The organism is Pseudomonas fluorescens, assembly GCF_902498195.1.
GTDB lineage: Bacteria > Pseudomonadota > Gammaproteobacteria > Pseudomonadales > Pseudomonadaceae > Aquipseudomonas > Aquipseudomonas fluorescens_BU.
This window is the reverse complement of the sequence record NZ_CABVIY010000010.1, coordinates 172,092-283,334: the sequence shown is the minus strand read 5'-3', so window position 1 is coordinate 283,334 and position 111,243 is coordinate 172,092. Positions and strand designations below refer to the sequence as shown.

The window sequence follows — 111,243 nt, the reverse complement described above, 5'->3', positions numbered from 1 at the left end:
AAGGAGCCGCTCAAAGTCATGTAATAAATTCGCACCCGAGCGCGATCCTGTTCGTCAAACAGGTCCTCCACCAGGGCGTGGCCCAGTACAAAAAAACCACACCCGATGGCCTGGATGGCGCGAAACAGCAGGAAGCTCAGGTAGTCGCTAGCCAGTGCGCAACCCATCGAGCCGAATGTAGAAATTATGATGCAACCAAGAAGCACTTCTTTGCGCCCCCACTTATCCGAGAGCGGGCCGGCTATTAATTGAGAAATCGAAAAAACCAAGGTGAACACGCTGAGGGAGAGGGCGATTTCGGCGGTTGAAGTGTTGAACTTCGTGGCCAAGGCAGGAAAAGAAGGCAGGAGAATATTCAGCGGGAAAAAACTGATTAACGAGATACAGGTAACCAGGATAAAACGGGAGATTCGTTGTCGTTTCAGGTTCGCATTAAGTGGTGGGCAGGTGGACTCAGACATTCTTTTTTGTTTTCCGGAGTGATCAAGCATTCATGCTTGAAACCAGAAACCGATACTAGTCTGGGACGCAGGGAATTCAATCAGAAGTGCTGTAGGGCGCTTCCTGTCTTGATGCAGGTTGCTCCTGTAGGAAATAACCCTGTAGGAGCAAGCTCGCTCCTACAGAGGTTGTGGGTTGTTAGCTATTCGGCAACAACCGGCAAGTAATGCTCTTGATGTAACGCGTCTCGGCAATCGCCGGATGCACCGGATGATCCGGGCCCTGGCCCCCGCGTTCGAGCATCTGGATGTTGCGGTCCAGGTGGCGGGCGCTGGTCAGCAGGATGTTTTGCAGGTCGTCTTCCGGCAGGTGCATCGAGCAGGAGGCGCTGACCAGGATGCCGTCCTTGCTGAGCAGGCGCATGGCTTGCTCGTTCAGGCGGCGGTAGGCGCCTTCGCCGTTTTTCATGTCTTTCTTGCGTTTGATGAAGGCGGGCGGGTCGGCCACGATCACGTCGAAACGTTCTTCGCTGGCTTTCAGCTCCTTCAGGGCTTCGAACACGTCGCCTTCGATGCAGGTCATTTTCTCGGCGAAGCCGTTCAGTGCGGCGTTACGCTCGACGCCGTCGAGGGCGAAGGCCGAGGCATCGACGCAGAACACTTCGCTGGCGCCGAACGCTGCGGCTTGCACGCCCCAGCCGCCGATGTAGCTGTACAGGTCCAGGACGCGTTTGCCCTTGGCGTACGGTGCCAGGCGCGCGCGGTTCATGCGGTGGTCGTAGAACCAGCCGGTTTTCTGGCCCTGGATGACCGGGGCTTCGAACTTCACGCCGTTCTCTTCCAGCGCGACCCACTCCGGCACCAGGCCGAACACGGTTTCGACGTAGCGGTTGAGGCCTTCGGCGTCACGGGCGGCGGAGTCGTTCTTGAACAGAATGCCGCTTGGCTTGAGCACTTGGGTCAACGCCGCGATCACGTCATCCTTGTGGGCTTCCATGGTCGCCGAAGCGATCTGCACAACGAGGATGTCGCCGAAACGGTCGACCACCAGGCCCGGCAGCAGGTCGGAATCGCCGTAGACCAGTCGATAGAACGGCTTGTCGAACAGGCGATCGCGCAGCGACAGGGCCACGTTCAGGCGGTGCACCAGCAGCGACTTGTCCAGCGGCAGCTTGATGTCGCGCGACAGCAGGCGAGCGCAGATCAGGTTGTTCGGGCTCATGGCGACGATGCCCAACGGCTTGCCGCCGGCGGCTTCGAGGATCGCCTGGTCGCCGGCCTTGAAACCGTGCAAAGGGGTCGCCGCTACATCGATTTCGTTGCTATAGACCCACAAGTGACCGTTGCGCAGACGGCGGTCGGCGTTGGCTTTGAGGCGCAGGCTAGGCAGGGACATGACGTCGCTCCGGAAAAAAGAGCGGGAGTATAGCGCGTTGCGCAAGGCCTCGGCGCGGCGGATGGACATGCGGTGACTCAGGCCCGAACTTGGATGAAACTTCAACCGATAGGCCCGCCAAGGTTTCGGATCCAACCTTAATGCGGCTAGAATCCGCGTCTGGCCCAGAGTGTGTACATATGTCCCAAGAGTTGACTCCCGAACAGATCCAACAATCCCTGCAAGGCATCAGCGTGCCGGCCCAACCGCAGATCATGGTGGATCTGCAGATGGAGCAGTACATGCCCGACCCGGATCTGGAAGTGATCGCCAAGCTGATTTCCCAGGACCCGGGGCTTTCCGGTTCCCTGCTGAAAATCGTCAACTCGCCGTATTACGGTCTGACCAACAAAATCGCTTCGATCCAGCGCGCAGTGAACCTGCTGGGCAGCCGTTCGATCATCAACCTGATCAATGCGCAGTCGATCAAGGGCGAGATGAACGACGACACCATCGTCACCTTGAACCGTTTCTGGGACACCGCGCAGGACGTGGCGATGACCTGCCTGACCCTGGCCAAGCGCATCGGTGTCCAGGCCGGCGACGAAGCGTATGCCCTGGGTCTGTTCCACGACTGTGGCGTGCCGCTGATGCTCCAGCGTTTCCCCGACTACATGACGGTGCTGGAGCAGGCCTACGCCAACGCCGGTCCCGATTGCCGGGTGGTGGACACCGAGAACCAGGTGTTCAACACCAACCACGCCGTGGTTGGCTATTACACGGCCAAGTCCTGGCGCCTGCCGGACCATGTCACCGCCGCGATCGCCAATCACCACAACGCCCTGGCGATCTTCAGCGATGAGACCTCGCGCAACAGCTCACTGAAGAACCTGCTGGCGATCCTGAAGATGGCCGAGCACATTTGTGCGTCCTACCGGGTGTTGGGCAACCAGACCGAAGACCATGAATGGGAGAGCATCGGGCCGCTGGTACTCGATTACGTCGGCCTCTCGGATTACGATTTCGAAACCCTCAAGCAGACGATCCGCGACCTCGGCACGCATCGCTGAGTCCCGGACCGGCTTCTTTTTCGAGCGATTCCAGCTGCAGATTCGAGAACCTTCATGCCTGAACTGCCAGAAGTCGAAACCACCCGCCGCGGCATTGCCCCGCACCTGGAAGGCCAGCGCGTCAGCCGGGTGATCGTGCGTGACCGGCGCTTGCGATGGCCGATTCCCGAAGACCTCGATGTGCGCCTGTCGGGCCAGCGCATCGTGCTGGTGGAACGTCGCGCCAAGTACCTGCTGATCAACGCTGAAGTCGGCACCTTGATCAGTCACCTGGGCATGTCGGGCAATTTGCGCCTGGTGGAAGCCGGTCTGCCGGCCGCCAAGCACGAGCATGTGGACATCGAGCTGGAGTCAGGCCTGGCCCTGCGTTATACCGACCCGCGCCGGTTTGGCGCGATGCTCTGGAGCCTCGACCCGCTCAACCACGAATTATTGATTCGCCTGGGGCCGGAGCCGCTGACCGACCTGTTCGATGGCGAGCGCTTGTTCCAGCTGTCCCGTGGGCGCTCGATGGCGGTCAAGCCGTTCATCATGGACAACGCGGTGGTGGTGGGCGTGGGCAACATCTACGCGACCGAAGCGTTGTTCGCCGCCGGTATCGATCCGCGTCGCGAAGCCAAGGGCATTTCCCGCGCGCGTTACCTGAAGCTGGCGATCGAGATCAAACGCATCCTGGCGGCCGCCATCGAGCGCGGCGGTACCACGTTGCGCGATTTTATCGGGGGTGACGGCCAGCCAGGCTACTTCCAGCAGGAACTGTTCGTGTATGGCCGCGGTGCCGAGCCTTGCAAGGTCTGCGGCACGGAATTGCGGGAAGTGAAGCTCGGGCAGCGCGCCAGCGTCTTTTGCCCGCGCTGCCAGAGCTGAAACGCCGACGGTCTATAGTCAGTGTTCTGACTGTCTCGCCGAAGGACCGTGCCATGAAGCTGTTTCGAACCCTCGCCGCCACCTTGTTGCTGAGCGTCGGCACTTCAGCCGTTGCCAGCAGTGGCAGCGGCGATCCGCTTTACACCATTCAGAATCCGCCCGCGTACGCCATGATCGGTGACCTGCTGATTGCCCGTCCGTTGCTGGTCGTGGCGACGGTGATCGGTGCGGGGGTGTTTGTGGTGTCGTTGCCCTTTACCGCGCTTGGCGGCGGCGTGGGGGATGCGGGGCAGGCTCTGGTGGTCGACCCGGCGAAAGCGGCGTTCGTGCGATGCCTGGGGTGCGTCGGGGAGGGGTTTGAGCAGACAGAGTGAGTCAGTCGGATTTTCTGCGATGCCAATGACGCCTTCGCGAGCAAGCCCGCTCCCACAGGGAATCTGTTTACGACGCAGATCCGGTGTGGGAGCGGGCTTGCTCGCGAAGAGGCCCTTGAGAACGCTACAAAACTAACGGATCAAGCCTTGCCGGTAATCTTCCGGTACTTCTCCATCAACTGCTCTTCAGTCTCCGGATGGGCTTCGTCCAGCGGAATGCAATCCACCGGGCAGACCTGCTGGCACTGCGGTTCGTCGTAGTGGCCGACACACTGTGTGCACAGGTTAGGGTCGATCACGTAGATCTCTTCACCCTGGGAAATGGCGGCGTTCGGGCACTCGGGTTCGCAGACGTCGCAGTTGATGCAATCGTCGGTGATGATCAGGGACATGCTAACTCCAGCCGGGGCGGCAGGCCCGGGCGCAATAAATCAATGCGCAATTGTGCCGCATTGGCGCCTGCAGTGCACGCGGGTGAGATCAAGGGCAGGCTGAGTGGCAAGCTGGATCTGGATCAAAAGCAAGATCAGAAGATCGCAGCCTGCGGCAGCTCCTACTTTTTGAAGCGTTGGGTCAGGGCATCCGCCACCGCAGGGTGCACGAACTTGGTGATATCGCCGCCCAGGGCTGCAATTTCACGTACCAGCGTCGAGGAAATGAACGAATAACGCTCGGACGGGGTAAGAAACAGGCTTTCCACATCCGGGGCCAGTTGCCGGTTCATGTTGGCCAGCTGGAACTCGTATTCGAAGTCCGACACCGCGCGCAAGCCACGCAGGAACACGTTGGCGTTCTGCTCTTTGGCGAAGTGCGCCAGCAGAGTCGAGAAGCCGACGACTTCAACGTTCGGCAAATGTTTAGTGACCTCGCGGGCCAGCTCCACACGTTGTTCCAGGGGAAACAACGGGTTTTTCTTGGGGCTGGCGGCAACGGCAATGATCACGTGATCGAACAGGCGCGAGGCGCGTTCGACCAGATCGCCGTGGCCCTTGGTAATAGGGTCGAAGGTACCTGGGTACAACACTCGGTTCATCGCGTCGTCCTGGCGGGAGTGCGTTGGGGAGTCGGATGGTATCGCAGCCTTACCGGTCGGCCAAGTCGCCTGTTGGGTAAGAAAGCACTATAGACGATGGGAATGTTCGTCGTTTTCATGGGTTTTTTAAACGTTCGGCGAGGGAAGTGGCCAGTTGCGCCGTCAGGCCGTAGACCGACAACTGCGGGTTTGCGCCAATGCTGGTGGGGAACAACGAACCGTCGTGGATCGACAGATTGCCCAGTTGATGATGGCGGCCGAGGCTGTCGGCCACGGCGTTTTTCGGGTCTTCGCCCATGGCACAGCCACCCATCACATGGGCGCTGCCGAGGCGCGTGCGGTACAACTCAAGGCTCAGGCCGTCGATCAGCGTGCGTGCCTCGCCCAGGGTTTTCACATAGCGCGCATCGGCGTGCATCGGCATCACGGCTCGGGCGCCACCGGCGAACTGGATCTCGGCCATGCTGTGAAACGCCCGGCGCAATCCATCCCAGGCATAAGGTGAAACCTGGTAATCGAGAACCGGCGTGCCGTCCCCGCGCAACTCGACGCTGCCGCCGGGGCTGTCCGGATGGAACCCGTCGCGCAGCAGTGCCAGCATGGCGTGGGTGTGCGGCAGGTTGGCCATGTGATGCGCGTTGTCCTGTCCGAAACCTCCGAGCAGCGTCGCCGCCAACGCCGGGTGCAGGGGTGGCACCTCCAGTTTGTAGGCCATTTTGCCGGTGGTGCCGTCCTGCCATTGGAAATGGTCGGAATAGATCGACTGCGGCGCTCCGTAGAACGGGTTGATCACCTCGTCGAACAGCCCGGCGGACATGTTCACCAGGTGCAGGAACGTCCGTTTGCCCAAGCGTTTGTGCGGATCAGGTGCGTCGGAACGCAGCAACAACGCCGGGCTGTTGATCCCGCCGCCGGCCAGCACGTAATGCCGGGCCTTGACTGTAATGCGGCGGCCGCTGGGCTCCACGCAGCGTTCGTCCATCGCCAGGCATTGCAAGCCGGTGACTTTGTCACCGTTGATCAGGAGTTTTTCAGCGCGGGCCAGGTAGAGCAGTTCGCCACCTTTTTCCAGGGTGGCGGGAATGGTGGTGACCATCATCGACTGCTTGGCGTTGGTCGGGCAGCCCATGCCGCAGTAGCCCAGGTTCCAGCAGCCGCGCACGTTGCGCGGGATCACGTGCCAGCTGTAGCCGAGCTTTTCACAGCCCTTGCGGATCACATCGTTGTTGGCGTTGGGCGGCACCCTCCACGGCGCGACGCCCAGGCGCTGTTCCATTTTTTCGAACCAGGGCGCCATGTCGGTCGGGCTGTGGCCCTTCACATTGTGTTCGCTGGCCCAGTGTTCCAGGGTCGGTTGTGGCGTGCGGAAACTGGAGGTCCAGTTGATCAATGTGGTGCCGCCCACGGCCCGGCCCTGGAGGATGGTGATCGCGCCGTCCTTGCTCATGCGGCCGATGCCTTCCTGGTAGAGGCTGGTGTAGGCCTGATCCTCCAGCAGCTTGAAATCGCTGCTGGTCTTGAGCGGACCTTCCTCGATCAGCAGCACCTTGTAGCCTGCCGCGCTGAGGATTTCGGCCGTGGTCCCGCCACCCGCGCCGCTGCCGATGATCGCCACGTCGGCTTCGAGGGTCAGGTCCTGGGTCAGTTGCGAGCCGTCATGGGTTTTCCAGCCACGGGCCATGCCTTCGCGGAACGGGTCGGGTACGGGCATCGTTGGGTTCTCTTGTTGTTATGGTTTGGATGCAGTGGTGTTAATGAAATCGCCTTTGCGAGCAAGCCCGCTCCCACAGGGGATCGCGTTGCCCTTTGTGGGAGCGGGCTTGCTCGCGAATGGGGCGACACGGTCTCAAACACTTGGCGGCCCGGGATAGCCGCAATGCGCCCAGGATTCCCTGCGTCCGTACCAGGCCATCATCACCAGTTGCAGCAATGAGCTATGGCCCATGCGCAGCAGGCTCAGCGAGCTGTCCTCCCAGCGGGCCAGAAAGTGCCGGATATCGCCGGCGCTGGCGTTTTCCCAACTGCCCCAAATGCCGGTCAACGGTCCACGGGTCACGGCCATCGCCAACACATCGAACAATTGCCGGGTCAACTTGAGCATTTCCGGCGACAAGTGATTCAAGCTCTCATCCAGACCTTTGAGGGTGCCTTCGATCGCGCTTGGCAGCCGATCGAGGGCCACCGCACCGTCGAGCATCACCGGGACCAGTGCGCGCAGAAACAGCAGGTCGGCGTTGCGCAGCGTCGCGAAACCGCTGGCCGGAATGTTCGACGAGCAACCGCTGAGACTGGCCCCCAACCCGGCCGTGGCGAGAAAGGCGCTGGCGCCCAGGCTGAATTTGAGCAGGCCGCGCCGTGACAGCGCGGGAGTATCGGACAGGCTTGGGCTCATTATTGTTATTACCCGAGGAGAGTGATCGTTAGCGGATGAACAGCTTCTGGATCAGTTTCTGAATGGACTTGCCGTACGGTGGATAGATCAATTTCGCCGCGTTGAAGCGCTGCTTGACCAGCACGCCCTTGGCCTTGCTGAAGGTCAGGAAGCCTTCGTGGCCGTGATAGTGGCCCATGCCCGAGGCGCCGATTCCGCCGAAGGGCATGTCGTCCTGGGCGACGTGCAGCAGGGTGTCGTTCAGGCACACGCCGCCGGAATGGGTTTCGTGAAGTACGCGCTGTTGTTCGCGCTTGTCGTAGCCGAAGTAATACAGCGCCAGTGGGCGAGGGCGCTGGTTGACGTAGGCAAAGGCCTGATCAAGATCCTTGTACGGCACGATCGGCAGCAGCGGGCCGAAGATTTCGTCCTGCATGACCGTCATGTCGTCGCTGACGTTGAGCAGCAGACTATGGCCCATGCGGCGTCCCTGACCTTGCTCGAACAGTGGGATCAACAGCGCGCCTTTGCTGGTGGCATCGCTGACGTAGCCGTTGAGTCTCGCCAGTTGTCGGTCATTGATGATTGCGGTGTAGTCCGGGTTGTCGGCCAGCGTAGGAAAAAAACCTCGTACCGCCTGACGGTAGGCCTCGACGAACGACCCTACGCGGTCTTCCGGCACCAGCACGTAGTCCGGGGCCACGCAGGTCTGGCCCGCGTTGAGGGTCTTGCCGAACGCGATACGTTCGGCGGCATCCTTGAGCGGCACGTCGCGGGACACGATGGCCGGGGACTTGCCGCCCAGCTCCAGGGTGACCGGCGTCAGGTTTTCCGCTGCCGCGCGCATCACGTGTTTGCCGATGCTGGTGGCCCCGGTGAACAGCAGGTGATCGAACCGCAGTTTTGAAAACGCCACGCCGACATCGGCCTCGCCCAGCACGACGCACACCAGGTCCTCGGGGAAAATCCGCCCGAGCAGCGCCTTGAGCAGCAGGCCGGTGGCGGGGGTCGATTCGCTGAGCTTGAGCATCACCCGGTTGCCCGCCGACAGCGCGCCCACCAACGGCCCGACGGCCAGGTACAGCGGGTAGTTCCAGGGCACGATCACCCCGACCACGCCCAGCGGCTGGTAAACCACTTTGGCCGAGGCCGGCTGGAAGGCCACGCCGACCTTGCGCCGTGACGGACGCATCCAGCCCTTGAGGTGCTGGCTCGCGTAATGGATGCCGTGCAGGCTGGGCATCAGTTCGGCGAGCAGGGTTTCATCGGCGCTGCGGTGGCTGAAATCCTGGCTGATGGCGTCAATCAGGGCCTGACGCTCGCTGCTCAGCAGGTCACGCAACGCCTTGAGCCATTGCTGACGCTGGGCGGCCGGTGGCAGGGGGTTGGCGGCGTAGGCGGCACGCTGCGCGTCAAAGAGGTTTTGGAGTTCTGCCAGAGGATGCTGCAGATCTTGCAGGTAGGAGATTTCAGCAGTCATGGTCGGCTCCGGATTTATTGTAATGAGGCAATTTTTAGAGTCTATGCTCTATAAAGTCAAATGACACCCGGGTACTCCATGGTTTCATCCGTATCCGGATCGGTCGTAAGATGCCCCTCAACGCACTCTGAATTTAAGCTCAAGCCATGGCCCCACGGATCAAAACCAGCGAGCGCATCGTGCAGAACAGCCTGGAGCTGTTCAATCAGCAGGGCGAGCGCAGTATCAGCACCAACCATATCGCTGCCCACATGGAAATTTCTCCGGGCAACCTGTACTACCACTTCCCCAACAAGCAGGCGATCATCGCCGTGCTGTTCAGCGAATACGAAAGCCTGGTGGACAGCTTCCTGCGCCCGCCCCAGGGCCGCGCCGCCACCGTCGAAGACAAGCGCTATTACCTTCAGGAATTGCTGGCGGCGATGTGGCGCTACCGGTTTCTGCATCGCGACCTGGAGCATCTGCTCGACAGCGACGCCGAGCTGGCCGCGCGTTATCGGCGCTTTTCCCAACGCTGCCTGATCCAGGGTGCAGCCATCTACAAAGGGTTTGTCGCGGCCGGCATCCTGACCATGGACAAGGTGCAGATCGAATCCCTGACCCTCAACGCCTGGATCATTCTCACGTCCTGGGTGCGTTTTCTGTGCACCACGCGGGAAAATTCCAGCCACCTCAGCGAGCAGGCGATCAAGCGCGGGGTCTATCAGGTGCTGGTCCTGGAGGCGGGGTTCGTCACGGATCAGGCGCGCGACGCGGTCAACGCGTTGTTCGAAGAGTTTTACGTGCCACTGGCCCAGGCGCTTGAAGAACTGCAGTAGGATCGACACCCGGTTTAATCACAGGAGCCTGTTATGCCCATTGCGCAATTGATCAGCCCGCAAGCGTTGGACCTGAAAAAGGAGCAGCCGGGGCTGGTGATTCTGGATTGTCGTTTTGCCCTGGAAGACCCGGATTATGGTCAGCGCAGCTATGCCGAGGGCCATATCGCCGGGGCCGGTTTTGCCGATCTTGAGCGTGATCTCAGCGGCAAAGTGGTCAAGGGGGTGACCGGGCGTCATCCATTGCCCGAGCCGGCCGAGTTGATCGAGCGCCTGCAAGCCTGGGGGATCAACCCGGACAGTGACGTGGTTTTGTACGACGACGGTCCCGGTGCCTTCGCGGCGCGGGCCTGGTGGTTGCTGGCCTGGCTGGGCAAGCGTGAGGGTGTGTACATCCTCGATGGCGGGCTCAAGGCCTGGCACTCGGCGGGGCTACCGTTGAGTCTTGATGCACCGAGCATTGAGCGGGGTCGCTTTGCGGGGACGCCGGACAACGCGCTGATCCTCAGCGCCGAACAGCTGCAGCAACGTCTCGGCCAACCTGCGCTGACCCTGCTCGATGCGCGCGCCTTGCCGCGCTTCAAGGGTGAAGTGGAGCCGATCGACCCGGTTGCCGGGCACATTCCCGGCGCGCAGTGCGCGGCGTTTACCGACAATTTGGGCAGTGACGGGCGTTTCCTGCCGGCCGATCAGCTCAAGCAGCGGTTTGCCGCGAAACTGGGTGATCGTTCGCCTGACGATCTGGTGGCGTACTGCGGTTCCGGCGTCACGGCGTGCCACAACCTGTTTGCCTTGAGTCTGGCGGGTTATCCGTTGGGTTCGCTGTACGCGGGGTCGTGGAGTGAGTGGATCAACGATCCGGCGCGCGGGATTGCCACCGGCGAATAATCGCAAATCAAAACGTGGGAGCGGGCTTGCTCGCGAAAGCGGCGTGCCAGTCAATAGGGTTGTCGACTGACGCACCGCTTTCGCGAGCAAGCCCGCTCCCACATTAGAAGTATGTCGTCGGAGATTGCCGGGCACTGCGATACGCCCCCGGCCCCATCCCGTACACCTGCTTGAACTGCCGGCTCAAATGGCTCTGGTCGGCAAACCCCAGTTGCGTTGCCACCTCCAGCGGCAAGCAACCCCCCTGCAACAACGCCCGCGCCCGGGCGATGCGCTGCTGCATCAGCCAGGTGTGCGGCGGCATGCCGGTGGCGCGGCGGAACACCCGGGCGAAATGGAACGGCGACAGGTTCACCGCCGCCGCCAGTTCTTCGAGCGAAGGCGGTGCGGTCAGTTGCGCGTGCAGCAGTTCCTTGGCCCGCGTCACCGCCCGATGTTCCTTGCCCGGTTTGCCGGCATCCGCCACCGCTGCATGCCGCTGCAACAACGACAGCATCAGTTCGCGCCAGGCCGTCTGCTGTTGCAGTGCCGTGGCCGGGCTTTCCAGTAGACGATGCAACTGGCAGAAACCGCTCACCAGGTCCGGGTCGCGGTACAACGTGGCACCGAACGCCGGCAGGTGGCGGGTCGGCAGTTCGAGTTCGGCCAGCAGTGACAGGATCTGCCCGCTGTCCGGATAAAACGCCCGGTACAGCCAGCCATCCTCCGTGCCCTTGTGGCCGGTGTGCAGTTCGTCGGGGTTGATCAAGACCAGCGTGCCACTGCCCGCCAGGTGCTCGGCGCCGCGATAGCGGTAGCGCTGGGCGCCGGCCATGATCATGCCGATCACATAGCCGTCGTGCACATGGGGCGCGAAACGGTGTTCGATGTAGCGCGCCGACAACAATTCGACCCCGGCCAACGGCGCCGTTTGCCAGAAATGGATCGACTCGCCCTGGTTGACGTCCATGGCTACTCGCGTCCTGCGGCGGCCAGCCAGCGCGGGATGCGCCGTTCCAGGTAGTAACCCGGCTGCCTGACCGACCCGTCGACAAACCCGACATGCCCGCCCCTGGCCTGCAATTCGAATTGCGTGGAGGGGGACAACTCATCGGCCTGCGGCAGGCTGTGGGGGAAGACGAAGGGATCGTCGGCCGACTGGATGATCAGGGTCGGCGTACGAATTTCGCCGAGGAAGTAGCGGCTCGAAGCGCGGCGGTAGTAGTCCTCGGCATCGGCGAAGCCGTTCAGTGGCGCGGTCACCCGGCCATCGAAGTCCCAGAAGGTGCGCATGTTTTCCAGTGAGCCCAGCGCCGCCAGCGCGGCCAGGCCATCCTCTCGCCCGTCGTGCTGGAACTGACGCTGTTTGTTCTTGATATAGGCCAGCATCTCGCGCATGAAATGCGCTTGATAGACCTTGGAAAAGCCCTGGCCGATGCGGTCCGCGCACTGGTCCAGGCGAAACGGCACCGACACCGCCACCGCACCCTGCACACCGCTGTCACGGCCACTCTCGCCCAAGTGCTTGAGCAGGACATTGCCGCCCAGGGAATACCCCACCGCATACAGCGGCGCGAGTGGCCGTTTGGCCCGCAGGTGTCGGATGGCTTCGGCCAGGTCTTCGCTGGCGCCGGAATGGTAGCTGCGCGGCAACAGATTGGGTTCGCCGGAACAGCCGCGCCAGTTCAGCGCAACGCTCGCCCAGCCCTGATCAGCCAACGCCTTTTGCATCCCGGCCACGTAAGGCGAGTTCGACGAGCCGGTCAGCCCGTGCAACACCAGCACCAACGGCGCATCGACGCTGTGCGGGCCATGCCAGTCGAGGTCGAGGAAGTCACCATCTTCGAGCCACAAGCGTTCACGCTCGCGCTCGATGTGGGTGGTTTTGCGCCACAGCGGTCCCCACAAGGTTTGCAAGTGCGGGTTGCTGAGGCCAAAGGCGGGGGTGAAGCGTTCTGACGGAGGGTGCACGATTGTTCTCGAAGCAGTGGCGCGCAGCCGTTTTCGGATGCGCGCCTTGTTCAGACCGGTCGATCAGCCGGCGATCTCTGCCATACGTTGCCACAACGAATAATAGACCCGCCCGGATTTTTGCTCCCGGTGCAGGCGCCAGTTGCCAGGCAGGCCGAGCGACGACGGCGCGGTTTCGCTTTCGGTGTACACCCAGGCATCCTCGGCCAGCCATTGGCGCTCTTCGAGCAGCTTGCAAACCACGGGGAGCAGGTTCTGGTTGAACGGCGGGTCGAGGAACACCAGGTCATAAGCCGTAGCCGTCTGGGTTTCCAGGTAGCGCAGCGCGTCGGCGGTCTGGACCTGGCCAGTGGTGCAGCGCAACGTGCCCAGGTGTTCCTTGAGGCTGGACACCGCGAGGCTGCTGGCATCCAGCGCCTGACCCATGGCGGCGCCACGGGACAGGGCTTCGAGGAACAATGCGCCGCTGCCGGCGAACGGGTCGAACACCTTGGCGCCGGGAACGTAAGGTGCGAGCCAGTTGAACAGGGTTTCACGTACGCGGTCAGGCGTCGGACGCAGGCCTGGCGCATCGGGGAAGCTCAGCTTGCGGCTGCGCCATTCGCCGCCAATGATGCGCAGCTGGTTCACGCCGTTGTGCACGTTGTGGGCAGGTTTTTTCGGGCGGGAGGTAGCCATTAATGCTCCGGAACCCCGAGCGGTTGCTCGGCAGGTTTATCAGTAGGGGCCGGTAACGGCTTTTGCGGCACGGTCGGGCCAGCGCTGACGATGACCATTTTGTCCGTGCTCAGGTGTTTGTTCAGTGCAGCTTTGACTTGCTCGACGGTCAGGTTCTGGGACTGTTGCATGAAGTCCTCCAGATGACTCAGCGGCAGGTTGTAGAACCCGATCGCACCCAGCTGGCCGACGATGTCGGCGTTGCTGGCGGTGGACAGCGGGAAGCTGCCAGCCAGTTCGCGCTTGGCGTCGTCGAGTTCTTTTTCGGTCGGACCGGTTTGAAGGTAGTCGGCCAACACGTCCTGCACCAGCTTCAGGGTGCCTTCGCTCATTTCTGCGCGGGTCTGCAAGTTGATCATGAACGGGCCGCGTGCCTGCATCGGGCTGAAGCCCGAGTACACGCCGTACGCCAAGCCGCGTTTTTCGCGCACCTCGCTCATCAGCCGGGTGCCGAAACCGCCACCGCCGAGGATCTGGTTGCCCATGGACAGTGCTGCGAAGTCCGGATTATCACGGTCGATGCCCAATTGCGCGAGCATCAGGTTGGTCTGCTTGGACGGGAATTCGATATGTCCAATGCTGGCCTTGGGTTCGGCCGGTTGCGCGATTTTCGGCAGGGCGGGGCCCTTGGGCAGGGCGGCGGACACCTGCGCGGCAATGGCTTCGGCTTCGGCGCGGGACAAATCGCCCACCAGCGCGATCACCACGTTGCCCGCCGCGTAGGCTTTTTCGTGGAAGGCGCGTAGCTGCGCCAGGGTCACGGCCGGAACGGTTTTCGCCGTGCCATCGCTGGCGTGGGCGTACGGGTGATCGCCATACAAGCGGTTCATCAATTCGAGGCTGGCCAGTTTGCCGGGGTTTTGTTTCTGGTACTCGAAGCCGGCCAGCATCTGGTTCTTGATGCGGGTGAACGAATCGGCGGGGAAGGTCGGTTTACCGACGACTTCGGCGAACAGCTTCAAGGCCGGTTCACGCTTGTCCGCGGTACTGAGGCTGCGCAGGGAAGCTACCGCCATGTCTTTGTAGGCACCGTTACCGAAATCGGCCCCCAGGCCTTCGAATCCCTGGGCGATGGCGCTGACGTCTTTGCCGGCCACGCCTTCGTTGAGCATGGCGTTGGTCAGCAGCGCCAGGCCTGGTGCGTCACCGTCCTGGCTGCTGCCGGCGGCAAAGATCAGGCGCATGTCGAACATCGGCAGCTCACGGGCTTCGACGAACAGCACCTTGGCGCCTTCAGCGGTGTTCCAGGTCTGCACGTCGAGCTTGCGGTGGCTCGGCGCCTTGCCGTTAAGCTCGGTCAGCGATTGCAGCTTCTGGCTGGCCTTGGCCTTGTCCAGTGCCTCGCTGGCAACGGTTTCGCCGGTCCTGGAGAAATAGAAGGCAGCGGAGCCGATCAGGGCGACAGCGATCAGGCCGAGCAGGGCCAAGCGCGGTTTCTTGTGGTCACTCATGAGGCGTCTCCTCCGGCAGTACATGGGCGACGCTGAGACGTTCGCGGGTGAAATACAGCTTGGCGGCTTTCTGGATATCTTGCGGTGTCACGCTTTCCAGCTCGGCGAGCTCGGTGTCCATCAGCTTCCAGGACAGGCCGACGGTCTCCAGTTGGCCGATTGCAGTGGCCTGGCTGGTGATCGAATCGCGTTCGTACACCAGCCCGGCGATGACCTGCGCGCGTACACGCTCCAGTTCTTCGGCGGACGGTGCGGTGGTTTTCAACTGTTCGAGCAGTTTCCACAAGCCGGCTTCGGCCTGGGCGATGGTTTTGTTTTTCTGGCTGTTGGGCGTTGCCGACAGGGTAAACAGGCTGTCGCCACGGGTGTAGGCGTCGTAACTCGATGAACCGCCGGACACCAGCTCTTCGCCGCGCTCCAGTTGGGTCGGGATGCGCGCACTGTAGCCGCCGTCGAGCAGGGCCGAAATCAGGCGCAAGGCATTCACTGAGCGCTTGTCGTCGGCGGTGGCGATGCCCGGCACGTTGAACGCCAGCATCAGGCTGGGCAACTGGGTCTTCACGTGCAGGGTGATCTGGCGCTCGCCAGGCTCGGCCAGCTCCAGGGGAATCTTCGCCGGCGGTACAACGCGCCTGGCGATCGGGCCGAAGTAGCGCTGGGCCAGGGCTTTGACTTCGTCCGGGGTCACATCGCCGACCACCACCAGCGTGGCGTTGTTCGGCACGTACCAGGACTCATACCAATGACGCAGCTCTTCGACTTTCATGCGGTCCAGGTCCGCCATCCAGCCGATGGTCGGCGTGTGATAGCCGCTGGCCGGGTAGGCCATGGCCTTGAAGCGTTCGTAGGCCTTGGACATCGGCTTGTCGTCGGTGCGCAGGCGACGTTCTTCCTTAATGACTTCGATTTCCCGGGCGAACTCGTCGGGTGGCAGGCGCAGGCTGGCCATGCGATCGGCTTCCAGTTCGAAGGCCACGCCCAGGCGGTCGCGGGCCAGGACCTGGTAATACGCGGTGAAGTCATCGCTGGTGAAGGCGTTCTCCTCGGCGCCGAGGTCGCGCAGGATCAGCGACGCTTCGCCGGGGCCGACTTTCTCGCTGCCCTTGAACATCATGTGTTCCAGGGCATGGGACAAACCGGTCTGCCCAGGCGTTTCGTAGCTGGAGCCAACCTTGTACCAGACCTGGGAAACCACCACGGGCGCACGGTGATCTTCGCGCACGACGACCTTCAAGCCGTTGTCGAGGGTGAATTCGTGGGTAGGTTGTGGATCGGCAGCCAGGGCCGAAAGGGGCAGACAAACTGTGCTGAGCAGCAGGCCTGCGGCGCGGCGGGCTAGAGCATTCATTCGTTTTTAAACCTGTTGGGCTGCCCGCTTGGTCTTAGCGTCGGCGGGCGAGAGGGTGCTAGGATACTGATCCGTTTTACTGGCGGCCACGCCTATCCGGCCTTTGACCGGTCGGAAGGTTGTATGGGTTACCGGCATAAGCTTTGAGTTTGTCAGCTAAACTCTGTGTTTTCGCCGACGATGCCGTTCCAGTCCTTCGTAATAGTCGACCTTTGAGGTGCCGTCGGTACCTCGACAAAATGTTGCGCGTGAACAAGCTGGGTCAATCACAGTCTGTTCTGCATCGAATATTTATTTGCCGGGGCGCCCGTTGGCGCGTCGCTACCGTGAGATAGCCGTCCCCCATGTTTGGTTCCAACGACGACAAGAAGACCCCAGCTGCGGCTGGCGAGAAAAAAAGCCTGTTCGGATGGCTGCGCAAAAAGCCGCAGGAACCCGTCGTCGAACAGCCACAGCCACTTCCCGAGCCAACACCCGCGCCGGTCATGGAAGCCGAGACGACGCCGGTTGTGTTGCCGATCGCCGAGCCGGTGCTGCAACCGGTCGCCGAGCCTGAACCGCAAGTCGTGGCAGAGCCGCCACGCACGACAGCCGCTGAGCCCTGGCTGACACTGCCCGTGGCCGAAGAGCCGGTGGCACTGGTTGAAAACGACCTCGCGCCACATGTTACGCCGCCGATTCCGGCACCGACCGCCTTTGCACCGGCGCCGATCCAGGCGCCTGTGGTAGAGCCGGTTGTCGCACCTGTGGTGGCCGAGCCTGCGCCGGTTATTCCAGAGCCGGTAATGCCGGCCTCTGTTGCTCCGCCTGTCCAGGTCCCGGCCCCTGCGCCGGTTGCTGCTGCCCCCATCGCTCTTGTCGAAACCCCGGCCGAGCCACCGCGCACCGAAGAGACCAAGGCCGGTTTCTTCGCCCGTCTCAAGCAAGGTCTCTCCAAGACCAGCGCCAGCATCGGCGAGGGCATGGCCAGCCTGTTCCTGGGCAAGAAAGCCATCGATGACGAGCTGCTCGATGACCTCGAAACCCGTCTGCTGACGGCCGATGTCGGTGTGGAAGCCACTTCGGTGATCATCCAGCGCCTGACACAGAAGGTTGCTCGTAAAGAACTGGCCGATTCCGATGCGCTGTACAAATCCTTGCAGGGTGAACTGGCGGCGATGCTCAAGCCCGTCGAGCAACCGCTGAAAATCACCTCGCAGAACAAGCCGTTCGTGATTCTCGTCGTCGGCGTCAATGGGGCCGGCAAGACCACCACCATCGGTAAACTGGCGAAGAAGCTGCAGCTGGAAGGCAAGAAAGTCATGCTCGCCGCCGGCGACACCTTCCGTGCCGCGGCGGTCGAGCAATTGCAGGTCTGGGGCGAGCGCAACAAGATCCCGGTGATTGCCCAGCACACGGGTGCCGACTCGGCGTCGGTGATCTTCGACGCCGTGCAGGCCGCCAAGGCCCGTGGCATCGATGTGCTGATCGCTGACACCGCCGGTCGCCTGCACACCAAAGACAACCTGATGGAAGAACTGAAAAAGGTTCGCCGGGTGATCGGCAAGCTCGACGCCGATGCCCCCCACGAAGTGCTGCTGGTGCTCGACGCCGGTACTGGCCAGAACGCCATCAACCAGGCCAAGCAGTTCAACCAGACCGTCGAACTGACCGGCCTGGCATTGACCAAGCTCGATGGCACCGCCAAGGGCGGGGTGATTTTCGCCCTGGCCAAGCAGTTTGGCCTGCCGATCCGCTACATCGGCGTCGGTGAAGGCATCGACGATTTGCGCACTTTTGAAGCTGAACCCTTTGTCCAGGCACTGTTTGCCGAGCGGGAGCGTTCATGATTCGTTTCGAACAGGTCGGTAAACGCTACCCGAACGGTCACGTCGGCTTGCATGAGCTGAGCTTTCGAGTGCGTCGCGGCGAGTTTTTGTTTGTCACCGGCCATTCCGGCGCCGGTAAAAGCACCCTGTTGCGGCTGTTGCTGGCCATGGAGCGTCCGACCAGTGGCAAGCTGTTGCTGGCCGGGCAGGACCTGAGCACCATCAGCAACGCGCAGATTCCGTTCCTGCGCCGTCAGATCGGCGTGGTATTCCAGAACCACCAGTTACTGTTCGATCGCACCGTATTCAACAACGTCGCGCTGCCGTTGCAGATACTGGGCCTGTCCAAGGCCGAGGTCGCCAAACGCGTGGATTCGGCCCTGGAGCGCGTGGCACTGTCGGACAAGACCGATTTGTACCCCGGTGACTTGTCCACCGGCCAGCAACAACGCGTCGGCATTGCCCGCGCCATCGTTCACCGTCCGGCCCTGCTGCTGGCGGACGAACCGACCGGTAACCTCGACCCGCGCCTGGCAGCGGAAATCATGGGCGTGTTCGAGGATATCAACCGCCTGGGCACCAGCGTGCTGATTGCCAGTCACGACCTGGCGCTGATCGCGCGCATGCGTCACCGCATGCTGACCCTGCAGCGCGGCCGATTGATTGGCGACGGGGAGGCGGCCGTATGAGTGCGACACGCAGTCCAAAGGTTTCCGAACGCGTGGCTCCGAAAGCCGCCGATCCACAACCGACCAAGAAAAAGCACGACGACGATGACGGCCCGGACTTCGCCACCCTGTTCCGCGCCTGGGTCGAAAGCCATCGCGCCAGCCTGATGGACAGTTTGCGTCGGTTGGGCAAACAACCCATCGGCAGTTTCTTTACCTGCATGGTGATGGCGGTTGCCCTGAGCTTGCCCATGGGGCTGTCACTTCTGCTAAGTAATGTCGAGCGGCTGGGCGGTTCCTGGCAACGTGCGGCGCAGATTTCCCTGTACCTGCAGCTCGAAGCCAGCCCGGCTGAGGGCGAGTCGTTAAGGGAGCAGATCAGGGGCATGCCCGGTGTGGCCGAAGCCGAATATGTGGGGCGCGAGCAGGCGCTGGAAGAGTTTCAGCAGCAGTCCGGTCTGGGCGAAGCGCTCAAGGAGTTGCCGGAAAACCCGCTGCCGGGCGTGGTGCTGGTCACGCCAAAGGAAGTCGACAAGCCTGCGCTTGAAGCATTAAGACAAAAACTTTCCGAATTGCCCAAGGTACAACAGGCGCAGCTTGATCTAGTCTGGGTCGAGCGTCTGGCAGCGATCCTCAAGCTCGGTGACCGTTTTGTCTTCGGCCTGACCGTGCTTCTGGTTTCTGCATTACTTTTGGTGATAGGCAATACCATTCGTCTTCATATTGAAAACCGCCGCACAGAGATAGAAGTGATTAAACTCGTGGGCGGCACTGACAGCTATGTGCGCCGGCCCTTTCTTTATATGGGCGCGCTTTATGGCTGTGGTGCGGGGATTCTTTCCTGGGGTGTGCTGGCGTTCGGTCTCGACTGGCTGAACGACGCGGTGGTCGGGCTGGCCGGTTTGTACGGCAGCGATTTCGCGCTGGCCGGTGTGCCGGTAGCCGATGGTCTATCTCTCTTGCTTGGCGCGGTACTGTTGGGTTATATCGGTGCTTGGATTGCAGTCGCTCGCCACCTGCGGGAGCTTGCGCCAAAGTAATATCATTTTGCTCGTATTGACCTTTCAGTTTTTTTGGGAACTTGTCTTTCGGTTTCCGGTCAATTTTCGCAGTGCTTAACTGCACGAGTTTAGTAAGTCGGAGGTTTTTTCGTATGACCAATTCTTTGCAGCCTGCATATGCTCTGGTCCCGGGTGCGAACCTGGAGGCCTATGTGCACACGGTGAACAGCATTCCATTGCTGACGCCGGAGCAGGAGCGTGAACTGGCCGAGAGTCTCTATTATGAGCAGGATCTTGAGGCGGCTCGGCAGATGGTGCTCGCCCACCTGCGTTTTGTCGTACATATCGCCCGTAGCTATTCCGGCTATGGTCTGGCTCAGGCTGACCTGATCCAGGAAGGTAACGTTGGCCTGATGAAGGCTGTCAAGCGCTTCAACCCTGAGATGGGCGTGCGCCTGGTGTCCTTTGCCGTGCACTGGATCAAGGCAGAAATCCACGAATTCATCCTGCGTAACTGGCGGATCGTGAAAGTCGCGACCACCAAGGCCCAGCGCAAGCTGTTCTTCAATCTGCGCAGCCAGAAGAAACGCCTGGCTTGGCTGAACAACGAAGAAGTCCATCGCGTGGCGGAGAGCCTCGGTGTAGAGCCGCGGGAAGTGCGCGAGATGGAAAGTCGCCTGACGGGTCATGACATGGCCTTCGACCCGGCTGCCGAAGCCGACGACGACAGTGCTTTCCAGTCGCCGGCCAACTATCTGGAAGACCACCGGTACGACCCGGCCCGTCAACTGGAAGATGCCGACTGGAGCGACAACTCCAACCACAACCTGCACGAAGCGCTGGAAGTGCTGGACGATCGCAGTCGTGACATCCTCTACCAGCGCTGGCTGGCAGAAGAAAAAGCCACGCTGCACGACCTGGCCCAGAAGTACAACGTGTCGGCCGAGCGTATTCGCCAGCTTGAAAAAAGCGCGATGAACAAGCTCAAGTTGTCGATCGCCGCGTAACTTGCGCGAAGGCAATAAAAACGCCCCGATCATTGATCGGGGCGTTTTTGTTTGTGCGCGAAGTTTATGAATCACCCTATTCCCAATGTGGGAGCGGGCTTGCTCGCGAAAGCGGTGGGTCAGATAACATAATGTCGACTGACACACCCCCTTCGCGAGCAAGCCCGCTCCCACAGGGGATTTGCGGTGTTACTGGGACCAAGGCGCCCGGCGCGAATCGTTGAGGCCCACCAGATAGCTGTCCCCACCAAGCTGGCTCATCTGCCGTCGAATCCACCCGGCACGCCGTGCCACGTAGGAGGTCGGATGGCTGGCGCTCCACACTCGCGGGTTCGGCAGCACGGCCGCCAGCAAGCTCGCCTGCTGCCGAGACAGTGACTTGGCGCTGACACCGAAGTGATGCCGGGCCGCCGCCTCGGCACCAAACACCCCCTCGTCCCACTCGACGCTATTGAGGTAAACCTCAAGAATCCGCTGCTTGGGCCAGAACACTTCGATCAATGCGGTAAACCAGGCTTCGAGGCCTTTGCGCAGCCAGCTGCGACCGGACCACAGGAACAGGTTTTTCGAGACTTGCTGGCTCAAGGTGCTGGCACCGCGAACCGATCCACCCAGCTCGTTGTGGGCCAGTGCGGCACGGATCGCGCCCAGGTCAAAGCCCCAATGCTCAGGGAATTTTTGATCTTCGCCAGCAATCACCGCGACCTTCAGGTCGTCGGAGATTTCCTCCCAGGGCTTCCAGGTGCGTTGAAGGTCGATAGGCTCGCCGTCGAACCAGGATTCGATCTTGCGCTCGACCATCAGGGCGGTCCCCGGTGGTGGCACCACGCGGAAAATCAGGACCAGCAATACGCTGCCGCCCATGAACCAGAGCACGGCCTTGGTGAAACGACGGAAATAGATACGCAGCATAGAGATGGCTTGGCCGAACCCGTTGAGCGGGCCATTATACAGACCCTGTTGATCGAGTCTGACTGGAGTTCTTCATGCTGCGTGGCTTTCTGATGCTGGCCGCTTTTTTCGGCTTCACCGGTGTCGGTCTCGGGGCCTTTGCCGCCCACGGCCTGAAAAACCGCCTGACGCCCGAGTACCTGGCGATCTTCCACACCGGCGTCACCTATCAATTGGTGCACACCCTGGCGCTGCTGGGCGTGGCGTTGCTGGCCACACAGATTCCCGGCCGGCTGGTTACCTGGGCCGGCGCGTCCTTTGCCATTGGCATCCTGCTGTTCTCCGGCAGCCTCTATGTGCTCACGCTGACCGGTGTCAGCAAGCTCGGCATCATCACGCCCTTCGGCGGCCTGGCCTTTCTGGTGGGCTGGTTCTGCCTGGGGCTCGCCGCCTGGCGGTTGAGCTGACCAGCTGGTCCATTTCATGACGAATGGCTTGGGTCAGCCTGATTGATCGGGCTAGAATGCCAGCCCCTAAAAATGATGGCGGCGTTGCGCATGCGCATTCAGTTGAACGGCGAATCCTTTGAACTGCCCGACGGTGAAACCGTTGCGGCCCTGCTGACCCGTCTGGACCTGACCGGACGCCGGGTGGCGGTCGAACTCAATCTGGATATCGTCCCGCGCAGCCAGCATGCCGACACGACGCTGAATGACGGCGATAACGTCGAAGTCGTGCACGCCATCGGCGGCGGCTAGCCGCCAGGCCGGCACCGGCCCAGTATTCTGCAAGAACCTCACCCCTACAGAGGATTTCCCATGAGCATCGTTCGCAGCGACAAGCCTTTCGTTCTGGCCGGTCGTACTTACCAGTCGCGTTTGCTGGTCGGTACCGGCAAGTACCGCGACATGGAAGAGACCCGCCTGGCCATCGAAGCCTCGGGCGCCGAGATCGTCACGTTTGCCGTGCGCCGCACCAACCTGGGTCAGATCGAGGGCGAGCCGAACCTGCTTGAAGTGCTGTCGCCGGATCGCTACACCTTCCTGCCGAACACCGCGGGCTGCTACGACGCCATCGAGGCCGTGCGCACCTGCCGCCTGGCCCGAGAGTTGCTCGATGGCCACAACCTGGTGAAGCTGGAAGTGCTGGCGGACCAGAAAACCCTGTTCCCCAACGTGATCGAAACCCTCAAGGCCGCCGAAACCCTGGTCAAGGAAGGCTTCGACGTGATGGTGTACACCAGTGATGACCCGATCATCGCCCGGCAACTGGCGGAAATCGGCTGCATTGCGGTGATGCCGCTGGCGGGCCTGATCGGCTCCGGCCTGGGAATCTGCAACCCGTACAACCTGCAGATCATCCTCGAGGAAGCCAAGATCCCCGTGCTGGTGGATGCTGGTGTCGGCACCGCTTCCGACGCCACCATCTCCATGGAGCTGGGCTGCGACGCGGTGCTGATGAACTCGGCCATCGCCCACGCCCAGCAACCGATCATGATGGCTGAAGCCATGAAACATGCGATTGTTGCCGGTCGCCTGGCGTACCTCGCCGGTCGCATGCCGAAAAAACTCTATGCCAGCGCCTCTTCGCCGCTGGATGGTCTGATCAAGTAAGAGCCATTGATGACTGAATCAAACGACACGCCAATCCAGACGGAAGAAGGCGACGAGCGCCAACACCGCCGCATCAAGAGTTTCGTGATGCGGGCCGGGCGCATGACCGAAGGCCAGCAGCGTGGCCTGGACCAAGGCACGCCACTGTTCGTGCTGCCATTGGCCGATGCACCAGTGGATTACGACCAGGTCTTCGGTCGCTCGGCCCCGCGCTCGCTGGAAATCGGTTTCGGCATGGGCCATTCGCTGCTGGAAATGGCGGCGGCCTCGCCGGAGCAGGATTTCATCGGCGTGGAAGTGCATCGCCCGGGTGTCGGCGCGTTGCTCAATGGCGTGCTGACCCAGGGCCTGACCAACCTGCGCGTCTACGATTGCGACGCGATCGAAGTGCTCAACCGCTGCATCGCCGACAACAGCCTCGATCGCCTGATGCTGTTTTTCCCGGACCCATGGCACAAGAGTCGTCACCACAAGCGTCGCATCGTTCAGGCGTCGTTCGCCGAGCTGGTGCGCAGCAAGTTGAAAGTGGGCGGCATCCTGCACATGGCCACCGACTGGGAACCGTACGCCGAATACATGCTGGAAGTGATGAATGTCGCACCGGGTTACCGCAACCTGGCCGAGGACGGCAAGTGCGTACCCCGCCCGGCCGAGCGCCCGATCACCAAGTTCGAACGCCGTGGCGAACGGCTTGGGCATGGGGTGTGGGATTTGAAGTTCGAGAAGCAGACCTAAGCCGCACCGCAATGCAAAATGTGGGAGCGGGCTTGCTCGCGAAGACGAGGTGTCAGACGACATTAATGTTGCCTGATGCACCGCTTTCGCGAGCAAGCCCGCTCCCACATTTGTTTTTGGGTGTAGCTGAAGTCAGCGGCGGTCTGCCACGACGCCAATGAGTACCAGAACCACCAGCAACACCGGCGCCAGGCTGTAGTTGTTGAATTGGCTCAGGCCCTTGATGATCCATGGTGTGGCGTAGATCAGCGCGGCACCGCTGCCGACCATGCACAGCAGGGCCATCAGCGGGACGCGCAACGCGCCGGCGATGCTGCCCAGGCGTTGCTCGACCCAGCCTTTGAAATCCGCGCCGAACAGCACCAGCACGCAGCCCACCAGGGCCAGGGCGATTTCCGAGAGGTTGCTACGGCTCCAGCGAGACACGGTGGCGAGCAGGTCGAGTACCAAATCCATTCGATTTCCTTATGTCAGAAACTTCTGCAGCAAGTCGTTGAGGAACAGCTGTCCGCGCTCGGTGGCCGCCAGACGTGACGGTTCGACCTGCAACAGGCCACTTTGTTCGGCTTCACGGCGGGCTTCGGCCAGGCTTTCCAGGGTCAAACCGGTGCGTTCCGGGTACAACCGGGCCTCGACACCTTCGGTCAGGCGCAAGGCGTTCATCAGGAACTCGAACGGCATCTCGTCATTGGTCAGCGCTTTCTCACCGGCCTGGAACTGCTTTGCCGGGTTCAGGTAGTCCTTCGGCAGACGGGTCTTCCATGTACGAACGATGCGACCGTCCGGATGGCTGAGCTTGCCGTGGGCGCCGGCGCCGATGCCAATGAAGTCGCCAAAGCTCCAGTAATTGAGGTTGTGCCGCGCCGCACGACCGGGCTGGGCGTAAGCCGAAACCTCGTATTGCGCGTAACCGTGTTCGGCAAGCAACGCCTGCCCGGCTTCCTGAATGTCCCACAGCGTGTCGTCTTCCGGCAGCGTCGGCGGCTGGTTCCAGAACACGGTGTTTGGCTCCAGGGTCAACTGATACCAGGACAAATGGGTCGGTTTCAGGGCGATGGCCGTGCGCAGGTCGCTCAGGGCGTCGTCCAGGGACTGATCGGGCAAGCCGTGCATCAGGTCCAGGTTGAAATTGTCGAACCCGGCCTGGCGTGCCATGCCGGCGGCTCGCACGGCTTCGTCGCCGTTGTGTATCCGCCCCAGCGCCTTGAGTTTTTCCTGCTGGAAACTCTGGATACCGATCGACAGGCGATTGATGCCCAGCGCGCGGTAGGCCACGAACTTATCCTGCTCGAAGGTTCCGGGATTGGCTTCCAGAGTGATTTCGATGTCGCTGGCAAAGGGGATGCGCTGTTCGACGCCCTTGAGCAGGCGCCCCAGGGCCAGGGCGCTGAAGAGGCTGGGCGTGCCGCCGCCGAAGAAAATCGAACTCAGCTCGCGGCCGTAAACGGCGTGCAGGTCCTGATCGAGGTCGGCCAGCAATGCGTCGACATACTCCTCTTCCGGCAGCACCGGGCTGGCGGTGTGGGAGTTGAAGTCGCAATAAGGGCATTTGCGTACGCACCACGGAATGTGGATGTACAGCGCCAGGGGCGGCAGCACAGGCAGGGCGGCCCGAGGCGATTGTGCGTCGCCGCCGAAGATCAGCGGCGACGCGGATGATTCACGGGTCATTTCAAGCCCAGACGCTGGCGCAGCAGATCCATTGCACGGGCGCGGTGACTGATCTGGTTCTTGTCGCCGGGGCTCAGTTCGGCGCTGGAGCAATTGCGCTCAGGCACCCAGAACAGCGGGTCATAGCCAAAACCGTGTTCGCCGCTGGCCTGGGTCAGAATGCGCCCCTGCCACAGGCCTTCGCAGAGAATCGGCAACGGATCGTCGGCATGACGAACCAGGGCCAGCACGCAAACGAACTGCGCACCGCGTTCGGCTTGCGGTACGTCCTTCAACACGTCGAGCAGCTTGGCGTTGTTGGCCGCATCGCCCTTGCCGTCGGCATAGCGCGCGGAGTAGATGCCCGGCGCACCACCAAGGAAATCCACCGCCAGTCCTGAATCGTCGGCCAGTGCCGGCAGGCCGGAAATGCGCGCGGCGTTGCGGGCCTTGAGGATGGCGTTCTCGACGAACGACAGGCCGGTTTCTTCAGGCTCCACGCTGCTGAACTCGCCGATCGAGCGCAGTTGCACCGAGTCGCCGAGCATGGCCTGGAGTTCCTTGAGTTTGCCGGCGTTATGGCTGGCGAGTACGAGTTGCGTGAAGTTGATCATTCGCCGGGAAAGAGCTCTTGGTTGAAATTGATGGTGTTGATTTTGTCACCGGTCTGCACCTTGATGTCGAAGGTGCGGACTTCCTGCTGATCGACCGGGTATTGCGCGATGTAGTAGATCGCGCCTTGTTCGGTGATCTGTTTGAATTTCAGCGGCACGCTCTGGCTGGTCAGGTCTTTGACCGACCCGCTCACTTGAGCCATCAACGGTTTGCCGTCCTTGATGACCGAAATGTTGATCACGCCCTGGTTCTTGCCGCGTGTGAGTTCCGCGGCCTTGGCGATGTCCGGTGTCAGGAACGTGGAGTTGAAGGTGTTGTAGTGCACCGTCACGTCGCCGAATTTTTCCTGGCGATCACCCTTGATCGCATCGGCGGCCATGGCCGTGACGCTCAGGCAGGCGGTGATTAGAAACAGCGCTAGACGACCCATGATCATTCTCCTCGAAATAGGGTGGTTCAGACCGCGACCTTGTGGTCTGCAAGCCCCGGGCTGCTGACGCGGTAAATGCCGATCTCACCTAACAGATTAGGCCATAGCTTACTGGCCCACCCGTGTCGATGCTGTTGATCCACGGCCAACCGATCAATGACCTTGGCTTCACGTTCGAGGCATAAGGCTTCAAAGTCGGCGAAGGTGCAGAAGTGAATGTTCGGCGTGTTGTACCAGGTGTAGGGCAGGAACTCGGAAACCGGCATCCGGCCCTTGCTCGCCAGGTACCAGCGGCAGCGCCAGTGGCCGAAATTCGGGAAGGTGATGATGCACTGGCGGCCGACCCGCAGCATTTCGTCGAGGATCTTGTCCGGGTAGTGCACCGCTTGCAGCGCCTGGGTCATGACCACGATGTCGAAACTGTTGCTGGCAAAGTTGCCCAGGCCCTTGTCCAGGTCCTGTTCGATGACGTTGATGCCCTTGGCCACGCACTGGGCGATGTTGTCCGCGTCGTTTTCCAGGCCGTAGCCGGTGACCTGTTTGTGGTCGCGCAGCCAGGTCAGCAGTTCGCCGTCGCCGCAACCGAGGTCGAGCACGCGGCTGCCGGCGGGGATCCATTCCTGGATGATTTCCAGATCAGCTCTCATGGCTATCTCACAACGTAATTCGGTTCATGTAATTGCCGAACGCCTGCAAGTAGCGCGGGATCGGAATCAGGAAGGCGTCGTGGCCCTGCGGCGCGTCGATTTCCAGGTAGCAGACGTCCTTGCGCGCGGCCATCAGCGCGTCCACCAGTTCCCGCGAGCGGGCCGGGGAGAAGCGCCAGTCAGTGGTGAAGGACATCACGCAGAATTTGGCGCTGGCGCCGGCGAAGGTTTTCGCCAGGTCATCGTCGAAGTTGGCCGCCGGGTCGAAGTAGTCCAGGGCCTTGGTCATCAGCAGGTAGGTGTTGGCGTCGAAACGCCCGGAGAACTCTTCTCCCTGGTAACGCAGGTAGCTTTCGACCTGGAACTCGACGCTGTGGAAGTCGTAGTTGAGCTTTTCGCTTTTCAGGCCGCGACCGAATTTCTCGCCCATGGAGTCGTCGGACAGGTAGGTGATGTGCCCGACCATCCGCGCCAGCATCAGACCGCGCTTGGGGATGACGCCCTGTTCCTGGAACGAGCCACCGTGGAACTCCGGATCGGTGAGGATCGCCTGCCGCGCCACTTCGTTGAAGGCGATGTTCTGCGCCGACAGCTTGGGTGCCGAGGCGATGGCCACGCAGTGACGGATGCGATCAGGGTAGGTGATGCTCCATTGCATCGCCTGCATGCCGCCCAGGCTGCCGCCGATCACGGCGGCGAACCGGGCGATGCCGAGTCGGTCCGCCAGGCGCGCCTGGCTGTGCACCCAGTCTTCCACGGTCAGCACCGGGAAATCGGCGCCAAACGGCTTGCCGGTCTCCGGGTTGAGGCTGCTCGGGCCGGTGGAGCCGTTGCAGCCGCCGAGGTTGTTCAGGCTGACCACAAAGAACTTGTTGGTGTCGATGGGCTTGCCGGGGCCGATGCAGCTGTCCCACCAACCGGGCTTGCGGTCGTCGGGGCTGTGGAAGCCGGCGGCGTGATGGTGGCCGGACAAGGCGTGGCAGATCAGCACGGCGTTGCTCGCCGTGGCGTTAAGCGTGCCATAGGTCTCGTAAATCAGGTCATAGGCCGGGAGCGAACGACCGCAGGCCAACGCCAGGGGTTCGCTGAAGTGCGCCACTTGCGGCGTCACCAGACCAACAGAATCGGGGGGAAAGGCAGCTGGCATCGACCCTGCTCTCGTTGAAATGAGGCGTAAGTCTAAAGACCGCTGGGGTTAGCGGCAAGCAAAGGCCGGGCCTCATTTCATGCCGCTGGACCGAGGCGCGGCGTTCGCGAGCAAGCCCGCTCCCACAGGGTATGCATTCCACTGTGGGAGCGGGCTTGCTCGCGAAGAACGATGACACGATCTGTCAGGCTGTCACATCCTGAATCAGATCAGGCCGAACAACTCTTTAGGCATCAGCGCGTAGTAAGCCAGGCGCGGAATCAGCCAGCTTTGCAGCAGTTGCAGGGCGATGAAGGCGAAGATCGGCGAGATGTCGAGGCCGCCCAGGTTGGGAATGATCCGGCGGAACGGCGCGAGCACCGGCTCGGTGATCTGCTGGACCAGTTCCGCGCCCGGGTTGTGGCTGCCTGGCGCGACCCAGGACAGGATCACGCTGATGATCATCGCCCAGAACAGGATCTTCAAAAACAGCGCGAAGATGCCAATCAAGGCCCAGGGTGCCAGGAACAGCACATCGACCGAGTAGCCGCTGAGCAGCAGGATGACCGCGAACAGCGCCATTTGCACCAGCAGGGCCAGGACCAGGGACGACATGTCCAGGCCGAACATGCTCGGGATGACCCGGCGCAACGGCTTGAGCAACGGTTGAGTGGCCTTCACGGCAAACTGGCAGAGCGGGTTGTAGAAGTTCGCCCGCACCAATTGCAGGATGAAGCGCAACAGCACGATCAGCAGATACAGGCTGCCCAGGGTTTGAATCACAAAAATGGCAGCGTCATTGAGTCCGAGCATTATTGATTCCTTTTTAAGTGCTGATTAGCGACCGAGTTGCTCAGCCATCTCGGCCGAGCGGTGCGCGGCGGCGCCGAGTGCTTTTTCGACCAATGCTTCGAAGCCATCGGCCTGGAACGATTTGATGGCCGCTTCCGTGGTGCCCGCGGGCGACGTGACGCGGCGACGCAATTCGGCGGCGTCGACGTCACTGGCCACGGCCATGTGCGCGGCGCCCAGGGCGGTTTGCAGCGTCAGTTGGGCGGCGATGTCCGCTGGCAGACCGAGTTTCACGCCGGCGGCGGTCATGGCTTCGATCAGCAGGAAGAAGTACGCAGGGCCTGAACCGGACACCGCGGTGACCGCGTCCAGTTGCTGCTCTTCGTTCAGCCACAGCGCAATGCCGACCGCCGACAACAACGCCTGGGCTTGCTGGCGTTGTTCGGCGCTGACCTGGGCGGTGGCGAACAAACCGCTCACGCCTTGGCGCAGCAGGGCCGGGGTATTGGGCATGCAACGAACGATAGGTTGCTCGCCGAGCCAGTTGTTCATGCTGGCGCACGTGATGCCGGCGGCAATCGAAACTACCAGTTGGCCAGGCTTCAGGCTTGGACGGATGGCTTCGCAGACGACCTTCATCGCCTGGGGCTTGACCGCCAGCACGACGACGTCGGCACCTTCGATGGCTTGGGCGTTGTCGGCGAACACTTCGATGCCATGTTCGGCGCTCACGCGGGCACGGGTTTCATCGCCCGGATCGCTGGCGCGGATCTGCGCGGCGTCCAGGCCTTTGGCCCGTAGGCCACCGATCAGGCTGGCGGCCATGTTACCGGCACCGATAAAGGCAATACGCGTCTTGCTCATGTCAGGTCCTTATAAAGAAAGAATTCAAGGCTGGCCGTAGTCGCGGGCGCCGAACAGGGCCGTACCGATACGGACCCAGGTGGCGCCCTGGGCGATGGCCGACTCGAGGTCGTGGCTCATGCCCATGGAAAGTGTGTCGAGTGGCAAATTCAGGCTGGCTTGCAGGCTTTGCACGGCGGCGAAAGCCGCGTCCTGTGCGGCGCGATCTTCCGTCGGCTCGGGAATCGCCATCAACCCGCGCAGCTTCAGGCGCGGCAGGGCGCTGATGGCGTTGGCCAGGGCCGGCAGATCGGCCGGGGTGCAGCCGGACTTGCTGGCTTCGCCGCTGACATTGACCTGGATGCAGATGTTCAGGGGCGGCAGATCGGCCGGGCGTTGCTCGGACAGGCGTTGTGCGATTTTCAGGCGATCCACGGAATGCACCCAGTCGAAATGCTCGGCGATAGCGCGAGTCTTGTTCGATTGAATGGGGCCGATGAAGTGCCAGATCAAGGGCAGGTCGGCCAATTCGAGCTGCTTGCCCAGGGCCTCCTGCAGGTAGTTTTCGCCAAAGTCGCGCAGGCCGGCGGCATGGGCTTCACGCAGGTCCTGAGCGGGTTTGGTCTTGCTCACGGCGAGCAGCTGGACGCTGTTTTCATCGCGGTGGGCAGCGAGGGCGGCGGCACGGATGCGCGAACTAACCCGTTCTATGTTGTCTGCTATCGTGGACATTCAAGAGGCGCCAGCGGGTGTGAGGTTGGCGGCATTCTACTGGAATTGAGAGGTGCCATGGATATCACTGAGCTACTGGCGTTCAGCGCCAAACAAGGAGCTTCCGATCTGCATCTGTCTGCCGGGCTGCCGCCGATGATCCGCGTCGACGGCGATGTGCGGCGCATCAACCTGCCGCCGCTGGACCACAAGGAAGTGCAGGCGCTGATCTACGACATCATGAACGACGCCCAGCGGGTGGATTTTGAAAAGCACCTGGAAACCGACTTTTCCTTCGACGTGCCCGGCGTGGCGCGTTTTCGGGTCAACGCCTTCAACCAGAGCCGCGGCGCCGGGGCGGTGTTCCGCACGATTCCGTCCCGGGTCCTGAGCATGGACGAGCTGGGCATGGGCGACGTGTTCCGCAAGATGACCGACGCGCCCCGTGGCCTGGTGCTGGTGACCGGCCCCACCGGTTCCGGCAAGTCCACCACGCTGGCGGCGATGATCGATTACCTGAACAACCATCGCCATCACCACATCCTCACCATCGAAGACCCGATCGAGTTCGTCCACGAATCGCGAAAATGCTTGATCAATCAGCGTGAAGTCCACCGCGATACCCGCAGCTTCGCCACGGCGCTGCGCTCAGCCCTGCGCGAGGACCCGGACGTGATCCTGGTGGGCGAGATGCGCGACCTGGAGACCATTCGCCTGGCCCTGACCGCCGCCGAAACAGGCCACCTGGTGTTCGGCACGCTGCACACGACGTCGGCGGCGAAGACCATCGACCGGATCGTCGATGTGTTTCCGGGGGACGAGAAATCCATGGTGCGCTCGATGCTTTCCGAATCGCTGCTGGCCGTGGTGTCCCAGACCCTGGTGAAGAAGATCGGCGGCGGGCGCATTGCCGCCCACGAGATCATGCTCGGCACCTCGGCGATCCGTAACCTGATCCGCGAGGACAAGGTGGCGCAGATGTACTCATCGATTCAGTCGGGTGGTTCGCTGGGCATGCAGACGCTGGATATGGGCTTGAAGGAGCTGGTGGCCAGGGGATTGGTCAGCCGCGAACAGGCGCGGGACAAGGCGCGCTCGCCGGATAGTTTTTGAGCGTTGTGGTGGTTTCAAGTACGCCTTCGCGAGCAAGCCCGCTCCCACCGTTGGACGCATTCCAGGGTGGGAGCGGGCTTGCTCGCGAAGGGGCCATCATGTTCAACGAAGATGCTGGACGCTGGGATCAGCGCTGAACAACCCGCAATGCGTTCTGTTCTTTCGGCAGGACCCGCTTGGCAACCACGTAGTGCTGTTCCCAGTACGGTTTCTTCAGGGTGTCGATAGTCACCGACTTGCCACGGCGAGGCGCGTGGATGAATCGGTCATTGCCCAGGTAGATGGCAACGTGATTGACTCGACGGCTCTTGATGTTGAAGAAAATCAGGTCGCCCGGCTTGAGGTCGTTGCGATCGACTTTCTCGCCATGACCGCTGGCCATGGCGTTGGAGGTGCGTGGCAGGTCAAACGTGGCGTCGTTGAACGCGTATTTGACCAGGCCGCTGCAATCGAAGCCTTTGCTCGGGCTGCTGCCGCCCCAACGGTACGGTGTACCCAGGACGTTAACGGCGCGGCTCAGCACATTGCTGCTTTCCTTGGTCGCCATTGGCGGAACCAGGCTGCTCTTGCTGCTCAGTTGAGGAGCGTTCTTGAGCGACTTTTTGCTTTTGTTCGAAGGAGCAGAAGCATGGGATTTTGGGGTGTAACCATTAACGTTCGGAAGACGTTGCTCACGATTGGTGGCGTGGGCGGCCAGTGGCAATAATAGGCAAATGGTTAGCCATGTCTTGAAAAATGGACGCATTAGGCAAGGCTCGTATGGGTTAGCGCGAAACTTTATAACAGCTTTTTTTGGCTTCCCGAGGCCGTTGGTCGATTCCGGTTGGTTCTAAGGGAACCAAATTTGCGGAAAATAGACGCAATTGTCGGACAGAAGTCAGGTGCTACAAGGGTTTGGCGCAGGAGACGCTAACATTTGCCATACGTCGGCTGCTCGTAAAAAAGTCACAAAGATTTAAAGAATATTTATCTATCGTGTGAATCGAGGTCATCCATGAACACCTATCAACCGCCCGTCCCGCATCAGGATACCCACAGTAAAGTCATTGGTTATTTGCTGTGGATTTTCGGTTTTACCGGCGCCCATCGCTTTTATTACGGCAAGCCGGTGACGGGGACGATCTGGTTTTTCACCTTCGGTCTGCTGGGGATTGGCTGGCTGATCGACCTGTTCCTGATCCCGGCCATGGATCGTGAAGCGGACCTGCGATTTACCGCCGGGCCGATCGAATACAACGTCGCGTGGATTCTGCTGACGTTTCTCGGCGTGTTCGGTGTGCACCGGATGTATCAGGGGAAATGGATCAGCGGGTTGATCTATCTGCTGACGGGTGGGCTGTTCTTCGTGGGGATTCTGTATGACTTCTGGACGCTGAATGACCAGGTTTCGCTGCGCAACGCCCAGCGCCGCTGATCAAAATCAAAAGATCGCAGCCTGCGGCAGCTCCTACAGGGAACGTCTATTCCGTGTAGGAGCCGCCGCAGGCTGCGATTTTTTTTGTTTTACGCCTGGTGACTGATCCGCCCATCCACCAGGGTGTAACGCACCACTCCCGGCAAACTGTGGCCCAGGAACGGGCAGTTCTCACCCTTGGACAGCCAGGTCTCGCCGGCCACGGTCGAGGCCGTCGGGTCGAACAGCACGATGTCCGCCGCGCCGCCCACCGCCAGCTTGCCCGCCGGCAGGCGCAAGGCCTCGGCAGGGCCGGCGCTGAGACGTGCCAGCAGGGTCGGCAAGTCCAGCAAGCCATCTTCCACCAGGGTCATGGCCAGCGGCAGCAGCAATTCGACGCTGCTGATGCCCGGCTCGGTGGCCCCGAACGGCGCCAGCTTGGCGTCCCGCTCGTGGGGTTGGTGATGGCTGGAAATGGCCGAGACCACGCCGGATTTCACCGCTGCGCGCAGGCCGTCGCGGTCGGCGCGGGTGCGCAGCGGCGGCTGGACGTGATAGAGGCTGCTGAAATCGATCAGCGCTTCATCGGTAAGGATCAGCTGATACAGCGCCACATCCGCGGTGACCTTCAAGCCACGGGCCTGGGCCTGGGCGATCAGGGCTACGCCACGGGCACTGGTGAGCTGGCTGAAGTGTGCGCGCACGCCGGTTTGTTCCACCAACAGCAGATCCCGGGCCAGGGCCACGGTTTCGGCGGTTTCCGGAATGCCCGGCAAGCCGAGGAAACTCGCGGTCGGGCCTTCATGGGCCAGTCCGCCTTCGGCGAGGTCGTGATCCTGGGAGTTGAAAATCACCGTCAGGTCGAAGGTCGCCGCATAGTCCAGCGCCCGGCACAGGGTGCGAGTGTTGCGGAAGCTCTCCAGGCCGTTGCCGAAAGCCACGCAACCGGCATCGCGCAGCGCAACGAGTTCTGCAAGCTGTTCGCCTTCCAGGCCTTTGCTCAAGGCACCAATCGGGAACACTTTGGTGTTGCCGGCCTCGCGGGCGCGATCGAGGATCAGTTCGGCCACGGCCGAGGTGTCCAGGACCGGTTTGGTTTTTGGCGGGCAGCACAGGCTGGTCACGCCACCGGCCGCGGCGGCACGGGTTTCGCTGACAATCGAACCTTTGCGGCTGTAGCCCGGTTCGCGCAGGGCGACGTTGAGGTCGACCAGGCCAGGGGCGGCCACCAGGCCTTTGGCATCAATGGTGTCGACGGCGACAAAACCGGCCGGCGCGGCGCCCAGGGCGACGATCTTGCAGGCTTCGACGTGAATATCGGTGACTTGATCCAGGCCGCTGGCCGGATCGATGACGCGGGCGCCGAGAATGCTGAGCTTCACTGAACGTTCTCCTGCTCGAATTGGCGCTGGGCAGTTTGCCCGCTCATGGCCATGGACAAGACGGCCATGCGAATCGCGATGCCGTAGGTCACCTGGTTAAGAATCACCGAGTGCGGGCCGTCGGCCACCGCCGACTCAATCTCCACGCCACGGTTGATCGGTCCCGGGTGCATGACGATGGCATCGGGCTTGGCCCCCGCCAGGCGCGCGGTGGTCAGGCCGAACAGGCGGTAGAACTCGCCTTCACTGGGCAGCAGGCCGCCGGTCATGCGCTCGCGCTGCAGGCGCAGCATGATCACCACGTCGACGTCCTTCAGGCCTTCGGTCATGTCGGTGTAGACCTTCACGCCGTATTGCTCGATGCCGATCGGCAACAGGGTTTTCGGCGCGATCACGCGGATGTCCGGGCAACCGAGGGTTTTCAGGGCGAGCATGTTCGAACGGGCGACACGCGAATGCAGGATGTCGCCAACGATCGCTACCGACAGGTTCTCGAACCCGCCCTTGTGCCGGCGAATGGTCAGCATGTCGAGCATGCCCTGGGTCGGGTGGGCGTGACGGCCATCGCCGCCGTTGATGATCGCCACCTGCGGGCACACGTGTTCGGCGATGAAGTGCGCCGCACCGGAATCACCGTGGCGCACGACAAACATGTCGGCAGCCATGGCTTCCAGGTTGCGCAGGGTATCGAGCAGGGTTTCCCCCTTGCTCGCCGACGATGTCGACACGTTCAGGGTGATGACGTCCGCCGAGAGTCGCTGGGCCGCCAGTTCGAAGGTGGTGCGGGTGCGGGTGGAGTTCTCGAAAAACACGTTGCACACGGTTTTGCCGCGCAGCAACGGGACCTTCTTCACAGCCCGGGCGCCGACTTCGAGAAAGGAGTCGGCAGTGTCGAGGATTTCCGTCAGCAACTCGCGGCGCAGTCCGTCGAGCGAGAGGAAGTGGCGCAGCTGGCCCTGATCATTGAGCTGCAGCGGGCGCTTGGTGTCTAGAGGCGTCATCGCAAGGGGGACTCTCAATTAGGGCAAATTAAAGGGCGAGGTCTTGCAGTTCGAGCGCAAGCTCCGGACCGGACAGCTTGACCCGTTCGTGGGCGGCCAGGGTCAGGGTCGCGCCCAGCACGTTCGGGCGGATCGGCAGTTCGCCGGCGTCCAGGTCCAGCAGGCACACCAGCGTCACGCTGGCCGGGCGGCCGTAGTCGAACAATTCGTTCATGGCGGCGCGGATGGTCCGTCCGCTCATCAGCACGTCATCGATCAGCACCAGGTGCTGGCCTTCGATTTCGAACGGCAGGGCCGAAGGGCGCACTTGCGGGTGCAGGCCGTTCTGGCTGAAGTCGTCACGGTAAAAGGAAACGTCGAGCGTGCCGAGGGGCTCGTTGCTGCCCAGCTCCTGGAGCAGGGCCTGGGCGACCCAGACGCCGCCGGTACGGATACCGATGAAGCGCGGTTCGCTGATGCCACGTTTGGCCAGGTATTCGTCAAGCCGGATCGCCATCTGGCTGATCAGTTCGGCGGGATTTGGCAGGCTCATGGTTGCTCCTTCTTGGGCCCGAGCCTGTTTTCCGGAGTAGGGCACCGGCGTGTGGCTCGGGTTGTCGCTAAAAAAGAAGCGCCGTAGCGCTTTCAGGATTCAAACAATGCAGCGTTTTCGTCGAGCCAGCCTTGCAGCAGCAGGGCGGCGGCGATGGCGTCGACCGGGTTGTCGCGGTAGCTGCCTTTCTGTCCGCCACGGGCCAGGCGTTCGCCCTTGGCCTCATAGGTGGTCAGGCGCTCATCGTGGGTATAGAAGGGCAGGTTGAAACGGCCGTTGAGGCGCCGGGCGAATTTTTCCGCGCGCAGGCACATGTCGCTGGGCGTGCCATCCATGTTCAGCGGCAGGCCGACCACCACGGCGTCGGGTTTCCATTCCTTGATCAGCGCTTCGACCTGATCCCAGTCGGGAATGCCGTTCTGCGCTTTCAGGGTGCACAGCTCGCGGGCCTGGCCGGTGATCACCTGGCCGACCGCCACGCCGATCTGTTTGGTGCCGTAGTCAAAACCCAGAATCAGCCGCAGGGCCATCAGGCGTGCCCCGCCTGGCTGGTGAGCAGGCTCAGGTTGACGCCCAGGTGCCTGGCCGCCGCGTCCAGGCGCAGCTCACTGCTGGTGTTGAACAGGATGTCGGCGTCGAACGGGCAGGTCAGCCAGGCGTTCTGGGCCAGTTCGGCTTCCAGCTGCCCGGCTTCCCAGCCGGCGTAACCGAGGACAATTACGCTTTTCGCTGGCCCGACGCCATCGGCGATGGCGAACAGCACGTCCTGGGACGTCGACAGGGACAACTCGTCTTCCAGATCAACGGTCGCCTGAAAGGTCGTCCCGGAAGGGTGCAGGACAAAACCGCGATCGGTCTGGACCGGCCCGCCGATGAAAATCGGCACATGCTGGCAGAGAGCCGGTGGCTCGATATCGGGGCGCAGTTGCTCGAGGATGTCGGCCAGGTTCAAGTCCTGCGGGCGGTTGACCACCAGTCCCATGGCGCCATTGGCCGTGTGCTCGACGATGTAGGTCAAGGTGTGCGCAAAGTTCGGGTCGACCATGTGGGGCATGGCGATCAGGAAGTGATGCTTGAGGTAGCTGGGGCTGACGTTTTTCATGAACGCTAGTGTGGCGTTGGAGGGGCGAACTGACAAGCTTGGGGTGCCGCAATTTGGCAGTCGACGCAGATCAAATGTGGGAGCGGGCTTGCTCGCGAAGGCGGTGGGTCAGTCACCAATGATGTTGGCTGACCCACCGCATTCGCGAGCAAGCCCGCTCCCACAGGGGATTTGTAGGGGTCAGTTGCTGGAAAGGCGATCCCCGCGCGCAAACTTCCAGGTGCGGATGATCTCCAGGCGGTCGATGTCCGACAAATCCCCGGTAAACGGCGCAAACGGCGCCGCCAGGCGCACGATGCGCTGGGCCGCCTGGTCCAGCAGCGGTTGCCCCGAGGATTCCAGCACCAGCACCTCGTACAGCGAACCGTCGCGGTTGATCGACACCATCAGGCGCAAATTGCCGTAGATCTGCTTGCGCCGGGCTTCATCGGGATAATTGAGGTTACCGATGCGCTCGACCTTCTTGCGCCATTCGTCTTTGTACCAGGCGCCCTTGTCGCGCATGGTCGAGGCGGCGCTCAGGCGGTGGATGCGCGGACGCTTGGCGTACAACTGTTGTTCGTGGGCCAGTTCCGCTTCCAGGCTGGCGATGTCGCTCGACAGTTGCTCGCTGTCAAACGTCGGCGCGGCCACCGCCGGTTTGGTGACAGGCTTGGGTTCTTCGGTCTTGGCGGCGGTTTTTTTCGGCTTCGGCGCGACGGTGGTCACGGCAGCCTTGGGCGCGGCCTCCTGCACTTCAGGCTTGGCGGCGGGCGGTGGCGTGACTTTCTGTACCTTGTTGTCCTGGAACGGCGCGATCTCGGTGGTCTTGGGGATCGCTTTTTTATCCAGGGTGCCGCTGCCCTGCTGATTCTCCTGGGCGAGAAAGTCAGCTTTTTCCGGCTTTTTTTCGCTCTTGAAGGTGGCGAGGGTGATTTCCAGGGTTTTGCTGATCTGCTTGGGCTCGACCATCGTAAAGCCGACACCCAGCAGCAGCGCCAGGTGCACCAGCGCCGCCAGGAACAGGGTAAAACCGAGGCGATCGGCCGGGCGCACGCCGTGGTGGGCGAGTTCGGGGGGCAGATCGGACGGGAGGGTCATGGCAGAAAAACCAACATCGCGTTTTCACAGGCCGCGCATGATAACGCAATGTTGGTTTGGCTTATCAACGGGCCTTGAGCTTCTGATCGATGGCATCCATCAGCAGGCCGCCGATGTCGGTGCCAAAGGCGTTGTCGATCTCGCGGATGCAGGTCGGGCTGGTGACGTTGATTTCCGTCAGGTGCTCGCCGATCACGTCGAGGCCGACGAACAGCAGGCCTTTTTCGCGCAGGGTCGGGCCGACTTGCGCGGCGATCCAGCGATCCTTTTCGGTCAGCGGACGGGCTTCGCCACGGCCACCGGCGGCCAGGTTGCCACGGGTCTCGCCAGCGGCGGGGATGCGCGCCAGGCAGTAGTCCACCGGCTCGCCGTCGATCATCAGGATGCGTTTGTCGCCATCCTTGATCGCCGGCAGGTAGGCCTGGCCCATGATCTGCTGGGCGCCGAGGGCGGTCAGGGTTTCGAGGATCACCGACAGGTTGGGATCACCGGCGCGGTGACGGAAAATCGAGGTCCCGCCCATGCCGTCCAGCGGCTTGAGGATCACATCGCCGTGTTGGGCCGCGAACTCGCGCAACACGTCGGCGCGGCGGCTGACCACGGTCGGCGGCGTGCACTGCGGGAACAGCGTGGCGAACAGTTTTTCATTGCAGTCGCGCAGGCTCTGCGGCTTGTTGACCACCAGCACGCCGGCGCTTTCGGCCTGTTCCAGCAAATAGGTGGAATAGACGAACTCCATGTCGAACGGTGGATCCTTGCGCATCAGGATCACGTTCAGATCACTCAGCGGCAGATCCTGCTCGGCTTCCAGTTCGAACCATTTTTCCGGGTTGGCGAACACTTTCAGTGGGCGCATCCGCGCCCGCGCCTGGCCCTCGCCCTGGTACAGGTCACGCTGTTCCATATAGAACAGTTCCCAGCCGCGCTTCTGCGCGGCCAGCAGCATGGCCAGCGAGCTATCCTTTTTATAGGAGATGCTGGCGATAGGGTCCATGACAATCCCGACGCGCACGCTCATGGGTCTTTCCTCGAAATTGGGGTGGCTTGATAGCGATCAAAAAGTGGCGTCAGAGTGGCGCTGAGTCTGTTCCCGGTCAAGGAAAAACCGCCGCCATGGCCGGTCGATAGATTGGAGTTGGAGACTGTGCTAAAAAGGCTGCCATATCGTGCCGGCCCTTAAGTATCAAGGGTTTCGCGCCTCCGGTTATCGGAAATGGACAATTTGATTCGCAAAGGCGACGGCAGAGCATTTATGGAACAGCATTCCAGCGCCTTGAAGGTCATGGTGATCGACGATTCGAAGACGGTTCGCCGCACCGCCGAAACGTTGCTCAAGAACGTGGGTTGTGAGGTCATCACGGCCATCGACGGTTTCGATGCCCTGGCCAAGATTGCCGACAACCATCCGGGCATCATCTTCGTCGACATCATGATGCCGCGTCTGGATGGCTATCAGACCTGCGCTTTAATCAAGAACAACAGTGCCTTCAAGTCCACGCCAGTGATTATGCTGTCGTCCAGGGACGGGCTGTTCGACAAGGCCAAGGGGCGCATCGTCGGCTCCGACCAGTTTTTGACCAAGCCTTTCAGCAAGGAAGAACTGCTGAACGCGATCCAGGCCCATGTTCCGGGCTTCGCCGCCGTTTTGCCGCAGTAAGACACGTACAGTGACGCTCGGCCAGCGGGCCTTGCGTCGACAAGAATGGGGAAGACCATGGCACGTATTCTGATCGTCGATGATTCGCCGACTGAAATGTACAAACTGACCGGCATGCTGGAAAAGCACGGTCATGAAGTATTGAAAGCCGAGAACGGCGCGGACGGCGTGGCCCTGGCCCGCCTGGAAAAACCCGACGCCGTGCTGATGGACATCGTCATGCCGGGCCTCAACGGGTTCCAGGCGACCCGTCAGTTGACCAAGGACCCGGAAACCGGGCACATCCCGGTGATCATCATCACCACCAAGGATCAGGAAACCGACAAGGTCTGGGGCACGCGCCAGGGCGCCCGGGATTACCTGACGAAGCCGGTCGACGAAGAGACCCTGCTCAAGACCCTGAACAACGTGCTGAACGGTTGATCGTCCGGCCATGACCGAGTCGCTGACGGCTTTCGAACTGCTGCTGCAGATCGACCAGCGCTGTCGCCTGTTGGCGGCCGACTTGCCGTCCCAGCCAACCCGGCAGGACAGCTGGAGCGGCATCGGCTTTCGCCTCGGCGATCACTGGTACGTCGCACCGATGGGCGAAGTCAGCGAAGTGCTGCACGAACCGCGCTTCACCCAGGTGCCGGGGGTCAAGTCCTGGGTCAAGGGCGTGGCCAACCTGCGGGGGCGCTTGCTGCCGGTCATCGATCTGTGCGGCTTCGTTGGCTATGAGCTTTCGGCGCCGCGCAAGCAGCGGCGGGTGTTGGTGGTCGAGCATCAGGAGGTGTTCGCCGGGTTGATCGTGGACGAGGTCTTCGGCCTCCAGCATTTTGCCCGGGGCAGCCAGCAACCTGTCCCGGCAGATGACGTACCGGGGCCGATGTCGACGTTTGTCGACGGCTGCTTCCAGCGCGAACAGACCTGGCGGGTGTTCAGCCCGTTTGCGCTGGCGCGCTCGCACGGTTTCATGAACATCGCGGTGTAGGCACGGACCTTTGTGGGAGCGGGCTTGCTCGCGAAAGCGGTCATTCATTCAGCATGGATGTCGACTGACCCACCGCATTCGCGAGCAAGCCCGCTCCCACAGGGTTTTTCGGCAAGGTTTGAAAGGTGTGGGTTAACAGGCGAAGACCGATGATAAAAGCTAAAACAGGCAAGCCAATGGAAGGGTCGCGCAGTCGTTCGCAGATCATCGCGCTGTTCATCGCGCTGATCGTTTTCATCATGCTGTTGTTCGCCAACTTCGCGTACCTCAACACCCAGGCCACGTACGACAAGCAGTACATCGGTCATGCCGGCGAGCTGCGCGTGCTGTCCCAGCGTATTGCCAAGAACGCCACCGAAGCCGCCACCGGCAAGGCCGCGGCGTTCAAGCTGCTCAGCGATGCGCGCAACGATTTTGCCCAGCGCTGGGGCTACCTGAAAAAGGGCGACCCTTCCACCGGCCTGCCCCCGGCCCCGGCGGCCGTACGCCCGGAAATGCGCGCCGTGCAGATGGACTGGGAACGCCTGCTGAAAAACACCGACGCCATCCTCTCCAGCGAGCAGACCGTGCTGTCGCTGCACCAGGTGGCCGCGACCCTGGCCGAAACCGTGCCGCAGTTGCAGGTCGAGTACGAGAAAGTCGTGGAAATTCTCCTGCAACGCGGTGCTCCGGCTGCCCAGGTGGCCATGGCCCAGCGCCAATCGTTGCTGGCCGAGCGCATCCTGGGGGCGGTGAACACCGTGTTGTCCGGCGACGAAAGCTCGCAACAGGCGGCCGACGCCTTCGGTCGCGATGCGGCGCGTTTCGGCCAGGTGCTCAACGGCATGCTTCAGGGCAATGTGGCGCTGCGGGTCAGCCAGGTCGAAGACCGTGATGCGCGGGCGCGGTTGATGGAGATTTCCGAGCTGTTCGAATTTGTCTCCGGCTCCGTGGATGAAATCCTCGAGACGTCGCCGGAGTTGTTCAAGGTCCGTGAGTCGGCCACCAACATTTTCAGCCTGTCGCAAACCCTGCTCGATGAAGCCTCGCACCTGGCCGGCGGTTTCGAAAACCTCGCCGGCGGGCGCAACACCGACACCATCGGCGGCTATGTGCTGGGCCTGGCGGCGCTGATGTCGATCATCCTCATCGGGCTGGTGATGGTGCGCGAAACCAACCGGCAGCTGCGCGAAACCGCCGAGAAGAACGAGCGCAACCAGAACGCGATCATGCGTCTGCTCGACGAAATCGAGGACCTGGCCGACGGCGACCTGACCGTCACCGCCTCGGTGACCGAAGATTTCACCGGTACCATTGCCGACTCCATCAACTATTCCGTGGACCAGCTGCGCGATCTCGTGGCGACCATCAACCTGACGGCCGGGCAGGTCGCCGCCGCCGTGCAGGAAACCCAGGCCACCGCCATGCACCTGGCGCAGGCTTCGGAGCATCAGGCGCAGCAGATCTCGGAAGCGTCCACCGCGATCAACGACATGGCCGAATCCATCGATCAGGTGTCGGCCAATGCCGCCGAATCCTCGGCGGTGGCCGAGCGCTCGGTGGAAATCGCCAACAAGGGCAACGAGGTGGTGCACAACACCATCCACGGCATGGACAATATTCGCGAACAGATTCAGGACACCGCCAAGCGGATCAAGCGCCTGGGCGAGTCTTCCCAGGAAATTGGCGACATTGTCAGCCTGATCGATGACATCGCCGATCAGACCAACATCCTGGCCCTCAACGCGGCGATCCAGGCGTCCATGGCCGGTGATGCCGGGCGCGGTTTTGCGGTGGTCGCCGACGAGGTGCAACGGCTGGCAGAGCGTTCCTCGGCCGCGACGCGGCAGATCGAGACCCTGGTGCGGGCGATCCAGACCGACACCAACGAAGCGGTGATTTCCATGGAGCAGACCACCACCGAAGTGGTGCGCGGTGCTCGCCTGGCGCAGGATGCCGGTGTGGCCCTGGAAGAAATCGAAGGGGTCTCCAAAACCCTCGCGGCGCTGATCCAGAGCATTTCCAATGCCGCCCAGCAACAGACGTCGTCTGCCGGGCAGATTTCCCTGACGATGAACGTGATCCAGCAGATCACTACGCAGACCTCGTCGGGCTCCACCGCCACCGCCGAGAGCATTGGCAACCTGGCGAAAATGGCCAGCCAGCTGCGGCGCTCGGTGTCGGGCTTCACCTTGCCGGCCACCAAGCCGCCGGTGACCGACAATGCTTGAACCGCCCGCGGGCACATGCAATTTGACTGACGCAACGTGACTGAAGCGAAAACTGGAGTGGTTATGGGTGATCGGCACGACTATGTGGCCCTCGAATGGGTCAAAGGCGAGATTGCCGAAACGCTGAAGCAGGCTCATCACGCGATCGAAACCCAGCTTGATGATCCGCAGGCGACGCACGCCCTGAGCGATTGCCTGGCGTGCATCCATCAGGTTCACGGCAGTTTGCAGATGGTCGAGTTCTACGGCGCGGCCCTGCTCGCCGAAGAGATGGAGCAACTGACCGCCGCCTTGCAGGACAATCGCGTCAGCCATCGTGACGAAGCGCTGCACCTGATGCTGCAAGCCCTGGGGCAATTGCCGACCTACCTCGACCGGGTCCAAAGCGCCCGTCGCGACTTGCCGCTGGTGGTACTGCCGTTGATCAACGACCTGCGCAGCGCCCGGGGTGAAAGCCTGCTGTCGGAAACCAGCCTGTTCAGCCCGCAGTGGCCGGACCTGCCGCCCCTGGGCCCGGAATCGCTGGCGCTGCTGGAACCGGCGGAGCTGCCGAATGTGCTGCGCAAGTTGCGGCAGATGTTGCAGATGGCCCTGGTCGGCTTGCTGCGCGAACAGGATGACGACACCCACCTCGGCTACCTGGCCAAGGTGTTTTCCCGCCTCGAAAGCCTGTGTGGCCAAGCGCCCCTGAGCCCGTTGTGGCAGGTCGCTTCGGCGCTGGTCGAAGGCATGCGCGCCGGTGTGATCGCTAACAGCCCGGCTTTGCGCAGCCTGTTCAAGGACGCCGACAAGGAACTCAAGCGCCTGCTCGAACAGGGCATGGCCGCGATCAATCAGCCGGCGCCGCCGGAGTTGCTCAAGAGTTTGCTGTTCTACATTGCCAAGGCCGAACACCCCACCGGGCAGATGCTGACCATGAAAGATCGCTACGCACTGGACGACGCGCTGCCCGACAGCGCGATGGTCGATGAAGAACGTGCCCGGCTGGCCGGCCCCGACCGCGATGCCATGCGTTCGGTCCTGGCGGCGCTGTGTGAAGAGCTGGTGCGGGTCAAGGAGCGCCTGGACCTGTTCGTGCGCAGCGACCGGCAACACACCTCGGATCTCGACAGCCTGCTCGCGCCGCTGCGGCAAATCGCCGACACCCTGGCGGTGCTGGGTTTCGGCCAGCCGCGCAAGGTCATCATCGATCAGCTGGCGGTGGTGCTGAGCCTTGCCCAGGGCCAGCGCGCGCCCGATGACGCCATCCTCATGGACGTCGCCGGGGCCCTGCTCTACGTCGAAGCGACCCTGGCCGGCATGGTCGGCACCGTGGAGCCCGAAAGCCAGGAAGAAGGCCGCCTGCCAACCACCGACCTGACGCAGATCCACCAGATCGTGATCAAGGAAGCGCGTATCTGCCTGCAACAGGCCAAGGACATGATCGTCGACTACATCGACGCCGACTGGGACCGCCAGCACTTGCAGGCGCTGCCGGCCTTGCTGACCCAGGTCCGTGGCGCGCTGGCGATGATTCCGCTGAGCCGGGCGGCGAGCCTGATCGAGACTTGCAATCACTTCATCCGCGAACACCTGCTGCTCGATCCGGGTCAACCCGGCTGGCAGGAACTGGACAGCCTGGCCGACGTCATCGCCAGCCTTGAGTACTACCTCGAACGCCTCAACGATGACCCCGAGGCGCCCGGTGAGCAGCTGCTCGACATCGCCGAAGCCAGCCTGGCGTCCCTCGGCTTTTACCCCCGTGAACTGCATGTGCCGATGCTTGAGGATGTGCTGAGCCCCGGCGAAGCGCAGACCCTGCAACAGCAGCAGGCACTGGATGCCGAGGCGGTCGCCCAGACCCTGGCCGATGTCATGGCCAGCCCGGTCTCCGCCCTCAACCCACCCGCCCTGACCACGCCAGGCAGCCTGTTGCCGCCGCCCCCCGGTGAAGAGCCGGTGGACGATGAATTGCGCGAAGTCTTCCTCGAAGAAACCGACGAGGTGCTGGAAATCCTGCGCGAGTATTTGCCGCGCTGGTCGATCAATCCCGATAACCGCTCGGCACTGAGTGAACTGCGCCGGGCCTTCCATACCCTCAAGGGCAGTGGCCGGATGGTGCGCGCCCTGGTGCTTGGCGAACTGGCCTGGGCGGTGGAAAACCTGCTCAACCGTGTCCTGGAAAACAGCGTGGAGCCGGGCGCCACGGTGCAGCAGCTGATCGGCGAAGTGCTGCAAGTGCTGCCGGAACTGGTGGCCGAATACGCCGCCAATGCCCAGCGCCAGCGCAACGATGTCGACCAGTTGGCCGCCCGCGCCCATGCCCTGGCCAAGGGCGATGAACCGGCCTGCGACGAAGATACTCAAGACGTCACGGCGCTCGATCCGCTGTTGCTGGAGATCTTTCGCAAAGAAGCGCAAACCCACCTGGGCAGTCTCAATCGCTTCCTCGACCAGGCCGCCGAACACGTGCCGTTGCCGGCCAGTGACGAGTTGCTGCGCGCCTTGCACACCCTCAAGGGCAGTGCGTCGATGGCCGGGGTCTTGCCGATTGTCGAGCTGGCCGCGCCGCTGGACCAGCTGGCCCGGGAGTACAAGGCCCACCAGATCGCCCTGGACCTGGACGAGGTCGAAGTGTTGCTGGAAGCCGAAGGCCTGTTACGTCTCGGCCTGCGGCAGCTCAAGAGCGATCCGTTGGCTGAGATCCCCCATGCCGGCGCGTTGATCGGGCGGGCCCAGGCGTTGCTGGCCGAACGTCTGCAAAGCCACTTCGATGCGCCGAGCAGCGGCCTGCGGATCAAGCGTGACCCACAGTTGATCAACAACTTCCTGGCCCAGGGCATGGACATCCTGCTGGACGCCGAAAGCCTGTTGCAGCGTTGGCAGCAGCACCCCGGCGAGCGTCAGGAACTCAGTGCGCTGCTGGACGAATTGACCACCCTCGGCGAGGGCGCGCACCTGGCCGATCTGCATCCGGTGGATGAACTCTGCGAAGCCCTGCTCGACCTCTACGGTGCCGTGGAAGAAAGCAGCCTGGCCGTCAGCGAGACGTTTTTCCACGAGGCGCAAAGTGCCCACGAAGCGCTGATCAACATGCTCGACGAACTGGCTGCCGGGCAGGAAGTCAGCCCGCGCCCGGATCGGGTTCGTGCCTTGCACGGGCTGCTCGACGAAAGCCTCGACCCATCGGCCATGGGCCTGATCCGCAGCGACGGCAGCCGCTCCCTGAGCATCCGCGACCTGGCTGACGCCACCGCTGAACTCGAAAACACGCAATCCCCTGTAGGCGCGAGCCTGCTCGCGATGGACGCTAACAATGACGCGTTGCCATTGGAAAAACGCGGCGCCATTGAGCCCATCGCGAGCGAGTTCGCGCCTACAAGGGATCGGGAACTCGACGACGAAATCGTCTCGATCTTCCTCGAAGAAGCGGTGGATATCCTCGACAGCGCCAACCAGGCCTTGCAACGCTGGCTCGCCGAACCACAAAACGCCGCGCCGCTGTCCTCCCTGCAACGCGACCTCCACACCCTCAAGGGCGGCGCGCGGATGGCCGAGGTCGAGCCGGTCGGTGACCTGGCCCATGAACTGGAAAGCCTGTACGAAGGCCTGGTGGACCGCCGCTATTCCTACAGTGGTGCGCTGGCGCAATTGCTGCAGCACAGCCATGAGCGGTTGGCGCAGCTACTTGAGCAGTTACAGCGCTACCGTCCGCTGGACGATCCCGGTGAACTGATCGAGGCGATTCGCGCCTTCCGCCAGGGGCACGCCGGCCACGCCGACGTCATTGAGCCGGCGGCGAGCAACGACTCGGCGCATCACGACAGCGAGCTGCTGGATATCTTCCTCGAGGAAGGTTTCGACATCATCGAAAGCTCCGGCGCGGCGCTGGTGCGCTGGCAGGCCGAACCGGCGAACCGCCAGGAAGTGGAAACCCTGCTGCGTGACCTGCACACCCTCAAGGGCGGCGCGCGCATGGTCGAGATCGCCCCGATCGGCGATCTGGCCCATGAGCTGGAATTTCTCTACGAAGGGTTATCCACCGGCGCCTTCAAGCCCTCGGCTGCCTTGTTTGAATTGCTGCAACGCAGCCATGACCGATTGGCGCAAATGCTCGACGCGGTCCGCGCCGGGGAACCGCTGCCACCGGCCGACCGCTTGCTCGATGCGATCCGGAATTTCAGCCACCCGACGGTGACTGAAGCCCCGGCGCCCGTCGCGCTGCCGGCGGCGGGAAAAACCGAAACGCCGCCGCTGCAAGCGGATGCCGGTGCGGACATGGTCAAGGTTTCAGCGGAACTGCTCGACGACCTGGTCAACCTGGCCGGCGAAACGTCGATCTTCCGTGGCCGGATCGAGCAGCAGGTCAGCGATGCCCAAGTGGCCCTTAACGAGATGGAAACCACCATCGAGCGGATGCGCGACCAGCTACGCCGCCTCGACACCGAAACCCAGGGGCGGATTCTCAGTCGCCAGCAAGTCGACGCCGAACGCCTGGGATACGAAGAGTTCGACCCGTTGGAGATGGACCGTCACTCGCAATTGCAGCAATTATCGCGGGCGTTGTTCGAGTCTGCCTCCGACTTGCTGGACCTCAAGGAAACCCTCGACCGGCGCAATCAGGACGCGGAAAACCTGTTGCAGCAACAGGGGCGCATCAACACCGAATTGCAGGAAGGCCTGATGCGCACGCGCATGGTGCCGTTCGAACGGATGCTGCCGCGCTTGAAACGCATCGTGCGTCAAGTCTCCGAGGAGTTGGGCAAGGACGTTGAATTTCTCGTCGGCAACGCCGAAGGCGAGATGGATCGCAACGTGCTCGAACGCATGGCGGCGCCGCTGGAACACATGTTGCGCAACGCCGTGGACCACGGTCTTGAGTCCGCCGAGGTGCGTGTCGCGGCGGGCAAGCCGGCGCAAGGGCGGATCAGCCTCGAGCTGTTGCGCGAAGGTGGCGACATCATTTTCGATATCCGCGACGACGGCGCCGGCGTGCCGCTGGACGCCGTGCGGCGCAAGGCAATCAAGCGTGGTTTGCTCGATCCCGACAGTGAGATCAGCGACCGCGACGTGTTGCAGTTCATCCTGCAGCCGGGTTTTTCCACCGCCGAGAAAATCACCCAGATCTCCGGGCGCGGCGTCGGCATGGACGTGGTGCATGAAGAAGTGCGGCAGCTGGGCGGCAGCATGAGCATCGACTCGGTGCCGGGGCAGGGCGTGCATTTCCGCATCCGCCTGCCGTTCACCGTGTCGGTCAACCGCGCGCTGATGGTGCAATGCTTTGATGACCAGTACGCGATCCCGCTGAACACCATCGACGGCATCGTCCGCGTGCTGCCCAACGAACTCGAAGGGCATTACCGTCTTGATCCCCCGACCTATGAATACGCCGGGCAACGTTATGAACTGTGCTACCTGGGTGAGCTGCTGAAAACCAGCCCACGGCCGAAACTGTTGGGCCAGAGCCTGCCGTTGCCGGTGTTGCTGGTGCAGTGCAACGAACGGCATGTCGCGGTGCAGGTCGATGCCATGGCCGGTACCCGCGAGATCGTGGTCAAGAGCCTTGGCCCGCAGTTCGCGGCGGTGCAGGGCGTGTCCGGGGCGACGATCCTGGGGGATGGCCGGGTGGTGCTGATCCTTGATCTGCTGGCGCCGATCCGCGCCCAGGCCCATGTGCCGCAGCGCACGCAGCACCATGACCACGAATTCGAAGCGCAGAAGCCGCTGCTGGTGATGGTGGTCGACGACTCGGTCACGGTGCGCAAGGTCACCAGCCGCTTGCTCGAACGCCACGGCATGAACGTACTGACCGCCAAGGACGGTGTCGACGCCATGCTGCTGCTCGAAGAGCACCTGCCCGACATCATGCTGCTGGACATCGAAATGCCGCGCATGGACGGCTTCGAAGTGGCGGCGCAAGTGCGCGGCGACGAGCGCTTGCAGCACCTGCCGATCATCATGATCACTTCCCGCACCGGCCAGAAACACCGCGACCGGGCCATGGCCCTCGGCGTCAACGATTACCTTGGCAAGCCCTATCAGGAGTCGGTACTGCTCGAAAGCATCGCCCACTGGAGCAAACACCATGCTTGAGCGAAGCCTCAACCAGCGCAACATCAACCTCACCGGCCTGCTGCTGCCTTTGGCCGACCGCCACCTGATCCTGCCCAACGTCGCGGTCGCCGAGCTGATCGATTACCAGCCGGCGGCGTTCGACCTCGACAGCCCGCCGTGGTACCTCGGGCGAGTGACCTGGCGCAATCGGCAGATTCCCTTGCTCAGTTTCGAATCGGCGTGCGGCAACAAAATCGTCATCGGCGAGCGCGTGCGAATCGTCATCCTCAATGCGCTCGGTGGCCGGCCGGAGCTGAAGTTCATTGCGATGCTGGTGCAGGGGATTCCGCGGTCGTACAAGCTCGACAGTCAGTTGAGCTATGTGGATGTGCCGTTGTGTTCGCTGGAACAGGCGGCGGTGCAGGTGGCGGATCAGGTGGCGAAGGTGCCGGATTTGCTGGCGCTGGAGGAGTTGTTGGTGAATGCCGGGCTAACCTGACTGGCCCCTTCGCGAGCAAGCCCGCTCCCACAGGTTTTGCGCACGCCGCCTAACCATTGTGGGAGCGGGCTTGCTCGCGAAGGCGGCCTCCAATTCACCGCAGACCTGCCTACTAAACCTTGGCCTCAGCCATCACCTCATGATGATCCAACGCCCGCTCCACCAACAAATGCACCCATCATCCAGCAACTGGCGAAGCTGCACGTTGAAGATTCCCAAAAAGGGACCTATCGTTCCCTTTTTGGGACTTGTCGGTCATCGCCGTGAATAAAATACCGCTCAGTGAAGCCCTGTTCACCGCCACCCAGCAAAAAGTGCTGGGCCTTTTGTTCGGCAAACCTGACCGAAGCTTTTACGCCAACGAGATCGCCCGCTGGGCGCAAGTGGGCAAAGGCAGCCTCATGCGCGAACTGGATCGCCTGCAACGGGCGGGAATTCTGATCATGACTCGCTTGGGGAATCAGACCCACTACCAAGCCAATCCCGACTGCCCGATCTATGCCGAACTGCTGGGCATCACCCGCAAAACCTTCGGTATTGCCGAACCCTTAATCGATGCACTGCAACCCTTCGCCGAACAACTCACATGGGCCTTTGTTTACGGGTCCATTGCCAAGGATCAGGCCAACGCATCCAGTGACATTGACCTCATGCTGATCGGTGAAAGCCTGCACTACAGTGAAGTGATGGAACGGCTCTTGCCTCTGGAAGAGCACCTGGGCCGCACCCTCAACCCGACGCTCTACACCCCTGAAGACTGGGCCACAAAACTGGCGGCCGGAAACAGCTTCGTCATGCGGGTAGTGCAGCAGGACAAGATCAACCTGATGGGTGAAAACCCTTTGGAGTCCAAGGATGGGCAGCAACGAGAATCTGGAGAATTTGTTACGTAGTGGTGGATTAAAGGCCGAGCCGCCGGATCGCAAGGAATGCGAAGGCTTGATGCGTTCGGCAATGGATCGTTTGAAGGACGCGCAAACTGCATCTCTTTCCTTCGCAAGCCGATTCGATCTGGCTTACAACGCTGCTCATGGTCTTGCGCTGACCGCTTTGCGTTTGAGTGGTTTTCGTTCGGACAAGCGCTATTTGGTATTCCAGTGCCTGGTCCATACCGCCGATGTCAGCAAAGTACAGGTTCGGTTGTTCGCCCTCTGTCATGAGCGGCGAAACCTGGCTGAGTACGAAGGGTATATGGATGAAGATGAGGCTTTGCTGGCACAGTTGCTGGAAAGCGCTGCGCAGCTTCTGGCTCGGGTACAGGAGCAGATGGGCGAGTTGTGATATTCCATGAGGCTCAAATTCTCGGAGCCTTTTTGGCCTCTTCGCGAGCAGGTTTTGTGTACACCGCCAATCCACTGTGGGAGCGAGCCTGCTCGCGAAGGCGTCAGTCCTGACAACCATTAACTTGAGCGTAACAATCCACCACTGCGCTTGATTGATCCCCCCCACCCAACCCTCCTACTGTGACCCCACGACAGCGAACCCCGTGGAGTGGTCATGACAACAACAATATCCCCCGACTCACGATGGACGCGGCGGCGCAGCGAGAAGCAGCGGCGCCTGGCGTTGGTCAAGGACCTTGCCGATGGTGTGGTGTTGCCCACCGAGAACATCGTGGCGGCGCTGGAGGCGTTGATTCTGCCCGGCGATCGTGTGGTGCTCGAAGGCAACAACCAGAAGCAGGCGGATTTTCTCTCGCGCTCCCTGGTCAAGGCCGATCCGGCCAAGCTCCACGACCTGCACATGATCATGCCCAGCGTCGGTCGCGCCGAGCATCTGGACCTGTTCGAGCGCGGCATCGCCCGCAAGCTCGATTTTTCCTTCGCCGGCACCCAAAGCCTGCGCATCAGCCAGTTGCTGGAAGATGGCCTGCTGGAAATCGGTGCGATCCACACCTACATCGAACTCTATGCGCGACTGGTCGTGGACCTGATTCCCAACGTCGTGCTCTCGGCCGGTTTCATGGCCGACCGCGCTGGCAACATCTACACCGGGCCGAGCACCGAAGACACTCCCGCACTGATCGAGCCAGCGGCCTTCAGCGACGGTATCGTCATCGTCCAGGTCAACCAGTTGGTGGACGATGTCAGCGATCTGCCCCGCGTCGACATTCCCGCCTCCTGGGTCGATTTCGTGGTGGTGGCCGACAAGCCGTTCTACATCGAGCCACTGTTCACCCGCGACCCACGGCACATCAAGCCGGTGCACGTGTTGATGGCGATGATGGCGATTCGCGGGATCTACGAAAAACATAATGTGCAGTCGCTCAACCATGGCATTGGTTTCAATACCGCTGCCATCGAGCTGATCCTGCCGACCTACGGCGAATCCCTCGGCCTGAAAGGCAAGATCTGCCGCAACTGGACCCTCAATCCACACCCGACGCTGATCCCGGCGATTGAAAGTGGCTGGGTCGAAAGCGTGCATTGCTTCGGCACTGAATTGGGGATGGAAAACTACATCGCCGCCCGCCCTGACGTGTTCTTCACCGGGCGTGACGGCTCGCTGCGTTCCAACCGGATGTTCAGCCAACTGGCCGGGCAATACGCGGTGGACCTGTTCATCGGCGCCACGCTGCAAGTCGATGGCGACGGTCATTCATCTACTGTGACTCGCGGACGCCTGGCCGGTTTTGGCGGGGCGCCGAACATGGGTCACGACCCGCGTGGGCGTCGCCACGGCACACCGGCCTGGCTCGATATGCGTCATACCGACGCCGCCGAACCGATGCTCGAACGCGGCAAAAAACTCGTAGTGCAAATGGTCGAGACCTTCCAGGAAGGCGGCAAACCGACCTTCGTCGAAACCCTCGACGCGGTGGACGTGGCGAAGAAGAGCGGCATGCCACTGGCGCCGATCATGATCTACGGCGACGACGTCACCCACCTGCTGACCGAAGAAGGCATCGCCTACTTGTATAAAGCGCGCTCGCTGGAAGAGCGTCAGGCAATGATCGCCGCCGTCGCCGGGGTGACCGCCATCGGCCTGCGCCACAACCCCAAAGACACTGCGCGCATGCGCCGCGAAGGCCTGATCGCCTTGCCCGAAGACCTCGGCATCCGCCGCACCGACGCCACCCGCGAACTGCTCGCCGCGAAAAGCGTGGCCGATCTGGTGGAGTGGTCCGGTGGCCTCTACAACCCGCCCGCCAAATTCAGGAGCTGGTAATGCACGCATTCAACCTGCAACCGAAAACCCTGAGCCTGGCCGAACGGCTGGCGGACCTGGCGGTGGACGCGCTGATCGATGAAGCGGACCTGTCGCCGAAACCGGCACTGGTCGACCGTCGTGGCAATGGCGCACATACCGATTTGCACCTCGGGCTGATGCACGCCTCGGCGCTGGCCCTGTGGCCGGCGTTCAAGGAAATGGCCGAGGCCGCCATCGAGATCGGCGAGATCGGCTTGCCGCTGCGTGAAGCCATTGGCCTGATCGGTCGTGAGGGCGAACAAGCCATGCTCGCCACCACGAATGGCGTGAATACCCATCGCGGCGCGATCTGGGCCCTGGGCCTGCTGGTCGCTGCCGTGGCCCTTGAGCCTCAAGCCAACACCGCTGGCGCGATCGCTTTGCGCGCTGCTCGCCTGGCCTTGCTGGATGACCGTTATGCGCCGCGTCCACTGAGCCACGGCGCGCAAGTCGCCCAGCGTTATGGCGCTCGCGGTGCCCGTGAAGAAGCGCAACTCGGCTTTCCCGCCGTTACCCAGCGTGCGCTGCCACAACTCAAACGCAGCCGGGCTCTAGGGCATGGCGAACAGAACGCCCGACTCGATGCGCTGCTGGCGATCATGACGGAACTGGCCGACACCTGCGTGTTGTACCGCGCCGGCGAAGATGGCCTGAGCACCATGCAGCTCGGCGCCCAAGCGGTACTCGATGCAGGCGGCAGCGCCAGCCTCACCGGCCGTCGCCGCCTGCACGAACTCGACCAACAACTCATCGCATTGAATGCCTCGCCCGGTGGCGCTGCCGACCTGCTCGCCGCCTGCCTGTTCATCGACCGAATCGAGTCGGGCGAGCGCCTCATTCAGGGAGCTTTTTGATGGAAACCTTATCCTTTGAATTCCCCGCCGGGCAGCCGCCACGCGGTCGCACGCTGGTGGGTTGTGTCGGCTCGGGCGATCTGGAAGTGCTGATCCAGCCGGGCCAGCCCGGCAAGCTGACCATCACCGTGCAGACCTCGGTCAACGGCAGCGAACAACGCTGGCAGCATCTGTTTGCGCGGATGTTCGACGGCCAGACACCGTCGGCCATGGACATCGATATCCATGATTTCGGCGCCACCCCCGGCGTGGTGCGCCTGCGCCTGGAACAGGGCTTCGAGGAGATCGGCCATGACTGACAGCGCCGCGTTGCTCAACAAGCACAGCTTCATCGAACTCGGCGCCCGGCAGCGGGCGAAAGCCTTGCTCGATGCCGGCACCTTTCGCGAATTGCTCGACCCGTTCCAGCGCATCATGTCGCCGTGGCTCGCCCGTCAAGGCGTGGTGCCACAAGCCGACGACGGCGTGGTGATCGCCAAGGGCAGCCTCGACGGTTTGCCGGTGGTGATCGCCGCCATCGAAGGCGCGTTCCAGGGCGGCAGCCTCGGTGAAGTCGGCGGCGCGAAGATCGCCGGCGCGCTGGAGCTGGCCGCCGAAGACAACCGCAACGGCATCCCGACCCGCGCCGTGCTGCTGCTGGAAACCGGTGGCGTGCGTTTGCAGGAAGCCAACCTCGGGCTGGCGGCGATTGCCGACATTCATGCGGCGATTGTCGAGCTGCGCCAGTACCAACCGGTGGTAGGCGTAGTGGCGGGCAGCGTCGGTTGCTTCGGCGGCATGTCGATTGCGGCGGGATTGTGCAGTTACCTGCTGGTGACCCAGGAAGCGCGCCTCGGCCTGAACGGTCCGCAAGTGATCGAACAGGAAGCCGGGCTGGATGAATACGATTCCCGTGACCGGCCCTTCATCTGGAGCCTGACCGGAGGCGAGCAACGCTTTGCCAGCGGGCTGGTGGATCGCTACGTCGCCGATGACGTGGCGCAGATCCGCCAGCAAGTCGGCGAGTTGCTCCAGCAAGGTTTGCCAACGCAGCAGCGCAGTGCTCAGGCCGATCTGTACCTGCAACGGCTGGCGCGCCTGGATGCCGAACCGCAAATCGAGCCGGCCACGGTTCGCGACCTGTACCAAGGAGAGCGCTCATGAGTTCGTATTCCCTCAGGGGCTTGCACTGGTTCGACGCCTTGAGTGGCGATGCCAAACCGGTCTATGGCCTACCTGCTTCATTGAAAGTGGCCGATGGTTTTTTGGGTGAACAACCCGCACGGTTTCTCGCCGTGGTGGCCGATCCCGCCAACCGTTTCGCCCGCGCGCGCAATGGCGAGGTCGGTCTGCTAGAAGGCTGGGGTTTGGCCAAGGCTGTTGATGAAGTCATTACGGCTGATCAAGGCAAATCGGAAAAACGCGCACTGATCGCCATCGTCGACGTGCCGAGCCAGGCTTATGGCCGCCGCGAAGAAGCCCTCGGCATTCATCAGGCCCTGGCCGGGGCGGCAGACAGTTACGCCCGCGCTCGCCTGGCCGGGCATGCGGTGATCGGTTTGCTGGTGGGCAAGGCGATGTCCGGGGCGTTTCTGGCCCATGGGTATCAGGCCAATCGGCTGATCGCCCTGCGTGATCCGGGCGTGATGGTGCATGCCATGGGCAAGGCCTCGGCGGCGCGAGTGACGCTGCGCAGTGTCGAGGAGCTGGAAACCCTGGCCGCCAGCGTGCCACCAATGGCCTACGACATCGACAGCTACGCCAGCCTCGGCCTGCTCTGGGAAACCTTGTCGGTGGAACAGATCGAGCAGCCAACCGCCAGCGATGTGAATCGTGTGACGGAGTGTCTGACCCAGGCCATTGGCGATGTCGCCGAAAAAGGCCGCGACCTGAGCAGCCGCCTGGGCGCGAGCAACCGCGCGGCGTCGAGCCATGTGCGCCAGCTGCTGAGAGAGCAGTGGTGAGCACGCTGATAGCCCACGACCTGCTCTGGGGGATGACCCCGGAGCAGCTGCCTGCGGATGCGCCTGCTTGGGCGGTCGAATCGATCCGTGCCGGGCAGCCGGTGGTGGTGCGGCGTGCGGTGTCGGCGGCGGGGCAGATCGCAGTGGGTGTCCGTGGACGGTTGCGTGAGCAGCGGTTTGCAGCGTCGATGGCGATCACCTCGGTTTCGCGTCGGGTGCGTCCGGAGCAACTCTGTCATGTCGATATCGACCGGGATTTGCCGGCGGTTCGCGCACTACGGCAATTGCGCCCGTTGCTCGACGGTTATGGTTGGATCTGGGGTGTCAGCGGCAGCGCCGGGTTCGAACTGGCCAGTGGGTTTACGGCGCTGCATGAGGGCAGCGATCTCGACCTGATATTGCGTACTCCGCAACCATTGGCCCGAGCTCAGGCTCGGGATTTGGTGGCGTTGCTCGATGCTGTGGAGTGCGTGGTGGACATGCAATTGCAGACGCCTTTGGGTGCAGTCGCCTTGCGCGAATGGGCCGGTGCTTCGCCACGCGTCTTGCTCAAAAATGCTCATGAAGCCTGTCTGGTGATTGATCCGTGGAACCCGCAGGAGCAAGCAGCGTGAGCAGCTTGCTGGTGTTCCCGGGCCAGGGCGCGCAGCAGCCGGGCATGCTCCAGCGTGTGCCAGGCGAAACCCTGAGCGAAGCCAGCGATGTGCTCGGTGAAGATGTCTCGCTGCTGGATTCGGCCCAGGCGCTGCAATCGACAAGGGCCGTGCAGCTTTGCCTGTTGATTGCTGGCGTGGCGGCTTCCCGGCAGTTGGCGATGCCGGCCGATTACGTCGCTGGATTGTCCATCGGTGCCTACCCGGCCGCGGTGGTGGCCGGCGCCTTGGATTTCAGCGATGCGCTGCACCTGGTCAGCCTGCGCGGTGAGCTGATGCAGCAGGCTTATCCGAAGGGCTATGGCATGACCGCGATCATCGGCCTCGATCTGGCGACGGTGGAAGGCTTGCTGGCGCAGGTTCACCGCGATGATTCGCCGGTGTACCTGGCCAACATCAACGCCGATAACCAGGTGGTGATTGCCGGCAGTGACAATGCGATGAAAGCGGTGGCCGCGTTGGCGAAAGATCGCGGTGCGGGATTGGCCAAGCGTCTGGCGGTGAGTGTGCCTTCACACTGTCCGCTGTTGGAAACACCTGCGAAAACCCTGGCTGAAGCCTTCGCCAGCGTAAAGCTGCATACCCCGAAAATCGGCTACCTGAGCGGCAGCCGTGCCCGGCCCGTCAACAACGCCGAAGCCTTGCGCGACGACCTGGCTTTCAACATGTGCCGCGTGGTGGATTGGCGCGGCACGGTACAAAGCGCCTACGAGCGCGGCGTACGTCTACAGATCGAACTGCCGCCCGGTGCGGTGCTGAGCGGGCTGGCGCGCCGGGTGTTCGAGCACGGCACCGTGATCGCTTTCGACGGTGCCCGGCTCGATACCCTGCAGGCGCTGTTGCGTGAGGAGGGAGCCCGCCAACTCTAGATCACCCGACTTAAGGCCTTCGAACAACAAAAACAACATTCGACGATGCACTTTGAGGACGACAACAATGATTATTTACGGTGTGGCGCTGCTGGCGATCTGTACGCTGGCAGGGGTGATCATGGGTGACATGCTTGGCGTGTTGCTGGGTGTCAAATCCAACGTCGGCGGGGTGGGGATCGCGATGATCCTGCTGATCTGCGCACGGCTGTGGATGCAAAAACGTGGCGGCATGACCAAGGATTGCGAAATGGGCGTCGGCTTCTGGGGCGCCATGTACATCCCGGTGGTGGTCGCCATGGCGGCGCAACAGAACGTGGTCACGGCCCTGCACGGCGGCCCGGTGGCGGTGCTGGCGGCGATCGGTTCGGTGGTGGTCTGCGGCTGCACCATTGCCTTGATCAGCCGGACCCACAAAGGCGAACCCTTGCCCGATGAACCGGCGGAAATAACGCCACTCGGCACGCCAGCAGGAGGTCGCTGATATGTGGGATCTCATCGAAAAAGGTCTTGAACACAACGGCCTGGTCACTGCATTTGCCTTCGTCGGCGTGATCATGTGGGTGTCGGTCATTCTTTCAAAACGCCTGACCTTCGGGCGCATTCACGGCTCGGCGATTGCCATTGTCATCGGCCTGGTCCTGGCCTGGGTCGGCGGCACCCTGACCGGTGGACAGAAGGGCCTGGCGGACCTGACGCTGTTCTCCGGCATCGGCCTGATGGGCGGTGCGATGCTGCGGGACTTCGCCATCGTCGCCACGGCCTTCGAAGTGCAGGCCACCGAAGCGAAAAAGGCCGGGTTGATCGGCGTGATCGCGCTGCTGCTGGGCACGGTGCTGCCGTTCATTGTCGGTGCTTGCCTGGCCTGGGCGTTCGGCTATCGCGATGCGGTGAGCATGACCACCATCGGTGCCGGTGCGGTGACGTACATCGTCGGCCCGGTGACCGGTGCGGCGATTGGCGCGAGCTCGGATGTGATGGCGTTGTCGATTGCCACCGGGTTGATCAAGGCGATTCTGGTGATGGTCGGCACGCCGATGGCGGCGCGCTGGATGGGCCTGGATAACCCGCGTTCGGCGATGGTGTTTGGCGGGTTGGCCGGGACGGTCAGCGGGGTGACGGCGGGGCTGGCGGCGACGGATCGGCGGTTGGTGCCTTACGGGGCGCTGACGGCGACGTTCCATACCGGGCTTGGGTGTTTGCTGGGGCCATCGGTGCTGTACTTCATTGTTCGCGGGATTGTGGGTTAAGCCATTGGATTATTGTTGAATGAACTGACGTCTTCGCGAGCAAGCCCGCTCCCACATTTGACTGCATTCCAATGTGGGAGCGGGCTTGCTCGCGAATGGCAGCGACTCGGTCCTAAGCATGGCGATTGGCATACATCCGACACTCCGCCAGCAGCGCCAGAAGATTCGGATCGCGCTCCTTGGCCTTCAAAAACACCACGCCGATGTGTTGCTGCATCCGATACTTCGCCTGCAACGGAATCAGCTTCACGCGGTTCTCGTACACCGCCGCAATCCTTCCCGGCAGCAACGCATAACCGACGCCTGAACTGACCATGCTCAGCAAGGTAAAGATGTCGTTGACCTGCATCGCCACCTTCGGCTCGAACCCTGCCTGGCTGAATACCCGATTGCTGTCCTGATGGGTGGCGAAGCCCTGGGTCAGGGTGATGAAGGTTTCTTCACGGACCTCGGCCAGGTCGACTTCAGTTCTGTGGGCGAATGTCGAATCGGCCGGCGTGGCCAGGAAGATGTCGTCGGAAAACAGCTCAATATGCTCCAGGTCCGGGTCGTTGATGCTGTCGTCCAGGGACACCAGGATCGCGTCGACTTCCATGTTCTTGAGCTTGTACAGCAGGTCGAAATTCGAGCCGAGAATCAGGTCGATGTTGAGTTCGCTGCGACGGATTTTCAGGCCCATGATCAATTGCGGCACCGTCTTCACCGTCAGTGAATACAGCGAACCCAATTTGAAACGCTCAGCGGAAAACCCGGCCGCCTCGCGGGTCAGGCGCACGCTTTCGACCACGTCCTGAATCAGCTTCTGCGCCCGTTCCTCCAAGACGTAGGCACTCTCCAGGGGTGTCAGGTTACGGCCTTCGTGCTTGAACAGCGGGCAACGCAGGGCGCTTTCCAGCGAGTGGATCGCGCGGTGCACACTGACGTTGCTGGTCTGCAATTCGGCGGCGGCCCGGGCCAGGTTGCCGGTGCGCATGAAGGCCAGGAACACCTCGAGTTTTTTCAGGGTCAACTCTTCATCGATCAGCATGGGGCGGACTCTTATTCGAATGGTTCGATTGTGCCCGGTATTGGCCGGCCTTTGGTAGGCGCTGCCGAAGGCTGCGATCTTTTGATTGTGATCTTGATCTTGAACGCTAAAGATCGCAGCCTCGTTGCACTCGGCAGCTCCTACGGCCTTGCGTGTTGCGGCAACGATTTTCGAGGGGTAGGCAAGCGATGTATCACGGGGAAAGACTGAACGCCTGGACGCATCTGGTCGGGGCGGTGGCGGCGTTTGTCGGAGGGGTGTGGCTGATCGTCGTGGCCAGCCTGGACGGCAATCCGTGGAAAATTGTCAGCATGGCGATCTACGCCTTTACCTTGCTGGTGCTGTACAGCGCGTCGACCGTGTACCACAGCGTGCGCGGGCGCAAGAAAGCGATCATGCAAAAGGTCGATCACTTCTCGATCTACCTGTTGATCGCCGGCAGCTACACGCCGTTCTGCCTGGTGACCCTGCGCGGACCCTGGGGCTGGACATTATTCGGGATTGTCTGGGGGCTGGCGCTGATCGGCATCCTGCAAGAGATCAAGCCGCGCTCGGAGGCGCGCATCCTGTCGATCGTGATTTATGCGGTGATGGGCTGGATCGTGCTGGTGGCGGTCAAGCCGTTGTTGGCGGCACTGGGTGGCGCCGGGTTTGCCTGGCTGGCGTCGGGCGGGGTGTTGTACACCGTGGGCATTGTCTTTTTTGCCCTGGACCACCGACTGCGGCATGCCCACGGGATCTGGCATTTGTTCGTGATCGCCGGGAGTTTGCTGCACTTCGTGGCGATTTTGTTTTATGTCCTGTAGATCTCCGTGTGGCTCTACCTGTGGGAGCGGGCTTGCTCGCGAAGGCGCAGTGTCAGTCGACATCCATGCTGGCTGACCTGCTGCCTTCGCGAGCAAGCCCGCTCCCACACTAGATTCGTGTCTTTATCAGGTGATCCAGCTGGGCCTGGGCCCGGCGGCTGAAGATGTTCAGCAGGTCATTCAAGGTGTGAGGCGGTGGTTCGTCGGCACGGGTCACGGCGTACAGGGTGATGGGCAATGGCGGCGCGAGCGGGCGAATCGTCGTCGCGGCGGGAGAGGCGCCGAGGGCCGTGAACGGGTCAATCACCGCCAGCCCGGCCCCGGATTCCACCATGGCCCGCGCCAGTGAATAAGTTTGCACGGCGATGCGCACCCGGGGAGGCGGCTCGACCGCTTCGAGGTAGCTGTCGAGCCGGGCGGCCAATGGGTCGGCGCTGGACAAGCCAATCAGGGGCGCATCGGCCAAGGCCATCAACGGCAGCGGCTGGCCGATGTCTTCGTCTGCCCAATAACCCTTCGGCGCCAACGCCACCAACACGCCTGCAGCCAAGGCCTGGGCCTTCAATGCCGGATGATCCGGTCGTTGCAGCGTCAGGGCGACATCCACCTCGCGCATCAGCAGGTTTTGCACCAGTTCGCGGCTATGGGCGCTGGACAGTTCGCAGGCGATGTCCGGGTAGCGCCCGGTCCATTCGTGAATGGCCGGCGGCAGCAACGACAGGGCCAGCGCCGGGGTAGCGCCGATGCGCAGGCTGTGGCCGGGCTCGCGGCGCAGGCTCTGGGCCAGGCGTCGCACGCCTTGCAGGCTTTCGCTGACCTTGTCGACTTCGCGCTCCAGTTCCAGCGCTTCCGGTGTCGCCTGCAACTTGCCGCGTATGCGCAAGAACAGTGGAAAACCCAATTGCTGCTCGGCGTGTTGCAGCACTTTGGTCACCGCCGGTTGCGAGACGTGCAGTAATTGCGCGGCGGCGCTGATCGAGCCGGTCTGGCGGATGGCCTGGAAAATTTCGATGTGGCGAAGGCGCATGGCGAGTCCATAACCTTTGTTTATGGGTTGAGCATCTTTATTCATTGTCCGGCGCCTGTCACCTGGCTCTAACCTCGGTTTCGTCTTCACAACGGTTTTAAGGACGGACATGGCTCAGCGTGTGTGCATCATCGGTGGCGGCGTGATTGGCCTGGCAACGGCTTATGCGCTGGTGCGCGACGGCTTCGAGGTGACAGTGATCGAGGCTCGGGACGCGCTGGGACGCGAAACCAGTTTTGCCAACGGCGGCCAGCTCTCTTATCGCTACGTCGCGCCACTGGCCGATGCGGGCGTGCCGTTGCAGGCGATTGGCTGGATGCTGCGCGGCGATTCGCCCTTGAAGCTGCGCCCGCGCCTGGACCCGGTGCAATGGCGCTGGATGGCCTCCTTCCTGGCGGCCTGCCGCGGTTCGGTCAACCGTGAAAACGCCGCGCACCTGTTGCGTCTGGCGTTGTTGAGCCAGGACACGTTGAAAGACTGGCGTGAGGACGATGGGCTGGCCGGCTTCAACTGGCGGCGCAATGGCAAGCTGGTGACCTTCCGCAACGGCGGCAGCTTCGAACATGCACGCAAAAGCCTGGCCGATCCGCAACAGCAACACGTGCTGTCGGCTGCCGAGTGTGCGGACCTTGAACCAGCCCTGGCGGATGCCCCCTTTGTCGGCGCGATCTATACGCCGGACGAAGAGGTCGGCGATTGCCATGCGTTCTGCCAGCTATTGGCCGCGCGGTTGAAAGCCTCCGGTCGTTGCGAATTTCGCCTCGGCCAGACGGTGACCGGCATCCGCCACAGCAACGGCGCGGTCAGCGCCATTGAATTGGGCAACGAAGTGCAACCGGTCGAGCACCTGGTGATTGCCGCCGGTCACCGCAGCCCGCTGCTGGCGTTGCCCGGCCTGCGCCTGCCGCTGTATCCACTGAAGGGCTACAGCCTGACCGTGCCGATTGGCGCCGGCCACCGGGCGCCGGACGTGAGCATCACCGATTACGACCGCAAGATCGTCTACGCACGCATCGGCGAGCAATTGCGGGTGGCGGCCATGGTCGACATCGTCGGTTTCGACCCGGCTGTCGATCCGGAGCGCCTGGCCCTGATCAAGCGTCAGGCCCGCGACACCTTTCCCGACGCCGGCGACTACGAGGCCGCCGTGGAGTGGGCCGGCATGCGCCCGGCGACGCCCAGTGGCGTGCCGTTGCTGGGGGCCACGGCGTATCGCAACCTGTGGCTCAATCTTGGCCACGGTGCGTTGGGCTTTACCCTGGCGTGCGGCAGCGGCCGGCTGCTCAGCGAGCTGATCGGCCAGCGTCAACCTTCCATCGACCTGCACGGTTTCAATCACCGGGCGGCTTGAATTCCATTCTGAAAAGGACATTGCCATGACCATTACCCGACTGCACAGCAACTCGCGCCTGTCTGGCGCCGTGACCTTTGGCGACCTGGTGTTTCTCTCCGGCCAGGTGCCGGGCGATGCCCTGGACGCCGGCGGCCAGACCCGCGAAGTGCTGGCGAAAATCGACGCCTTGCTGGCCGAGGCCGGCAGCGACAAGGATCACTTGCTCAGCGCGACCATTTACCTGAAAAACATTACCGAGGATTTTGCCGCGATGAACGAGGTCTGGTCGGCCTGGCTATCGCCGGGACAGGCCCCGAGCCGCACCACGGTGCAGGCCGAACTGGCGCGACCGCAGGTGCTGGTGGAAATCACCGTCACCGCCGCCCGAATCTGAAAAACACACCCACAAGGGAGAATAACAATGCAAAAAATCACGTTGCTCGGCTGCACCCTTGGGCTGTTGCTCGGCAGTCAGGTCCAGGCCAATGAGGCCCCGCTGACCGGCACCTTGAGCAAGATCGCCAATGGCAACAGCATCACCCTGGGCTATCGCGATGCATCGGTGCCGTTCTCTTATGTGGGGGATCACAGCGGTAAGCCGATGGGTTATTCGGTGGAGCTGGCGGGCAAGATTGTCGAGCGCATCCAGCAGCAACTGGCGCTGCCGGACCTCAAGGTGAAATACAACCTGGTGACCTCGCAGACCCGTATTCCGCTGGTGCAGAACGGCACCGTGGACCTGGAATGCGGCTCCACCGGGGTGACCGCCGAGCGGCAGAAGCAGGTGGCGTTCTCCTACGGCTTTATCTACGTGAAGGGCCAGTTGCTCACTGCGAAGGACAGTGGCATCAAAAGCTTTGCCGACCTGCGCGGCAAGAACGTGGTGACCACCGCCGGCACCACCAACGAGCGCTTTCTGAAAAGCTACAACGTCGACAACAAGATCGATATGTTCGTGATCAGCGCCAAGGACCATGGCGAAGCTTTCCAGATGCTGCAATCGGGTCGCGCCGCGGCGTTTTACATGGATGACGCGCTGCTCTACGGCGAGCGCGCCAAAGCCCATGATCCGCACAAGTGGGTGGTGGTCGGGGAGGAGCAGTCGCGGGAAATCTACAGCTGCATGGTGCGCAAGGACGACCCGCAATTCCTGGCGCTGGTGAACGGTGTGCTGGGCGATCTGTATAGCTCGGGCGAAATCAACGGCATTTACCGGCGCTGGTTCGAACAGCCGATTCCGCCGAAAGGCTTGAACCTTGAATTCCCGATGACGAGTGAGCTCAAGGCGATCATTGCCAAGCCGGTGAGTGATCCGGTGCAGTAGCCTCTAGAACGCGTCGCGGCCATTCGCGAGCAAGCCCGCTCCCACAGTTGAAATGAGCTTCACTGTGGGAGCGGGCTTGCTCGCGAAAAGGTCCTAGAAGTCACCCCAAAGCTGTTGAGCCACCGACAGCGCCACAACCGGCGCGGTCTCGGTGCGCAGCACACGCGGCCCAAGGCGGGCAGCATGAAACCCGGCCCCTTTGGCCTGATCCACTTCCGCATCCGACAAACCGCCTTCCGGACCAATCAGGAAGGCCAGCGTCGAAGGCTTGGCATGACTGACCAATGGCTCGGCCACCGGGTGCAGGACCAGTTTCAACTCGGCGTCGCTCTGTTTCAGCCAGTCGGCCAACAGCATCGGTGGATGAATCACCGGCACCCTTGAGCGCCCACATTGCTCGCACGCGCTGATCGCCACCTGGCGCCAATGCAGCAGGCGTTTGTCGGCGCGTTCGTCCTTGAGCCGCACTTCACAGCGCTCGCTGAAGATCGGCGTGATGTCGCTCACGCCCAATTCGGTGGCTTTCTGGATTGCCCAGTCCATGCGCTCGCCACGGGACAAGCCCTGGCCCAGGTGGATCTGCAATGGCGACTCGACCTGGCCGGCGAAGCTTTCATCGATTTGCACCACGACGCGCTTTTTGCCGACGTCCACCAGCGTGGCGCGGAACTCATGGCCTGAGCCGTCGAACAGCTGCAACGCATCGCCCTCGGCCATGCGCAGCACCCGGCCGATGTAATGGGCCTGGGCTTCGGGCAATTCGTGCTCGCCGGTGCTCAGGGGCGCGTCGATGAAGAAGCGGGACAGTCTCATGTTGGTTCTCTGGAGAAATGTGAATCAGTGGAATCAGTGTCGCATTCATTCGCGAGCAAGCCCGCTCCCACATTTGAATTCGATCTTCTGTGGGAGCGGCGGTGCGACGATTGGACTTACTTGCGAAGAAGCCGTCTCGGGCACCACGGAATCTCAGCTGAGCGGCTTAGCCCGGATCACGGAAACCCGGGTGAAAGTCTTTCGGCACTGCCACGCTCACGCTGTCGCGGGTAGCGATGTCGATGCCTTCGCTGGCCACCTCGGCCAGGAAGTCGATCTGTTCCGGGGTGATCACGTACGGCGGCAGGAAATACACCACGCTGCCCAGCGGCCGGAGCAAGGCGCCGCGTTCCAGCGCATGCTGGAACACCTTCAGGCCGCGGCGCTCCTGCCACGGATAAGCCTCCTTGGTGGCCTTGTCCTTGACCATCTCGATGGCCAGCACCATGCCGGTCTGGCGTACTTCCGAAACATTCGGGTGATCGACCAGGTGCGCGGTGGAGGCGGCCATGCGCTGCGCCAGGGCCTTGTTGTTCTCGATGACGTTGTCTTCTTCGAAGATATCCAGCGTCGCCAGTGCCGCCGCGCACGCCAGCGGGTTGCCGGTGTAGCTGTGCGAGTGCAGGAAGGCGCGCAGGGTCGGGTAGTCGTCGTAGAAGGCGCTGTAGACCTCGTCGGTGGTGAGGCACGCGGCCAGCGGCAGGTAGCCGCCGGTCAGGGCCTTGGACAGACAGAGGAAGTCCGGGCGGATGCCGGCCTGTTCGCAGGCGAACATCGTCCCGGTCCGGCCGAAGCCCACGGCGATTTCGTCGTGGATCAGGTGCACGCCGTAGCGGTCGCAGGCTTCGCGCAGCAGCTTGAGGTACACCGGGTGGTACATGCGCATGCCGCCTGCGCCCTGGATCAACGGCTCGACGATTACGGCCGCGACGCTGTCGTGGTTATCCGCCAGCGTCTGCTCCATCGCGGTGAACATCGTGCGCGAGTGTTCTTCCCAGCTGACGCCCTCGGGGCGCAGGTAGCAATCCGGGCTCGGCACCTTGATGGTGTCCAGCAGCAGGGCCTTGTAGGTTTCGGTAAACAACGGCACATCGCCCACCGACATCGCCGCCATGGTTTCGCCGTGGTAGCTGTTGGTCAGGGTGACGAAGCGCTTCTTGTTCGGCTGGCCGCGGTTGAGCCAGTAGTGAAAGCTCATTTTCAGCGCGACTTCGATGCAGGACGAGCCGTTATCGGCGTAGAAGCACCGGGTCAGGCCTTCCGGGGTCATCTTCACCAGGCGCTCGGACAGCTCGATCACCGGCTGATGGCTGAAACCGGCGAGGATCACGTGTTCCAGCTGATCGACCTGATCCTTGATGCGCTGGTTGATCCGCGGGTTGGCGTGGCCGAACACGTTGACCCACCAGGAACTGACGGCGTCGAGGTAGCGCTTGCCTTCGAAGTCTTCCAGCCACACGCCTTCACCGCGCTTGATCGGGATCAGCGGCAACCGTTCGTGGTCTTTCATCTGGGTGCAGGGATGCCACAACACCGCGAGATCGCGTTCCATCCACTGTTTATTCAGGCCCATTCTCACTCTCCTCGAGGCGGTCCGTGACTGGCGCGGACATGCAATCGCGCAAGCCTATGCAATGCATCGCACGGGGACAACCCATTGTGTCGATTGAGCTACTTTGTATAGGTCGTCAGAGGTTGCTGGCGGGCGTCTGAAGGCTGACGTATCCTTCGCGGTTCTTGGGCCGCCTGGTCCGCAAAACCGCTATTTTTCGTGTATTTCCGGAGTTCGCTGAATGTCTGTCGGTTGGCTGCGCACCTGTGCGCTGGTGATGTTGGGGCTGTTCAGCGTGTCTGCGCTGGCCAAGGATAAAACCGCGATCGTGATCGGTGGCGGGGTCGCGGGCCTCACGGCCGCTTATGAGCTGCAGAACAAGGGCTGGCAGGTCACCTTGCTGGAGGCCAAGCCGAGCCTGGGCGGTCGTTCCGGCATGGCCACCAGCGAGTGGATCGGCAACGACAAGACCCAACCGGCCCTCAACAAATACGTCTCGACCTTCAAGCTGAGCACCACGCCGGCGCCCGAGTTCGTGCGGACCCCCGGTTACCTGATCGACGGCGTGTATTACACCGCTGCCGATCTGGCGACCAAGGAACCGGCGACCGCCGAAGCGCTCAAGCGCTATGAGAAGACCCTGGACGACCTGGCGCGCTCGATCGAAGACCCACAGAACCCGTCGGCCAACAGCACCCTGCACGCCCTGGACCAGATCAACGTGTCCAACTGGCTCGATCGCCTGACTTTGCCGCCCACGGCCCGTCAGCTGGTGAATCAGCAGATTCGTACTCGCTATGACGAACCTTCGCGCCTGTCGCTGCTGTATTTCGCACAACAGAGCCGCGTTTACCGCGGCGTCTCCGACCGTGACTTGCGCGCGTCGCGTCTGGTCGGTGGCAGCCCGGTGCTGGCCCAGGCCTTCGTCAAGCAACTGAAAACCATCAAGACCAGTTCTCCGGTGTCGTCCATCACCCAGGACAAGGACGGTGTCACGGTCAAAGTCGGCAGCGTCGGCTATCAGGCGGACTACGTGGTATTGGCCGTGCCGTTGCGCGCCCTGAACAAGATCCAGCTGACCCCGGCGCTGGATGCCCAGCACCTGGCGGCGATCAAGGGCACCAACTACGGCTGGCGCGACCAGATCATGCTGAAGTTCAAGACACCGGTCTGGGAAAGCAAGGCGCGGATGTCTGGCGAGATCTACAGCAACACCGGCCTGGGCATGTTGTGGATCGAGCCTGCCCTGAAGGGCGGCGCGAACGTGGTGATCAACCTGTCCGGCGATAATGCCCGGGTGATGCAGGCGTTCGGCGACAAGCAGATGGTCGATCAGGTGCTGATTCGCCTGCACGCGTTTTATCCACAGGCCCGCGGTTCGTTCACCGGCTACGAAATCCGTCGCTACAGCACCGACCCTTCGATGGGCGGCGCCTACCTGGCCTTCGGTCCGGGCCAGATCAGCAAGTTCTGGCGCCTGTGGGAACGTCCTATCCAGCGTGTCGCCTTCGCTGGCGAACACACCGACACCTTGTACCCGGGCACCCTGGAAGGCGCATTGCGTTCCGGCCAGCGCGCGGCCAGCCAGGTTGAAGACCTTGCGGCGGGCAAGTCGTTTGAACCGGCGAAGGCCGTTCCAGTGGCAGCCGCCGCTGCGGCCGGCGCGGTGGCGGCGAAGAAGGGCAACTTCTTCAGCAACCTGTTCGGTGGCTCGGATGACGACAAGAAGCCAGAGCCGGTCAAGGCGCCAGAACCGGTTGCTCCAGCCCCGGCTCCAGCGCCAGCCCCGGCACCGACGCCTGCACCCGCTCCGGTCGAAGCACCGAAGCCAGTTGCGCCAGTGAAAGCCGAGCCGACCAAGAAAGCGCCGGCCAAAGCTGCAGCGAAACCGGCAGCCAAGACGGAGGCCAAGAAAGCCCCGGCCAAGGCGCCGGTGAAAAAGGCCGAACCGACGAAGAAGCCGGCTGCCAAGCCAGCGGCGACCACTGAGACCAAGGCTCAGTAACGTTCAGGTGTAAAAAAGCGCGGCCCGAGGGTCGCGCTTTTTTTTGCTCGTCGTTAAGCATCTGACCTTCCGGTTTTATCTGCTCAGGCCATGCGAATGACACAAGCCAGGATATCGGTCCTACACGCCCGAGCGATTTTTTCAGATACATCTCACAAAGTAATCAGAAGCGAATGATAGGTCGCCCCGGAGCCGGAATTTATGCTCTTGAAAAAAATCGGAGAGCGTATGAAGGCACTTATTGCTGTGATGATTTTGATGACCCTGTCTGGTTGTGAAAATGGCCAGTTCTTCCCTAAAACACGTGGCCATGAGTTGGCCTATACATGCGATATCAATCCATACGACCCTGATTGCCTGAATCCGCCCCCGGTCTTCAAAAGCTGGTAAGAGTCATCCTCTGTGACATCAGGTTGGCAAGAGCCAGCAAGCAGGCGCTTGCCGCTCAAGCGCCGATTTTTTCATGAAGAAGCACCTTGCCCATTATCGAATAAATTTTCAGGTGGAGGTGTTCTCTGGTTGGGCTACATTCTTTTGCATTCATTGGCCTTTAATCTTTTCTTAACGCGCTCATTTCAGACTGTTGATCGTATTTCTCGATATTTCAAAGCAAGATTTTCCGCTTTAATTCGATAGATAACTCTTTAGTCTGGTCGCAGTTCTCACAGGATTTGAGCAATGCAGCTACGCAACTCTACTTCCCGCTACGGTTTGGTCAGCATCGTCCTGCACTGGGGTGTGGCGCTGGCGGTATTCGGCCTGTTCGCGCTGGGCTTGTGGATGGTCGGTCTCGACTACTACAGCACCTGGCGTAAAGACGCGCCGGATATCCACAAGAGCATCGGCCTGGTATTGCTGGCCGTGATGGTGCTGCGGGTGCTGTGGCGTTTCATCAGCCCGCCACCCCCTACGTTGTCCAGCTACAGCCGCATGACGCGCATTGGCGCCCATTTCGGCCATGGCTTTCTGTATCTCAGTCTGTTCGCTGTGATGATTGCCGGTTACCTGATTTCCACCGCCGAAGGCGTCGGGATTCCGGTGTTTGGGCTGTTTGAAGTGCCTGCGCTGGTGTCCGGACTACCGGACCAGGCAGATACCGCTGGCGTGATTCACCTCTGGCTGGCCTGGATACTGGTAATTTTTTCCGGTCTCCATGCGTTGGCAGCATTCAAGCACCACTTTATTGATCGCGATGTGACCCTCAAGCGAATGCTGGGTCGCAAAGCCTGAACTTCAACCTCGAGTACAAAGGAAAACAAAGTATGTTGAAAAAGACCCTGGCCGCTCTGGCAATCGGTTCCGCCCTGTTGTCCGCAGGTAACGCAATGGCCGCTGACTACGTGGTCGACAAGGAAGGCCAGCACGCCTTCGTCGACTTCAAGATCAGCCACTTGGGCTACAGCTACATCACCGGTACTTTCAAGGATATCGACGGCAAGTTCAGCTTTGACGCTGCCAAGCCTGAAGACAGCAAGATCGAGTTCAACGTCAACACCGCCAGCGTATTCACCAACAACGCCGAGCGCGACAAGCACATCGCAAGCAAAGACTTCCTGAACGGCAGCAAAGCAACGTTCGTGTCCACCAGCGTCAAACCAACCGGTAAAAATGCCGCGGGCAAAGATACCGCTGACGTGGCCGGTGACCTGACCATCCTGGGCGTGACCAAGCCAATCGTGGTCAAGGCCACTTTCCTGGGTGAAGGCAAGGATCCATGGGGCGGCTACCGTGCCGGTTTCGAAGGTACTTTCGGCCTCAAGCGTTCCGACTTCGGCAAGCAAAAGGACCTGGGCCCATCGTCCGATGCGGTTGAAATGTACGTGTCGTTTGAAGGTGTAAAAGCGAAATAATTTTCGCGCCTGACTAAAAACGCCCGCTGCTCTCACGAGTGCGGGCGTTTTTTATTGTCCTGATGAAATATTGCGAACACCGTCAAACCATTGTGCGAGCGGGCTTGCTCGCGAATGCGGCGCGCCAGGCAACATTAATGTCGACGGATACACCGCTTTCGCGAGCAAGCCCGCTCCCACAGTGAACCGCGTTCGGCGATAAAAAATGCCCCGGTTCTTTCGAACCGGGGCACTTTTTTATTTCAGCGATAACTCAGCGATTGCGAGTCAGCAACGCCGGTTTTTCGCCGCGAGGACGGCTTGGCAGTTGATCCAGCTGCTCAGGTGTCGGGAAGCGGTCAGCCTTCGACTCCTTGTGCATGATCTTCGGCGCCGGGCCGCGCGGGTTTTGCACGGCTGGCTCCGACAGGGGCTTGTCGTCGCGGGCCGGGCGACGATTGCGCGAGTCTTCGCGACGGGCCTGGCCGTCACGTGGCGCACCGTTGCGTGGACCATTGCGCTTGGCAGGTGGCGTGCCGGTGCTGGCGCCATCGCTGTTGCGCGGACCGTTCTGGCGACCTTGTGGCTTGCCGCCGCGTGGGGCGCCCGAACCGGCTGCCGTGCCTTGTGCGGGAGCACCCGGACGGCGGCCACGGCCCTGGGCCGGTTTCTGCTGTGGCACGTAGTCGACGCGGTTACCGAAGTTATCCACATCGTCATCCAGGAACTCGTCCGGAGCACGATCGGCAGCGGCGCGCGGCGGCTGGCTTGGCTGACGCTGTTCACGTGCAGGGCTGCCTTCGCGTGGCTTTTGCTGACGGGCAGGGCGCTCGCCGCGCTCACCGGCAGGTTTCTCCTTGCCTTTGTCCTTGCCCTTGTCTTTACGACCGCTACCACCGCCGCCGCCGTTCGGACCGTCACCGCGTGGGCCGCGTGGATTACGCGGGTTGCGCATGTCCGGACGTTCCCGGGCTTCCGGTTTTTCGGCTTCCACGGCGCTGGCATCGAAGCCCATCAGGTCGCCATCGGCGATTTTCTGCTTGGTCATGCGTTCGATGCTTTTCAGCAGTTTTTCTTCGTCCGGGGCCACCAGCGAGATCGCCTCGCCCGAGCGACCGGCACGGCCGGTACGGCCGATGCGGTGTACGTAGTCTTCATCGACGTTCGGCAGTTCGAAGTTGACCACGTGTGGCAACTGGTCGATGTCCAGGCCGCGGGCGGCGATGTCGGTGGCGACCAGGATGCGCACGGTGCCGGCCTTGAAGTCGGCCAGGGCTTTGGTGCGGGCGTTCTGGCTCTTGTTGCCGTGGATCGCAACGGCGCTCAGGCCGTGCTTGTCCAGATACTCGGCCAGACGGTTGGCGCCGTGTTTGGTGCGGGTGAACACCAGCACCTGTTCCCAGGCGCCAGCGGTGATCAGGTGCGCCAGCAGGGCACGCTTGTGGCTGGCGGGCAGGCGGAACACGCGCTGTTCGATACGCTCGACCGTGGTGTTCGGCGGCGTGACTTCGATGCGTTCCGGGTTGTGCAGCAGTTTGCCGGCGAGGTCGGTGATGTCCTTGGAGAACGTCGCCGAGAACAGCAGGTTCTGCCGTTTGGCCGGCAGGCGGGCCAGGACTTTCTTCACGTCATGGACGAAGCCCATGTCGAGCATGCGGTCGGCTTCGTCCAGGACGAGGATTTCCACGTGGGACAGGTCGACGCTGCCTTGGCCGGCGAGATCCAGCAGGCGGCCAGGGCAGGCCACCAGCACGTCAACACCACGGGACATGGCCTGGACCTGCGGGTTCATGCCGACGCCGCCGAAGATGCAGGCGCTGACGAATTTCAGGTCACGGGCATAGACCTTGAAGCTTTCGTGCACTTGCGCGGCGAGTTCGCGAGTTGGTGTCAGGACCAGCACGCGGGGTTGGCGCGGGCCGTGACGCTGGGATTTGTCCGGGTGACCGTTGGGGAACAACCGCTCCAGGATCGGAAGGGCGAAACCGCCGGTTTTACCAGTACCTGTCTGTGCCGCGACCATCAGGTCGCGACCTTGCAACACGGCGGGAATGGCCCGCTGTTGCACCGGAGTAGGCTCGGTATAGCCCGCTGCCTCGATGGCGCGGACTAAAGCCTCGGAGAGACCGAGGGAAGCAAAGGACATGAGTAATCCTGTTTTAGTTAGGGCTTGGCCCAATGGGAGTCTTGCCTGGCGCGAATGGCGTTTAAGAGGACGCAATCCCGTCCGGTCCTGCTGGGTTTCGAAAGCTCGTCTGGAGCGCTCGCGCGGGCTGGAAAGCTGCGCTGTAGCGGGGTCGAGATGCCTAGAACGATTCCGAGCGTCCGGGCGTGAGCCTGGCGGGAAGGCCGGAGTATAACAGAGCAATCACTGCGCGCCGCTTTCCTGCTGCTCAACGGTTTTTGCGGGGGTGGCGGCGGCACTTGCGGCACTCGGGGTGCTCGCGGGGTCGGCCGGGGCGGCGCCGTAGCGGGCGCTCAGCTCTGCGTAGGCCGGTTCGCGCTTGAAACGCTTGAGCTCGGCACCGAAACGTTGCACCAGTAAATCCATGCCGGCATTGCGGCGCACCGCCAGAAACTGGCTCTGCTGGCTGATGACGGTCGGGTTTTCGGTAATTTTGTCGCGAATCTTCAGCGCGTCGAGCAGATGCTGGCCGACCCGGCGATCGGTGATCAGCAGGTCGATCCGGCCGCGCACCAGCTTGCCGAAATTGGCTTCATGACTGGGTGCCGGTTCACGTATGAACAGTGTCGAGTCCCTGAAATCCTGGCTGTACAGGTAGCCGGGAGAGGTGCCGATGGTCAGGCCGCGCAGGTCGTCGAGGGTGCGAAAGGGGTGCGGTCGCTCGTTGGCGTAGAACATCACGAACTGGACCTCCGAGAGCGGTTCGCTCGGATAGAGCAGGGTCGCGTCGCGCTCGTCGCTGTGGAAAATATCCAGCGCGCCATCGGCCTGACCGGTTTCCAGCATGGACAGGCAACGCTTCCACGGCAGGAACTGCCACTCGACTTCGATGCCCAGGCGCTTGAAGACAATCGCCGTGGTTTCGTAGTCCAGGCCCAGGGCCTTGCCGTTCTCCTCGTAGACGTAGGGCGCCCACGGCTCCGTGACAATGCGCAACTTCTCGCCCCGGGCGGTGAAGCTCAGGCAAGTAAAAAGCACAACGGTCAGCAACTGGAAAATGACAGGCATGGCCTGAGGTTAGTACGCGGGGCGCCTAATGAGAAGCTCTGGCATGCATGTTTAGCCCTGACTTGAGCAGATTGGGCGCGACGTCTCTATTTGCTCGGCGAATTGAGCAAGTGATCGTGGATCGCGGTGCGTCGCCCTCCAAGAATCAGCCTGACCAGGGGGTGGGTGAACCAATGCTCCAGCAGGTGCCTGCACACCGGAGTACCAATCCGCTCCTGCTGGTTTTGCAGTGCCTTTTCCCACCAGACCGGGCCGCAAGCTTTATCGAATTCGTTGGGATGCTCGTAGCAGCCGTAGAGGATTTCCCGAATGAACTGACGCAAATGCACCGGTAGCGCCAGGGTGATGAGCTTGTAGAGCATGCGCTGGGAGCGGGGTGGCCGTGGCAGCCGGGCCGATACGCGGCGGGTGTCGTCCAGTGCTTCGCGATGGGTCGGTTGTGCGGCATGTTTGCCAACCCAGGCCTGGACCTTGGCCCTGAACAGCTGCTTGCGGCTCCAGTAATGATGGATCAGGTCCGGGCACTTTCTGACGTCCAGCGTGCGATAAGCCGCCACCGACAGGCAGAACTCCTCAAGGGTGTACGCCCCCTTCGCGGACGGGAACAATTCGTCGATCAGGGCGATCGAGCGATCAAGTACGTAAGCATCCTTTTGGTGCAAACCGATGACGCCGGAGTTGAGCAGCATCATCTCGTCGTCAGCCAGGCCCCGCTCCTTGAGGGTTGGCGAGAGCGCACTGTAGAGCAGGTTTTCCTTGTTGTTGCCGTAATGGGTGTAGTAGTCGTTACACAGCAGGGTGCCGGGCTGCACGCGTTCGAACAGTTTGAGCGGGGAGCAGTGGAAGAAGGTGTCTGTGTCGATCAGCAGCGCCGTTTCGGACTCTTCCAGCACCGTGCGCAACGCGACGTGTTTGGCGCGGAAATGATAGCCATGGGGTTCGCTCCAGCGCCGGCGTGTCGCCTCGTCGAGAGGGCGTGCGCGTACCGGCAGTTTTTCGTAGGGCTGCGGGTTGTCGCTGAAGACCTGGATGTCGATTGCAGCGTCCGGCGTTTCGCGAAGCCATGCCAGGGCACTGGCGATACTGAACACGGCTTCCTGGTGATAGGTCTCGGAACCGAAAACCAGATAGACGAGTTGAGGGCGAGGGTTCGAAGACGTCATTGCAACAGCGTTCCGTATTTACTTCTGAAAAAAAAAGACCCTCCGAAGAGGGTCCAGTTCCTGCGGGACGACGATCAGCGGGGGAGCTTCAAGTTGTTCCACACAGCCAGGCTGGCTTCGGCCTGGTTCAGGGTATAGAAATGCAGCCCCGGTGCGCCGCCCTGCAACAAGCGCTCACACATTTCGGTAATGACCTGCTCGCCGAAACGCTGAATGCTCTGGGTGTCGTCGCCGTAGGCTTCCAGCTGCTTGCGGATCCAGCGCGGGATTTCCGCACCGCAGGCGTCGGAGAAACGTGCCAGCTTGCTGTAGTTGGTGATCGGCATGATGCCCGGCACGATCGGGATGTTGACGCCCAGCGCTCGCACACGGTCGACAAAGTAGAAATAGCTGTCGGCGTTGAAGAAATACTGGGTGATCGCGCTGTCGGCGCCAGCGTTAGCCTTGCGCACGAAATTGGCGATATCGTCTTCGAAGTTGCGCGCTTGGGGGTGCATTTCCGGGTAGGCGGCGACTTCGACGTGGAAATGATCGCCGGTCTCTTCACGAATGAATTCGACCAGGTCATTGGCGTGGCGCAACTCGCCACTGGCCATGCCCATGCCCGACGGCAGGTCACCGCGCAGGGCAACGATACGGGTAATGCCCGCGGCCTTGTACTGGCTCAGCAGGCCGCGCAAGTCGTCCTTGCTGTCGCCCACGCAAGACAAATGCGGCGCGGCAGGAATTTTGACTTCGCTTTCCAGCTGCAACACGGTGTTGAGGGTACGGTCACGGGTCGAACCGCCAGCGCCGTAGGTGCAGGAGAAGAAATCGGGATTGTACGTGGCCAGCTGACGGGCAGTGGCGAGCAGCTTTTCATGCCCAGCGTCGGTCTTGGTTGGGAAGAACTCGAAGCTGTAGCGACGATCTTGGGACATGGTCATATCCTTGGAAACACGTAGGACGGACGCTTGCTCCCTGTAGGAGCTGCCGTAGGCTGCGATCTTTTGATCCTGCTTTTAAAAGATCGCAGCCTCGTTGCACTCGACAGCTCCTACAGCGAGCGTTTAAGCGGCGCCGATCAGTAGCGGTAAGCGTGCGGCTTGAACGGACCTTCGACGGTCACGCCGATGTAGTCGGCCTGGGTCTTGGTCAGTTGAGTCACGACGCCACCGAAACCGCGGACCATTTCCAGGGCCACTTCTTCGTCGAGTTTCTTCGGCAGTACTTCAACGGTCAGGCGCTCGGCTTTCTGGGCTGGCGACAGGTCGGCGTACTTCTGGCCGAACAGGAAGATCTGCGCCAGCACCTGGTTGGCGAACGAACCGTCCATGATGCGGCTTGGGTGGCCAGTGGCGTTACCCAGGTTCACCAGACGGCCTTCGGCCAGCAGGATCAGGTAGTCGTCGTTCTGGGCATCGAATGCACCAGCGCCGGTACGGTGGATCTTGTGAACCTGTGGCTTCACTTCTTCCCATGCCCAGTTCTTGCGCATGAAAGCGGTGTCGATTTCGTTGTCGAAGTGACCGATGTTGCAGACAACGGCACGCTTTTTCAGCGCTTTGAGCATGTTCGCGTCGCAAACGTTGACGTTACCGGTGGTGGTCACGATCAGGTCGATCTTGCCCAGCAGCGCTTTGTCGATGCTCTCTTCGGAGCCGGTGTTGATCCCGTCGATGAACGGCGACACCAGTTCGAAACCGTCCATGCAGGCTTGCATGGCGCAGATCGGGTCGACTTCGGAAACCTTGACGATCATGCCTTCCTGACGCAGGGACTGGGCCGAGCCCTTGCCCACGTCACCGTAGCCGATGACCAGCGCTTGCTTGCCGGACAGCAGGTGGTCGGTACCGCGCTTGATCGCATCGTTCAGGCTGTGACGGCAGCCGTACTTGTTGTCGTTCTTGCTCTTGGTCACCGAGTCGTTGACGTTGATGGCCGGGATTTTCAGCTCGCCCTTGGCCAGCATGTCCAGCAGGCGGTGAACGCCGGTGGTGGTTTCTTCGGTCACGCCGTGAACGCGATCCAGTACCTGCGGGTACTTCTTGTGCAGCAGCTCGGTCAGGTCGCCGCCGTCGTCGAGGATCATGTTGGCATCCCAAGGCGCGCCATCCTTGAGGATGGTTTGCTCCAGGCACCACTCGTACTCTTGCTCGGTTTCACCTTTCCAGGCGAAAACCGGAATGCCGGCCGCGGCGATGGAGGCGGCAGCCTGGTCCTGAGTCGAGAAAATGTTGCAGGACGACCAGCGCACTTCGGCACCCAGGGCAACCAGGGTTTCGATCAGCACGGCAGTCTGGATGGTCATGTGGATGCAGCCGAGGATCTTCGCGCCCTTGAGCGGTTGCTCTTCGGAGTACTTGCGGCGCAGACCCATCAGGGCTGGCATTTCGGATTCAGCGATGATGGTTTCGCGACGACCCCAGGCAGCCAGGGACATGTCGGCGACTTTGTAATCGTTAAAATCTGCAGGCGTGATAACAGCGCTCATGAGAGCCTCCATTCGTAATGTATGCGAATGGGCGCCGTTGTGCGTTTAGTGTCGGGCCGATCAAGGCCTGGCAACGCCCCATCCGAGCCTGACAGGTCTAGCCTGCTGCAGCGCCCCTCGGACAGGTGGCGGGAAAACGGTAGCAAGTTGAAGTTACCGTTTTGAAACGGGGGCGATTATAGCGGGCTATGCTGATCTTCCAAAGGGTTTCTGTCGGTCAATGTGCGAACGGTAATAGTGGCTATAGAAGATGCCGAATAGAGCTCTGGCCCGGGGTCTGCCAAGATACCGTCCATCATTCGGCAAGACGCTCAGGAGTGAACATGAATTTCCACACCCGCAAATGGGTAAAACCCGAAGACCTCAACCCCAACGGCACGCTGTTCGGCGGCAGTCTTCTGCGCTGGATCGACGAAGAAGCGGCGATCTACGCCATCGTCCAGTTGGGCAACCAGCGCGTCGTCACCAAGTACATTTCGGAAATCAACTTCGTCAGCGCTTCGCGCCAGGGCGACATCATCGAACTGGGCATCACCGCCACCGAGTTCGGTCGCACCTCGATCACCCTGACGTGCGAAGTGCGCAACAAGATCACCCGCAAAAGCATCCTGACGGTCGAGAAGATGGTCTTCGTCAACCTCGGCGAAGATGGTTTGCCTGCCCCGCACGGCCGGACCGAAATCAAGTACGTCAAAGACCAGTTCCAGGATGAAGCCAGCGTCGAGTAATGCGCGACCCGCTGGCTGCGATCTTTTGATCTTGATTTCGGGTGTTCAGTCACGAAAATCAAAAGATCGCAGCCTGCGGCAGCTCCTACAGAACGTAATCGGAGTGACACAGGTCGTAGCTAAATGATCCGCTACCGGTGCGCACGCCATGAATTCGCCAAAAGACGGCAAGACCCCCGACCTCTCGGCCAAAGAGCAGCAGGAAGTCGAGAAGGGCCAGCCACCGCGCGCGGCGGTGCTGCATGAAATCATCCGTACCCAGGGTGACCAGGAGCTGGAACGTACCGTTGCCGCGCTGTGGTGGTCGGCCCTGGCCGCCGGCTTGACCATGGGCCTGTCACTGATGGGCATGGGGTTGCTCAACTCGCGCCTGCCGGACGGCGAAGGCTACAAGGTGATCGCCAGTTTCGGTTACTGCGCAGGGTTTCTCGCGGTGATCCTCTCCCGCCAGCAACTGTTCACCGAAAACACCCTGACGGCCGTGCTGCCGATCATGAGCAAACCCACGCTGGGCAATTTCGGCCGCTTGTTGCGACTGTGGTCGGTGGTGCTGATCGGCAACCTCTGCGGCACGCTGCTGGTGGCCTATGTCATGCTGGAACTGCCCATTTTCGACAGCAAGACGGACGTGGCCTTTCTCGACATCGGGCGCAAGGTCATGGAGAACGACGCCGGCAAAATGTTCGCCAAAGGCATCATCTCCGGCTGGATGATCGCCACCATGGTCTGGATGATCCCGTCCATGGAGAGCGCCAAGATGTGGATCATCATCCTCATCACCTACTTCATGGCGCTGGGGGATTTCACTCATATCGTCGTCGGTTCGCTGGAAGTCTCGTACCTGGTGTTTGCCGGTGAATTACCGTGGAAGGATTTCTGGCTGGTGTTCGCCGGCCCGACGCTGGCGGGCAACATCATTGGCGGCAGCTTTATCTTCGCGCTGATCAGCCACGCGCAGATTCGCAGTGAAAGCGGCCCGCCGAAAAATACAGCGGGCCAGGGTGAAGAGCCTGGCCCGCCGCAGATCAAGAAATAGTCAGCTCGATGCGTGGACCTCAGCTGCGCCGCGACGTTGCAGGTAGATGTAGAACAGTGCGGTCAGCACCGTCAGGCCGCTGACCAGCGCGCCCGTCCAGGGCAGGTCCGCCAGGTCCGCACCGCTGGCCACTACTAAACCGCCGATCCAGGCACCGGCCGCGTTGCCGAGGTTGAATGCGCTCTGGTTCAGGGTCGAACCCAGGTTTGGCGCTTCGTGGGCCTGATCGATGATCAGCAGTTGCAGGATCGGGCACAGGGCGAAGGCGAAAATACCCCACAGCACCAGGGTAATCGCGGCCGGAATCACCGAGTGGCTGGTCTGGCTGAAGGCGGCCAATACCAGCACCACGGCCAACGCCATGCCGACCAGTGACGGCAGCAAACGGCTGTCAGCCAGGCGTCCGCCGAGCATGCTGCCCGCCGTCAACCCCACGCCGAACAACAGCAACATGATCGTCACGCCATGGGGGCTGACGCCCGTGATGTCCTGCAGGATCGGCGCGATGTAGGTAAAGACGCTGAACAGGCTGGTCGAGGCCAGCACGCTCATGCCCAGCGCCAACAGCACGTTGATCTTACCCAGCACCTTGAACTCGCTGGCGAGGTTGGCCTTGTCCATGGCGATGTCCTTCGGCAACCAGACCCACTGCGCAATGGCGGCGATCACGCCAATCACCGACACCGCCCAAAAGGTCGAGCGCCAGCCGGCGTATTGGCCAAGCGCGGTGCCCAATGGCACGCCCAGTACATTGGCGAGGGTCAGGCCGGTGAACATCATGGCAATTGCCTGCGCCCGTTTGTTCGGCGCCACCAGTCCGGCGGCCACCACCGAGCCGATGCCGAAAAACGCGCCGTGGCACAGCGCTGTCACCACCCGCGCCGCCATCAGCGTGGCGTAGTTCGGTGCCAGGGCGCAGAGCATGTTGCCGAGGATGAACATCAGGGTCATGCCCAGCAAGGTGGCTTTGCGCGGCATGTTCGCGGTGCCGACCGCGAGGATCGGCGCGCCGAAGACCACGCCCAGGGCGTATCCGGTGATCAGCAGGCCGGCATGGGGAATGCTCACCGCGAGGTCGCGGGCAACATCGGGCAGCAGGCCCATGATGACGAATTCAGTGGTGCCGATGCCGAACGCGGCAACAGCAAGGGCAAGCAAAGCGAGTGGCATGCGCAAGGTCTCTGTCGGTAGTCTTGACGCTGTGATCAGGCGTACGCATGCCCAAGACCGTTCTCTATGAGAGCGGCCGGAGGCAGATTTTATTGGAATTAGTCTGTGCGCAACTGAGTGCGGCGTGGTCGCTTGCAGTATAAACAGCTGCTGACATATCGCGAATCAATTCTCTGCGCGCTTATGTAGGTGCTGCCGAAGGCTGCGATCTTTTGATCTTGATCTTTAAAATCAAAAGATCGCAGCCTTCGGCAGTTCCTACAGAGGGACAGTGCGGTAACAAGAAAGGAGTGTGCCGTGCTTGCGACGGCTCTGGTGTTGGTGGCGGCGCTGTTGCATGCGGCGTGGAATACCCTGATCAAATTCAGCGCCGAGCGGCTGCTGGTGGTGGCCTGCATGGACAGCGTGGCGATGCTGTTTGTCGCGGTGATGCTGCCGTTCGTGGCGCTGCCACCCGTTGAAATCTGGCCATGGATATTGGCCTCCGCAGCGTTCGAGCTGCTCTATCGCTATTTGCTGATCCAGGCTTATCGGGTGGGTGACCTGGGGCTGGTCTACCCGCTGATGCGCGGGTTGTCGCCGCTGGTGGTGCTGGCGCTGACGCTGATCTTCGCCGCAGAGACGCTGACCCATCAGCAGATCTTCGGGATCCTGCTGATCCCGCTGGGCATGCTATGCCTGCTCTGGCAGGGCGGAGGCGGGGCGCGCCTGCCCTGGTCGATGTTGCCGGTGGTGGCGCTGATTGGCCTGTGCATCGGGTGCTACACCTACATCGATGGGCAGGCGCTGCGACGCTGGTCGCATCCGCTGGACTACCTGGTCTGGGTGACGCTGATCAGCGCCTGGCCGTTTCCATTGCTGGCCTGGGTGCGCAAGCGACCGGCGTTCAAGTTGTTCTGGCGTGAGCAATGGCGCCTGGGGCTGGCGGTCGGGTTCTGCGTGTTGTTCAGCTACGCTCTGGTGCTGTGGGCCATGCAGCTGGGGTCGATTGCCGAAGCGGCGGCCTTGCGCGAGATCAGCGTGATCCTGGTGGTGCTGTTCGGTATGCGTTACCTGAAAGAACCTTTCGGCCGGCCTCGGCTCTTAGCCTGTAGCCTGGTGCTGATCGGCATGCTGGTGATGAAATTCTGACTGCTGTGTAACGTGAAGAAGGGATGGCTTTATGACGGTTGCTCTGTGGTGCATTTTGATCGCGATTTTCCTGCCCTATGTGTGTGTGGGCGTGGCCAAGATCAGTGGCGGGTTCCGGTTGAAAGACAACCATGACCCTCGGGATTTTCTCGATTCGCTGGATGGATTGGGCAGGCGCGCCAATGCGGCGCAACTGAACAGTTTTGAAGTGACGCCGGCGTTCGCCGCGGCGGTGATCGTGGCTCACCTGGCCGGTAATGCGGAATTGGTGACGATCAATGTGCTGTCGGTGTTGTTCATCACCAGTCGGCTGCTGTACATCATTTTTTATCTGACGGATCTGGCGACGTTGCGGTCGTTGATGTGGTTTGTGGGGATGGGGTTGATCGTGGCGCTTTTTGTTGTGTCTGCCTGAATTTCATCGCTCTTCAGGCAGTCTTCGCGAGCAAGCCCGCTCCCACATACGACCACATTCCAGCTGAAGGAACTCGGTCAACTGTGGGAGCGGGCTTGCTCGCGAAAGCTATTTGACTGACAGCATTTGACTCACGGCTTGGTCTTCTCCGCATCAGCCACCTGCGGCACCTGGGGCAAGGCCGCGCCTTTTGGCCAGAGCATCCAGATCTGCCCCTGCTGCTTCATGTCCCCGGCCAGTTGCCCGGCCGCATCACCGGTGCCCCAGAACAGGTCCGCGCGAACTTCGCCGGCAATTGCGCCACCGGTGTCCTGCGCCGCGACTGGCCGTACCAGCGCCGTGCCGTCCGGCCTGGTGGTGGATAACCACAACAGGCTGCCCAACGGAATGACCTTGCGATCCACCGCGGCGCTGTAACCCGCCGTCAAGGGAACGTTCAACGAGCCGCGTGGCCCTTCGTTGCTGTCGGGGTTGCGGGTGAAAAAGACATAGCTGGGGTTGCTGCCCAGCAGCTCCGGAATGCGCGATGGATTGGCCTTGGCCCAGGCGCTGATCGTGCCCATGGTCACGTCTTCTTTCTTCAGCTCGCCTTGCTCCACCAGCCAGCGGCCGATGGGTCGATAGGGGTGGCCGTTCTGGTCGGCATAAGCGATGCGCAGCTGCCGGCCACCTTCGATCTGGATGCGCCCCGAGCCCTGGATTTGCAAGAATTGCAGGTTCATCGGATCGGTCAGCCAGGCCACCACCGGCGCCTTGACTCCTTTGCTCTCAATCGTTGCCGCGTCGTCATAAGGCTTGAGGACGCGCCCTTCCAGCCGACCGCGCAGGCGTTTTCCCTTGAGTTCCGGGTAAAGGCTGTCCAGGGCGACGATGATCATGTCTTCGGGCACGCCGTACACCGGAATGTTGGCGGCGGCGGTCTGGGTCAGGCTGCCCGGGTAGACCGGTTCGTAGTAACCGGTGATCAGGCCGTTGGGGTTGTCATTGGCGGCGCGCAGACCGTAGACATCGAGGTTCTGCTTGAGGAAACCGCGGATATCGCTGGCGGTTTGCGGCACGTTGGCGGCGGCTGCGCAGATGCCGCCCCAGACCGGGTCGGCCTTGAGTCGCGTGCAAGCGCTGCGCCACGAGCCGAAACCGGCGACGAGGTCGGTGTCTGAGACCGCCGGCAGCGCTTCCCAGGTGGCGGTGGAGTAAGTGGCCAGCGCGTGGGTTTTCGGCTGCTTGTTGTCGCCACCGGTGCAACCTGCGAGCAGGGCTACCATCGGCAGGGTCCAGGCCAGGCTGTGACGCCACGCCTTGAAACGGCTGTTCATGGAGTAATTCCTTTGCCGGTTGCCTGAGTGCTCCATGCGCTCATGCAACCCGTATTGATAATAGGGCTATTGGTGTTTGCCGGGGACGCGAGGATACTGGCCGCCGTTTCCCGTGACCTGAAGCCACCATGACTCTTAAAAGATTTTCTGTTGTATTGCTGGCCTGCCTGACGTTGTCCGCGTGCGGCGGTGTCGACCCCAATTCGCCGCTTGGCCAGCGCAAGGCCATCTTCAAGCAAATGCTCAAGACCGGCGAAGACCTGGGAGGCATGTTGCGTGGCCGTATTGCGTTCGATGGTCCGAAGTTCGCTGACGGCGCGGTGAAACTCGACGCATTGTCCCATGAACCCTGGAAGCACTTCCCGCAGGTGCGTGAAGAAGACCACACCAGCGCCAAGAGCGATGTGTGGGAACAACAGGCACGTTTTCAGGGCATGGCGCGCGATCTTGAAAGCGCCACCGGTGAATTGGTAATTGCCAGCCAGGTTCAACCCTACAAGGCCAGCAATCTGGGGCCGGCGGTGCAGAAGGTCGAGGATGCCTGTAGTGCTTGTCATAAGGCGTTTCGGGATCATTGATTGCGGTAACCGGTCTGACGCCTTCGTGAGCAAGCCCGCTCCCACATTTGATCTCCGGCGGCCACAAATTTTGTGTTTGACAGTGATTCAGTGTGGGCGCGGGCTTGCTCGCGAAGACTGCTGTGAAAGCACCAAAGACTCTTGATTTCAGCCGTTTTCTACTTATCCAGCTCATCCACCGCTTCCTGCAATTCCTTGCGGGACTCGGCGAGTTTGTCTTTGCGCTTGTTGATCTTCTCCGGGTCGCCTTTTTTCATGGCCTTGTCGAGGTCGGCCTGACGTTTGCTCACCTCGTGCTTGGCCTCAAGCACCTTGTTTTCGCGTTCTTTTTTCAGCGAGGCATCGGTGCAGTTGGCGGTGACTTCGCTCAGGGCTTTTTCCAGCCCGGCCTGCTGATCGGCATTGCCGTGGGACTTGGCCAGTTCGATCTGGTTGATGATGCCTTGTTTCTTGGCGGCACAGCCGGTCAATTCCGGTGCGTCCTCGGCGGCCATCAACGGGGCGGCCATCACGCTGCAAAGGGTCAACAGGGCGAGCGGTGAAAGAAATTTCATAAAAGCTCCATGTGAAAAAGGCAATCGGTTCGATGCGGCGATGGCAGGTTTGAGCCTGTCGGTACTACAGGGTTCCCGGGTGCAACGGCATTGCCGGCCTTAGAAACCGTCAATCCCCGCCTCCCGTAATGTCTCACTCAAGGCCAGGACTTGCGGGTCGCGGAAAAACGCGCTCAATTGCGCCGCGCGTCCCGGTCCGATCCCGGCTTCGTCCTGCCATTGCCCGGTGTCGCGTTGCGCCAGTGCCTGCCAGGAATCGGCGAGGCGCGCCTGGCCTGTCGGTGGCATGCCCAGCGCTTTGAGCCAGCGGGCGAAAGGACGTTGCCGGGCACTGTCGAAACTGGCCAGGAGGCGCGCGGCACTGCGCTCGCCCAAACCATCAATGTTAGCAAGCTCTTGGGCATCGAGGGTCAACCAATCCAGCAGACTGTTGAGGCGGCCTGCCTGGACAAGCTTTTCCCAGGTGCCAGGGCCGACATGGGTCAGCGCCAGGCCCTGCTTGCCGCTGAGCCAGGCCAGGCGGGCGAGAAACTGATCTTCGCATCCCGAGGTTGGCTGCCAGCAGCTCAACGGATGAAAGTCGGTGGCCAGGGGCACCTCCAGCGCCGGTCGCTCGGCACCGCGCAACACTACGCCGTCCAGCCGGGGAATGGTCAGGCCGGCGAGGCTGATAGCGACCTGGTCGCCCGGTCGAATATCCATCGCCCGCCAGCGTTGCAGGGAGCTCACGCTGACGCGCTTGATCTGCCGGTCATCGAGCATCACCGGCGTCAGTTCCAGCACCGGGGTGATCCGCCCTGTCCGGCCGACCTTGAAATGAACCTTGCGGACCTGCGCCAATGCCTGGGCGAAGGGATACTTCCAGGCGACGCTCCAAAAGGACGGTTTGGCTTGCCAGCGCCCGGCGGGCGGGCGTTGCCCCTGGCGCAGGACGATGCCATCGCTGGCAAACGGCAGCGGCGAGCGATACCAGTGATCACGCCAGTGCTGCGCATCGGCCAGGGTTTCGACCGGTTGGCTGTATGCCGTACTGGCGGGAAATCCCAGTTCGTCCAGTGTGGCGACGCGTTCTGGCAGGCTCGCCGGACCTTCGGGCCAGTCCCAGACAAACAGGCCGATCCCGGCCGCCTGCACGGCGTTCAAGGTCTTGCGCGCCATCAAGCCGGCGACGGTGGCCCGGGCATTGAGGCTGCCGGTCCGGGATTGCACGTGCCGGGTCAGGCGCCAGTAGAGTTCGCCTTGCACGAGCAGGTCCAGTGGCTGCGCCAGCCTTTGAGGGATTGCCGCGATCTGGCGGGCCGCAGTCGTCCAGTCCTGGCCATGCGAGCCGTCACCGCGACTGATCGCCTGGGTCAGCAGGCCTTTGCGGTAGATCAAGGTCACGGCAACACCGTCGACCTTGGGTTGGACCCAGATGTCCGTTCGATGGCGCAGCCAATGTTCGACGGCGTGTTCATCGACCAGCTTATCCAGGCCGGTGTGGGCGATGGGGTGGGCAATGGTGCCGCGCGCCGTGCCCAGCGGATTTTTGGGTGGGGCAGGGTCGAAGCATTGGCGCCATTCGGTGAGGCGCGCGCGTGACTGGTCGTAGAGTTCGTCGGCGACCAGGGATTTTCCTTCGCGGTGGTAGCTGTCGTCCCAGGTGTCGATCTGGTTTTGCAGGACGGTGATCTCGTTCGACGCGCGCTCGGGCGGCCAGTCGGGGCACAGGGTGGCGTTGGCGTTCAGGCTGGCCAAGGCGAGCAGGCAGGTGATAAACAGGCGCAGGGTGAGGGGCATCGTGAGCGTCCTTGCTCATTGGGGTGCGTGAAGGCTAGGCGAGGGTTCGTTGGCGTGAAGGGTGGGTGTTTTGCCGGATATTTTCGGGTGGCATTGCCGGCCTCTTCGCGAGCAAGCCCGCTCCCACATCGGGATGCGTTTTGCTGTGGGAGCGGGCTTGCTCGCGAAGGGGGCAGCGAGGTCTCAGGTGCAAGCCAATAAAAAGCCCCGCACGGCAAAACCGTGCGGGGCTTTTGGTGTAGCCGGGAAAGGCTTACAGGCCGGCGGCAGAACGCAGGGCGTCGGCGCGGTCGGTTTTTTCCCAGGTGAACGTGGTGAAGGTGTCGTCACCCACGGTCTTGGTCGCCGGGGTACGACCGAAGTGGCCGTAAGCAGCGGTTTCCTGGTACATCGGGTGCAGCAGGTCGAGCATTTTGGTGATCGCGTAGGGACGCAGGTCGAACACTTCGCGGACCAGTTTGACGATCTTCTCGTCGCTGATCTTGCCGGTGCCGAAAGTGTTCAGCGAGATCGACGTCGGCTGCGCGACGCCAATGGCGTAGGACACCTGAATCTCGCAGCGCTCGGCCAGGCCGGCGGCGACGATGTTCTTGGCCACGTAACGACCGGCGTAGGCGGCCGAACGGTCAACCTTCGACGGATCCTTGCCGGAGAACGCGCCGCCGCCGTGGCGAGCCATGCCGCCGTAGCTGTCGACGATGATCTTGCGGCCGGTCAGGCCGCAGTCGCCCACCGGGCCACCGATGATGAACTGGCCAGTCGGGTTGATGTGGAACTGGGTGTCCTTGGTCAGCAGTTCGGCAGGCAGCACGTGCTTGACGATCAGCTCCATCACGCCTTCGCGCAGGTCGGTGTAGGACACTTCCGGGTTGTGCTGGGTCGACAGGACCACGGCGTCGATACCGACAACCTTGCCGTTTTCGTAGCGGCAGGTCACTTGCGACTTGGCGTCCGGGCGCAGCCAAGGCAGCAGGCCCGATTTACGGGCTTCGGCCTGGCGCTGAACCAGCTGGTGCGAGAAGGTGATCGGTGCTGGCATCAGCACGTCGGTTTCGTTGCTGGCGTAGCCGAACATCAGGCCCTGGTCGCCGGCACCCTGATCTTCAGGCTTGGCGCGGTCGACACCCTGGTTGATGTCAGGGGACTGCTTGCCGATGATGTTCATCACGCCGCAGGTCGCACCGTCGAAACCAACGTTGGAGCTGGTGTAGCCGATGTCGGTGATCACGTCACGAACGATCTGCTCCAGGTCAACCCAGGCCGAGGTGGTGACTTCGCCGGCGATGATTGCCACGCCCGTTTTCACCAGAGTCTCGCACGCCACACGGGCGAACTTGTCTTCAGCAATGATGGCGTCCAGCACCGCATCAGAAATCTGGTCGGCGATTTTGTCCGGATGCCCTTCAGACACGGACTCGGAGGTGAAAAGGGAGTATTCGCTCATCTCGATTTTTTCCTGAAATTACCGATGGTGAGTGTCGCCAGCCGGTCGCTGAAAATGGCGGACCTGGATCTGGAAACCATTACGTAAGCCTACATAGAGGCTTTCCCCGGGAACGAGTCCCGCAGCGGTGGCCCAACGGGCCAGATCGTCCTGTTCAAACCCCAACCAGAGATCACCGCAGGCTTCCCTGGCCCAACTCTGGTTGTGGCTACATAACTCTGTCACTAACAGGCTACCGCCTGGTTGCAGCAAATGGGCCATGTGCTTGAGCGCATCGGCCGGTGCGGCGAAATGGTGCAGCACCATGTTCAATACAACGCAGTCGGCCTTGAGGCTCACGCCATTCAAGGCGTCGGCCAGTTGCAGGCTGACGTTGGTCAGCGCCTGGCGTTCGCACACCTGGCGTGCCAGTTCGAGCATCGCCGGGCTGTTGTCCAGCGCCGTGACCTGGGTGAAGCGGCGCGCCAGTTCCGGCAGAAAGGCACCGTCCCCGGGGCCGACTTCGATGGCTGTCGCGCCTTCGCTGAAACTCAGCTTGTCGAGCAAGGCCACCACGCTATCGCGGTATTGCGGCAGGCCGGCGATCAAGTCTTGCTGGGCGCGAAATTTTTCCGCGACCCGTGAGAAAAAGTCCTGGCTGGCGGCTGCCCGTTGCCCGTGGACCTGAGTAATCCGCGACTGCACATCGGCAGGCAACATCAGCTCGTCCACTTCTTCGAGCAAGGCCGCATGCAGTTTGCCGCCGAGCAGGCCGGTGTGGGGCAGGGCGCGGCGATAAAAAATCGCGTTGCCTTCGCGGCGGGTCGCCACCAGGTCGGCCTGGGCCAATACCTTGAGGTGGTGGCTCATGCCGGACTGGCCGATGCCAAAAATCTGCGCCAGCTCCAGCACGCCAAAGGAATCGTTGGCCAGTGCGCGCAAGACATTCAGCCGCAGAGGATCGCCGCCGGCCTTGCACAAGGCCGCCAGCTCATCGCAATCGTCATGGCGAATGGAAGGCACGCGTAAATTCATAAGGCCGGCAGTCTAGTCACGCCTCGGAAGCATCGCAAGAGCAATATCAAAAAGTTTTGATATTGCTCGATAGATGGCACTTCTCAGCGTCAGCTTCAGTCAACAAACGGATGGCGGAAAGGTTTCACCAGGCGAAACCGTCGTTATCGATTGGAAAAACGCCTTCAGATGACTATCTGTCATTGCCCCGAGGCGGCTCGGTGAGGGAAAATGCTCGCCTTTTTTCCGTTTCGTTTTATTCACTCTCGATTCAGAACCCGCAGGAGAACAGCGATGCCTAGCCGTCGTGAGCGTGCCAACGCCATTCGTGCCCTCAGCATGGATGCCGTGCAAAAAGCCAACAGCGGCCATCCCGGTGCCCCTATGGGTATGGCGGATATCGCCGAGGTGCTTTGGCGCGACTACCTCAAGCACAACCCGAGCAATCCATCGTTCGCCGACCGTGACCGCTTCGTGCTGTCCAACGGTCACGGCTCGATGCTGATCTACTCGTTGCTGCACCTGACCGGCTACGACCTGTCGATCGATGACCTGAAGCAATTCCGCCAACTGCACAGCCGCACGCCGGGTCACCCGGAACTCGGCTACACCCCGGGTGTTGAAACCACCACTGGCCCATTGGGTCAGGGCCTGGCCAACGCCGTGGGTTTTGCCCTGGCTGAAAAAGTTCTGGCGGCGCAATTCAACCGCCCTGGCCACAACATCGTCGATCACCACACCTATGTGTTCCTGGGTGATGGCTGCATGATGGAAGGCATTTCCCACGAAGTCGGCTCCCTGGCCGGCACCCTGGGCCTGGGCAAGCTGATCGCCTTCTATGATGACAACGGCATCTCCATCGACGGCGAAGTCGAAGGCTGGTTCACCGATGACACGCCGAAGCGTTTCGAAGCCTACAACTGGCAAGTGATCCGCAACGTCGACGGTCACGACCCGGAAGAGATCAAGACCGCCATCGAGACGGCGCGCAAAAGCGATCAGCCAACCCTGATCTGCTGCAAGACCACCATCGGTTTCGGTTCGCCGAACAAGCAAGGCAAGGAAGATTGCCACGGCGCCCCGCTGGGTGACGCGGAAATCGCCCTGACCCGCGCTGCGCTGAAGTGGAACCACGGTCCATTCGAAATCCCGGCCGACATTTATGCCGAGTGGGACGCCAAGGAAGCCGGTCGTGCGGTCGAAGCCGAGTGGGATCAGCGTTTCGCTGCCTACTCCGCCGCGTTCCCGGCCGAAGCCAATGAACTGATTCGTCGTCTGAGCGGCGAGCTGCCGGCCGACTTCGCCGAAAAGGCCGATGCCTACATCGCCGAAGTGGCGGCCAAGGGCGAAACCATCGCCAGCCGTAAAGCCAGCCAGAACGCCCTGAACGCGTTCGGCCCGCTGCTGCCTGAGTTCCTCGGCGGTTCGGCTGACCTGGCCGGTTCCAACCTGACCCTGTGGAAAGGCTGCAAAGGCGTCACCGCCGAGGACGCCAGCGGCAACTACATGTATTACGGCGTGCGCGAATTCGGCATGACCGCGATCATGAACGGCGTTGCCCTGCACGGCGGCCTGGTGCCTTACGGCGCGACCTTCCTGATGTTCATGGAATACGCCCGCAATGCCGTGCGCATGTCGGCGCTGATGAAGCAGCGCGTGATCCACGTCTACACCCACGACTCCATCGGTCTGGGCGAAGACGGCCCGACTCACCAGCCGATCGAGCAACTGGCCAGCCTGCGCTGCACGCCGAACCTCGACACCTGGCGTCCGGCCGATGCCGTCGAATCGGCGGTGTCCTGGAAGTACGCCCTGGAGCGCAAGGACGGTCCTTCGGCCCTGATCTTCTCGCGCCAGAACCTGCAGCACCAGACTCGCAATGCCCTGCAGATCGCCGACATCAACCGTGGCGGCTATGTGCTGAAGGACTGCGCCGGCGAGCCTGAGCTGATCCTGATCGCCACCGGTTCTGAAGTCGGCCTGGCCGTCCAGGCTTTCGACAAGCTGACCGAACAGGGCCGCAAGGTGCGCGTCGTGTCCATGCCTTGCACCAGCGTGTTCGATGCCCAGGACGCCGGCTACAAGCAATCGGTCCTGCCGTTGCAGGTCAGCGCCCGTATCGCCATCGAGGCTTCCCACGCGGACTACTGGTACAAGTACGTCGGCCTGGAAGGTCGCGTGATCGGCATGACCACCTACGGCGAGTCGGCGCCTGCGCCTGCCTTGTTCGAAGAGTTCGGCTTCACCCTGGAAAACATCCTGGGTCAGGCTGAAGAGCTGCTGGAAGACTGATCCAGAAGTTGCATCGTCTGGACTGCCGCCTTCGCGAGCAAGCCCGCTCCCACAGTTGGAATGCATTTCCCTGTGGGAGCGGGCTTGCTCGCGAAAGTGGAGGTCCGGGCGATGCTGCTGTAACTGAATCTACACGGTAATCGAGAACCCCCATGCCTCAACCGCGTCCCTACAAAGTTGCACTCAACGGCTACGGCCGGATTGGTCGTTGCGTCTTGCGTGCGTTGTTCGAGCGAGGCTCGGCGGCAGGGTTCGAGATTGTCGCGATCAACGATCTGGCCGACATGGCCAGCATCGAATACCTGACACGCTTCGACTCCACCCACGGGCGCTTTCCCGGTGAGGTGAAGGTCGATGGCGATTGTCTGCATATTAATGGCGACTGCGTGAAGGTCCTGCGCAGTGCCACCCCCGAAGGCATCGATTGGGCGTCGCTGGGCGTCGATCTGGTGCTGGAATGCTCCGGTGCCTATCACACGCGTGCGGACGGCCAGCGGTTTCTCGACGCCGGCGCGCCACGGGTGTTGTTCTCCCAACCGATGGCCAGCGAGTCGGATGTCGACGCCACCATCGTCTACGGCGTGAACCAGGACTGCCTGACCGGCGACGAGCTGCTGGTGTCCAACGCCTCCTGCACCACCAACTGCGGCGTGCCGCTGTTGCGCCTGCTGGACCAGGCCATCGGCCTGGAATACGTGTCGATCACCACGATCCACTCGGCGATGAACGACCAGCCGGTGATCGACGCCTATCACCACGAAGACCTGCGCCGCACCCGTTCGGCATTTCAGTCGGTGATCCCGGTGTCCACCGGTCTGGCGCGTGGTATCGAACGCCTGTTGCCGGAACTTGCCGGGCGAATTCAGGCCAAAGCCGTACGCGTGCCGACGGTGAACGTGTCTTGCCTCGATATCACGATGCAGACCGTGAGTGACACCGACGCCGCCGAGGTCAACCGGATCTTGCGCGAGGCTGCCTCCAGCGGCCCGCTCAAAGGCCTCCTGGCCTATACCGAGTTGCCTCATGCGAGCTGTGATTTTAACCACGACCCACATTCGGCGATCGTCGATGCCAGTCAGACCCGCGTTTCCGGCCCCCGGCTGGTGAACATCCTGGCCTGGTTCGACAACGAATGGGGTTTTGCCAACCGAATGCTGGACGTTGCAGAGCACTATCTGCAAACAGCGACTCCAACATCTGCTCTCTAAATCAGTAACCCAGGAAATGCGACCCATGACCGTGTTGAAGATGACCGACCTCGATCTGCAAGGTAAGCGCGTACTGATCCGCGAAGACCTCAACGTCCCAGTCAAGGACGGTGTTGTCACCAGCGATGCGCGAATCCTGGCTTCGCTGCCGACCATCAAGCTGGCCCTGGAAAAAGGCGCGGCAGTGATGGTTTGCTCGCACCTTGGCCGTCCGACCGAAGGCGAATTCTCCGCCGAGAACAGCCTCAAGCCAGTCGCCGACTACCTGAGCCGCGCCCTGGGCCGTGAAGTGCCACTGGTGGCTGACTACCTGGGTGGCGTCGACGTCAAGGCCGGCGACATCGTGCTGTTCGAAAACGTGCGCTTCAACAAGGGCGAGAAAAAGAACGCCGATGAGCTGGCCAAGCAATACGCCGCCCTGTGCGACGTGTTCGTGATGGACGCCTTCGGCACGGCGCACCGCGCCGAGGGTTCGACGCATGGTGTAGCCAAGTTCGCCAAAGTCGCTGCCGCAGGCCCCTTGCTGGCCGCCGAGCTGGACGCACTGGGCAAGGCCCTGGGCGCACCGGCCAAGCCAATGGCCGCCATTGTTGCCGGCTCCAAGGTGTCGACCAAACTCGACGTGCTCAACAGCCTGAGCCAGATCTGCGACCAGCTGATCGTCGGTGGCGGCATCGCCAACACTTTCCTGGCCGCTGCGGGCCACCCGGTCGGCAAATCCCTGTACGAGCCTGACCTGCTGGACACCGCTCGCGCCATTGCCGCCAAGGTCAGCGTTCCGCTGCCGGTGGACGTGGTGGTTGCCAAGGAATTCGCCGAAAGCGCCGAGGCCACTGTGAAGCTGATCGCGGACGTCGCGGCCGACGACATGATCCTGGACATCGGCCCGCAGACCGCGGCGAATTTCGCCGACCTGCTGAAGTCGTCGAAGACCATCCTGTGGAACGGTCCGGTTGGCGTGTTCGAGTTCGACCAGTTCGGTAACGGCACCAAAGTCCTGGCCCAGGCCATCGCGGACAGCTCGGCGTTCTCCATTGCTGGCGGTGGCGACACCCTGGCGGCCATCGACAAATATGGCGTGGGTGAGCAAATCTCCTACATTTCTACCGGCGGCGGCGCGTTCCTCGAATTCGTCGAAGGCAAGGTGCTGCCAGCCGTTGAAGTCCTGGAAAGCCGTGCAAAGGCCTGAGGCTGCCCGTTTGACCAGGCAAGGGAGTGTTCTCATGGTCAAGACGTTAGCGCTGTTGATCGTCGCGGGTTCGCTGGCAGCTTGCGGGAGTAGCCCGAAAGCCCCGGAGGTACCCGAGACGCCTGCGCGGGATAAAGGTTGCTACCAGGCCGATTGGCAGGCGGAAACCAATCCGGTGCTCAACAAGCGTTCCGGACCTGACGGCCTGGACAAATACGAGACACAGACCCCGGGCAAGGAACATGGTTGCCCTTGACGGGTCTGACTCTTTATTCAGGGCCGGCGGTGCACGCTGTCGGTCGAGGAACACGGATGAAAGGATTTATCGCGGTTACGGCGCTGGCGCTGTTGGCCGGTTGCGCTAACTTGAACCCGTTCCAGTCGTCTGCCCCGGCAGACAATTGGACCACCTGGACCTGCGACAGCCAGGCCAAAGTGCTCTGGCGCTACGCCAATGACAGTCGCAGCGAAGTCGATGTGCGACTGGGTGGCGCGGATCAGGTCTACCGCTTGAAGCAAGAGCCGGGTGCGTCGGGTTCGCTGTACAGCGACAACATGTTGGCGTTTCACGTCAAAGGCGAGGAAGGCCTGGTTTATTGGGTCGCCACCAATGATTTGATTGGCCGCGGCTGTAAGGCACAGTAATGGACACGCCACTGCCCCAGTGTGGGAGCGGGCTTGCTCGCGAATGCGGTGTATCAGTCAACATTATTGTTGTTTGACACACCGCATTCGCGAGCAAGCCCGCTCCCACAAAGGGTCAGTGCAGCACTTTGGATTTTGGCAACACCGAATTCGCAGCCCGGGCTCAACCCCCGATCTGCAATCACTTGAATAGCCGCCGCCGCTCCGGCAGGCTGGCACGATTAACGACCCTCAACCGGGAGAGACACACACAATGGCACTTATCAGCATGCGCCAGATGCTGGACCACGCAGCCGAGTTCGGCTATGGCGTTCCAGCTTTCAACGTCAACAACCTTGAGCAGATGCGCGCCATCATGGAAGCCGCTGACAAGACTGACTCCCCGGTGATCGTCCAGGCGTCGGCCGGTGCTCGCAAATACGCCGGTGCACCGTTCCTGCGCCACCTGATCCTGGCGGCCATCGAAGAATTCCCGCACATCCCGGTGTGCATGCACCAGGACCACGGCACCAGCCCTGACGTCTGCCAGCGCTCCATCCAGCTGGGCTTCAGCTCGGTGATGATGGACGGTTCCCTGGGCGAAGACGGCAAGACCCCGACCGACTACGATTACAACGTCCGTGTGACCCAACAGACCGTGGCCATGGCTCACGCCTGCGGCGTTTCGGTAGAAGGCGAGCTGGGTTGCCTGGGTTCGCTGGAAACCGGCATGGCCGGTGAAGAAGACGGTATCGGCGCCGAAGGCGTTCTGGACCACAGCCAGATGCTGACCGACCCTGAGGAAGCGGCTGACTTCGTCAAGCGCACCCAGGTCGATGCCCTGGCCATCGCCATCGGCACCAGCCACGGCGCCTACAAGTTCACCAAGCCACCAACCGGCGACGTGCTGGCGATCGACCGCATCAAGGAAATCCACAAGCGCATCCCGAACACCCACCTGGTGATGCACGGTTCGTCTTCGGTTCCGCAAGAGTGGCTGGCGATCATCAACCAGTACGGCGGCGACATCAAAGAGACCTACGGCGTACCGGTTGAAGAAATCGTCGAAGGCATCAAGCACGGCGTGCGCAAGGTCAACATCGACACCGACCTGCGCCTGGCATCCACCGGCGCGATGCGTCGCCTGATGGCCACCAACCCGAGCGAATTCGACCCGCGTAAATTCTTCGGCGCTACCGTGACGGCCATGCGTGACGTGTGCATCGCGCGCTACGAAGCCTTCGGCACCGCCGGCAACGCTTCGAAGATCAAGCCGATCTCCCTGGAAGGGATGTATCAGCGTTACCTCAAAGGTGAGTTGAACGCCAAGGTCAACTAAGACCCAAGCGTTTTAGCTTCACAAAAAACCCGCAGAAATGCGGGTTTTTTATGCCTTAAGATTCACGACCGGATGCGGCCATTGTGGGAGCGAGCCTGCTCGCGAATGCGTTTTCACAGTCAACATTGATGCCGGTTGACACACCGCTTTCGCGAGCAGGCTCGCTCCCACAGGGGTCAACTACTTATCGTGATCAATATCCAGCTTGCTGAACGTCACCTTCCCACCCTCACTGGTGTACCCGGTGTTGTCCTGCACATAGACCCCCGCCTTGAAGTACAACGGCTTGACCCGCCAGGTGGCGCTGATCTTGGTATCCCACTGATACCCGGCGGCGCTGAGGCCCAGCGCGCCACCAGGGCTGAGGTGGATCAGGTAGGAGAATTCGCGGTCCAGTTTCACGCCGGTGGCGATGGTGATGACGCGCCCTTCATCGTCATCGGGGTGCATGCGTACCTTGGCGACGATGTTGCCGCTCTGGGTCTTGGTCTTGTATTGGTACTCGAGCTTGACCAAGGGCTTTTGGCTTTCATAGGCATGAATCTGGCCTATGACGATCTTGCCGGAACTCGGCACCTGTTGCACCGTCAGGGTGGCACGCAGGCTGTTGTCCGCGTCCGGGTAGTACCAGTTTTTCAGCGTGCCGTTGCTGTAGGTTTCCCGCAGTTCGGTGCGCGGATAGATTGCGTTTTCAGTGCGAGAACCGGTCACCGGCGACCAGAAAAACAGCGTGCCGGTGTCGGAGTGGAAATATTGATCCTTGAAGCCTTTGACCAGTTTGGCCGTTTCAACGGTGTACGGCGGGTTGCCGACAGGAACGCTGAGGTTCCAGCTTGCGAGGTCGATCATAGGTAAAGCTTCCACGGATTTTTGCAGCACGGACGTACCAGAAGCTCTAGCACGGGCCTTTGAAGCCGGCCTTTATAAGGGTAGATGGGTTTTTTGTTAATGCTGGCCTGGACAAATGGGTGACGTCAAAACCCTGTTAAAAGGCCACCTTCCCCGGTTTTAGTGGCTTTCAGGCGTGACCGTTAGTCGGCAATTGAACGCATTGGTTAAATGATGGCGTACTGACACCTTCAGCTTTTCTGGATCCAGGTCTAGAGTGAAGGCTTAGTATCTGTCCGGTTTTCACGAGAAACCGGCCTGTCGTCCCGAACATAGAGAAGCAGCATGGAATGCGCGCACCCGCCCAATGAAGGCAGTTCAACGTTACTTATCGTCGACGACTACCCTGAGAACCTGATCAGCATGCGCGCGTTGCTGCAGCGCCAGGATTGGCAGGTCATCACGGCGGCCTCGGGTTTCGAGGCGCTCAGCGTGTTGCTGGAACACGATGTCGATCTGGTGCTGTTGGACGTGCAGATGCCGGGCATGGACGGTTTCGAGGTGGCGCGCCTGATGCGCGGCAGCCAGCGGACCCGCCTGACGCCGATTATTTTCCTCACTGCCAATGAGCAGTCCCAGGACGCCGTGATCAAGGGCTATGCCAGTGGCGCGGTGGACTACCTGTTCAAGCCATTCGACCCGCAGATTCTCAAGCCCAAGGTCCAGGCGCTGCTGGAGCACCAGCGCAATCGCCGGGCCTTGCAGCGCCTGAGTCATGATCTGGAGGTCGCTCGCGCCTTCAATGCCTCGGTGCTGGACAATGCGGCCGAAGGCATCCTGGTGGTGAATGAAGACGGGCTGATCCGCTTTGCCAACCCGGCGATGTCGCGCCTGCTCAATGCCACGGTGCAAGAGCTGCAAGGCCGGGCGTTTCTGGATTTCATGCAGAAACCGCATATCCCGAGCTGGGCCGACTCCGAGCTGCTTGCCGGTTACAAACGGGGTGAAACCCTGCGCCTGCACGATGCGTTGCTGCGCACCGCACCTGGCCAACAAGTGCCCGTCGCACTGTCTTGCGCGCCATTGCCCGCGGAACAACACGCCATGGTGGTGACGGTGCTGGACATGTCGGTGGTGCGGCACCTGCATCAGCAGCTGGAATTCCAGGCCGTCACCGACCCGCTGACCGGGCTGCTCAACCGCCGTGGCTTTTACCAGACCGTGGAAAACCTGTTGCTGCGCGGTGATCGAACCGACAGCGTCTGGGTCCTGATGTACCTGGACCTCGACGGCTTCAAGCGGGTCAACGACTCCCTGGGCCACGATGCCGGCGATCGCGTCTTGCGCTGGGTCTCCGAGCAGTTGAAAGCCTGTTTGCGGCCTTTCGACATTCTGGCGCGCATGGGCGGCGACGAATTCACCGCGTTGTTGGACCTGGAGTTTCCCGAGCAAGCGGCCAAGATTGCCGAGAAACTGATAGAACGCGTGTCGATCTGTCAGCAAATCGACGGCCTGGATATCGCCTTGGGCGCCAGCATCGGCATCGCCACCTACCCGGAATGTGGAGCCAACCTCGACGGTTTGCTGCGAGCCTCCGACATCGCCATGTACGAAGCCAAGCGCGCCGGGCGCCAGCAGTACCGCTTCTATGATCACGAAATGAACGGTCGCGCGCGCTCGCGGCTGATGCTCGAAGAAAGCGTGCGCACCGCCATCGAGAACCGCGATTTCAATCTGGTCTACCAGCCGCAGGTGGCCATTGCCGACGGGCGAATTCGCGGCTTTGAAGCCCTGCTGCGCTGGCAGCACCCCAGCGTCGGGGACGTTCCGCCGGGGTTGTTTTTACCCTTGCTGGAAGAAGCCCGGTTGATCAGTCGCCTGGGCAGCTGGATTTACCAGCGCGGCGCCGGGCAGCGCAAAGCCTGGGAAACCCTGTTTGCCGAGGACCTGGTGCTGGGCGTCAGTTTGAGCAGCACCCAGTTCAGCATGCCCAATCTGGTCACCGAGCTGCGCCAGGTCCTGGAGCGCAATGGCTTGCAGCCCCGTCACCTGGAAGTCGAGGTGACCGAGGACGCGTTGATGCTCCATCCCGAGGAGACCCGCAAGCAACTGCGTTTGCTGCGTAACCTGGGGGTCAGGGTGGCGCTGGACGATTTTGGTTCGGGGCCCTGCTCGCTGGCTCATTTGCGCGATCTGGAGCTGGACACGCTCAAACTCGACCGGCATTTGATCGCCCGGCTGCCGCAGTCCGGGCGGGACGCAGCACTGGTGCGCAATGTCATCGAGTTGTGCAGGCAGTACGGCATGCTGGTGATCGCCGAAGGGGTGGAAACCGTGGCGCAGTACCAGTGGCTGCAAGCCAATGGCTGCGAGTACGTGCAGGGTTTCCTGGTGGCGCGGCCGATGATGCCGGAGGACACCGCTCACTTCGTGCAGCCTTTCGACTGGAGCGCGCTGACCCGCTGATTTCGCTACACTGGCGATCTTTTCGTCATGTGTGTTGCTGCTGCGATGACCGCGTTGAAATACCTCCAGGCCTATCCCGCCTCGCTGCAGGATCAGGTGCGCCAACTGATCGCCGACGGCCGGCTGGGCGATTACCTGAGCCAGCGTTACCCGCAAAAGCACGAGGTGCAGAGCGACAAGGCGCTATACACCTATGCGCTGGACCTCAAGCAGGAATACCTGCGTAATGCCCCGGCCATCGACAAAGTGCTGTTCGACAACCGCCTGGACCTGACCCACCGTGCCCTCGGCCTGCACACCACGGTTTCACGGGTGCAGGGCGGCAAACTCAAGGCCAAGAAAGAAATCCGCATCGCTTCGCTGTTCAAGGAAGCGCCCTCCGAGTTTCTGAAAATGATCGTGGTTCACGAGCTGGCGCATTTCAAGGAGTCGGATCACAACAAGGCGTTCTACAAGTTGTGTGAACACATGCTGCCGGGGTATCACCAGGTGGAATTCGATGTGCGGGTGTACCTCACCTGGCGGGATTTGTAGGAGCTGCCGCAGGCTGCGATCTTTTTAGGAGCGTTAAATGGAAGTCAGCAAGACCAAGAGCAGCTTCTACCGCCGCTTGTATGTGGCCTACCTGATCGACAGCGGGTTGGCCAGCAGTGTCCCGGCCTTGACCGACGTCACCGGCATGCCACGGCGCACGGCTCAGGACACCATCGCCGCGCTGGCGGACCTGGATATCGTTTGCGAATTCGAGCAGGAAGAAGGCGCGCGCAACCATGCCGGGCGCTATCGGATTCGCGACTGGGGGGCGATTGACCGGGGGTGGATCGAGCGTCATCTGCGGCAGATCAAGGTGGTGCTGGAGTATCCCTGAGTTCCCGTGTCGATTGATCTGGCGCCTTTGCGAGCAAGCCCGCTCCCACCGTTGAAATGCATTCGCATGTGGGAGCGGGCTTGCTCGCGAAGGGGCGTTCAGGAACGCCGCATGCCTATATGTGGAATGCCATCCTCGACATACTCTTCACCCGCCACCTCAAACCCGTACCGTCCGTAATATCCCTGCAAATGCGCCTGGGCCGAGAGATAGATCGGCATGTCGGGCCAGTGTTTTTCCGCCTGCTTCAGCGCCTGGGCCATCAGCTCATGGCCAAGCCCCGTGCCTCGCGCCTGTGGGGCAATGATTACACGCCCGATCACCACATCGCCGCCCTGAAGCTCGGGGTCGAGGAGGCGAAGGTATGCCACCAGCCGATCCTCGTTCCAGGCCATCAGGTGGCAAGTGTCACCTTCCAGGTCCTGGCCATCGATGTCCTGGTAAATGCATTTCTGTTCAACCACGAACACCTCGGCGCGCAGCTGCAGAAGGGCGTACAGCTGTTCTTTGCCCAGATCGCTGTGGTGTTTGCAGACCCATTCGATTGTCATGTGCTGATTCCTTGAAAACGTCCCTGTGATACTAAGCGCCCGCATGATGGATGTCTTTATGGCGGAGGAATCTGTGACAAAGACCAAAATGCCATCATTCATTTCGCGCGGCGCTGTCTTCTTTGTGTAATCTGGAATCCAGCGATGTGCAGTGGCTTCATGAGCTAGCGTTTTAGTGCCTGGGTGTGCCGGTAAGGGACTTGGAGTTTTGGCTGAAAACACGTGGGCATCCTGCCCGCTAAGGATTTTCGAGCATGCCGCGGTTGCATCGAGCCTTTGCTTTGATTGGATTGCTGTTGCTGATTCAAAACGCGACAGCTGAAAAGCTGCGCCTGGTGGCCGATGCCTGGCCGCCGTTTACCGACGCCACCCTGATCAATGGCGGGCTGGCCACGGATATTGTCAGCACTGCGCTGGCGCGAGCCGGCTACGCCAGTGATTTCGAGCAGGTGCCATGGGCGCGGGCCTTGCTGGGGTTGGGCGAAGGCCGGTACGACGTGCTGGTCAACGCCTGGTATTCCGACGAGCGTACCCGGCTGGGCCAGTTTTCCGCTGCCTACCTGGTCAACCGCGTGCGCTTCATCAAGCGCAAGGATGCGCCGATCGAATTCAATAACCTGCAACAACTGCACACCTATCCGGTCGCGATGGTGCGCGGGTATGCCTATTCGCCGGCATTCGATGACGATGCGTCACTACAGAAAGTGCCGGTGCACAGTTTCGCCATGGCCGTGCGCATGGTGGCCGCCGACAGGGTCAAGCTGACGCTGGAAGACGAATACGTCGCGCGTTATTACCTGGCCCGCGAATCCGCGAAAGTACGCAATGCCGTGGAATTCCTGCCCAAGCCGCTGAGCGAGAACAACCTGCATATTCTGGTCAGCCTGAAGAATCCACGGCATGAGCAGATCGTCGCCGGTTTCGACCGCGAGATTGCCAAGATGAAGGCGGATGGGAGTTATGAGCGGTTGCTCAAGCAGCATGGGATGTGAGATCCCTTTGAGATTTCTGGTGTGGCTGATGGCCTCTTCGCGAGCAAGCCCGCTCCCACATTAGATCGTCAGCGGTCACACATTTTGTGTATTGCACAGACCCAATGTGGGAGCGGGCTTGCCCGCGAAGGGGCCAGATCAGGCGCTACACCTCTTCGCTGGTGTCCTTGATCAAATGCGCCGCCAACGTCCGCAACGGTCCCAGCTGCCGGCAGATCAGCGCCAGTTGGGTTTGCACCAGACGCTGCCCTTCATCAATCTCATCGGGCATCAGCTCCAGCTCATTGGCCAGCGCCTCTTCCTCATCGCTCTGAATCGCAATGGCGGATTTGCTCGCCAGCCCCTGGGCGATTTCGTCAATGCTGACCGCCAGTTTCACCCCGGCCCCTTCAATCAGATGCTCGCGCACATCCTGCGGTAACTGGGTTTCCCGGTGCGCGCCGAGGCCCGACAGGTAGCTGAGCAGCGTGTGCGACAGCACCAGGAAGCGGAACCCCACATCCGCTTCCTTCCGGAAGTGCCCCGGCTCCATCAGCATGTTGGCCAGCGTCGTCGACAGCGCCGCATCGGCGTTGTGCGCATTGCGCCGGGCCAGGCGATAGGCCAGGTCGTCGCTCTTGCCGGCGGCGTATTGCTGCATGATCTGGCGCAGGTAAATGCTGTTGCAGGTCAGGGTGTTGGCCAGCACCTTGTTCAGGCGTCGGCCCTGCCAGTCCGGCAGGAACAGGAAAACCGCGAGGCCGGCGATCAGGCTGCCGAGCAAGGTATCGAACAACCGGGGCAGGAACAGGCCGTAGCCGTCGCCCACCTGGTTGAAGCAGAACAGCACCATCAAGGTGATCGCCGCCGTCGCCAGGGTGTAGCGGGTGGTGCGGTTGGTAAAGAACACCACCCCGGCGGCAATCGCGAAGCACGACTGGATCAACGGGTTCGGGAACAGATCGAACAGCGCCCAGGCCAGGGTCAGGCCGATGGCGGTGCCGATGATCCGCTGGCCGAGTTTGCGGCGGGTGGCGCCGTAGTTCGGTTGGCAGACAAAGAGCGTGGTGAGGATGATCCAGTAACCCTGGGACGGGTGGATCAAATGCACCATCGCGTAGCCGATGCTCAAGGCCAGGGGCAAACGCAGGGCATGGCGGAACAGCAGCGAAGTCGGCGTCAGCTGCGTGCGCAAACGCACCCAGACGTCCTTGAGGTTACGCGGCGAGCGGTCCAGCAGGCTGCTGTCGGTGGCGTCGGCCAGGGCGTCGGGGTTGCTGGCGTCGCTGAGCAAACGGTCGAGGGTGCCCAGGTTCGCCGCCAATGCACGTAGCGAGCGCAGCAAGCCGCGCCAGGCCGGGTTGCTCTGGATGCGCAGGTGTTCGAGAGACGCGTGCAGGTCGCCCAGGGCTTCGGCGAAGCTGGCGTCGTAGATGAACGGCTGGCGCATCTGGATCGATTCGGCCAGCGCCCGGCAGGCCTTGCCTTGCTGGCGCAACAGGCGCTGGCAGCGGAACAGCACGTCGCTGTGGAAAAACGCCTCGGCCAGGGCGTTGTACGGATAGTGCGAGGAACTGGCGCGCTCGTGGATGTCCTGGGCGAGGAAGTACAGTTTCAGGTAGCGGCTGACTTTCGAGCCGGGGCGACCGTTGCCCACCCGGTGCAGGATGATTTCCTTGGCGGCGTTCAGGGCCGCGACCACGCGACCGTTCTGCTGCGCCAGCTCCAGTCGCCGCGCTTCCACGTCCATCTGCCGGATCGGCTCGAACAGCGACGACTTCAACTTCAGGTAGAAACCCAGTTCACGGAACAATCGCGCCAGGCTCTGCTGCACCGGCTGGTTGGAAAACAGCGCCTGCCACAACACCGAGAGCAAACCGTACCAGGCCGCCCCGGCCACCAGCAGCACCGGTTCATGCCAGACATCGGTCACCGCGCCACCGCGCTGGTCCACGCCGATCATGGTGTAGACCGACAGGATCAGCGTCGCCGAGGCAATCGCGCCATAGCGTTCGCCCAGGGCGCCGAGCATGGTCAGGCAGAAAGCGGCGAGGGCGAAGGCGATGATGAAAAAGACGGGGTAGGGGAACAGCAGTTCGACCGACAGCGCGGCGACCAGGAAACACACCAGCGTCACGGCCAGCGCATTGAGGCGGCCTTGCCAGCTGTCGTCGGTCTCGGCCAGGGCGCTGGCGATAATCCCCAGGAACAACGGGATCAGCAGCCCCATTTCATCCTGATACCAACACAACGCCATGGTGCCGGTCAGGGCGATGAACACCCGCACGCTGTAGCTGAATTTATCCAGCGCCCAAAGGCGACGCAGTGACTGACGAAATGAAGTCGATGACATGAAGTGCGAGGGCCTTCCGAGGCAATGACGCTAAATTGAGCCAGTAATGACGCCGACGCAATGGCGGCGATCACATCAGGCAGCAAAATCTGTTCCTTTACCGAACAACACCTCACAACGGTGGGAGCAGGCTTGCTCGCGAAAGCGTCGTGTCAGTCGACATAGGTGTTGAATGACACATTGCATTCGCGAGCAAGCCCGCTCCCACATTTTGTTTTGTGTGGGTCAGGCGTACTGCGCTGCCGCGTAGCCCGACGCCCAGGCCCACTGGAAGTTGAACCCGCCCAGATGCCCGGTAACGTCCAGCACTTCGCCGATGAAGTACAGGCCAGGGCTTTTCAGCGATTCCATGGTCTTGGACGACACTTCGTGGGTATCGACGCCACCCAGCGTCACTTCAGCAGTGCGGTAGCCTTCGGTGCCGGCCGGCACGACTTTCCAGCTCGCCAGTTTTTCGGCGATGTCGGCCAGTTCCGCGTGGGTGTATTGCTTCATCGGTTTGGAGTCGAACCAATTGTCCGCCAACAGATTGGCCATCTTCTTGGTGAAGATTTCGCCAAGCAGGGTTTTCAGCTCACTGTTGGGGCGTTCGGCTTGTTGCTGTTGTAGCCAGCTCGGCACGTCATGGTCCGGCAGCAGGTTGATTTCAACGGTGTCGCCGGATTCCCAGAACGAAGAAATCTGCAAAATCGCCGGGCCGCTGAGGCCGCGGTGGGTGAACAGGATGTTCTCGCGGAAACTCTGGTCGTTGCAGCTCACCAGGCAATCCACCGACGTACCGGACAGCTCGGTGCACAAGGCTTTTAGCTGGTCGGTGATGGTAAACGGCACCAGGCCGGCGCGGGTTGGCAGCAATTCATGGCCGAATTGTTTAGCCACTTGATAGCCGAAGCCGGTAGCGCCCAGGGTCGGGATCGACAAGCCGCCGGTGGCGATCACCAGGGACTCGCAGGTGACCTGGCCCAGCGTGGTATCCAGCAGGTAGCCCTTCTCGAGTTTTTCGATGGTCTGGATCGAGGTGTCCAGGTGCAGGCTGACGCCGACCTGGTTGCACTCGTCGAGGAGCATGTCGAGGATGTCGCTGGATTTGTTATCGCAAAACAACTGGCCGAGTTTTTTCTCGTGATACGGCACGCCGTGCTTGGCGACCAGGCCGATGAAATCCCATTGGGTGTAGCGCGCCAGGGCGGATTTGCAGAAGTGGGCGTTTTGCGAGAGAAAATTGCCCGGCTCTGTGTACATGTTGGTGAAATTGCAGCGGCCACCGCCCGACATCAGGATTTTCTTGCCGGCCTTGTTGGCATGGTCGAGCAACAGCACCTTGCGCCCGCGCCCGGCGGCGGTCAGCGCACACATCAACCCTGCGGCGCCAGCGCCAATGATCACGACTTCGGTAGAGCGCAAAACGGTGTCCTCTAAATGTGTTCACCACAAAACAAACTGTGGGAGCGGGCTTGCTCGCGAAAGCGCTGTGTCAGTCGACCGATAGGCTGACTGGCAGGTTGCATTCGCGAGCAAGCCCGCTCCCACAGGGGGATGCGTGCAGTTGTTACAGGATGCGCACGCGCAACGAACGGCCCTTGATCTTGCCGTCGTTCAGGCGTTGCAGGGCCTGTTTGGCGATACCGCGTTCCACGGCCACGAAGGCCTGGAAATCGAAGATCGCGATCTTGCCGACCTGGGCGCCTGGAATCCCGGCATCACCGGTCAGCGCGCCAAGGATGTCGCCCGGGCGCACTTTGTCTTTACGGCCAGCACCGATGCACAGTGTGCTCATCTGTGGCAGCAACGGACCACCACCCTGGGATGTGAGGTTGTCTACCTGATCCCAGGTCAGCGGCGTTTTCTGCAATTGCTCGATGGCTTGCGCACGTTGCGCCTCGGGCGGCGCGACCAGGCTGATCGCCAGGCCTTTCTCACCGGCGCGACCGGTACGGCCGACGCGGTGAATGTGGATTTCCGAATCGCGGGCCAGTTCGACGTTGATCACCATGTCCAGCGCATCGATGTCCAGGCCGCGGGCGGCGACGTCGGTGGCGACCAGCACGGAGGTACTGCGGTTGGCGAACATCGCCAGCACCTGGTCGCGGTCACGCTGTTCCAGGTCGCCGTGCAGGCCGACGGCCGAGATGCCTTTGGCGGTCAGGTGATCGACGGTTTCCTGAACCTGCTGCTTGGTGTAGCAGAACGCGACGGTGGACGCCGGACGGAAGTGGCCCAGCACCTTGGTCACGGCGCTCATGCGTTCTTCCGGGGAAATTTCGTAGAAACGCTGCTCGATTTGCGTGTCGTCGTGGAACGCTTCGGCCTTCACTTGCTGCGGGTTGCGCATGAACTTCGAGGCCAGCTGCTTGATGCCCACCGGGTAAGTGGCCGAGAACAGCAGGGTCTGGCGACGCTCCGGAGCCTGCATGATGATTTCTTCGATGGAATCGTAGAAACCCATGTCGAGCATGCGGTCGGCTTCGTCGAGGATCAGCGTGTTCAGGCCATGGAGCACCAGCGAACCCTTGCGCAGGTGCTGCTGAATGCGCCCCGGTGTGCCGACGATGATGTGCGCGCCGTGTTCCAGCGAAGCGATCTGCGGGCCGAGGGATACGCCGCCGCACAGGGTCAGGACCTTGATGTTGTCTTCGGCACGGGCCAGGCGACGGATTTCCTTGGCGACCTGGTCGGCCAGCTCGCGGGTCGGGCACAGGATCAGCGCCTGGCAGCCGAAGTAGCGCGGATTGATCGGGTTCAACAGGCCGATACCGAAGGCGGCGGTCTTGCCGCTGCCGGTCTTGGCCTGGGCGATCAGGTCCATCCCCTTGAGGATCACCGGCAAGCTTTGCGCCTGGATCGGCGTCATCTGGGCATAACCGAGGGAGTCGAGGTTAGCCAGCATGGCGGCGGACAGCGGCAAAGTATTAAATTCGGTGGCGATGGTGGTCACGGGACTGGCCTGCAAAACAAAATGTTGCGCAGTGTACCAGTCCGATGGCCATTCGCCCTAAGGTTCGATGTGCTCTTCCGGACGCTTGACGCGCCGTCCGTCTTCCTTTGATAGCTGCGAAAAGATCGTCGCCGCCAGCATCGCCATGATGCCAACGGTCACGAACGTCAGCTGAAAAGCGCCCAAAACGGTCTGAACGCCGTCATTTCCGACCTCTGCGGTAAAGCCGCCCAGCAGCGCACCGGCACAGGCCACACCCAGGCTCAGGGACAATTGCGCCACCACCGACAGCAAACTGTTGCCACTGCTGGCGCTGGCGTCGTCCAGGTCGATCAGGGTCACGGTGTTCATCGCGGTGAACTGCAAGGAGTTGATCGCTCCGAGGATTGCCAGCAGGCACAGCAGCAGCCAGTAGGGCGTCTGCTCGCTGACCAGGCCCATGCTTGCCAGCATGATCCCCAGCGCCAGGGTGTTGCCGGTCAGCACGATGCGGTAGCCCAGGCGTTCGATCAACGGCCGCGCCACCCACTTGGCGATCATCGCCGCCGCGGCCAGCGGCAGCATGCTCATTCCGGCCTGTGACGGCGAATACCCCAGCGCCACTTGCAGCAGCAACGGCACGAGGAAGGGCAGGGCGCCGCTGCCGAGTCGGGCGAACAGGTTGCCGAGAATGCCGACGGCGAAGGTCCGGGTCTTGAACAGCGACGGCGCGAACAACGGATTGTCGATATGCCCGGCGCGCAACCAGTAGGCCGCCAGGCAGGCCATGCCGCCGAACAGCAACAACATCACCCGCAGGTGCGGCAGGTGCAGTTCGCCCAGTCCTTCCATGGCGATGGTGATCAGGATCATCGCCGCCCCGAACAGAAGGAAGCCAATGCCGTCGAAGCGCGTGCGTTCCGTACCGCGCAAGTCCGGTATGAACTTCCACACCGCGTAGCAACCGATCAGGCCCACAGGCAGGTTGATCAGGAAGATCCAGTGCCAGGACAGATACTCAACCATCCAGCCGCCGGTCGTCGGGCCCAGCAATGGGCCGAGCAGGCCGGGAATGGTGATAAAGCCCATGATCCGCACCAGCTCCGAACGCGGGTAGGCACGCAGCACCACCAGCCGACCGACCGGCAGCATCAAGGCGCCGCCCAGGCCCTGGACGACCCGGGCGCCAATCAGCAGGGTGAGGCTGTTCGACATTGCACAGAGCAGCGAGCCGATGCTGAACAACAGAATGGCGCTGAAGAAGATTTTCTTGGTGCCGAAGCGATCCGCGATCCAGCCCGAGGCCGGGATCAGCAGGGCGACGGTGAGCATGTAGGCGATGATCACGCCCTGCATGCGCAGCGGGTCTTCCGCCAGGTCCGCGGCCATGGCCGGCAGGGCGGTATTGAGGATGGTCCCGTCGAGGGACTGCATGAAGAAGGCAATGGCGACAACCCACGGCACCCAGCGGGCGGTGACAGGATCGAGCGGCGGGCGGTTGGGCATGGGACCTCTTGTCAGTTGAAGTGGTTAATGCAAGATCGATGTCGGTCGCAATCCATGTGGGAGCGGGCTGGCTCGCGAAGAGGCCATAACATTCGGCATCAATGTCGACTGACCCACCGCTTTCGCGAGCAAGCCCGCTCTCACAGGGGCCTCTGTGTGCTACGGGTCGGTGTTTACAGGGTTAATGTCAGCCGGCTGACAAGTGCCCCCGGTAGCAACGCCGAAGCCGTTGCCCGCTGGCTGTAGGTGCTGGCCGACAACAGCAACTCGCGCTCTTGCGTCAACGCTTCCAGCTGCGAACCGAGCAGGCTGAAGGCGCTGTCATCGAAGCGCATGGTGCTCACCGGTGCCTGGATCTCGCCATTCTCGACCCAGAAGGTCGCGAACCGGGTCATGCCGGTCAGGCGCGCCGCCGGTTGGTCCGAGAAGTTCAGGTACCACAGGTTGCTGATGTACAGCCCGGTGCCCAGTTGCTTGAGGATGTCCGCTTCCGGCAGCCCGCCGGATTGCATGTTCAGGGCGCTCGGCGACTCCCCGCCGCTGGCGCCGTTGGCCGTCAAGCCGTACTCGGCGGCGCTGCGTGAACCGACCAGTTGCGCGCCGGCCTTGCCCTCGACAATCAGCCCGAGATCACTGCGCGGATAGCCTTCATCGGAGAACGCCGGGCTCAACGAGCCGCTGACGTGTTCATCCAGCGACACCAGCGGGCTGAAGGTTTGATCGCCACCGTAGAGTTTCTGCAGCGGGCTGCTTTTGCTGGCAATCGACTGTGCTGAAAACCCGCCCCAGCACAGCATGCCCATGATTTCTTCCAGCGCGGCCGGTGCCAGGTAAGCGCGGTATTGCCCCGGCGCCAGGGTGCGCAGTGGCCGCCCCAGGAATTCAAGTTGCTCGCGGGCCTGCTGGAAGCGCTTGGCGAAACCCTCGCTGCTCCAGTCGTGGCCGGCGTAGCTGGCTTTCACGGCCTGGCCGTTTTCGTGGAACAGGCTGAAATCGAAGTTGAAGCTGTTGGCCTGATGCCAGCCGAACGCCCCGGCCGAACTGGCGAAGCCACGGCTGATGGGACCGGCGGCGTAGAACCCCACCAGGTCCAGGCCTTCGGCAGCCCGGGTGATTTCAGCGACCACCTGCTCGGTGTCCGGCAGCGGGTGCTCCTGCACGTTCTTGCTTTGCCAACCGTTGTAGTTGAGCAGCAGGTACGGGTCCTGCGGCAGCAGCGGCAGGGTTTCACGCAGCTGTTGCAGGCCTTCGGCCAAGCGCTGCCGGTCCACCAGCGGATCGCCGGACAGGGTGATGTCGAGGTCGGCGTGGCGGCCATCGTTGATCAGTTTCAGACCGATGCTCGCCTGCTGCACTTGCCCGGCCTGACGCACCTTGGCGTGGTTGAAACGCACGAAGGCCGACGACTCGGCGGCGTAGCTGAGGGTGAATTGCTCCGGTTCGCGCAGGGAGTCGCGCAAGCCGTTGACCAATGCCTTGAACGATTCGGCCTGGGCTTTTGAAGTGGTCATCAGGCGTCTCCCCCAAACACATCAACGTTGCTGAACACGCAGGCCGGCGACGCATGGCCGACGCGGATCACCTGGTTCGGTTCGCCCTTGCCGCAGTTGGGCGTCCCGAGCACCTTGAAGGTGTTGGCATCGCCGACCGCGCTGAGGCTTTTCCAGAATTGTGCGGAAATCGCCCGGTAGTTCGGGTTCTTCACCACGCCCTTGAGTTCGCCGTTTTCGATCAACTGGCCCCATTCGCAGCCGAACTGGAACTTGTTGCGCGCATCGTCGATGGACCAGGAGCGGTTGGTGCTCATCAGGATGCCGTGCTCGATGTTGCCGATCAGTTGCTCCAGCGGCTGATCGCCGGGCTCGATATTCAGGTTGGCCATGCGATCGATTGGCGGCCGGTTCCAGCCACAGGCGCGGCTGTTGGCGACACCGTCCAGGCCGGCGCGGAACTGCGACAGCGCACCCCCCAGCGGCCGCAGCAGCAGGCCTTCGCGGATCAGGAACTGTTTGCTGGCGGCGCTGCCGTCGTCGTCATGGCCGTAGCTGGCGAGCTGCTCGGGAATGTCCGGGTCGAAGGTCACGTTGAGCAGGCTGGAGCCGTATTGCAGGCGGCCGAAATCTTCGGCCTTGACGAAACTGGTGCCGGCGTAATTGCGCTCGTCGCCCAGGATACGGTCCAGCTCCAGCGGGTGGCCGATGGATTCGTGGATCTGCAGCATCATCTGGTCGGGCATCAGCAACAGGTCGCGGGGGCCTTGCGGGGTGTTCGGCGCCAGCAGCAATTGCAGCGCCTGGTCGGCGATTTTCGGACCGGCTCCGACCAGGCCGCAACGGCTGATCACATCAAAGCCGCCCTGTTGGCCGAAGTTCTCGCGACCGAGGGTGCGGGTCTGGCTGTCGTTGCCGTCGTAGGCGGTGACATCCAGGCCCGGGTAAACGAAGCGCTGGGCCTGGCGCAGTTCCGCGCCGGCGTTGTTGAGGTAGATCTGCTCGACGTGGGTGATGCCGATGCTCACCTGCCAGTTCACCAGGCGCTCGTCCTTGGGCACGGCGGCGGATTCGGCGCCAAGCAGCTGGTAGCAATCGCTCAGGGACGGGAACGGCTGGTCGAGGTTCGGCGAGAAGTAATCGGCGCGGTCGCTGGAGACGGCTTGTTCGCGCAGGTCCAGCAAGGCGTGGGGCTTGAGCCGGCGGGCCTGCTGTTCGGCGCGTTCGAGGGCGGCTTGCAGGCCTTGTTGCGACAGGTCATTGGTGGCGGCATAAGCCTCGACGCCATTGACCCGCACGGTCAGCATCGCGCCTTCGTCGCGGCGCAGGCTGGGCGGCTCGGCGACATTCTTGCGCACCGACAGGTACTGGCCGGACTCGCGCACATAGCGCAGGGAAAAGAATTCAGCGCCCGTGCGCAAGGCAGCGAATCGCTGCTTGAGCTGGGGGTGGAAATCGAACATTCGGGAACCTCCTTGGTGTGGAGCATCGATGTCGCGAGGGGAGGGTGAAGCGTTTGCGTGGCGCTAGAGTAGGCCTGCGTCGGGGGATGGATCAAGGGAAGGGTTGGAAGTGATGTGTTGTTTTTTAGGGCCCCTTCGCGAGCAAGCCCGCTCCCACATTTGATCCTGGGGGTACACAAAATCTGTGTTCACTGGAGATCAAGTGTGGGAGCGGGCTTGCTCGCGAATAGCCGTGACGCGGTGTTATGCCTTAAGCAGTCTGACTCACTTCCCGCAACGGCTTGCCCTTAACCGGCGCCTCACCCGCCACATAGTAATCAGCCTTGCTGCGCGGCAACGGCTGGCGACCACGGATCTTATCGGCGATTTTCTCGGCCATCATGATCGTCGGTGCGTTCAGGTTGCCGGTGGTGATGATCGGCATGATCGAGGCATCGACCACGCGCAGGCCTTGCAGGCCATGCACGCGACCTTCGCCATCGACCACGGCCATCTCATCGGTGCCCATCTTGCACGAGCAGGACGGGTGGAACGCGGTTTCGGCGTGTTCGCGGATGAACTGGTCCAGTTGCTCGTCGGTTTGCACCTCGATACCCGGGCTGATTTCGCGGCCACGGAAGGCGTCGAGCGCAGGTTGCTGCATGATTTCCCGGGTCAGGCGGATGCCGTCGCGGAATTCCTGCCAGTCCTGCTCGGTGGCCATGTAGTTGAACAGGATGCTCGGGTGCTGGCGCGGGTCCTTGGACTTGGCCTGGATGCGACCGCGGCTCGGGGAACGCATGGAGCCCATGTGCGCCTGGAAGCCGTGCTCTTTCACACCGTTGCTGCCGTTGTAGTTAATCGCCACCGGCAGGAAGTGGTACTGGATGTTCGGCCATTCGAATTCCGGACGGGTGCGGATGAAACCGCCGGCTTCGAACTGGTTGCTGGCGCCGATGCCGGTGCCGTTGAACAGCCATTCGGCACCGATGGCCGGCTGGTTGTGCAAGAGCAGCGACGGGTACAGCGAGACCGGTTGGGTGCAGGCGTATTGCAGATAC

Annotated in this window: 109 protein-coding genes and 1 riboswitch (2 of these 110 running past the window's edge); of the genes, 55 read left to right on the top strand and 54 right to left on the bottom strand. The window is 61.8% G+C overall.

Translation table 11 applies throughout. The features are described 5' to 3' along the window. A protein-coding gene (locus F8N66_RS31005; RefSeq protein ID WP_150773689.1) for an MFS transporter crosses the window boundary here: on the bottom strand, nt 1-461 show its 5' end (the start). 736 nt of this gene lie to the left of the window's left edge; only the first 461 of its 1,197 coding nucleotides appear in the window; the start codon lies at nt 459-461; its stop codon lies off the left edge, out of view. Between the two features lie 178 nt (nt 462-639). Then, nucleotides 640-1,836, bottom strand: coding sequence for a class I SAM-dependent rRNA methyltransferase (locus F8N66_RS31000; protein ID WP_017341306.1), 1,197 nt, complete (start codon nt 1,834-1,836; stop codon nt 640-642). Nucleotides 1,837-2,069: 233 nt separating this feature from the next. Here F8N66_RS31000 and F8N66_RS30995 point away from each other — a divergent pair, with 233 nt between their 5' ends. Genes F8N66_RS30995 through F8N66_RS30985 form a run of 3 tightly spaced genes read left to right on the top strand, consistent with a single transcriptional unit; the run spans nt 2,070 to nt 4,126 of the window. Further along, the gene (locus tag F8N66_RS30995) at nt 2,070-2,885 is read left to right on the top strand and encodes an HDOD domain-containing protein (RefSeq protein ID WP_191623075.1); all 816 of its coding nucleotides are present in this window, start codon (nt 2,070-2,072) and stop codon (nt 2,883-2,885) included. Between the two features lie 54 nt (nt 2,886-2,939). Beyond that, nucleotides 2,940-3,752 carry a bifunctional DNA-formamidopyrimidine glycosylase/DNA-(apurinic or apyrimidinic site) lyase gene (gene mutM, locus F8N66_RS30990; RefSeq protein ID WP_150773687.1) on the top strand — a complete coding sequence of 271 codons (813 nt, stop codon included), beginning with the start codon at nt 2,940-2,942 and terminating at the stop codon, nt 3,750-3,752. 53 nt (nt 3,753-3,805) lie between these two features. Next, nucleotides 3,806-4,126, top strand: a complete 321-nt coding sequence (locus F8N66_RS30985) for a multidrug transporter (protein WP_150773686.1) — start codon at nt 3,806-3,808, stop codon at nt 4,124-4,126. A gap of 140 nt (nt 4,127-4,266) precedes the next feature. Here the strand turns inward: F8N66_RS30985 and F8N66_RS30980 are convergent, their stop codons facing one another. The 5 genes from F8N66_RS30980 to F8N66_RS30960 form a co-directional block, all read right to left on the bottom strand. After that, nucleotides 4,267-4,518 (bottom strand): YfhL family 4Fe-4S dicluster ferredoxin, encoded by a 252-nt coding sequence (locus tag F8N66_RS30980; protein ID WP_003195146.1) that lies wholly within the window; start codon nt 4,516-4,518, stop codon nt 4,267-4,269. A 161-nt stretch (nt 4,519-4,679) separates the two neighbouring features. Beyond that, nucleotides 4,680-5,159 carry a pantetheine-phosphate adenylyltransferase gene (gene coaD, locus F8N66_RS30975; RefSeq protein ID WP_010564413.1) on the bottom strand — a complete coding sequence of 160 codons (480 nt, stop codon included), beginning with the start codon at nt 5,157-5,159 and terminating at the stop codon, nt 4,680-4,682. A gap of 115 nt (nt 5,160-5,274) precedes the next feature. Then, the gene (locus F8N66_RS30970; protein ID WP_150773685.1) at nt 5,275-6,870 is read right to left on the bottom strand and encodes a GMC family oxidoreductase; all 1,596 of its coding nucleotides are present in this window, start codon (nt 6,868-6,870) and stop codon (nt 5,275-5,277) included. A gap of 135 nt (nt 6,871-7,005) precedes the next feature. After that, nucleotides 7,006-7,551 carry a twin-arginine translocation pathway signal protein gene (locus F8N66_RS30965; protein ID WP_150773684.1) on the bottom strand — a complete coding sequence of 182 codons (546 nt, stop codon included), beginning with the start codon at nt 7,549-7,551 and terminating at the stop codon, nt 7,006-7,008. A 28-nt stretch (nt 7,552-7,579) separates the two neighbouring features. Beyond that, nucleotides 7,580-9,010 carry a coniferyl aldehyde dehydrogenase gene (locus F8N66_RS30960; protein WP_150773683.1) on the bottom strand — a complete coding sequence of 477 codons (1,431 nt, stop codon included), beginning with the start codon at nt 9,008-9,010 and terminating at the stop codon, nt 7,580-7,582. A gap of 146 nt (nt 9,011-9,156) precedes the next feature. Here F8N66_RS30960 and F8N66_RS30955 point away from each other — a divergent pair, with 146 nt between their 5' ends. Beyond that, nucleotides 9,157-9,828 carry a TetR/AcrR family transcriptional regulator gene (locus F8N66_RS30955; RefSeq protein ID WP_150773682.1) on the top strand — a complete coding sequence of 224 codons (672 nt, stop codon included), beginning with the start codon at nt 9,157-9,159 and terminating at the stop codon, nt 9,826-9,828. Nucleotides 9,829-9,861: 33 nt separating this feature from the next. Continuing rightward, nucleotides 9,862-10,716, top strand: a complete 855-nt coding sequence (locus F8N66_RS30950) for a sulfurtransferase (RefSeq protein WP_150773681.1) — start codon at nt 9,862-9,864, stop codon at nt 10,714-10,716. 103 nt (nt 10,717-10,819) lie between these two features. Here the strand turns inward: F8N66_RS30950 and F8N66_RS30945 are convergent, their stop codons facing one another. From F8N66_RS30945 to F8N66_RS30925, 5 genes are read right to left on the bottom strand one after another with little or no spacing between them, the layout of a single operon-like run. Further along, nucleotides 10,820-11,665, bottom strand: coding sequence for an AraC family transcriptional regulator (locus F8N66_RS30945; protein ID WP_150773680.1), 846 nt, complete (start codon nt 11,663-11,665; stop codon nt 10,820-10,822). A 2-nt stretch (nt 11,666-11,667) separates the two neighbouring features. Further along, nucleotides 11,668-12,669: a hydrolase gene (locus tag F8N66_RS30940; RefSeq protein ID WP_412070763.1), complete on the bottom strand. Its 1,002-nt coding sequence runs from the start codon at nt 12,667-12,669 to the stop codon at nt 11,668-11,670. A 60-nt stretch (nt 12,670-12,729) separates the two neighbouring features. Further along, nucleotides 12,730-13,344, bottom strand: coding sequence for a 16S rRNA (guanine(966)-N(2))-methyltransferase RsmD (rsmD, locus tag F8N66_RS30935; RefSeq protein WP_150773678.1), 615 nt, complete (start codon nt 13,342-13,344; stop codon nt 12,730-12,732). Then, a complete protein-coding gene (locus tag F8N66_RS30930) occupies nt 13,344-14,834 on the bottom strand; it encodes a M16 family metallopeptidase (protein ID WP_150773677.1) in 1,491 nt (496 codons plus the stop codon). The genes rsmD and F8N66_RS30930 overlap by 1 nt, the downstream gene beginning before the upstream one ends. Beyond that, entirely contained in the window at nt 14,827-16,182 is a 1,356-nt protein-coding gene (locus F8N66_RS30925; protein WP_150773676.1) for a M16 family metallopeptidase, read from the bottom strand. Before F8N66_RS30925 ends, F8N66_RS30930 begins: the two co-directional genes overlap by 8 nt. 344 nt (nt 16,183-16,526) lie before the next feature. Here F8N66_RS30925 and ftsY point away from each other — a divergent pair, with 344 nt between their 5' ends. From ftsY to rpoH, 4 genes are all read left to right on the top strand, one after another. Beyond that, a complete protein-coding gene (ftsY, locus tag F8N66_RS30915) occupies nt 16,527-18,011 on the top strand; it encodes a signal recognition particle-docking protein FtsY (protein ID WP_150773675.1) in 1,485 nt (494 codons plus the stop codon). Beyond that, complete coding sequence (gene ftsE / locus F8N66_RS30910) at nt 18,008-18,679, top strand: cell division ATP-binding protein FtsE (protein WP_103398803.1); 672 nt, start codon at nt 18,008-18,010, stop codon at nt 18,677-18,679. The genes ftsY and ftsE overlap by 4 nt, the downstream gene beginning before the upstream one ends. Continuing rightward, nucleotides 18,676-19,698, top strand: a complete 1,023-nt coding sequence (gene ftsX, locus F8N66_RS30905) for a permease-like cell division protein FtsX (protein ID WP_150773674.1) — start codon at nt 18,676-18,678, stop codon at nt 19,696-19,698. The genes ftsE and ftsX overlap by 4 nt, the downstream gene beginning before the upstream one ends. 113 nt (nt 19,699-19,811) lie before the next feature. After that, nucleotides 19,812-20,666: an RNA polymerase sigma factor RpoH gene (gene rpoH, locus F8N66_RS30900; protein ID WP_047534555.1), complete on the top strand. Its 855-nt coding sequence runs from the start codon at nt 19,812-19,814 to the stop codon at nt 20,664-20,666. 189 nt (nt 20,667-20,855) lie between these two features. Here rpoH and mtgA read toward each other — a convergent pair whose 3' ends face one another. Beyond that, nucleotides 20,856-21,578, bottom strand: a complete 723-nt coding sequence (mtgA, locus tag F8N66_RS30895; RefSeq protein WP_150773673.1) for a monofunctional biosynthetic peptidoglycan transglycosylase — start codon at nt 21,576-21,578, stop codon at nt 20,856-20,858. Nucleotides 21,579-21,652: 74 nt separating this feature from the next. Between mtgA and F8N66_RS30890 the strand changes: the two genes are divergently transcribed. The 4 genes from F8N66_RS30890 (at nt 21,653) to trmB (ending at nt 23,905) form a co-directional block, all read left to right on the top strand. Then, a complete protein-coding gene (locus F8N66_RS30890; RefSeq protein WP_150773672.1) occupies nt 21,653-22,024 on the top strand; it encodes a DUF423 domain-containing protein in 372 nt (123 codons plus the stop codon). 90 nt (nt 22,025-22,114) lie between these two features. Continuing rightward, entirely contained in the window at nt 22,115-22,315 is a 201-nt protein-coding gene (gene thiS, locus F8N66_RS30885; RefSeq protein ID WP_007953386.1) for a sulfur carrier protein ThiS, read from the top strand. Between the two features lie 60 nt (nt 22,316-22,375). Continuing rightward, nucleotides 22,376-23,170: a thiazole synthase gene (locus tag F8N66_RS30880; protein ID WP_017253955.1), complete on the top strand. Its 795-nt coding sequence runs from the start codon at nt 22,376-22,378 to the stop codon at nt 23,168-23,170. A 9-nt stretch (nt 23,171-23,179) separates the two neighbouring features. Then, on the top strand, nt 23,180-23,905 hold the full coding sequence (gene trmB, locus F8N66_RS30875; protein ID WP_150773671.1) for a tRNA (guanosine(46)-N7)-methyltransferase TrmB: 726 nt from the start codon (nt 23,180-23,182) through the stop codon (nt 23,903-23,905). A 132-nt stretch (nt 23,906-24,037) separates the two neighbouring features. Here trmB and F8N66_RS30870 read toward each other — a convergent pair whose 3' ends face one another. The 9 genes from F8N66_RS30870 to F8N66_RS30830 all read right to left on the bottom strand — a co-directional run bounded on the left by F8N66_RS30870 (nt 24,038) and on the right by F8N66_RS30830 (nt 30,740). After that, nucleotides 24,038-24,361, bottom strand: a complete 324-nt coding sequence (locus F8N66_RS30870) for a DUF3392 domain-containing protein (protein WP_150773670.1) — start codon at nt 24,359-24,361, stop codon at nt 24,038-24,040. 9 nt (nt 24,362-24,370) lie between these two features. After that, nucleotides 24,371-25,576 carry a radical SAM family heme chaperone HemW gene (gene hemW, locus F8N66_RS30865; protein ID WP_150773669.1) on the bottom strand — a complete coding sequence of 402 codons (1,206 nt, stop codon included), beginning with the start codon at nt 25,574-25,576 and terminating at the stop codon, nt 24,371-24,373. Beyond that, nucleotides 25,573-26,169: an RdgB/HAM1 family non-canonical purine NTP pyrophosphatase gene (gene rdgB / locus F8N66_RS30860; protein ID WP_150773668.1), complete on the bottom strand. Its 597-nt coding sequence runs from the start codon at nt 26,167-26,169 to the stop codon at nt 25,573-25,575. The genes hemW and rdgB overlap by 4 nt, the downstream gene beginning before the upstream one ends. Continuing rightward, nucleotides 26,166-26,600, bottom strand: coding sequence for a DUF4426 domain-containing protein (locus tag F8N66_RS30855; protein ID WP_150773667.1), 435 nt, complete (start codon nt 26,598-26,600; stop codon nt 26,166-26,168). Before F8N66_RS30855 ends, rdgB begins: the two co-directional genes overlap by 4 nt. A 26-nt stretch (nt 26,601-26,626) precedes the next feature. Then, nucleotides 26,627-27,247, bottom strand: coding sequence for a methionine biosynthesis protein MetW (gene metW / locus F8N66_RS30850; protein ID WP_150773666.1), 621 nt, complete (start codon nt 27,245-27,247; stop codon nt 26,627-26,629). A 7-nt stretch (nt 27,248-27,254) separates the two neighbouring features. Beyond that, nucleotides 27,255-28,394, bottom strand: a complete 1,140-nt coding sequence (gene metX, locus F8N66_RS30845; protein WP_150773665.1) for a homoserine O-succinyltransferase MetX — start codon at nt 28,392-28,394, stop codon at nt 27,255-27,257. A gap of 204 nt (nt 28,395-28,598) precedes the next feature. Then, nucleotides 28,599-29,186 (bottom strand): YggT family protein, encoded by a 588-nt coding sequence (locus F8N66_RS30840; RefSeq protein WP_150773664.1) that lies wholly within the window; start codon nt 29,184-29,186, stop codon nt 28,599-28,601. Nucleotides 29,187-29,210: 24 nt separating this feature from the next. After that, complete coding sequence (proC, locus tag F8N66_RS30835; protein WP_150773663.1) at nt 29,211-30,029, bottom strand: pyrroline-5-carboxylate reductase; 819 nt, start codon at nt 30,027-30,029, stop codon at nt 29,211-29,213. A 24-nt stretch (nt 30,030-30,053) separates the two neighbouring features. Next, nucleotides 30,054-30,740, bottom strand: a complete 687-nt coding sequence (locus tag F8N66_RS30830) for a YggS family pyridoxal phosphate-dependent enzyme (protein WP_150773662.1) — start codon at nt 30,738-30,740, stop codon at nt 30,054-30,056. A gap of 57 nt (nt 30,741-30,797) precedes the next feature. Here F8N66_RS30830 and F8N66_RS30825 point away from each other — a divergent pair, with 57 nt between their 5' ends. After that, nucleotides 30,798-31,832, top strand: a complete 1,035-nt coding sequence (locus tag F8N66_RS30825; RefSeq protein ID WP_150773661.1) for a type IV pilus twitching motility protein PilT — start codon at nt 30,798-30,800, stop codon at nt 31,830-31,832. 127 nt (nt 31,833-31,959) lie between these two features. On the opposite strand, the gene F8N66_RS30820 is transcribed toward F8N66_RS30825, so the two are convergent. Continuing rightward, nucleotides 31,960-32,577 (bottom strand): C40 family peptidase, encoded by a 618-nt coding sequence (locus F8N66_RS30820; protein WP_150773660.1) that lies wholly within the window; start codon nt 32,575-32,577, stop codon nt 31,960-31,962. A 249-nt stretch (nt 32,578-32,826) separates the two neighbouring features. Between F8N66_RS30820 and F8N66_RS30815 the strand changes: the two genes are divergently transcribed. After that, nucleotides 32,827-33,246 (top strand): NINE protein, encoded by a 420-nt coding sequence (locus F8N66_RS30815; protein WP_150773659.1) that lies wholly within the window; start codon nt 32,827-32,829, stop codon nt 33,244-33,246. Between the two features lie 89 nt (nt 33,247-33,335). Here the strand turns inward: F8N66_RS30815 and F8N66_RS30810 are convergent, their stop codons facing one another. The 7 genes from F8N66_RS30810 to gshB all read right to left on the bottom strand — a co-directional run bounded on the left by F8N66_RS30810 (nt 33,336) and on the right by gshB (nt 39,340). Beyond that, nucleotides 33,336-34,607 carry a dihydroorotase gene (locus F8N66_RS30810; RefSeq protein WP_150773658.1) on the bottom strand — a complete coding sequence of 424 codons (1,272 nt, stop codon included), beginning with the start codon at nt 34,605-34,607 and terminating at the stop codon, nt 33,336-33,338. Next, on the bottom strand, nt 34,604-35,608 hold the full coding sequence (locus tag F8N66_RS30805; RefSeq protein WP_020797380.1) for an aspartate carbamoyltransferase catalytic subunit: 1,005 nt from the start codon (nt 35,606-35,608) through the stop codon (nt 34,604-34,606). Before F8N66_RS30805 ends, F8N66_RS30810 begins: the two co-directional genes overlap by 4 nt. 28 nt (nt 35,609-35,636) lie before the next feature. After that, on the bottom strand, nt 35,637-36,140 hold the full coding sequence (gene pyrR / locus F8N66_RS30800; RefSeq protein ID WP_150773657.1) for a bifunctional pyr operon transcriptional regulator/uracil phosphoribosyltransferase PyrR: 504 nt from the start codon (nt 36,138-36,140) through the stop codon (nt 35,637-35,639). Nucleotides 36,141-36,232: 92 nt separating this feature from the next. Next, nucleotides 36,233-36,670, bottom strand: coding sequence for a Holliday junction resolvase RuvX (gene ruvX, locus F8N66_RS30795; protein WP_150773656.1), 438 nt, complete (start codon nt 36,668-36,670; stop codon nt 36,233-36,235). Beyond that, nucleotides 36,670-37,242 carry a YqgE/AlgH family protein gene (locus F8N66_RS30790; protein ID WP_150773655.1) on the bottom strand — a complete coding sequence of 191 codons (573 nt, stop codon included), beginning with the start codon at nt 37,240-37,242 and terminating at the stop codon, nt 36,670-36,672. The genes ruvX and F8N66_RS30790 overlap by 1 nt, the downstream gene beginning before the upstream one ends. Nucleotides 37,243-37,422: 180 nt before the next feature. Beyond that, nucleotides 37,423-38,322: an energy transducer TonB gene (locus F8N66_RS30780; protein WP_150773654.1), complete on the bottom strand. Its 900-nt coding sequence runs from the start codon at nt 38,320-38,322 to the stop codon at nt 37,423-37,425. 64 nt (nt 38,323-38,386) lie between these two features. Next, nucleotides 38,387-39,340, bottom strand: coding sequence for a glutathione synthase (gene gshB / locus F8N66_RS30775; protein ID WP_150773653.1), 954 nt, complete (start codon nt 39,338-39,340; stop codon nt 38,387-38,389). 234 nt (nt 39,341-39,574) lie between these two features. Here gshB and pilG point away from each other — a divergent pair, with 234 nt between their 5' ends. The 17 genes from pilG to madM all read left to right on the top strand — a co-directional run bounded on the left by pilG (nt 39,575) and on the right by madM (nt 58,452). After that, complete coding sequence (pilG, locus tag F8N66_RS30770) at nt 39,575-39,979, top strand: twitching motility response regulator PilG (protein ID WP_150773716.1); 405 nt, start codon at nt 39,575-39,577, stop codon at nt 39,977-39,979. A gap of 57 nt (nt 39,980-40,036) precedes the next feature. Next, nucleotides 40,037-40,402 (top strand): twitching motility response regulator PilH, encoded by a 366-nt coding sequence (gene pilH, locus F8N66_RS30765; protein WP_150773652.1) that lies wholly within the window; start codon nt 40,037-40,039, stop codon nt 40,400-40,402. Between the two features lie 10 nt (nt 40,403-40,412). Next, the gene (locus F8N66_RS30760) at nt 40,413-40,952 is read left to right on the top strand and encodes a chemotaxis protein CheW (protein WP_150773651.1); all 540 of its coding nucleotides are present in this window, start codon (nt 40,413-40,415) and stop codon (nt 40,950-40,952) included. Nucleotides 40,953-41,101: 149 nt separating this feature from the next. After that, complete coding sequence (locus F8N66_RS30755; protein ID WP_150773650.1) at nt 41,102-43,162, top strand: methyl-accepting chemotaxis protein; 2,061 nt, start codon at nt 41,102-41,104, stop codon at nt 43,160-43,162. Nucleotides 43,163-43,225: 63 nt separating this feature from the next. Next, nucleotides 43,226-49,234, top strand: coding sequence for an Hpt domain-containing protein (locus F8N66_RS30750; RefSeq protein ID WP_150773649.1), 6,009 nt, complete (start codon nt 43,226-43,228; stop codon nt 49,232-49,234). Further along, a complete protein-coding gene (locus tag F8N66_RS30745) occupies nt 49,227-49,694 on the top strand; it encodes a chemotaxis protein CheW (protein WP_150773648.1) in 468 nt (155 codons plus the stop codon). The genes F8N66_RS30750 and F8N66_RS30745 overlap by 8 nt, the downstream gene beginning before the upstream one ends. 263 nt (nt 49,695-49,957) lie before the next feature. Further along, nucleotides 49,958-50,587 (top strand): transcriptional regulator, encoded by a 630-nt coding sequence (locus F8N66_RS30740; RefSeq protein WP_150773647.1) that lies wholly within the window; start codon nt 49,958-49,960, stop codon nt 50,585-50,587. Continuing rightward, the gene (locus F8N66_RS30735; protein ID WP_150773646.1) at nt 50,550-50,975 is read left to right on the top strand and encodes a hypothetical protein; all 426 of its coding nucleotides are present in this window, start codon (nt 50,550-50,552) and stop codon (nt 50,973-50,975) included. Before F8N66_RS30740 ends, F8N66_RS30735 begins: the two co-directional genes overlap by 38 nt. 216 nt (nt 50,976-51,191) lie before the next feature. Next, entirely contained in the window at nt 51,192-52,862 is a 1,671-nt protein-coding gene (mdcA, locus tag F8N66_RS30730) for a malonate decarboxylase subunit alpha (RefSeq protein WP_150773645.1), read from the top strand. Then, nucleotides 52,862-53,737, top strand: coding sequence for a triphosphoribosyl-dephospho-CoA synthase (locus F8N66_RS30725; protein ID WP_150773644.1), 876 nt, complete (start codon nt 52,862-52,864; stop codon nt 53,735-53,737). Before mdcA ends, F8N66_RS30725 begins: the two co-directional genes overlap by 1 nt. Then, nucleotides 53,737-54,036, top strand: coding sequence for a malonate decarboxylase subunit delta (locus tag F8N66_RS30720; RefSeq protein WP_077048439.1), 300 nt, complete (start codon nt 53,737-53,739; stop codon nt 54,034-54,036). Before F8N66_RS30725 ends, F8N66_RS30720 begins: the two co-directional genes overlap by 1 nt. Beyond that, complete coding sequence (locus F8N66_RS30715; protein WP_150773643.1) at nt 54,029-54,880, top strand: biotin-independent malonate decarboxylase subunit beta; 852 nt, start codon at nt 54,029-54,031, stop codon at nt 54,878-54,880. The genes F8N66_RS30720 and F8N66_RS30715 overlap by 8 nt, the downstream gene beginning before the upstream one ends. Then, nucleotides 54,877-55,680 (top strand): biotin-independent malonate decarboxylase subunit gamma, encoded by an 804-nt coding sequence (gene mdcE, locus F8N66_RS30710; protein WP_150773642.1) that lies wholly within the window; start codon nt 54,877-54,879, stop codon nt 55,678-55,680. Before F8N66_RS30715 ends, mdcE begins: the two co-directional genes overlap by 4 nt. Next, nucleotides 55,674-56,294 carry a malonate decarboxylase holo-ACP synthase gene (locus tag F8N66_RS30705; RefSeq protein ID WP_150773641.1) on the top strand — a complete coding sequence of 207 codons (621 nt, stop codon included), beginning with the start codon at nt 55,674-55,676 and terminating at the stop codon, nt 56,292-56,294. Before mdcE ends, F8N66_RS30705 begins: the two co-directional genes overlap by 7 nt. Next, a complete protein-coding gene (gene mdcH / locus F8N66_RS30700) occupies nt 56,291-57,202 on the top strand; it encodes a malonate decarboxylase subunit epsilon (RefSeq protein ID WP_150773640.1) in 912 nt (303 codons plus the stop codon). Before F8N66_RS30705 ends, mdcH begins: the two co-directional genes overlap by 4 nt. Nucleotides 57,203-57,269: 67 nt before the next feature. After that, a complete protein-coding gene (madL, locus tag F8N66_RS30695; RefSeq protein WP_150773639.1) occupies nt 57,270-57,686 on the top strand; it encodes a malonate transporter subunit MadL in 417 nt (138 codons plus the stop codon). A gap of 1 nt (nt 57,687) precedes the next feature. Further along, nucleotides 57,688-58,452 carry a malonate transporter subunit MadM gene (gene madM, locus F8N66_RS30690; protein WP_150773638.1) on the top strand — a complete coding sequence of 255 codons (765 nt, stop codon included), beginning with the start codon at nt 57,688-57,690 and terminating at the stop codon, nt 58,450-58,452. Nucleotides 58,453-58,564: 112 nt separating this feature from the next. On the opposite strand, the gene F8N66_RS30685 is transcribed toward madM, so the two are convergent. Beyond that, nucleotides 58,565-59,479 (bottom strand): LysR substrate-binding domain-containing protein, encoded by a 915-nt coding sequence (locus F8N66_RS30685; protein ID WP_150773637.1) that lies wholly within the window; start codon nt 59,477-59,479, stop codon nt 58,565-58,567. 188 nt (nt 59,480-59,667) lie between these two features. Between F8N66_RS30685 and trhA the strand changes: the two genes are divergently transcribed. Next, nucleotides 59,668-60,285, top strand: a complete 618-nt coding sequence (gene trhA, locus F8N66_RS30680; protein WP_150773636.1) for a PAQR family membrane homeostasis protein TrhA — start codon at nt 59,668-59,670, stop codon at nt 60,283-60,285. Nucleotides 60,286-60,394: 109 nt separating this feature from the next. On the opposite strand, the gene F8N66_RS30670 is transcribed toward trhA, so the two are convergent. Beyond that, nucleotides 60,395-61,312 carry a LysR family transcriptional regulator gene (locus F8N66_RS30670; protein ID WP_150773635.1) on the bottom strand — a complete coding sequence of 306 codons (918 nt, stop codon included), beginning with the start codon at nt 61,310-61,312 and terminating at the stop codon, nt 60,395-60,397. Between the two features lie 109 nt (nt 61,313-61,421). Between F8N66_RS30670 and F8N66_RS30665 the strand changes: the two genes are divergently transcribed. From F8N66_RS30665 to F8N66_RS30655, 3 genes are read left to right on the top strand one after another with little or no spacing between them, the layout of a single operon-like run. Beyond that, on the top strand, nt 61,422-62,663 hold the full coding sequence (locus tag F8N66_RS30665) for a D-amino acid dehydrogenase (RefSeq protein WP_150773634.1): 1,242 nt from the start codon (nt 61,422-61,424) through the stop codon (nt 62,661-62,663). 25 nt (nt 62,664-62,688) lie between these two features. Then, nucleotides 62,689-63,039 carry a RidA family protein gene (locus tag F8N66_RS30660; RefSeq protein ID WP_150773633.1) on the top strand — a complete coding sequence of 117 codons (351 nt, stop codon included), beginning with the start codon at nt 62,689-62,691 and terminating at the stop codon, nt 63,037-63,039. A 27-nt stretch (nt 63,040-63,066) separates the two neighbouring features. Further along, nucleotides 63,067-63,969, top strand: a complete 903-nt coding sequence (locus F8N66_RS30655; RefSeq protein ID WP_150773632.1) for a transporter substrate-binding domain-containing protein — start codon at nt 63,067-63,069, stop codon at nt 63,967-63,969. A 93-nt stretch (nt 63,970-64,062) separates the two neighbouring features. Here the strand turns inward: F8N66_RS30655 and F8N66_RS30650 are convergent, their stop codons facing one another. Then, entirely contained in the window at nt 64,063-64,782 is a 720-nt protein-coding gene (locus tag F8N66_RS30650; protein WP_150773631.1) for a 16S rRNA (uracil(1498)-N(3))-methyltransferase, read from the bottom strand. Nucleotides 64,783-64,948: 166 nt separating this feature from the next. Next, nucleotides 64,949-66,355 (bottom strand): adenosylmethionine--8-amino-7-oxononanoate transaminase, encoded by a 1,407-nt coding sequence (locus F8N66_RS30645; protein ID WP_150773630.1) that lies wholly within the window; start codon nt 66,353-66,355, stop codon nt 64,949-64,951. A gap of 220 nt (nt 66,356-66,575) precedes the next feature. On the opposite strand from F8N66_RS30645, the gene F8N66_RS30640 reads away from it, so the two are divergent. From F8N66_RS30640 to F8N66_RS30625, 4 genes are all read left to right on the top strand, one after another. Continuing rightward, nucleotides 66,576-68,339, top strand: coding sequence for a flavin monoamine oxidase family protein (locus tag F8N66_RS30640; protein ID WP_150773629.1), 1,764 nt, complete (start codon nt 66,576-66,578; stop codon nt 68,337-68,339). Nucleotides 68,340-68,540: 201 nt separating this feature from the next. After that, nucleotides 68,541-68,729: a hypothetical protein gene (locus F8N66_RS30635; protein WP_150773628.1), complete on the top strand. Its 189-nt coding sequence runs from the start codon at nt 68,541-68,543 to the stop codon at nt 68,727-68,729. A 288-nt stretch (nt 68,730-69,017) separates the two neighbouring features. After that, a complete protein-coding gene (locus tag F8N66_RS30630) occupies nt 69,018-69,569 on the top strand; it encodes a cytochrome b (protein WP_150773627.1) in 552 nt (183 codons plus the stop codon). Between the two features lie 32 nt (nt 69,570-69,601). Then, nucleotides 69,602-70,189, top strand: coding sequence for a YceI family protein (locus F8N66_RS30625; protein WP_150773626.1), 588 nt, complete (start codon nt 69,602-69,604; stop codon nt 70,187-70,189). A gap of 253 nt (nt 70,190-70,442) precedes the next feature. On the opposite strand, the gene F8N66_RS30620 is transcribed toward F8N66_RS30625, so the two are convergent. From F8N66_RS30620 to ahcY, 5 genes are all read right to left on the bottom strand, one after another. Then, entirely contained in the window at nt 70,443-72,314 is a 1,872-nt protein-coding gene (locus tag F8N66_RS30620) for a DEAD/DEAH box helicase (RefSeq protein ID WP_150773625.1), read from the bottom strand. A 222-nt stretch (nt 72,315-72,536) separates the two neighbouring features. Then, a complete protein-coding gene (locus F8N66_RS30615) occupies nt 72,537-73,361 on the bottom strand; it encodes a substrate-binding periplasmic protein (RefSeq protein ID WP_150773624.1) in 825 nt (274 codons plus the stop codon). An 86-nt stretch (nt 73,362-73,447) separates the two neighbouring features. Next, nucleotides 73,448-74,524 (bottom strand): hypothetical protein, encoded by a 1,077-nt coding sequence (locus F8N66_RS30610; RefSeq protein ID WP_150773623.1) that lies wholly within the window; start codon nt 74,522-74,524, stop codon nt 73,448-73,450. 74 nt (nt 74,525-74,598) lie between these two features. Continuing rightward, nucleotides 74,599-75,444 (bottom strand): methylenetetrahydrofolate reductase [NAD(P)H], encoded by an 846-nt coding sequence (gene metF / locus F8N66_RS30605; protein WP_150773622.1) that lies wholly within the window; start codon nt 75,442-75,444, stop codon nt 74,599-74,601. Nucleotides 75,445-75,587: 143 nt separating this feature from the next. Continuing rightward, on the bottom strand, nt 75,588-76,997 hold the full coding sequence (gene ahcY, locus F8N66_RS30600) for an adenosylhomocysteinase (protein WP_150773621.1): 1,410 nt from the start codon (nt 76,995-76,997) through the stop codon (nt 75,588-75,590). Between the two features lie 22 nt (nt 76,998-77,019). Next, nucleotides 77,020-77,122, bottom strand: a riboswitch (S-adenosyl-L-homocysteine riboswitch). Nucleotides 77,123-77,320: 198 nt separating this feature from the next. Between ahcY and F8N66_RS30595 the strand changes: the two genes are divergently transcribed. Continuing rightward, nucleotides 77,321-77,725, top strand: a complete 405-nt coding sequence (locus tag F8N66_RS30595) for an acyl-CoA thioesterase (protein WP_150773620.1) — start codon at nt 77,321-77,323, stop codon at nt 77,723-77,725. 148 nt (nt 77,726-77,873) lie between these two features. Continuing rightward, nucleotides 77,874-78,761: a formate/nitrite transporter family protein gene (locus F8N66_RS30590; protein ID WP_150773619.1), complete on the top strand. Its 888-nt coding sequence runs from the start codon at nt 77,874-77,876 to the stop codon at nt 78,759-78,761. Here the strand turns inward: F8N66_RS30590 and F8N66_RS30585 are convergent, their stop codons facing one another. After that, nucleotides 78,762-79,931: an MFS transporter gene (locus tag F8N66_RS30585; RefSeq protein WP_150773618.1), complete on the bottom strand. Its 1,170-nt coding sequence runs from the start codon at nt 79,929-79,931 to the stop codon at nt 78,762-78,764. 297 nt (nt 79,932-80,228) lie between these two features. Here F8N66_RS30585 and F8N66_RS30580 point away from each other — a divergent pair, with 297 nt between their 5' ends. Continuing rightward, nucleotides 80,229-81,062 (top strand): EamA family transporter, encoded by an 834-nt coding sequence (locus F8N66_RS30580; RefSeq protein ID WP_150773617.1) that lies wholly within the window; start codon nt 80,229-80,231, stop codon nt 81,060-81,062. A 31-nt stretch (nt 81,063-81,093) separates the two neighbouring features. After that, nucleotides 81,094-81,477 carry an MAPEG family protein gene (locus F8N66_RS30575; protein WP_150773616.1) on the top strand — a complete coding sequence of 128 codons (384 nt, stop codon included), beginning with the start codon at nt 81,094-81,096 and terminating at the stop codon, nt 81,475-81,477. Between the two features lie 131 nt (nt 81,478-81,608). On the opposite strand, the gene F8N66_RS30570 is transcribed toward F8N66_RS30575, so the two are convergent. Continuing rightward, nucleotides 81,609-82,793 carry a murein transglycosylase A gene (locus F8N66_RS30570; RefSeq protein WP_150773615.1) on the bottom strand — a complete coding sequence of 395 codons (1,185 nt, stop codon included), beginning with the start codon at nt 82,791-82,793 and terminating at the stop codon, nt 81,609-81,611. A 128-nt stretch (nt 82,794-82,921) separates the two neighbouring features. On the opposite strand from F8N66_RS30570, the gene F8N66_RS30565 reads away from it, so the two are divergent. Then, the gene (locus tag F8N66_RS30565; protein ID WP_150773614.1) at nt 82,922-83,371 is read left to right on the top strand and encodes a c-type cytochrome; all 450 of its coding nucleotides are present in this window, start codon (nt 82,922-82,924) and stop codon (nt 83,369-83,371) included. A 158-nt stretch (nt 83,372-83,529) separates the two neighbouring features. On the opposite strand, the gene F8N66_RS30560 is transcribed toward F8N66_RS30565, so the two are convergent. From F8N66_RS30560 to F8N66_RS30545, 4 genes are all read right to left on the bottom strand, one after another. Beyond that, a complete protein-coding gene (locus tag F8N66_RS30560) occupies nt 83,530-83,925 on the bottom strand; it encodes a DUF1090 domain-containing protein (RefSeq protein WP_150773613.1) in 396 nt (131 codons plus the stop codon). A gap of 99 nt (nt 83,926-84,024) precedes the next feature. Beyond that, nucleotides 84,025-85,704, bottom strand: a complete 1,680-nt coding sequence (gene ligB, locus F8N66_RS30555) for an NAD-dependent DNA ligase LigB (protein ID WP_150773612.1) — start codon at nt 85,702-85,704, stop codon at nt 84,025-84,027. Nucleotides 85,705-85,957: 253 nt separating this feature from the next. Next, nucleotides 85,958-87,148 carry a methionine adenosyltransferase gene (metK, locus tag F8N66_RS30550; RefSeq protein ID WP_150773611.1) on the bottom strand — a complete coding sequence of 397 codons (1,191 nt, stop codon included), beginning with the start codon at nt 87,146-87,148 and terminating at the stop codon, nt 85,958-85,960. A gap of 18 nt (nt 87,149-87,166) precedes the next feature. After that, nucleotides 87,167-88,162, bottom strand: a complete 996-nt coding sequence (locus tag F8N66_RS30545; protein ID WP_150773610.1) for an ArsR/SmtB family transcription factor — start codon at nt 88,160-88,162, stop codon at nt 87,167-87,169. 273 nt (nt 88,163-88,435) lie between these two features. On the opposite strand from F8N66_RS30545, the gene tkt reads away from it, so the two are divergent. From tkt to fba, 6 genes are all read left to right on the top strand, one after another. Further along, nucleotides 88,436-90,433: a transketolase gene (gene tkt / locus F8N66_RS30540; RefSeq protein ID WP_150773609.1), complete on the top strand. Its 1,998-nt coding sequence runs from the start codon at nt 88,436-88,438 to the stop codon at nt 90,431-90,433. A gap of 152 nt (nt 90,434-90,585) precedes the next feature. After that, nucleotides 90,586-91,641 (top strand): erythrose-4-phosphate dehydrogenase, encoded by a 1,056-nt coding sequence (gene epd, locus F8N66_RS30535; RefSeq protein WP_150773608.1) that lies wholly within the window; start codon nt 90,586-90,588, stop codon nt 91,639-91,641. Between the two features lie 25 nt (nt 91,642-91,666). Then, entirely contained in the window at nt 91,667-92,830 is a 1,164-nt protein-coding gene (locus F8N66_RS30530; RefSeq protein WP_150773607.1) for a phosphoglycerate kinase, read from the top strand. A gap of 34 nt (nt 92,831-92,864) precedes the next feature. Next, the gene (locus tag F8N66_RS30525) at nt 92,865-93,086 is read left to right on the top strand and encodes a hypothetical protein (RefSeq protein WP_150773606.1); all 222 of its coding nucleotides are present in this window, start codon (nt 92,865-92,867) and stop codon (nt 93,084-93,086) included. 56 nt (nt 93,087-93,142) lie between these two features. Then, nucleotides 93,143-93,475: an MliC family protein gene (locus F8N66_RS30520; RefSeq protein WP_150773605.1), complete on the top strand. Its 333-nt coding sequence runs from the start codon at nt 93,143-93,145 to the stop codon at nt 93,473-93,475. 253 nt (nt 93,476-93,728) lie between these two features. Continuing rightward, the gene (gene fba, locus F8N66_RS30510; protein WP_007975467.1) at nt 93,729-94,793 is read left to right on the top strand and encodes a class II fructose-bisphosphate aldolase; all 1,065 of its coding nucleotides are present in this window, start codon (nt 93,729-93,731) and stop codon (nt 94,791-94,793) included. 180 nt (nt 94,794-94,973) lie between these two features. Here fba and F8N66_RS30505 read toward each other — a convergent pair whose 3' ends face one another. Then, entirely contained in the window at nt 94,974-95,642 is a 669-nt protein-coding gene (locus F8N66_RS30505; protein ID WP_150773603.1) for a polysaccharide lyase family 7 protein, read from the bottom strand. Between the two features lie 324 nt (nt 95,643-95,966). Here F8N66_RS30505 and F8N66_RS30500 point away from each other — a divergent pair, with 324 nt between their 5' ends. From F8N66_RS30500 to F8N66_RS30490, 3 genes are read left to right on the top strand one after another with little or no spacing between them, the layout of a single operon-like run. Then, nucleotides 95,967-98,087, top strand: a complete 2,121-nt coding sequence (locus F8N66_RS30500; RefSeq protein ID WP_150773602.1) for a putative bifunctional diguanylate cyclase/phosphodiesterase — start codon at nt 95,967-95,969, stop codon at nt 98,085-98,087. A gap of 45 nt (nt 98,088-98,132) precedes the next feature. Continuing rightward, nucleotides 98,133-98,621, top strand: a complete 489-nt coding sequence (locus F8N66_RS30495) for a M48 family metallopeptidase (protein ID WP_150773601.1) — start codon at nt 98,133-98,135, stop codon at nt 98,619-98,621. Nucleotides 98,622-98,658: 37 nt separating this feature from the next. Then, nucleotides 98,659-98,955, top strand: a complete 297-nt coding sequence (locus F8N66_RS30490) for a winged helix-turn-helix domain-containing protein (protein ID WP_150773600.1) — start codon at nt 98,659-98,661, stop codon at nt 98,953-98,955. Between the two features lie 98 nt (nt 98,956-99,053). Here the strand turns inward: F8N66_RS30490 and F8N66_RS30485 are convergent, their stop codons facing one another. Then, entirely contained in the window at nt 99,054-99,506 is a 453-nt protein-coding gene (locus F8N66_RS30485; protein WP_150773599.1) for a GNAT family N-acetyltransferase, read from the bottom strand. A 254-nt stretch (nt 99,507-99,760) separates the two neighbouring features. Between F8N66_RS30485 and F8N66_RS30480 the strand changes: the two genes are divergently transcribed. Next, nucleotides 99,761-100,498 carry a substrate-binding periplasmic protein gene (locus tag F8N66_RS30480; RefSeq protein ID WP_150773598.1) on the top strand — a complete coding sequence of 246 codons (738 nt, stop codon included), beginning with the start codon at nt 99,761-99,763 and terminating at the stop codon, nt 100,496-100,498. 145 nt (nt 100,499-100,643) lie between these two features. Here F8N66_RS30480 and yccS read toward each other — a convergent pair whose 3' ends face one another. The 7 genes from yccS to betA all read right to left on the bottom strand — a co-directional run. Beyond that, complete coding sequence (yccS, locus tag F8N66_RS30475) at nt 100,644-102,830, bottom strand: YccS family putative transporter (protein ID WP_150773597.1); 2,187 nt, start codon at nt 102,828-102,830, stop codon at nt 100,644-100,646. A 225-nt stretch (nt 102,831-103,055) separates the two neighbouring features. Then, nucleotides 103,056-104,234, bottom strand: coding sequence for an NAD(P)/FAD-dependent oxidoreductase (locus tag F8N66_RS30470; protein ID WP_150773596.1), 1,179 nt, complete (start codon nt 104,232-104,234; stop codon nt 103,056-103,058). A gap of 145 nt (nt 104,235-104,379) precedes the next feature. Next, nucleotides 104,380-105,717 carry an ATP-dependent RNA helicase DbpA gene (gene dbpA, locus F8N66_RS30465; RefSeq protein WP_412070762.1) on the bottom strand — a complete coding sequence of 446 codons (1,338 nt, stop codon included), beginning with the start codon at nt 105,715-105,717 and terminating at the stop codon, nt 104,380-104,382. Between the two features lie 105 nt (nt 105,718-105,822). After that, the gene (gene mdtD, locus F8N66_RS30460) at nt 105,823-107,250 is read right to left on the bottom strand and encodes a multidrug transporter subunit MdtD (protein WP_150773594.1); all 1,428 of its coding nucleotides are present in this window, start codon (nt 107,248-107,250) and stop codon (nt 105,823-105,825) included. 173 nt (nt 107,251-107,423) lie between these two features. Next, nucleotides 107,424-108,761 (bottom strand): TldD/PmbA family protein, encoded by a 1,338-nt coding sequence (locus F8N66_RS30450; RefSeq protein ID WP_150773592.1) that lies wholly within the window; start codon nt 108,759-108,761, stop codon nt 107,424-107,426. Beyond that, entirely contained in the window at nt 108,761-110,203 is a 1,443-nt protein-coding gene (locus F8N66_RS30445; RefSeq protein ID WP_150773591.1) for a TldD/PmbA family protein, read from the bottom strand. The genes F8N66_RS30450 and F8N66_RS30445 overlap by 1 nt, the downstream gene beginning before the upstream one ends. A 250-nt stretch (nt 110,204-110,453) precedes the next feature. After that, nucleotides 110,454-111,243: the 3' portion of a choline dehydrogenase gene (betA, locus tag F8N66_RS30440; protein WP_150773590.1), read on the bottom strand. 911 nt of this gene lie beyond the right edge of the window; 790 of the gene's 1,701 nt are visible here — the last part of the coding sequence; its start codon lies off the right edge, out of view; it ends in the stop codon at nt 110,454-110,456.

What these genes read in the sequence shown, in the direction of transcription:
- F8N66_RS30780 (WP_150773654.1), bottom strand. Translation starts at nt 38,322, where the DNA reads ATGACCCTCCCGTCCGATCTGCCCCCCGAACTCGCCCACCACGGCGTG.
- F8N66_RS30960 (WP_150773683.1), bottom strand. Translation starts at nt 9,010, where the DNA reads ATGACTGCTGAAATCTCCTACCTGCAAGATCTGCAGCATCCTCTGGCA.
- F8N66_RS30500 (WP_150773602.1), top strand. Translation starts at nt 95,967, where the DNA reads ATGGAATGCGCGCACCCGCCCAATGAAGGCAGTTCAACGTTACTTATC.
- F8N66_RS30620 (WP_150773625.1), bottom strand. Translation starts at nt 72,314, where the DNA reads ATGTCCTTTGCTTCCCTCGGTCTCTCCGAGGCTTTAGTCCGCGCCATC.
- metK (WP_150773611.1), bottom strand. Translation starts at nt 87,148, where the DNA reads ATGAGCGAATACTCCCTTTTCACCTCCGAGTCCGTGTCTGAAGGGCAT.
- F8N66_RS30630 (WP_150773627.1), top strand. Translation starts at nt 69,018, where the DNA reads ATGCAGCTACGCAACTCTACTTCCCGCTACGGTTTGGTCAGCATCGTC.
- pyrR (WP_150773657.1), bottom strand. Translation starts at nt 36,140, where the DNA reads ATGAGCCTGCCAAATCCCGCCGAACTGATCAGCCAGATGGCGATCCGG.
- mdcE (WP_150773642.1), top strand. Translation starts at nt 54,877, where the DNA reads ATGAGTTCGTATTCCCTCAGGGGCTTGCACTGGTTCGACGCCTTGAGT.
- F8N66_RS30490 (WP_150773600.1), top strand. Translation starts at nt 98,659, where the DNA reads ATGGAAGTCAGCAAGACCAAGAGCAGCTTCTACCGCCGCTTGTATGTG.
- tkt (WP_150773609.1), top strand. Translation starts at nt 88,436, where the DNA reads ATGCCTAGCCGTCGTGAGCGTGCCAACGCCATTCGTGCCCTCAGCATG.
- madL (WP_150773639.1), top strand. Translation starts at nt 57,270, where the DNA reads ATGATTATTTACGGTGTGGCGCTGCTGGCGATCTGTACGCTGGCAGGG.
- F8N66_RS30890 (WP_150773672.1), top strand. Translation starts at nt 21,653, where the DNA reads ATGCTGCGTGGCTTTCTGATGCTGGCCGCTTTTTTCGGCTTCACCGGT.
- F8N66_RS30480 (WP_150773598.1), top strand. Translation starts at nt 99,761, where the DNA reads ATGCCGCGGTTGCATCGAGCCTTTGCTTTGATTGGATTGCTGTTGCTG.
- F8N66_RS30560 (WP_150773613.1), bottom strand. Translation starts at nt 83,925, where the DNA reads ATGAAATTTCTTTCACCGCTCGCCCTGTTGACCCTTTGCAGCGTGATG.
- ruvX (WP_150773656.1), bottom strand. Translation starts at nt 36,670, where the DNA reads ATGGCCCTGCGGCTGATTCTGGGTTTTGACTACGGCACCAAACAGATC.
- F8N66_RS30745 (WP_150773648.1), top strand. Translation starts at nt 49,227, where the DNA reads ATGCTTGAGCGAAGCCTCAACCAGCGCAACATCAACCTCACCGGCCTG.
- F8N66_RS30585 (WP_150773618.1), bottom strand. Translation starts at nt 79,931, where the DNA reads ATGCCACTCGCTTTGCTTGCCCTTGCTGTTGCCGCGTTCGGCATCGGC.
- trhA (WP_150773636.1), top strand. Translation starts at nt 59,668, where the DNA reads ATGTATCACGGGGAAAGACTGAACGCCTGGACGCATCTGGTCGGGGCG.
- ftsY (WP_150773675.1), top strand. Translation starts at nt 16,527, where the DNA reads ATGTTTGGTTCCAACGACGACAAGAAGACCCCAGCTGCGGCTGGCGAG.
- F8N66_RS30945 (WP_150773680.1), bottom strand. Translation starts at nt 11,665, where the DNA reads ATGGACGTCAACCAGGGCGAGTCGATCCATTTCTGGCAAACGGCGCCG.
- F8N66_RS30755 (WP_150773650.1), top strand. Translation starts at nt 41,102, where the DNA reads ATGATAAAAGCTAAAACAGGCAAGCCAATGGAAGGGTCGCGCAGTCGT.
- mdcA (WP_150773645.1), top strand. Translation starts at nt 51,192, where the DNA reads ATGACAACAACAATATCCCCCGACTCACGATGGACGCGGCGGCGCAGC.
- F8N66_RS30980 (WP_003195146.1), bottom strand. Translation starts at nt 4,518, where the DNA reads ATGTCCCTGATCATCACCGACGATTGCATCAACTGCGACGTCTGCGAA.
- rdgB (WP_150773668.1), bottom strand. Translation starts at nt 26,169, where the DNA reads ATGATCAACTTCACGCAACTCGTACTCGCCAGCCATAACGCCGGCAAA.
- F8N66_RS30570 (WP_150773615.1), bottom strand. Translation starts at nt 82,793, where the DNA reads ATGAACAGCCGTTTCAAGGCGTGGCGTCACAGCCTGGCCTGGACCCTG.
- F8N66_RS30830 (WP_150773662.1), bottom strand. Translation starts at nt 30,740, where the DNA reads ATGTCCACGATAGCAGACAACATAGAACGGGTTAGTTCGCGCATCCGT.
- mutM (WP_150773687.1), top strand. Translation starts at nt 2,940, where the DNA reads ATGCCTGAACTGCCAGAAGTCGAAACCACCCGCCGCGGCATTGCCCCG.
- F8N66_RS30930 (WP_150773677.1), bottom strand. Translation starts at nt 14,834, where the DNA reads ATGAGTGACCACAAGAAACCGCGCTTGGCCCTGCTCGGCCTGATCGCT.
- F8N66_RS30660 (WP_150773633.1), top strand. Translation starts at nt 62,689, where the DNA reads ATGACCATTACCCGACTGCACAGCAACTCGCGCCTGTCTGGCGCCGTG.
- F8N66_RS30530 (WP_150773607.1), top strand. Translation starts at nt 91,667, where the DNA reads ATGACCGTGTTGAAGATGACCGACCTCGATCTGCAAGGTAAGCGCGTA.
- F8N66_RS30685 (WP_150773637.1), bottom strand. Translation starts at nt 59,479, where the DNA reads ATGCTGATCGATGAAGAGTTGACCCTGAAAAAACTCGAGGTGTTCCTG.
- epd (WP_150773608.1), top strand. Translation starts at nt 90,586, where the DNA reads ATGCCTCAACCGCGTCCCTACAAAGTTGCACTCAACGGCTACGGCCGG.
- F8N66_RS30815 (WP_150773659.1), top strand. Translation starts at nt 32,827, where the DNA reads ATGAACACCTATCAACCGCCCGTCCCGCATCAGGATACCCACAGTAAA.
- metX (WP_150773665.1), bottom strand. Translation starts at nt 28,394, where the DNA reads ATGCCAGCTGCCTTTCCCCCCGATTCTGTTGGTCTGGTGACGCCGCAA.
- F8N66_RS30520 (WP_150773605.1), top strand. Translation starts at nt 93,143, where the DNA reads ATGAAAGGATTTATCGCGGTTACGGCGCTGGCGCTGTTGGCCGGTTGC.
- F8N66_RS30950 (WP_150773681.1), top strand. Translation starts at nt 9,862, where the DNA reads ATGCCCATTGCGCAATTGATCAGCCCGCAAGCGTTGGACCTGAAAAAG.
- F8N66_RS30735 (WP_150773646.1), top strand. Translation starts at nt 50,550, where the DNA reads ATGGGCAGCAACGAGAATCTGGAGAATTTGTTACGTAGTGGTGGATTA.
- F8N66_RS30925 (WP_150773676.1), bottom strand. Translation starts at nt 16,182, where the DNA reads ATGAATGCTCTAGCCCGCCGCGCCGCAGGCCTGCTGCTCAGCACAGTT.
- F8N66_RS30840 (WP_150773664.1), bottom strand. Translation starts at nt 29,186, where the DNA reads ATGCTCGGACTCAATGACGCTGCCATTTTTGTGATTCAAACCCTGGGC.
- F8N66_RS30715 (WP_150773643.1), top strand. Translation starts at nt 54,029, where the DNA reads ATGACTGACAGCGCCGCGTTGCTCAACAAGCACAGCTTCATCGAACTC.
- F8N66_RS30640 (WP_150773629.1), top strand. Translation starts at nt 66,576, where the DNA reads ATGTCTGTCGGTTGGCTGCGCACCTGTGCGCTGGTGATGTTGGGGCTG.
- F8N66_RS30655 (WP_150773632.1), top strand. Translation starts at nt 63,067, where the DNA reads ATGCAAAAAATCACGTTGCTCGGCTGCACCCTTGGGCTGTTGCTCGGC.
- F8N66_RS30445 (WP_150773591.1), bottom strand. Translation starts at nt 110,203, where the DNA reads ATGTTCGATTTCCACCCCCAGCTCAAGCAGCGATTCGCTGCCTTGCGC.
- F8N66_RS30595 (WP_150773620.1), top strand. Translation starts at nt 77,321, where the DNA reads ATGAATTTCCACACCCGCAAATGGGTAAAACCCGAAGACCTCAACCCC.
- thiS (WP_007953386.1), top strand. Translation starts at nt 22,115, where the DNA reads ATGCGCATTCAGTTGAACGGCGAATCCTTTGAACTGCCCGACGGTGAA.
- F8N66_RS30645 (WP_150773630.1), bottom strand. Translation starts at nt 66,355, where the DNA reads ATGGGCCTGAATAAACAGTGGATGGAACGCGATCTCGCGGTGTTGTGG.
- trmB (WP_150773671.1), top strand. Translation starts at nt 23,180, where the DNA reads ATGACTGAATCAAACGACACGCCAATCCAGACGGAAGAAGGCGACGAG.
- ahcY (WP_150773621.1), bottom strand. Translation starts at nt 76,997, where the DNA reads ATGAGCGCTGTTATCACGCCTGCAGATTTTAACGATTACAAAGTCGCC.
- pilG (WP_150773716.1), top strand. Translation starts at nt 39,575, where the DNA reads ATGGAACAGCATTCCAGCGCCTTGAAGGTCATGGTGATCGACGATTCG.
- metW (WP_150773666.1), bottom strand. Translation starts at nt 27,247, where the DNA reads ATGAGAGCTGATCTGGAAATCATCCAGGAATGGATCCCCGCCGGCAGC.
- F8N66_RS30985 (WP_150773686.1), top strand. Translation starts at nt 3,806, where the DNA reads ATGAAGCTGTTTCGAACCCTCGCCGCCACCTTGTTGCTGAGCGTCGGC.
- F8N66_RS30725 (WP_150773644.1), top strand. Translation starts at nt 52,862, where the DNA reads ATGCACGCATTCAACCTGCAACCGAAAACCCTGAGCCTGGCCGAACGG.
- F8N66_RS30855 (WP_150773667.1), bottom strand. Translation starts at nt 26,600, where the DNA reads ATGGGTCGTCTAGCGCTGTTTCTAATCACCGCCTGCCTGAGCGTCACG.
- F8N66_RS30670 (WP_150773635.1), bottom strand. Translation starts at nt 61,312, where the DNA reads ATGCGCCTTCGCCACATCGAAATTTTCCAGGCCATCCGCCAGACCGGC.
- F8N66_RS30760 (WP_150773651.1), top strand. Translation starts at nt 40,413, where the DNA reads ATGACCGAGTCGCTGACGGCTTTCGAACTGCTGCTGCAGATCGACCAG.
- rpoH (WP_047534555.1), top strand. Translation starts at nt 19,812, where the DNA reads ATGACCAATTCTTTGCAGCCTGCATATGCTCTGGTCCCGGGTGCGAAC.
- proC (WP_150773663.1), bottom strand. Translation starts at nt 30,029, where the DNA reads ATGAGCAAGACGCGTATTGCCTTTATCGGTGCCGGTAACATGGCCGCC.
- F8N66_RS30450 (WP_150773592.1), bottom strand. Translation starts at nt 108,761, where the DNA reads ATGACCACTTCAAAAGCCCAGGCCGAATCGTTCAAGGCATTGGTCAAC.
- F8N66_RS30610 (WP_150773623.1), bottom strand. Translation starts at nt 74,524, where the DNA reads ATGACGTCTTCGAACCCTCGCCCTCAACTCGTCTATCTGGTTTTCGGT.
- F8N66_RS30880 (WP_017253955.1), top strand. Translation starts at nt 22,376, where the DNA reads ATGAGCATCGTTCGCAGCGACAAGCCTTTCGTTCTGGCCGGTCGTACT.
- pilH (WP_150773652.1), top strand. Translation starts at nt 40,037, where the DNA reads ATGGCACGTATTCTGATCGTCGATGATTCGCCGACTGAAATGTACAAA.
- F8N66_RS30650 (WP_150773631.1), bottom strand. Translation starts at nt 64,782, where the DNA reads ATGAGACTGTCCCGCTTCTTCATCGACGCGCCCCTGAGCACCGGCGAG.
- F8N66_RS30970 (WP_150773685.1), bottom strand. Translation starts at nt 6,870, where the DNA reads ATGCCCGTACCCGACCCGTTCCGCGAAGGCATGGCCCGTGGCTGGAAA.
- F8N66_RS30495 (WP_150773601.1), top strand. Translation starts at nt 98,133, where the DNA reads ATGACCGCGTTGAAATACCTCCAGGCCTATCCCGCCTCGCTGCAGGAT.
- coaD (WP_010564413.1), bottom strand. Translation starts at nt 5,159, where the DNA reads ATGAACCGAGTGTTGTACCCAGGTACCTTCGACCCTATTACCAAGGGC.
- F8N66_RS30790 (WP_150773655.1), bottom strand. Translation starts at nt 37,242, where the DNA reads ATGAAAAACGTCAGCCCCAGCTACCTCAAGCATCACTTCCTGATCGCC.
- F8N66_RS30665 (WP_150773634.1), top strand. Translation starts at nt 61,422, where the DNA reads ATGGCTCAGCGTGTGTGCATCATCGGTGGCGGCGTGATTGGCCTGGCA.
- F8N66_RS30525 (WP_150773606.1), top strand. Translation starts at nt 92,865, where the DNA reads ATGGTCAAGACGTTAGCGCTGTTGATCGTCGCGGGTTCGCTGGCAGCT.
- hemW (WP_150773669.1), bottom strand. Translation starts at nt 25,576, where the DNA reads ATGACCCGTGAATCATCCGCGTCGCCGCTGATCTTCGGCGGCGACGCA.
- F8N66_RS30805 (WP_020797380.1), bottom strand. Translation starts at nt 35,608, where the DNA reads ATGACGCCTCTAGACACCAAGCGCCCGCTGCAGCTCAATGATCAGGGC.
- F8N66_RS30750 (WP_150773649.1), top strand. Translation starts at nt 43,226, where the DNA reads ATGGGTGATCGGCACGACTATGTGGCCCTCGAATGGGTCAAAGGCGAG.
- F8N66_RS30825 (WP_150773661.1), top strand. Translation starts at nt 30,798, where the DNA reads ATGGATATCACTGAGCTACTGGCGTTCAGCGCCAAACAAGGAGCTTCC.
- metF (WP_150773622.1), bottom strand. Translation starts at nt 75,444, where the DNA reads ATGTCCCAAGATCGTCGCTACAGCTTCGAGTTCTTCCCAACCAAGACC.
- F8N66_RS30615 (WP_150773624.1), bottom strand. Translation starts at nt 73,361, where the DNA reads ATGCCTGTCATTTTCCAGTTGCTGACCGTTGTGCTTTTTACTTGCCTG.
- madM (WP_150773638.1), top strand. Translation starts at nt 57,688, where the DNA reads ATGTGGGATCTCATCGAAAAAGGTCTTGAACACAACGGCCTGGTCACT.
- F8N66_RS30485 (WP_150773599.1), bottom strand. Translation starts at nt 99,506, where the DNA reads ATGACAATCGAATGGGTCTGCAAACACCACAGCGATCTGGGCAAAGAA.
- mtgA (WP_150773673.1), bottom strand. Translation starts at nt 21,578, where the DNA reads ATGCTGCGTATCTATTTCCGTCGTTTCACCAAGGCCGTGCTCTGGTTC.
- F8N66_RS30565 (WP_150773614.1), top strand. Translation starts at nt 82,922, where the DNA reads ATGACTCTTAAAAGATTTTCTGTTGTATTGCTGGCCTGCCTGACGTTG.
- F8N66_RS30545 (WP_150773610.1), bottom strand. Translation starts at nt 88,162, where the DNA reads ATGAATTTACGCGTGCCTTCCATTCGCCATGACGATTGCGATGAGCTG.
- F8N66_RS30590 (WP_150773619.1), top strand. Translation starts at nt 77,874, where the DNA reads ATGAATTCGCCAAAAGACGGCAAGACCCCCGACCTCTCGGCCAAAGAG.
- F8N66_RS30965 (WP_150773684.1), bottom strand. Translation starts at nt 7,551, where the DNA reads ATGAGCCCAAGCCTGTCCGATACTCCCGCGCTGTCACGGCGCGGCCTG.
- mdtD (WP_150773594.1), bottom strand. Translation starts at nt 107,250, where the DNA reads ATGCCCAACCGCCCGCCGCTCGATCCTGTCACCGCCCGCTGGGTGCCG.
- gshB (WP_150773653.1), bottom strand. Translation starts at nt 39,340, where the DNA reads ATGAGCGTGCGCGTCGGGATTGTCATGGACCCTATCGCCAGCATCTCC.
- F8N66_RS30635 (WP_150773628.1), top strand. Translation starts at nt 68,541, where the DNA reads ATGCTCTTGAAAAAAATCGGAGAGCGTATGAAGGCACTTATTGCTGTG.
- F8N66_RS30955 (WP_150773682.1), top strand. Translation starts at nt 9,157, where the DNA reads ATGGCCCCACGGATCAAAACCAGCGAGCGCATCGTGCAGAACAGCCTG.
- ligB (WP_150773612.1), bottom strand. Translation starts at nt 85,704, where the DNA reads ATGCCCCTCACCCTGCGCCTGTTTATCACCTGCCTGCTCGCCTTGGCC.
- F8N66_RS30720 (WP_077048439.1), top strand. Translation starts at nt 53,737, where the DNA reads ATGGAAACCTTATCCTTTGAATTCCCCGCCGGGCAGCCGCCACGCGGT.
- F8N66_RS30505 (WP_150773603.1), bottom strand. Translation starts at nt 95,642, where the DNA reads ATGATCGACCTCGCAAGCTGGAACCTCAGCGTTCCTGTCGGCAACCCG.
- F8N66_RS31000 (WP_017341306.1), bottom strand. Translation starts at nt 1,836, where the DNA reads ATGTCCCTGCCTAGCCTGCGCCTCAAAGCCAACGCCGACCGCCGTCTG.
- F8N66_RS30870 (WP_150773670.1), bottom strand. Translation starts at nt 24,361, where the DNA reads ATGGATTTGGTACTCGACCTGCTCGCCACCGTGTCTCGCTGGAGCCGT.
- ftsX (WP_150773674.1), top strand. Translation starts at nt 18,676, where the DNA reads ATGAGTGCGACACGCAGTCCAAAGGTTTCCGAACGCGTGGCTCCGAAA.
- rsmD (WP_150773678.1), bottom strand. Translation starts at nt 13,344, where the DNA reads ATGGCTACCTCCCGCCCGAAAAAACCTGCCCACAACGTGCACAACGGC.
- fba (WP_007975467.1), top strand. Translation starts at nt 93,729, where the DNA reads ATGGCACTTATCAGCATGCGCCAGATGCTGGACCACGCAGCCGAGTTC.
- yccS (WP_150773597.1), bottom strand. Translation starts at nt 102,830, where the DNA reads ATGTCATCGACTTCATTTCGTCAGTCACTGCGTCGCCTTTGGGCGCTG.
- F8N66_RS30575 (WP_150773616.1), top strand. Translation starts at nt 81,094, where the DNA reads ATGACGGTTGCTCTGTGGTGCATTTTGATCGCGATTTTCCTGCCCTAT.
- F8N66_RS30625 (WP_150773626.1), top strand. Translation starts at nt 69,602, where the DNA reads ATGTTGAAAAAGACCCTGGCCGCTCTGGCAATCGGTTCCGCCCTGTTG.
- F8N66_RS30820 (WP_150773660.1), bottom strand. Translation starts at nt 32,577, where the DNA reads ATGCGTCCATTTTTCAAGACATGGCTAACCATTTGCCTATTATTGCCA.
- ftsE (WP_103398803.1), top strand. Translation starts at nt 18,008, where the DNA reads ATGATTCGTTTCGAACAGGTCGGTAAACGCTACCCGAACGGTCACGTC.
- dbpA (WP_412070762.1), bottom strand. Translation starts at nt 105,717, where the DNA reads ATGCTGGCTAACCTCGACTCCCTCGGTTATGCCCAGATGACGCCGATC.